Origin of the sequence: Litoribacillus peritrichatus, assembly GCF_039537985.1 — a bacterium.
Classification (GTDB): domain Bacteria; phylum Pseudomonadota; class Gammaproteobacteria; order Pseudomonadales; family Litoribrevibacteraceae; genus Litoribacillus; species Litoribacillus peritrichatus.
Genome location: NZ_BAABBN010000004.1, coordinates 1,639,769 through 1,755,111 on the forward strand (window position 1 = coordinate 1,639,769; position 115,343 = coordinate 1,755,111).

96 protein-coding genes and 1 other RNA gene (1 of these 97 cut by a window edge) are annotated in these 115,343 nt (G+C 45.2%); 40 read left to right on the forward strand and 57 right to left on the reverse strand.

The features are described from left to right. From ABD744_RS08690 to ABD744_RS08700, 3 genes are all read right to left on the reverse strand, one after another. On the reverse strand, positions 1-5,196 hold a 5,196-nt coding region (locus tag ABD744_RS08690; protein WP_344797505.1), incomplete at its 3' end, for a DUF4347 domain-containing protein. A 181-nt stretch (positions 5,197-5,377) separates the two neighbouring features. Continuing rightward, entirely contained in the window at positions 5,378-6,202 is an 825-nt protein-coding gene (locus tag ABD744_RS08695) for a sulfotransferase family protein (protein ID WP_344797507.1), read from the reverse strand. Positions 6,203-6,977: 775 nt separating this feature from the next. Next, positions 6,978-7,913 (reverse strand): LysR family transcriptional regulator, encoded by a 936-nt coding sequence (locus tag ABD744_RS08700; RefSeq protein ID WP_344797509.1) that lies wholly within the window; start codon positions 7,911-7,913, stop codon positions 6,978-6,980. A 98-nt stretch (positions 7,914-8,011) separates the two neighbouring features. Between ABD744_RS08700 and ABD744_RS08705 the strand changes: the two genes are divergently transcribed. The 3 genes from ABD744_RS08705 to ABD744_RS08715 all read left to right on the forward strand — a co-directional run bounded on the left by ABD744_RS08705 (position 8,012) and on the right by ABD744_RS08715 (position 13,654). Beyond that, complete coding sequence (locus tag ABD744_RS08705) at positions 8,012-8,467, forward strand: VOC family protein (RefSeq protein ID WP_344797511.1); 456 nt, start codon at positions 8,012-8,014, stop codon at positions 8,465-8,467. A 2-nt stretch (positions 8,468-8,469) separates the two neighbouring features. Further along, complete coding sequence (locus ABD744_RS08710) at positions 8,470-9,564, forward strand: alkene reductase (RefSeq protein ID WP_344797513.1); 1,095 nt, start codon at positions 8,470-8,472, stop codon at positions 9,562-9,564. Between the two features lie 559 nt (positions 9,565-10,123). Continuing rightward, positions 10,124-13,654: a hypothetical protein gene (locus ABD744_RS08715; RefSeq protein WP_344797515.1), complete on the forward strand. Its 3,531-nt coding sequence runs from the start codon at positions 10,124-10,126 to the stop codon at positions 13,652-13,654. A gap of 138 nt (positions 13,655-13,792) precedes the next feature. Here ABD744_RS08715 and ABD744_RS08720 read toward each other — a convergent pair whose 3' ends face one another. From ABD744_RS08720 to ABD744_RS08740, 5 genes are all read right to left on the reverse strand, one after another. Then, a complete protein-coding gene (locus ABD744_RS08720) occupies positions 13,793-14,794 on the reverse strand; it encodes a Gfo/Idh/MocA family protein (RefSeq protein WP_344797517.1) in 1,002 nt (333 codons plus the stop codon). 20 nt (positions 14,795-14,814) lie between these two features. Continuing rightward, positions 14,815-16,362 carry a thiamine pyrophosphate-binding protein gene (locus tag ABD744_RS08725; RefSeq protein WP_344797519.1) on the reverse strand — a complete coding sequence of 516 codons (1,548 nt, stop codon included), beginning with the start codon at positions 16,360-16,362 and terminating at the stop codon, positions 14,815-14,817. Between the two features lie 4 nt (positions 16,363-16,366). Next, positions 16,367-17,314 carry an NAD(P)-dependent oxidoreductase gene (locus tag ABD744_RS08730; protein ID WP_344797521.1) on the reverse strand — a complete coding sequence of 316 codons (948 nt, stop codon included), beginning with the start codon at positions 17,312-17,314 and terminating at the stop codon, positions 16,367-16,369. 779 nt (positions 17,315-18,093) lie between these two features. Beyond that, positions 18,094-18,834, reverse strand: a complete 741-nt coding sequence (locus ABD744_RS08735) for a transposase (RefSeq protein ID WP_344797523.1) — start codon at positions 18,832-18,834, stop codon at positions 18,094-18,096. Further along, positions 18,792-19,079: a hypothetical protein gene (locus ABD744_RS08740; RefSeq protein WP_344797525.1), complete on the reverse strand. Its 288-nt coding sequence runs from the start codon at positions 19,077-19,079 to the stop codon at positions 18,792-18,794. Before ABD744_RS08740 ends, ABD744_RS08735 begins: the two co-directional genes overlap by 43 nt. Before the next feature lie 109 nt (positions 19,080-19,188). Here ABD744_RS08740 and ABD744_RS08745 point away from each other — a divergent pair, with 109 nt between their 5' ends. Further along, positions 19,189-20,139, forward strand: coding sequence for an IS1595 family transposase (locus ABD744_RS08745; RefSeq protein WP_344797527.1), 951 nt, complete (start codon positions 19,189-19,191; stop codon positions 20,137-20,139). A 98-nt stretch (positions 20,140-20,237) separates the two neighbouring features. Here ABD744_RS08745 and ABD744_RS08750 read toward each other — a convergent pair whose 3' ends face one another. From ABD744_RS08750 to ABD744_RS08765, 4 genes are read right to left on the reverse strand one after another with little or no spacing between them, the layout of a single operon-like run. Next, complete coding sequence (locus tag ABD744_RS08750; protein ID WP_344797529.1) at positions 20,238-20,690, reverse strand: hypothetical protein; 453 nt, start codon at positions 20,688-20,690, stop codon at positions 20,238-20,240. A 10-nt stretch (positions 20,691-20,700) separates the two neighbouring features. After that, the gene (locus ABD744_RS08755; protein WP_344797531.1) at positions 20,701-21,537 is read right to left on the reverse strand and encodes an ankyrin repeat domain-containing protein; all 837 of its coding nucleotides are present in this window, start codon (positions 21,535-21,537) and stop codon (positions 20,701-20,703) included. Between the two features lie 21 nt (positions 21,538-21,558). Further along, positions 21,559-22,629 carry a hypothetical protein gene (locus ABD744_RS08760; protein WP_344797533.1) on the reverse strand — a complete coding sequence of 357 codons (1,071 nt, stop codon included), beginning with the start codon at positions 22,627-22,629 and terminating at the stop codon, positions 21,559-21,561. Further along, positions 22,626-23,912, reverse strand: a complete 1,287-nt coding sequence (locus ABD744_RS08765) for a hypothetical protein (RefSeq protein ID WP_344797535.1) — start codon at positions 23,910-23,912, stop codon at positions 22,626-22,628. Before ABD744_RS08765 ends, ABD744_RS08760 begins: the two co-directional genes overlap by 4 nt. A 446-nt stretch (positions 23,913-24,358) precedes the next feature. On the opposite strand from ABD744_RS08765, the gene ABD744_RS08770 reads away from it, so the two are divergent. Next, positions 24,359-25,165, forward strand: coding sequence for a hypothetical protein (locus ABD744_RS08770; RefSeq protein ID WP_344797537.1), 807 nt, complete (start codon positions 24,359-24,361; stop codon positions 25,163-25,165). A 366-nt stretch (positions 25,166-25,531) separates the two neighbouring features. Here the strand turns inward: ABD744_RS08770 and ffs are convergent. The 3 genes from ffs to ABD744_RS08785 all read right to left on the reverse strand — a co-directional run bounded on the left by ffs (position 25,532) and on the right by ABD744_RS08785 (position 28,015). After that, positions 25,532-25,628, reverse strand: an RNA gene (gene ffs, locus ABD744_RS08775) — signal recognition particle sRNA small type. A gap of 80 nt (positions 25,629-25,708) precedes the next feature. Next, on the reverse strand, positions 25,709-26,755 hold the full coding sequence (locus tag ABD744_RS08780) for an MBL fold metallo-hydrolase (protein ID WP_344797539.1): 1,047 nt from the start codon (positions 26,753-26,755) through the stop codon (positions 25,709-25,711). Positions 26,756-26,758: 3 nt separating this feature from the next. After that, positions 26,759-28,015: an ABC1 kinase family protein gene (locus ABD744_RS08785; protein ID WP_344797541.1), complete on the reverse strand. Its 1,257-nt coding sequence runs from the start codon at positions 28,013-28,015 to the stop codon at positions 26,759-26,761. Between the two features lie 191 nt (positions 28,016-28,206). On the opposite strand from ABD744_RS08785, the gene ABD744_RS08790 reads away from it, so the two are divergent. Both ABD744_RS08790 and ABD744_RS08795 read left to right on the forward strand, forming a co-directional pair. Then, positions 28,207-29,559, forward strand: a complete 1,353-nt coding sequence (locus tag ABD744_RS08790) for an MATE family efflux transporter (RefSeq protein ID WP_344797543.1) — start codon at positions 28,207-28,209, stop codon at positions 29,557-29,559. 1 nt (position 29,560) lies between these two features. Continuing rightward, positions 29,561-30,037, forward strand: a complete 477-nt coding sequence (locus ABD744_RS08795; RefSeq protein WP_344797545.1) for a DUF2489 domain-containing protein — start codon at positions 29,561-29,563, stop codon at positions 30,035-30,037. 197 nt (positions 30,038-30,234) lie between these two features. Here the strand turns inward: ABD744_RS08795 and ABD744_RS08800 are convergent, their stop codons facing one another. From ABD744_RS08800 to ABD744_RS08835, 8 genes are all read right to left on the reverse strand, one after another. Then, complete coding sequence (locus tag ABD744_RS08800; RefSeq protein WP_344797547.1) at positions 30,235-32,307, reverse strand: TRAP transporter large permease subunit; 2,073 nt, start codon at positions 32,305-32,307, stop codon at positions 30,235-30,237. 90 nt (positions 32,308-32,397) lie between these two features. After that, positions 32,398-33,402 (reverse strand): putative solute-binding protein, encoded by a 1,005-nt coding sequence (locus ABD744_RS08805; RefSeq protein ID WP_344797549.1) that lies wholly within the window; start codon positions 33,400-33,402, stop codon positions 32,398-32,400. Positions 33,403-33,461: 59 nt separating this feature from the next. Further along, positions 33,462-34,481: a hypothetical protein gene (locus ABD744_RS08810; RefSeq protein ID WP_344797551.1), complete on the reverse strand. Its 1,020-nt coding sequence runs from the start codon at positions 34,479-34,481 to the stop codon at positions 33,462-33,464. Positions 34,482-34,672: 191 nt separating this feature from the next. Next, a complete protein-coding gene (locus tag ABD744_RS08815; protein ID WP_344797553.1) occupies positions 34,673-35,074 on the reverse strand; it encodes a DUF1761 domain-containing protein in 402 nt (133 codons plus the stop codon). Positions 35,075-35,280: 206 nt separating this feature from the next. Then, positions 35,281-36,798, reverse strand: a complete 1,518-nt coding sequence (locus tag ABD744_RS08820; RefSeq protein ID WP_344797555.1) for a cytochrome-c peroxidase — start codon at positions 36,796-36,798, stop codon at positions 35,281-35,283. A 181-nt stretch (positions 36,799-36,979) separates the two neighbouring features. Further along, positions 36,980-38,140 (reverse strand): AAA family ATPase, encoded by a 1,161-nt coding sequence (locus ABD744_RS08825; protein ID WP_344797557.1) that lies wholly within the window; start codon positions 38,138-38,140, stop codon positions 36,980-36,982. An 11-nt stretch (positions 38,141-38,151) separates the two neighbouring features. Further along, positions 38,152-38,574 (reverse strand): MAPEG family protein, encoded by a 423-nt coding sequence (locus tag ABD744_RS08830; RefSeq protein WP_344797559.1) that lies wholly within the window; start codon positions 38,572-38,574, stop codon positions 38,152-38,154. Between the two features lie 40 nt (positions 38,575-38,614). Next, a complete protein-coding gene (locus ABD744_RS08835) occupies positions 38,615-39,070 on the reverse strand; it encodes a MarR family winged helix-turn-helix transcriptional regulator (protein WP_344797561.1) in 456 nt (151 codons plus the stop codon). Positions 39,071-39,216: 146 nt separating this feature from the next. On the opposite strand from ABD744_RS08835, the gene ABD744_RS08840 reads away from it, so the two are divergent. Then, positions 39,217-39,615: a hypothetical protein gene (locus ABD744_RS08840; RefSeq protein WP_344797563.1), complete on the forward strand. Its 399-nt coding sequence runs from the start codon at positions 39,217-39,219 to the stop codon at positions 39,613-39,615. A gap of 14 nt (positions 39,616-39,629) precedes the next feature. Here ABD744_RS08840 and pdxR read toward each other — a convergent pair whose 3' ends face one another. Next, on the reverse strand, positions 39,630-41,141 hold the full coding sequence (gene pdxR, locus ABD744_RS08845; RefSeq protein WP_344797565.1) for a MocR-like pyridoxine biosynthesis transcription factor PdxR: 1,512 nt from the start codon (positions 41,139-41,141) through the stop codon (positions 39,630-39,632). Between the two features lie 320 nt (positions 41,142-41,461). Here pdxR and ABD744_RS08850 point away from each other — a divergent pair, with 320 nt between their 5' ends. Then, on the forward strand, positions 41,462-42,034 hold the full coding sequence (locus tag ABD744_RS08850; protein ID WP_344797567.1) for a GNAT family N-acetyltransferase: 573 nt from the start codon (positions 41,462-41,464) through the stop codon (positions 42,032-42,034). On the opposite strand, the gene ABD744_RS08855 is transcribed toward ABD744_RS08850, so the two are convergent. Further along, a complete protein-coding gene (locus tag ABD744_RS08855; protein ID WP_344797569.1) occupies positions 41,966-42,565 on the reverse strand; it encodes an aminotransferase-like domain-containing protein in 600 nt (199 codons plus the stop codon). The genes ABD744_RS08850 and ABD744_RS08855 overlap by 69 nt on opposite strands. A 222-nt stretch (positions 42,566-42,787) precedes the next feature. Between ABD744_RS08855 and ABD744_RS08860 the strand changes: the two genes are divergently transcribed. After that, a complete protein-coding gene (locus ABD744_RS08860) occupies positions 42,788-43,480 on the forward strand; it encodes a DJ-1/PfpI family protein (protein ID WP_344797571.1) in 693 nt (230 codons plus the stop codon). A gap of 61 nt (positions 43,481-43,541) precedes the next feature. Then, positions 43,542-43,712 (forward strand): hypothetical protein, encoded by a 171-nt coding sequence (locus ABD744_RS08865; protein ID WP_344797573.1) that lies wholly within the window; start codon positions 43,542-43,544, stop codon positions 43,710-43,712. 69 nt (positions 43,713-43,781) lie between these two features. Here the strand turns inward: ABD744_RS08865 and ABD744_RS08870 are convergent, their stop codons facing one another. Next, positions 43,782-44,012, reverse strand: a complete 231-nt coding sequence (locus tag ABD744_RS08870) for a hypothetical protein (protein ID WP_344797575.1) — start codon at positions 44,010-44,012, stop codon at positions 43,782-43,784. A gap of 32 nt (positions 44,013-44,044) precedes the next feature. Then, a complete protein-coding gene (recJ, locus tag ABD744_RS08875) occupies positions 44,045-45,754 on the reverse strand; it encodes a single-stranded-DNA-specific exonuclease RecJ (RefSeq protein WP_344797577.1) in 1,710 nt (569 codons plus the stop codon). 213 nt (positions 45,755-45,967) lie between these two features. On the opposite strand from recJ, the gene ABD744_RS08880 reads away from it, so the two are divergent. Next, entirely contained in the window at positions 45,968-46,729 is a 762-nt protein-coding gene (locus tag ABD744_RS08880) for a substrate-binding periplasmic protein (RefSeq protein ID WP_344797579.1), read from the forward strand. 137 nt (positions 46,730-46,866) lie between these two features. Here the strand turns inward: ABD744_RS08880 and thrC are convergent, their stop codons facing one another. From thrC to ABD744_RS08895, 3 genes are all read right to left on the reverse strand, one after another. Beyond that, on the reverse strand, positions 46,867-48,267 hold the full coding sequence (gene thrC, locus ABD744_RS08885) for a threonine synthase (protein WP_344797731.1): 1,401 nt from the start codon (positions 48,265-48,267) through the stop codon (positions 46,867-46,869). Positions 48,268-48,319: 52 nt separating this feature from the next. Continuing rightward, positions 48,320-49,621: a homoserine dehydrogenase gene (locus ABD744_RS08890; RefSeq protein ID WP_344797581.1), complete on the reverse strand. Its 1,302-nt coding sequence runs from the start codon at positions 49,619-49,621 to the stop codon at positions 48,320-48,322. 277 nt (positions 49,622-49,898) lie between these two features. Beyond that, a complete protein-coding gene (locus tag ABD744_RS08895; RefSeq protein WP_344797583.1) occupies positions 49,899-50,336 on the reverse strand; it encodes an acyl-CoA thioesterase in 438 nt (145 codons plus the stop codon). A 145-nt stretch (positions 50,337-50,481) separates the two neighbouring features. Here ABD744_RS08895 and ABD744_RS08900 point away from each other — a divergent pair, with 145 nt between their 5' ends. Next, a complete protein-coding gene (locus ABD744_RS08900) occupies positions 50,482-51,420 on the forward strand; it encodes a LysR family transcriptional regulator (RefSeq protein ID WP_344797585.1) in 939 nt (312 codons plus the stop codon). On the opposite strand, the gene ggt is transcribed toward ABD744_RS08900, so the two are convergent. The 11 genes from ggt to ffh form a co-directional block, all read right to left on the reverse strand. After that, entirely contained in the window at positions 51,409-53,157 is a 1,749-nt protein-coding gene (gene ggt, locus ABD744_RS08905; RefSeq protein WP_344797587.1) for a gamma-glutamyltransferase, read from the reverse strand. The two genes, ABD744_RS08900 and ggt, sit on opposite strands and share 12 nt — an antisense overlap. Positions 53,158-53,264: 107 nt before the next feature. Then, entirely contained in the window at positions 53,265-56,435 is a 3,171-nt protein-coding gene (locus ABD744_RS08910; RefSeq protein ID WP_344797589.1) for an efflux RND transporter permease subunit, read from the reverse strand. Next, the gene (locus tag ABD744_RS08915; protein ID WP_344797591.1) at positions 56,435-57,535 is read right to left on the reverse strand and encodes an efflux RND transporter periplasmic adaptor subunit; all 1,101 of its coding nucleotides are present in this window, start codon (positions 57,533-57,535) and stop codon (positions 56,435-56,437) included. The genes ABD744_RS08910 and ABD744_RS08915 overlap by 1 nt, the downstream gene beginning before the upstream one ends. Before the next feature lie 132 nt (positions 57,536-57,667). Next, positions 57,668-58,312 (reverse strand): TetR/AcrR family transcriptional regulator, encoded by a 645-nt coding sequence (locus ABD744_RS08920; RefSeq protein WP_344797593.1) that lies wholly within the window; start codon positions 58,310-58,312, stop codon positions 57,668-57,670. 166 nt (positions 58,313-58,478) lie between these two features. Further along, positions 58,479-59,204 (reverse strand): DsbC family protein, encoded by a 726-nt coding sequence (locus ABD744_RS08925; RefSeq protein WP_344797595.1) that lies wholly within the window; start codon positions 59,202-59,204, stop codon positions 58,479-58,481. A gap of 89 nt (positions 59,205-59,293) precedes the next feature. Beyond that, positions 59,294-60,190, reverse strand: coding sequence for a site-specific tyrosine recombinase XerD (gene xerD, locus ABD744_RS08930; protein WP_344797597.1), 897 nt, complete (start codon positions 60,188-60,190; stop codon positions 59,294-59,296). A gap of 127 nt (positions 60,191-60,317) precedes the next feature. Next, positions 60,318-60,671: a 50S ribosomal protein L19 gene (rplS, locus tag ABD744_RS08935; RefSeq protein ID WP_344797599.1), complete on the reverse strand. Its 354-nt coding sequence runs from the start codon at positions 60,669-60,671 to the stop codon at positions 60,318-60,320. A 28-nt stretch (positions 60,672-60,699) separates the two neighbouring features. Then, positions 60,700-61,446, reverse strand: a complete 747-nt coding sequence (gene trmD, locus ABD744_RS08940; protein ID WP_344797601.1) for a tRNA (guanosine(37)-N1)-methyltransferase TrmD — start codon at positions 61,444-61,446, stop codon at positions 60,700-60,702. 19 nt (positions 61,447-61,465) lie between these two features. Beyond that, on the reverse strand, positions 61,466-62,008 hold the full coding sequence (gene rimM / locus ABD744_RS08945) for a ribosome maturation factor RimM (protein ID WP_344797603.1): 543 nt from the start codon (positions 62,006-62,008) through the stop codon (positions 61,466-61,468). A 45-nt stretch (positions 62,009-62,053) separates the two neighbouring features. Continuing rightward, the gene (rpsP, locus tag ABD744_RS08950) at positions 62,054-62,296 is read right to left on the reverse strand and encodes a 30S ribosomal protein S16 (protein WP_344797605.1); all 243 of its coding nucleotides are present in this window, start codon (positions 62,294-62,296) and stop codon (positions 62,054-62,056) included. A gap of 211 nt (positions 62,297-62,507) precedes the next feature. Then, a complete protein-coding gene (gene ffh, locus ABD744_RS08955; RefSeq protein WP_344797607.1) occupies positions 62,508-63,932 on the reverse strand; it encodes a signal recognition particle protein in 1,425 nt (474 codons plus the stop codon). A 299-nt stretch (positions 63,933-64,231) separates the two neighbouring features. Between ffh and ABD744_RS08960 the strand changes: the two genes are divergently transcribed. The 5 genes from ABD744_RS08960 (at position 64,232) to ABD744_RS08980 (ending at position 71,037) form a co-directional block, all read left to right on the forward strand. Next, positions 64,232-65,050, forward strand: a complete 819-nt coding sequence (locus tag ABD744_RS08960; RefSeq protein WP_344797609.1) for a cytochrome C assembly family protein — start codon at positions 64,232-64,234, stop codon at positions 65,048-65,050. 59 nt (positions 65,051-65,109) lie between these two features. Further along, positions 65,110-66,369 (forward strand): HlyC/CorC family transporter, encoded by a 1,260-nt coding sequence (locus tag ABD744_RS08965; protein ID WP_344797611.1) that lies wholly within the window; start codon positions 65,110-65,112, stop codon positions 66,367-66,369. 183 nt (positions 66,370-66,552) lie between these two features. After that, positions 66,553-68,985: a hypothetical protein gene (locus ABD744_RS08970; RefSeq protein WP_344797613.1), complete on the forward strand. Its 2,433-nt coding sequence runs from the start codon at positions 66,553-66,555 to the stop codon at positions 68,983-68,985. Next, positions 68,979-69,992, forward strand: coding sequence for a phosphatidylserine decarboxylase (locus tag ABD744_RS08975; protein ID WP_344797615.1), 1,014 nt, complete (start codon positions 68,979-68,981; stop codon positions 69,990-69,992). The genes ABD744_RS08970 and ABD744_RS08975 overlap by 7 nt, the downstream gene beginning before the upstream one ends. Position 69,993: 1 nt before the next feature. After that, positions 69,994-71,037, forward strand: coding sequence for a prolipoprotein diacylglyceryl transferase family protein (locus ABD744_RS08980; protein ID WP_344797617.1), 1,044 nt, complete (start codon positions 69,994-69,996; stop codon positions 71,035-71,037). A gap of 78 nt (positions 71,038-71,115) precedes the next feature. On the opposite strand, the gene ABD744_RS08985 is transcribed toward ABD744_RS08980, so the two are convergent. The 4 genes from ABD744_RS08985 to ABD744_RS09000 form a co-directional block, all read right to left on the reverse strand. Next, entirely contained in the window at positions 71,116-71,337 is a 222-nt protein-coding gene (locus ABD744_RS08985; protein WP_344797619.1) for a DUF5683 domain-containing protein, read from the reverse strand. Positions 71,338-71,372: 35 nt separating this feature from the next. Continuing rightward, positions 71,373-71,855 carry an FKBP-type peptidyl-prolyl cis-trans isomerase gene (locus ABD744_RS08990; RefSeq protein WP_344797621.1) on the reverse strand — a complete coding sequence of 161 codons (483 nt, stop codon included), beginning with the start codon at positions 71,853-71,855 and terminating at the stop codon, positions 71,373-71,375. Between the two features lie 169 nt (positions 71,856-72,024). Further along, positions 72,025-72,264 carry a GrxA family glutaredoxin gene (locus ABD744_RS08995; protein WP_344797623.1) on the reverse strand — a complete coding sequence of 80 codons (240 nt, stop codon included), beginning with the start codon at positions 72,262-72,264 and terminating at the stop codon, positions 72,025-72,027. A 98-nt stretch (positions 72,265-72,362) separates the two neighbouring features. Continuing rightward, complete coding sequence (locus tag ABD744_RS09000; protein WP_344797625.1) at positions 72,363-73,466, reverse strand: PA0069 family radical SAM protein; 1,104 nt, start codon at positions 73,464-73,466, stop codon at positions 72,363-72,365. 249 nt (positions 73,467-73,715) lie between these two features. On the opposite strand from ABD744_RS09000, the gene ABD744_RS09005 reads away from it, so the two are divergent. The 3 genes from ABD744_RS09005 to ABD744_RS09015 all read left to right on the forward strand — a co-directional run bounded on the left by ABD744_RS09005 (position 73,716) and on the right by ABD744_RS09015 (position 76,625). Next, positions 73,716-74,993, forward strand: a complete 1,278-nt coding sequence (locus ABD744_RS09005; RefSeq protein WP_344797627.1) for an HD-GYP domain-containing protein — start codon at positions 73,716-73,718, stop codon at positions 74,991-74,993. A gap of 89 nt (positions 74,994-75,082) precedes the next feature. Beyond that, positions 75,083-75,571 (forward strand): Crp/Fnr family transcriptional regulator, encoded by a 489-nt coding sequence (locus tag ABD744_RS09010; RefSeq protein WP_344797629.1) that lies wholly within the window; start codon positions 75,083-75,085, stop codon positions 75,569-75,571. Then, on the forward strand, positions 75,564-76,625 hold the full coding sequence (locus tag ABD744_RS09015; RefSeq protein ID WP_344797631.1) for an AI-2E family transporter: 1,062 nt from the start codon (positions 75,564-75,566) through the stop codon (positions 76,623-76,625). The genes ABD744_RS09010 and ABD744_RS09015 overlap by 8 nt, the downstream gene beginning before the upstream one ends. Positions 76,626-76,627: 2 nt before the next feature. Here the strand turns inward: ABD744_RS09015 and ABD744_RS09020 are convergent, their stop codons facing one another. From ABD744_RS09020 to ABD744_RS09045, 6 genes are all read right to left on the reverse strand, one after another. Next, the gene (locus ABD744_RS09020; protein WP_344797733.1) at positions 76,628-77,269 is read right to left on the reverse strand and encodes an MBL fold metallo-hydrolase; all 642 of its coding nucleotides are present in this window, start codon (positions 77,267-77,269) and stop codon (positions 76,628-76,630) included. A gap of 47 nt (positions 77,270-77,316) precedes the next feature. After that, entirely contained in the window at positions 77,317-78,291 is a 975-nt protein-coding gene (gene cmoB / locus ABD744_RS09025; RefSeq protein ID WP_344797633.1) for a tRNA 5-methoxyuridine(34)/uridine 5-oxyacetic acid(34) synthase CmoB, read from the reverse strand. A gap of 117 nt (positions 78,292-78,408) precedes the next feature. Continuing rightward, positions 78,409-79,137, reverse strand: a complete 729-nt coding sequence (cmoA, locus tag ABD744_RS09030) for a carboxy-S-adenosyl-L-methionine synthase CmoA (RefSeq protein ID WP_344797635.1) — start codon at positions 79,135-79,137, stop codon at positions 78,409-78,411. Positions 79,138-79,235: 98 nt separating this feature from the next. Continuing rightward, positions 79,236-81,263 carry a sensor histidine kinase gene (locus tag ABD744_RS09035; protein WP_344797637.1) on the reverse strand — a complete coding sequence of 676 codons (2,028 nt, stop codon included), beginning with the start codon at positions 81,261-81,263 and terminating at the stop codon, positions 79,236-79,238. Positions 81,264-81,401: 138 nt separating this feature from the next. After that, positions 81,402-82,622 (reverse strand): argininosuccinate synthase, encoded by a 1,221-nt coding sequence (locus ABD744_RS09040; RefSeq protein WP_344797639.1) that lies wholly within the window; start codon positions 82,620-82,622, stop codon positions 81,402-81,404. 199 nt (positions 82,623-82,821) lie between these two features. Next, a complete protein-coding gene (locus ABD744_RS09045) occupies positions 82,822-83,796 on the reverse strand; it encodes a flagellar protein MotY (protein WP_344797641.1) in 975 nt (324 codons plus the stop codon). A 392-nt stretch (positions 83,797-84,188) separates the two neighbouring features. Here ABD744_RS09045 and rnt point away from each other — a divergent pair, with 392 nt between their 5' ends. After that, positions 84,189-84,869: a ribonuclease T gene (gene rnt / locus ABD744_RS09050; protein WP_344797643.1), complete on the forward strand. Its 681-nt coding sequence runs from the start codon at positions 84,189-84,191 to the stop codon at positions 84,867-84,869. Positions 84,870-85,113: 244 nt separating this feature from the next. On the opposite strand, the gene ABD744_RS09055 is transcribed toward rnt, so the two are convergent. Then, positions 85,114-85,716: a peroxiredoxin gene (locus ABD744_RS09055; RefSeq protein WP_344797645.1), complete on the reverse strand. Its 603-nt coding sequence runs from the start codon at positions 85,714-85,716 to the stop codon at positions 85,114-85,116. A gap of 296 nt (positions 85,717-86,012) precedes the next feature. Between ABD744_RS09055 and ABD744_RS09060 the strand changes: the two genes are divergently transcribed. Further along, complete coding sequence (locus ABD744_RS09060) at positions 86,013-86,882, forward strand: TonB family protein (RefSeq protein ID WP_344797647.1); 870 nt, start codon at positions 86,013-86,015, stop codon at positions 86,880-86,882. Positions 86,883-86,941: 59 nt separating this feature from the next. Here the strand turns inward: ABD744_RS09060 and grxD are convergent, their stop codons facing one another. Further along, on the reverse strand, positions 86,942-87,277 hold the full coding sequence (grxD, locus tag ABD744_RS09065; protein ID WP_344797649.1) for a Grx4 family monothiol glutaredoxin: 336 nt from the start codon (positions 87,275-87,277) through the stop codon (positions 86,942-86,944). Positions 87,278-87,377: 100 nt separating this feature from the next. After that, entirely contained in the window at positions 87,378-88,910 is a 1,533-nt protein-coding gene (locus tag ABD744_RS09070) for a hydantoinase B/oxoprolinase family protein (RefSeq protein WP_344797651.1), read from the reverse strand. 176 nt (positions 88,911-89,086) lie between these two features. On the opposite strand from ABD744_RS09070, the gene ABD744_RS09075 reads away from it, so the two are divergent. Both ABD744_RS09075 and ABD744_RS09080 read left to right on the forward strand, forming a co-directional pair. Then, complete coding sequence (locus ABD744_RS09075; protein ID WP_344797653.1) at positions 89,087-90,295, forward strand: aspartate aminotransferase family protein; 1,209 nt, start codon at positions 89,087-89,089, stop codon at positions 90,293-90,295. 146 nt (positions 90,296-90,441) lie between these two features. Beyond that, positions 90,442-91,551 (forward strand): ABC transporter ATP-binding protein, encoded by a 1,110-nt coding sequence (locus ABD744_RS09080; RefSeq protein WP_344797655.1) that lies wholly within the window; start codon positions 90,442-90,444, stop codon positions 91,549-91,551. Between the two features lie 29 nt (positions 91,552-91,580). Here the strand turns inward: ABD744_RS09080 and ABD744_RS09085 are convergent, their stop codons facing one another. Continuing rightward, positions 91,581-92,396, reverse strand: coding sequence for a substrate-binding periplasmic protein (locus tag ABD744_RS09085; protein ID WP_344797657.1), 816 nt, complete (start codon positions 92,394-92,396; stop codon positions 91,581-91,583). A gap of 302 nt (positions 92,397-92,698) precedes the next feature. Here ABD744_RS09085 and ABD744_RS09090 point away from each other — a divergent pair, with 302 nt between their 5' ends. The 5 genes from ABD744_RS09090 (at position 92,699) to yfaE (ending at position 99,642) form a co-directional block, all read left to right on the forward strand. After that, positions 92,699-93,436 (forward strand): response regulator, encoded by a 738-nt coding sequence (locus ABD744_RS09090; protein ID WP_425562145.1) that lies wholly within the window; start codon positions 92,699-92,701, stop codon positions 93,434-93,436. A gap of 126 nt (positions 93,437-93,562) precedes the next feature. Further along, positions 93,563-95,134, forward strand: coding sequence for an ATP-binding protein (locus ABD744_RS09095; RefSeq protein ID WP_344797661.1), 1,572 nt, complete (start codon positions 93,563-93,565; stop codon positions 95,132-95,134). Positions 95,135-95,847: 713 nt separating this feature from the next. Beyond that, positions 95,848-98,118 carry a class 1a ribonucleoside-diphosphate reductase subunit alpha gene (gene nrdA / locus ABD744_RS09100; RefSeq protein ID WP_344797663.1) on the forward strand — a complete coding sequence of 757 codons (2,271 nt, stop codon included), beginning with the start codon at positions 95,848-95,850 and terminating at the stop codon, positions 98,116-98,118. Positions 98,119-98,213: 95 nt separating this feature from the next. Further along, positions 98,214-99,344, forward strand: a complete 1,131-nt coding sequence (gene nrdB, locus ABD744_RS09105; protein WP_344797665.1) for a class Ia ribonucleoside-diphosphate reductase subunit beta — start codon at positions 98,214-98,216, stop codon at positions 99,342-99,344. Positions 99,345-99,378: 34 nt separating this feature from the next. Further along, positions 99,379-99,642, forward strand: coding sequence for a class I ribonucleotide reductase maintenance protein YfaE (gene yfaE / locus ABD744_RS09110; RefSeq protein WP_344797667.1), 264 nt, complete (start codon positions 99,379-99,381; stop codon positions 99,640-99,642). Positions 99,643-99,654: 12 nt separating this feature from the next. Here the strand turns inward: yfaE and ABD744_RS09115 are convergent, their stop codons facing one another. Continuing rightward, complete coding sequence (locus ABD744_RS09115) at positions 99,655-99,921, reverse strand: late competence development ComFB family protein (protein WP_344797669.1); 267 nt, start codon at positions 99,919-99,921, stop codon at positions 99,655-99,657. A 223-nt stretch (positions 99,922-100,144) separates the two neighbouring features. Between ABD744_RS09115 and ABD744_RS09120 the strand changes: the two genes are divergently transcribed. The 10 genes from ABD744_RS09120 (at position 100,145) to ABD744_RS09165 (ending at position 113,950) form a co-directional block, all read left to right on the forward strand. After that, positions 100,145-101,950 carry a M61 family metallopeptidase gene (locus ABD744_RS09120; RefSeq protein ID WP_344797671.1) on the forward strand — a complete coding sequence of 602 codons (1,806 nt, stop codon included), beginning with the start codon at positions 100,145-100,147 and terminating at the stop codon, positions 101,948-101,950. A 71-nt stretch (positions 101,951-102,021) separates the two neighbouring features. Beyond that, the gene (locus ABD744_RS09125; RefSeq protein ID WP_344797673.1) at positions 102,022-103,905 is read left to right on the forward strand and encodes a sensor histidine kinase; all 1,884 of its coding nucleotides are present in this window, start codon (positions 102,022-102,024) and stop codon (positions 103,903-103,905) included. A gap of 9 nt (positions 103,906-103,914) precedes the next feature. Further along, positions 103,915-106,143 carry a bifunctional diguanylate cyclase/phosphodiesterase gene (locus tag ABD744_RS09130; protein WP_344797675.1) on the forward strand — a complete coding sequence of 743 codons (2,229 nt, stop codon included), beginning with the start codon at positions 103,915-103,917 and terminating at the stop codon, positions 106,141-106,143. A 164-nt stretch (positions 106,144-106,307) separates the two neighbouring features. After that, positions 106,308-107,267, forward strand: coding sequence for a GTP cyclohydrolase FolE2 (gene folE2, locus ABD744_RS09135; protein ID WP_344797677.1), 960 nt, complete (start codon positions 106,308-106,310; stop codon positions 107,265-107,267). A gap of 90 nt (positions 107,268-107,357) precedes the next feature. After that, complete coding sequence (gene hisI / locus ABD744_RS09140) at positions 107,358-107,774, forward strand: phosphoribosyl-AMP cyclohydrolase (RefSeq protein WP_344797679.1); 417 nt, start codon at positions 107,358-107,360, stop codon at positions 107,772-107,774. Positions 107,775-108,016: 242 nt separating this feature from the next. Beyond that, positions 108,017-110,197: a type I secretion system permease/ATPase gene (locus ABD744_RS09145; RefSeq protein WP_344797681.1), complete on the forward strand. Its 2,181-nt coding sequence runs from the start codon at positions 108,017-108,019 to the stop codon at positions 110,195-110,197. 1 nt (position 110,198) lies between these two features. Next, positions 110,199-111,539, forward strand: coding sequence for an HlyD family type I secretion periplasmic adaptor subunit (locus ABD744_RS09150; protein ID WP_344797683.1), 1,341 nt, complete (start codon positions 110,199-110,201; stop codon positions 111,537-111,539). Then, positions 111,536-112,162 carry a response regulator transcription factor gene (locus ABD744_RS09155; RefSeq protein WP_344797685.1) on the forward strand — a complete coding sequence of 209 codons (627 nt, stop codon included), beginning with the start codon at positions 111,536-111,538 and terminating at the stop codon, positions 112,160-112,162. The genes ABD744_RS09150 and ABD744_RS09155 overlap by 4 nt, the downstream gene beginning before the upstream one ends. An 18-nt stretch (positions 112,163-112,180) precedes the next feature. Then, entirely contained in the window at positions 112,181-113,581 is a 1,401-nt protein-coding gene (locus ABD744_RS09160) for a TolC family outer membrane protein (RefSeq protein WP_344797687.1), read from the forward strand. Positions 113,582-113,611: 30 nt separating this feature from the next. After that, entirely contained in the window at positions 113,612-113,950 is a 339-nt protein-coding gene (locus ABD744_RS09165) for a hypothetical protein (protein ID WP_344797689.1), read from the forward strand. A 123-nt stretch (positions 113,951-114,073) separates the two neighbouring features. Here ABD744_RS09165 and ABD744_RS09170 read toward each other — a convergent pair. Then, positions 114,074-115,343: part of a type I secretion C-terminal target domain-containing protein coding region (locus ABD744_RS09170; RefSeq protein WP_344797691.1), annotated on the reverse strand (this coding region is incomplete at its 5' end). The annotated region continues 1,380 nt past the right edge of the window; the window shows 1,270 of its 2,650 annotated nt.

The window sequence follows — 115,343 nt, forward strand, 5'->3', positions numbered from 1 at the left end:
TGTGGCAGAGGTGATTTCCACATCCGTGGCACTGGTCAGCGTATAGGTTGCACCACTCTCACCGGTCAAGGTAAGCGTTGAAACGTCCACGTCGTTGGTCACGCCTGGGAATTTCGCCAGGTTGCTGCCCGTCACCACCATCGCGCCGCTGGTTGCATCGTAGGTCGACGAGGTTATTGTTGGCGATGCGACACCGCTCACGGTAACGCCATTGCTGGTCAAATCGGCAATGGTTGCACTCGCTGCTGCCCCTGCCAGCCAGTCTTCGGCCGCCGCCAGGTTGTAGGCCGCCCCGCCATCGGAAGTTAGGCCGTCTTTATTCAGTAAGCCATTGACGTTGAGCTGATCCGCTGCATTCAACGTCAGGGTAAATGAGGTCGCACTGGAAATTTCAACGTTGCTGGTCGTCAAGGTGTATGTATTATTGCCTTCGCCATTCAGGGTCAGCTTGGTCACATCGATGTCGTTTATCGCACCGGATTTGCTGACAAAGTTGGTGCCGGTGACCACCAGGGTGCCGGTATTGGCCGCATAGGTCGCAGAAGTAATGGTGGCGACGGGGACGTTACTGACCGTAATCCCGGTGGTGGCATCCGCGATGCCCGGACTGGTGGCCGCACCCGGCATCCAACGATCCGCCGCATTCAGGTTGTAAGTGGTGTTGTCGCCTGAAGTGGTGCCGCTTTTATTCAATAGGCCATTCACCACCAACTTATCGGCGGCACTCAGTGTCGCAGAGAACGCCGTGGCGGAAGTGATTTCGACATTGGTGGTCGTTAATGTACGGATGCCGCTGCCTTCGCCAGTCAGGGTGAATTTCGAGAGGTCCACATCGTTCAGTGCCCCCGCTTCATTCACAAAGTTGGTGCCGGTAACGGATAACACACCCGTTGTCCCATCGTAAGCCACCGAGGTGATGGCCGGATCGATGACGCCACTGACGGTGATGCTATTGCCCGTCAGGTCAGCGCTGTTGGTGCCTGCATCCGCGCCAGGCATCCAACGGTCTGCAACCGCCAGATTGTAGGTCGTGCTGTCAGACGAAGACGTACCATTTTTATTCAGCAAACCATTGATGTTGGTTCGATCAACCGCGCTCAAAGTCAGACTGACCGTCGTACTGTTGGTGATTTCGACCGAAGACGTGGTGGTCAAGGTGTAAGAACTATTGCCATCCCCTAACAAAGTGAACTTGGTTGGATCAACATCGTTGGTGGCCCCGACTTCTTTAACAAAGTTGGTACCGGTCACCACCAACACACCGGCGCCTGCGTTGTAGGTGCTGCTGGTCACCACAGGGACGGCAACATTACTTACCGTAATGCCATTACTGGTGGCGTCACTGATGTCGGTGGTGGGCGCGCCGCCCGCCAGCCAGTTATCAGCCGCCGCCAGGTTGTAGGTTTGTCCGCTGCCGGAGGCCGTGCCGTTCTTATTCAGCAAGCCGTTAATGTTCAATTGGTCAGTGGTATTTAAAGTGACGGTAAAGGCGGTGCCATTGGTGACTTCCACGCCAGACGTCGTCAGGGTGTAGGTGTTGCCGCTGTCCCCCGTGAGGGTCAGTTTGGTCGGGTCAACGTCATTGGTCGCCCCCGCCACTTGACTGAAGTTGGTGCCGATAACCACCAAAGCACCGCTACTGAAGTCGTACGTTGCGGAAGTTATGGTCGGGTCGGCCTGAGCACTGACCGTCACCCCATTGGTTGCATCCGAGGTATCGCCTGCCGTGACATTGGCCATAAAGTCATCGGCCGCTGCGAGGTTAAAGACAGTGGCATCGTCCGCCTGTGTGCCATCTTTATTGAGTAAGCCATTCACATTGAGCTTATCGGTGGCGTTCAGCGTCACAGAGAAGGAGGTGGCGTTGGTGATTTCAACGTCCGAGGTGGTCAGGGTATAAGTGGCGTTCCCTTCCCCTTTCAGGGTTAGCTTGCTGACACTGACATCATTGAGCCCACCGGATTTGCTTTCAAAATCCACCCCGGTCACCGTCAAAACACCGGTGCCAAAGTTGTAGGTCGCGGAAGTGATGGTCGGTGCAGGCACATTACTGACTGTGATGCCATTGCCGGTCGCATCCACAATGTTATTGCTGGTTGCCGCCCCCGCCATCCAGTCTTCCGCCGCATTGATGTTATAGGTAGTTGAGTCTTCTGATTGAGTGCCATTGACGTTTAACAGTGCATTCACGGCGGTTTTATCGGCACTGTTTAAGGTGACACTGAAACTGGTTTCATCGGTAATTTCAACGTTGGTGGTGGTTAAGATGCGGGTGCCACTGGCTTCCCCTGAAATGGTCAATTTGGTTAAGTCCACATCATTGGTCGCCCCGGGGTGTTTAACCAACCGGGTCCCGGTGACCACCAATATACCCGTGGCAAAGTCGTACGTTGCCGAGGTGATGGTTGGGTCTGCGGAACTGGACACCGTGACGCCATTGCCGGTGGTATCGGCAATGGTGGCATTGGTCCCGGCGCCTTGCTGCCAATCTTCGGCGCCCGCCAGGTTGTAAGTGACGCTGTCATCCGCCGCAGTACCGTCTTTGTTCAATAAGCCGTTCACATTGATTTTATCGGTATCGCTCAGCGTGATCGTAAATTCAGTTTCTGAACTGATCTCGACTGAGCTGCCCGTCAACGTATAGCTATTACTTCCCTCCCCGGTCAGGCTCAGCTTGGTGGGGTCAATGTCGTTGGTGGCCCCGAATTTACGAGCGAAGCCGGTGCCGGTCACCACCAAGGCTTTACTGTTCGCGTCATAGGTGGCACTGGTGATCGTCGGAACTTGCACATTACTGACCGTCACCGGGTTGGTGGCATCTGCGATGTTGGTCGAGGTCGCCACCGCTGGCATATAGTCGTCGGCAAGATTTAAATTGTAATTTGTCGCGCCATCATCGGCCTGAGTGCCGTTTTTATTAAGCAAGCCGTTCACCACCAATTTATCGACGGCATTCAATGTAACAGTAAACGAGGTGGCACTGGAAATCTCCACATTACTGCTGGTTAAAGTATAAGTATTGCCGCCTTCCCCGGTCAGCGTCAGCTTCGTCACGTCGACGTCATTGGTAGCTCCCACCGCATTCACAAAGTTGGTACCGGTGACCGTCAACACGCCCGTGCCTTGATTGTAGGCGGCAGACGTGACGGCAGGCGCGGTCACATTGCTGACATTGATGGTCGCGGCGGCATCAGCAATGTTTTGATTGCTTGCGCCACCCGCCATCCAGTTATCCGCAGCGGCCAGATTATAAGCCTGTCCACTTTCAGCACTGGTCAGGTTTTTATTCAGAAGACCGTTCACATTGTGCTTATCTGTGGCGCTGAGAGTGATAGTAAAGGCCGTCGCAGAAGTCACATCCACATTGCTGCTGTCGGTCAATGTATAGGTACCACCACTGTCTCCGGTGAAGGTAAAGGTATTCGCCACCACATCATTGGCGGCACCGCTGACGGCAGAAAAACCCGTTCCCGTCACCACCAACGCACCGGTACTGGCATCGTAGGTGGAGGAAGTAATCGTTGGGTTGGCATAATTGCTGACGGTCACACCATTGGTGGCAATGGCGGTGTCCCCCGCCGTCACGTTGGCCACAAAGTCATCCGCAGCGGCTAAGTTATAGGTGATGCCATCGTCTGCTGTCGTGCTGTTTTTATTGAACAGAGCATCAACCCGCAGTTTATCGGTGCCACTGATCGGCACGGTAAACTCAGTCGCAGAAGTTATTTCAACGTTGGTCGCCGAAGTCAGCGTGTACGCCGAGCCACCACCGCCTTCGCCGGTAACGGTGAGTTTATTGACCGTAATATCATTGGCGCCACCGGATTTGGCTTCGAAGTTGGTGCCTGTGACAACCATGTTGCCGGTACTGGAGTCATAGGTCACATTAGTGATTGTTGGGGTGGATGGATTCTGGATATTAGCCAGATCAAAAGTGCCTACCCTCATATAAGTAAGCGCTGTATTATCGGTGCGCCGAATGGTCAGTTTGCTAATTCCAGTCCAGTTAAGGTTTTTAGTGGTATTAGTGCCATTCAAGCTCAAGGTATCAATATCCCCCTTATCCGACTCAAAGGTGAAGTCTTGCGCCCCACTGCTATGAATAAACAAACTGGCGATATCGAACTCTTGCCCACCAGTAAAATCCAGATAAATCTTAGTACCTGAATTTCCAGCACTGTCAAAGTCTTCATAGCAGTAATTAGCACTACCATTACAATATAAAGAATCAGACCCTGGGTTATTAGTAGATAACCGAACCGTGTAACCGCTGTATAGATAAGTGTTAGGGTCACTGTAGTCGGATGCAAAGCCCGCTCCAGTAACTGCTAATACCGTAGAAAAATCCTGCATGGCAATGGAGTTTGCCAGTAACTCGGCCTCGATATCGCCCGTTTGAACCTCAAGGTCCCAATCACCGCCTAACTGTGCATTCCCGGTTAAATCATCAGACGCCGCCACATCCACGTTGGCTTGATGGGCTATCAATTCCAGCAGCTGCTCCCCTTGCTCTGTTTTGGCAAGTTCGCAACCGTAAAGCAGTAAGTCAGCTCCGTCTTTCAGTGCCCCATCAATATCTGACAAAGCATTAACTTCTTGATTTAACGTGGCCTCATTGATCTGAGAATTACCCAGAAGAATTGATCCATCGCGGCCGTGAGAAAATACATGCAATGCTTCGAGATCACGGTAATCCGACAGAATAGCGGACAGTTGAACCAAACCATCTTCAAGAGAGTTGACTTCTCTGACCTCCATACCAGGTTTAAGCTGACGGTAAATCAAATGCTTATCGGCAACGGCCTGATCAATAATAATCAGTTCAGAAATGGCATGACGCGCATCTAAAATCAATTCAACAGAAGATGACTTTTCACTGAATTCAGACGAAAGCGCTTTTGATGATACTAGGCCATTCTTAGAGGGAGTGCTCAGGTACAGTTCAGAAGTTGGCATCGCATGCTGAACTAAAGAAACAGGTTGATCCCTCAGCCTTTGTTCGGCTTGTTTTCTGTTGGCCGGGGTCAGAGGAGGCATGGTCATCGGTAATGGTTTTACCACCCCTTTGCTATGTCTGGCATAGGCCTGAGCAGCACCTTGATTCACCTGAAAACTGCTGTAAGCCTGCACAGGTGCGCTGCATACGCCTAAAGACATCATTGCCGATGTGATGCCATTTAAAAGATGCTTATTCATAACCCGACCCTAGTCTATATTTGCGTTACTTGGCTGATTACTTAAAGCAAACCACTTCAAAACCATTCACTTTAAGACAACTCAATTCTCGATAACCCACTTAAAAACACTCTTTTTAAAACGCACTTCAGCAACTTTCTTCGAGCTGCCTATTTATAAGAAGTGTGTTCTCTCTACCCACTTATTTTGTCGAAATAATGCTCGCAGAGGTGCCTGCTGTGTCCTGCCAAAATGCCATATCACTGTACTTTTGAAATAACTCTGGCGGTAAAATGCTTCGCCGGGATTTAAATTCGACTTTTTTCTTTACTTGGTGCAGTCCCTTCGCTCCCAGGTTCTGATCAAACTCATTGGCCTCATAGTCAACACTATTAAAGTCGTGGTCGTACATAGGTTCACCAATGAACTGATAGAGCAACTCAAGTGTTTTCACGGGGTGCTGAGTTAACAGATCATAATCCACAAGCAGCAAACGATCAGAATATTCACCGTAATACGCCTCTTTTAGAGCCGTCCAGGCACTGCCCACAGTACCGGAAGCACTGATCATGCTTTCACAACGGGAATAGACGGTTTGTCGAGACTGAGGGTTGTAGATACGACTGTAATCGAAGGGGTTTTTACGATAAATGGTTTCAAAGCTGTCCATCACCCAAGCGGGATTCCGAACACAGCAGATCACTTTAAAGTCGTCATAGAGTTCAGTCAGTTGATGAAGACGAGCCGTCCAGATGCGGTTAGTATCAAAAATAACCTGCTTATCTGCTTCTTCTTGATAATAAGTCGTGAATAACGCCCGACAAATATCTTTTCGTTTCTGCTCATTAAAAAAGGTAAAGAACTCACTGCCTGCGCCCATTTGCTCAAGACACCCATTCATCAACGAAGCAACAGGACTCGACATAGCCGCATAAAAATCGGGGTTCTGGCGTAATATTCCTGCCAACAAAGTAGAACCCGAACGAGGTAAACCAGAAATAAAATGTACTTTTTGCATACGATCCATGTAATTAATCGATAAGTAAGTTATTTGCCACAAATCATCACTACACAACCAAACTAAGCACCATTTATTGACTTAATCTGTTGATCGTAGTCGGACTCGGCGCAACCCAAATAACCTGTACTGCATTATCATTACAGTGTTCGAAATAAGGTTCCCTAATGTTTAAAGGACGAATTACAATACTGAGCATTAATAACGGAATTTTCCATTACACGGGATTACATCACCAAGTAAATTACTCAAGAATAACGCCACCTCTAAACCACTCAGCGTTAACAATAGACGATAATTTGAACCTATAAGGCCAAACTTCAAAAAATACGAAAAAGGACTGAGTCTCCTAAGAGCTCAACTACATCAATCAATGCCCCATCCCACATCCCTGCTCGCGTTTAGAGGATTGATCATATTTTTAGAACACTGTTTTTATTTAGGGAACCTCTTACATGGACACCGCCCGTTTGCCAAGCTGAATCCGTAACAAAAAAGAGACATTTCTCTCTCCGCTCTTAGTCTTCACCAACATCAAACCAAACCCTACATCACTGATTTACATACTATTATTTTTATAAAACGCTGAAATGTCGTTCGTCCATCATCAAAGGCACTGTCCGGCTCACTTGCTGATGATTCAGTCTCTAAATATGCAAAAGAAAAGTTAAAGTCAAAAATCTGTATAGAATCTTTATTGGTAAGCCTAAATATGAACTGAAGTTACTTTTTGAAAGGGCTTCCAGAGAAAAAATTTTTGAAAAAACAGGCTGGATCATCCGGATCAAAGATGCCTGCTTTCAGAGTTAGATACGCCCGACACCCACTTTGTAAAAAACGTTAAAAAAGCTTTCACTTGGCGTGGCTGATACTGCCGACTGGGATAAATTGCCTGCAACCCAACACTTTCAGTATCCTTTTGACTGAAGCCCCTCACAAATTGCTCCAGCACTAACACAAGCCTCCCATCCGCAATATCTTTCTTCACATCAATCAATGACTTCATTACTATGCCGTACCCTTGTAACGCCCACTGACGGATAACATCACCGTCAGAACAGGATAAATACGGGGTCACTTTAAGGGTTTTACGTTGTGCCTGAGACTCAAAATGCCAGTCATTCAGCGGCTGACCATGACGCTCTAAAACCAAACAACGATGGTGAGCCAGGTCTTCAGGCACAAGAGGCTCCCCAAACGAATGAATGTATTCTGGCGAAGCACATAATACGCGCCTATTTTCCATAATCGGACGGCTGATTAAGTTGCTGTCTGGCAAATTACCAAAGCGAATTGCTAAGTCCACCCCTTCATCAATAATATTGATCAGGCCATCCGCCAACATCAAATGAACACGAACCTTTGGGTGTTTAGAAACAAACTCAGCAATGGCCGACGAAACGTATTGCCGACCAAAGTCAGAGGTCGCTGCAACCCGCAAGCTGCCACTGAGTTCTTGCTTTGTTTCCTGTAAACCATTTTCGGCATGAGCCACCTCTTCCAGCACTTTTAAACAACCGTAATAAAAACGCTCACCGGCTTCTGTCAACGCGATGTTTCGCGTGTTTCGGGTTAAGAGCCTGGTATCATAACGTTTTTCAATTTGGTTCATTCTTGCTGTCATGCTTGCAGGCGACAAACCCAGCTTTCGCCCTGCCGCAGCTAAGCCACCTGCTTTTACGACATGAACGAACAACTCCATATCATCAATTTTTGCCATAATTATTCAGTTTTTCAAAATAGTCTTTTAACTATAAAGCCAATTATAAATTCTCACAAAATAGTTAATCTACTTTCTCCGAAACAAAGGAGAAAGTCATGCGACTTAATCACGCCTTGGTAATGGCATCTGACGTATCTGAAATGACCACCTTTTTCAAAGAGTCCTTAGGACTTTCGGAAGGTTACCGGCCCCCTTTTGAGTTTGAAGGCGCCTGGTTGTATGACGACCAAAACATGCCCTGTATTCATATTGCAAACCGTGACAACGTGAACCCTCAACAAGCCGAATATTTACGTCAAAACTCAGCCCCGACCTCCCTTTCAGGGATAAACACCATCGACCACCTCGCTTTCAGCACAGAGGACTACTCAGGGCTGGTGCGCAGATTAGTCCGACACAAACTCCCTTTTATCGAGCGAGATGTACCTGCCTCCGAAGAGCATCAGGTATTTGTCTTCGGCCCGGACGACTTGAAAATAGAAATCGTATTTGACCGCAAACAACTGCTTTCACTAACCCACAAAAACAAACTCACCGCAAACAGGAACTGAACATGACTAACCCACTATTTGAACCTGCAACTATCAGCCACTTCTCTACAACCAATCGAGTCGTGATGGCTCCCATGACACGCTCGCGAACAGAACAACCCGGTGATATTCCGACCGATTTGATGGCAACTTATTATGCTCAACGGGCCAGTGCTGCGTTGATCATTTCGGAAGCAACCCAGATTTCCGCGCAAGGAAAGGGTTATTCATTCACTCCGGGGCTCTATACCCCGGAGCAAATAAGTGGCTGGAAAAAAGTCACCCATGCTGTCCATAACGCAGGCGGCCGAATATTTGCACAACTGTGGCATGTAGGGCGAATGTCCCATCCATCATTTCATGCTGATGGCAAACCCGTTGCGCCCTCCCCACTCGCACCAGATGCTCAAGTTTGGGTGGTCGGCGAAGATGGCATCGGCCGTATGCTGGATTGCCCTGTTCCCAGAGAGCTGAGCAAAAATGAAATCCAATCCATTATTGATGATTATCGCCAGGCGGCCTTAAATGCCATCGAAGCAGGTTTTGATGGCGTCGAAATACACGCAGCCAACGGCTACTTAATTGATCAGTTTTTAAGAAGTACCTCAAACCAACGCACCGATGAATATGGCGGAAACGCACAAAAACGTCTGCGTTTTGCTTTTGAAGTTGTCACCGAAGTCAGCAGGGCAATTGGCGTTAAACGTACAGGCATTCGGCTTGCGCCTTTTATTACCCAAAGAGGAATGGATGACCCTCAAGCGGCCGATAGCATTTTGCTTGCAGCAAAGAAGTTCGAAGACCTTGGCATTGCTTACATTCATTTAGCAGAAGCGGACTGGGATGATGCGCCCATGGTTAACGAAGCGTTCCGAATTCAGTTAAGACGCAATTTTTCCGGAGCCATTGTCGTCGCAGGCAACTATAACGAAAGCCGTGCCGCTGACCTGATAAATAAGGGACTTGTCGACTTTGTGGCATTTGGACGTAAGTTCATAGCCAACCCGGACTTGCCCTACCGCTTAAAAAACCAATTGGCTTTAAACGAAATTTCAGATCCTTCAACCTTATTTGGCGGCAACGAACGAGGCTACACCGACTACCCTAATCATGAGTAATACAGCGAATTGGCTCTGTTTTCACTCACTTCATTCAGAAAATCCTGCAGTTCTGGTCAACACAGAACTGCTTTTCTTAGGAATAACCCAGAATTTTTACTGACGGAACCTAGACGCCATGTTTTTCTACAAGCGGCTCAATGTCGACTCGAAAGACAATTGCTCTGTAGAAGTTCACTCTGTAGAAGTTCACTCTGTAGAAGGTCAGTCTGTAGAAAATCACGCTCCAGCATTTTCAGACTCTGTTGCCTGAACTGGCGTTAGATCTTTTTCTCTTTCATCATTGGCATCACTCAAGCTGAAACCAGCCTCTTTCCAGCGTAATGCTTCGGCTGCGGTGTAGGACTCCTTCTTCAAACAACCCATGAATTTACAGAATGTTACCATTTAGCCTGAGCAGACCACTCTGAGCAGTTAATAGACTCTGATAAAATACCTGTCCAATTGGACAAACTAATTAGTTACGGAAAACATACAAACCCAGTGTTCCTATGTGCAAATGACTCTCTGAATGAGTCCACCGGTTTGTTGACAAGACACCAGCCACAGAAGGCCCTCTATGCTTGAGTTTCAAAAATCGATTCAAATCCCTATTATCATCGACCAACCCGAGTCTCTACGCAGCGCATTGCAACAGTACCAGCAACACCTGGCTGCAGAAACGGCGTTTCATAAAGAACAATTTGATATTGAATTTGTCGTTCAAGAAGATAACAGCACCCGTCGCCTGCAATTTCAGGACATCGAAGACGACCATTGGCGCGAACTGGCTTACACGGCCTATCAGCAAGGGCCGGAGTCATGGACATTCAGTAAAGATGAAACCATCGCCGATGACGCCGAATATTATGTATCCGAAGCCTTACTGTTTGCCATCGGGCTACAACACGAATCGGTGGTCGGCGAACTGGTGAACACCGCCGAAGCAATCGTCGCCTATGCCCGAAAATACAACGACACTAGCGCCATGTGGACCGACGACATGCGCGTGTTCGGCGCAGAAGCGCTGTTTTTATTGTGCTGCCATGACTGTAAATATCTGACCTTGTTGGCCCAGTTTTTTATTCCTTACTGGGACGATGAACACGCCGGTGGTTACAGTGATTACCTCGCCCATTTTGTCCACAAGTACGGTTGGACGCACGACGTGATTAACGCCTATATCTGGTGTGACAACAGAGGCATACGTTACCAGATGTATGGCAACGAATGGGAAAGTGACACCCACTATCAACCATTAGGTGAATTCTTAAAAGCCAACCCGGCCGAATACACCTGGTTCAAGCAAGCCTTAACTGAACGCCTGCGAACTAGTCCGAAAATGCTGTACTGCGAAAGCAGCGACTTTGATAACGCCGACCCGGTGCTCGACTTTTATTTAACCCTGTTGCCCGAAGAAGGTGACCCGTTCGACGAAGAAGACCTGGAAAAGCACAGGCAGCAGCACTTTATCAGCGCCAGCCTAGAAGACGAAGCCCTCGACTTACAACAACAGATCAAAGCACAAACCGATAAGCCACTGGTTTGTTATGCCGAAGATAATATTTATCTCAAAGATCGGTCAGAAAGCGACAGAGAGCTGGGCGATGAGCTTTACAAAGTTAACCCCCTGATTCTGGCCCTGCCCTTAGGTGGCACCTTATGGCGGCACATTATCGACGGCAGTCAACCGGACGTCTTTAACGCCTTAGTCGAATTTCCCGTCGCTGAGCTAGCCAAGCAACATGCACCCGAATTGTATCGCGATCTCAGCGACCAGTTGCTGTTTGGTGAAACGAATAAAGACATCAATCATGAACTGGGGCACTTTCTCAGCGACTTACTGCGTGAAATGCTGTGCGATGACGAAGACGCCGAAGAACTGGCCGACATTATGCCGTCACAAAGCTATCAACAGCGGTGTGAACAAACCCTGCGTATGCTGGACATCTTTTACCGGATATTAGGTCAGGACGAATTGGATGATTACATACGTGATCAGCTGGTTGATCGATATGAGTTACTCAGCGCCGGAGAATACTTTGCCCGCTACTCTAAAGTGCCGGAAGAAAATTACGAACAGCGACTGAACATTCGTTTACTGAATGACGTCGGCCATCAATTCTGTGATATGGACGAGTTGCTGTACCAAGACAATCTGGAACAAGCGCGCGAGCTGATCAACGAACACCGAACGTTGGCCAACCCGACCCTTTGGCCAAAAGAAGACGATGAGTTCACAATCGGTCAATACGCGTTGATGGCCTTCTTACTGCACGACGATGTTCAAAATAACCACAACGATGCCTACACCGAAACGCTAGCCGCCCAGTTCGATTCACCGCAGCCCTGGCAAGCCCTATTCGATTATCTGCGCAAAAACCTCGACATTCTGGGCGAAGGGATTTTTGATAAGCAAGGCATGAATGCCGCTCAAGTCGAACAACTGGCCGATTACTTCACCGCCGAACAACCACAATTAACTCAACCGCAGGTAATTGAGTTGTTTCAGCAATATGCCCACCGCGAAGAAGTGGTGCGTGGCCCTCTGAATATGAACCAGTTTAATCAGCAACAGATTGGCTACCATTTTTTAAGTGACCATGACGAGAATTATCAGCGTTGTTTATTAATTTGTTTCTGGCTGCTAAAGGCACCCAAAGACTGTGTCTTTAAACAACAAGCCAAACGCCTGTGGCAACTGATGGTGGCATTAGCGCCGGTACGGGTAACCCGACTGGTGTCCCAAGCCTACTCCACGAATAGCTACAGAGTTGAATTTGACGATGGCGCCGACGCACTGGAGCACTATCGCCTCAGGATGTTGGGTGCCGATATCGATCGTGCTTATCTGCAGGCCTTTCAGGTGAGCCAATGTCGACTGAATCATTACGACGGCCCGGAAGAATACGAGGAATGGCTGGATAAATTTGCCCACATCGACAGTGACGACCAGTCGGTATTTGGCCCGCTTAAACGCCGCGACGCTGAGGCCTTACATCATGGCCTGCTCTACATCAACGAAAGCACCAAAACCGAATTTTATCGTCGACTACTGCTGAAATACCCTCGTTTCAGCGAGCTGTATCAGCAAGAACTGAACACCGATCTGCCCCAAGCGCTGCTGCGCAGTATTCAGCTCAGTCTGAATACGATGCAATGTGAAGACTTCAACGCGACCTTAACAGACGAATTTAACACCGAGTTTGTCGAACTGAGTGATGAACGTCTGGCGCAGAAACCTCATCAGGTCAGTGAACAGTTCCGGACTCTGAACAACCTGGCACCGCTGGACATCGACTGGCAAAGTTTGTGGTTATTGCAGGACCGTGGTGATCACTGGGGAATTATTGGTGGTTCAGAAAAACCGGCCAAAGCATTAAACCAGATTGGCGGTTTTGTGTTGCTGATTAACAGTGACATTAACGGCGAACAGCTGCTGCAACGTTGTTTCGAGCTAACCGACCGTGATTTCCGCAGCCAGCAACTGCTGGATCAGATTATGAGTTACCTGCAGGGTGACGCCAATTATCAGACGACCCTGACGATGTGTAAACAATACCTACATGGTGAATACCTGAAAGTGCAGGCGCCCGATTATCGTCTCAATGGTCTGGATACTCTGATTTGGTTATTAGACGACACCCGCCGTGATCGCCTGACGAAATTACTGCTCAACGTGAATTATCGTGGCTTTAAACTGTTTGAGCGTAACCTGGTAAATCGCCTCCTTGACCAAAAGGTACAACAGGACGAATTGTCATTACTACAACGTCTGGAAATGGACGATGACGACGATGAATATCAAGAACAAGCCACCGCTCAGTTCTTAATGTGGATACAGGAATTAGGCGTGTGTTATGAACACATTCTGTTGTACTGCGTTAAACATCATCGCCTCAAGGCATGTCAGTTATGGGTGGTGGCTTTGACACAAACCAATGAGCTGAAAAAAGTCGCCAAATTTCTCCGCGCTAATAATCGAGTAACGCTCATGGAAATGCTGGCCGAATATCCGGACGCTCGTCCGTACCTGGCCAACTTTGCCAAGGATAAATCTCGTGCGGTTCGAGATGTGGTGACAACACATTTAAAGGAAGTAATGAGTTAGAGAGAGATAAATTGTATTAACCCAGTCCAGATGTGCGTCTATTAGGCGCATTTACTGGATGGGTATGAACTGAATTAAGCTAAAGACGTTAATGCCAAACTATGGCGGTCGAAAAATCGCTGATCATTTCGCTTACGGCTATCTTACAATATCTACTCGTTTCTTCAAAAATGAACTCTCCCGCGCTGCTTCAATTACCTTTAGAACATTCAATCCATCTTCTAAACTACAAGTAGGGGATTTATTGCCATCCAAGATATCCAAAAACTCCAAAGCTACTTCTTTAAACATATCATTCCTTTCACAACAATATGTCTTTTTAACCCAGTTGATCTCTGATTCAGATGTACAGTAAGCAGTTTCATTTGGATCAACAGACCATATCATCGTACCTTTCTCGCCAACAAATTTAATATGCTTTTCATGGGGTCTTCCGTACAAATCTAAGTGCATAGTAATTCTTTTATTATCTTCATACTCGAATATCATATCGACATTATCATCACTATCAATTTCTAACGAACTTAACTTTTCTATTCGAGCATAAACGTCTTTAGGTAAACCAAAAAACCACAACATAATATCTATCCAATGGCTTTCATCTAGCAATGCCCCACCGCCAAGCTCTCTACTCGCCATGAAGAACTCTCGATAGTCTTCCCAAGGGTGCCAATCAGCAAGGTGAGCGCTCATCACAAAATATATATGATGAAGATCTCCTAAAATACCTGACTTCAGCAACTTGTTAACATGCCTTAACGGCTCCCACCATCTAAACGTATATCCAAGCAGTACCGAAGCATCTTGATTTTTAGATATATCTAAAAGCCTTGAAGCACTCTCCATATCCGGAGAAATAGGTTTCTCTAATAAAATAGAAATACCTTTTTCTAATAAGGAAATACATTGATCGACGTGAAATGAAGGAGGCGAACAAATCACCGCACCAGAGAATTGTCCACCATCTTCAAGAGCCAAGTCCAAGCAGGAGAAGCTATTTTCAACTAAGATAGTTTTCGAGAGCTCTTCACAACGGTCAATCCTCGGGTCAACACATGAAACCTTACACCCCATTTCCAAGAGGTTTTGTGCGTGTCTTTTTCCGACACTTCCAGCTCCGACGATTAATAAGTGTTTCATTCGTATCTTTTCCTTGTATTTTATCTAATTTCGAGGGCCATTAGACTGTATGCCTCTTCATCAAACGATGCCTCAATGAAAATAGGGCCTTCTTTATCCCATTTTTCCAACATACATCCGAGTTCACGCAAACAATTAACGGGCTGACTGTCTATACCCATTCCGTTAACAATACCATACCATGAAGAGTCTGCTGGAATGACTCCCTTAGATGTAAACCTGTTCGAATCAGTTACCCGTTTCACTGAAGAAAAACCACCATCAGTAAGAAGCACAACAACTAAAGGCAACTTCATCGCTTTAGCAACTTTTAATTCTGCTATATACATCCCTATCCCTCCATCACCTGTGTAACAGACTGTCGGAACAGATCTATCAGCTAACGATGCCCCAATAGCTAAAGGCAATGAAATACCCATATAGCGGCCCTGTCCTGATGATAAATACAGATGGTGCTCACGAACATTACAAACATGTTCTCCCACTGTACAAAAATCACCAGTATCCAAAACAATTCTTGCATATCCTTTAAAGTAAGACTCGATGAAACTGTAAACACTCGCAGGTAAAAAGTAAGAAGTATCAAAGTAAGCGTTAACAATTTCCTGACGTTGCGCTATTAACTCCTCTCCCCAGTTCTTGTTTTTTAGGGCAGCAATAACCTTATTGTAATTGTAAGAATTTGAATCAATTAAATAGTCGAAATTAAAGCCGTTAATATATTTCTCTTCAACTTCATCCAATTGAATTGATTTGCACTTAAACTGTTGAGTCTTTAAAACTTCGCTATGTCTCAACCCAATCGATACAATCAAATCAGTCTGAGTCAAGAGCCCATACTCAGGTGACTTTTCGCCACCTACTCCTGTATAGACTCCTGCTGAATACTTATTTGTTTCGTCAAAAATGCCTTTCGCACAAGCAGTTGAAAATACAGGTATGGCAAGCTCATTTATAGAATTTCCCCACACCTTTCTTGTAGCAAGACTTCCAACAATAAGAACTGGCTGTTTAGCTCTACTAATTGCTTCGACAACTTCATCAATACAACCTGCAGGTTTTGAATTCTCGCCTTCGAATAAATTTGTATCAATATCAGCTAATTCTATATGTACGGGACCAGGCGGCTCAGTTTTAGCGACAAGAATACACTTACTCAGTAAATCTTCATTCCCCACTAGTGACTCTCTCGTTTTTACGTAAGCTCGCAGCACATCATCCTGATCAATTTTCTTGTGTGCTTGAGAAGTAGGGGATTGCTTCCCGTAGCACTCCGAGATAGAAATAACAGGTAAGTTTTCGTATCTGCATGCTGCGACCCCAGGTATCATATTGGTTAACCCTGGTCCTTTGATAGAAAGAGATATCCCTATATTTCCTGAAGTTTTCGCATAACCTCCTGCCATCAGAGCAGCACTCGCTTCATGATGAACAAGAATAAACTGAACCCCTTTCTTCTCTAGTTGATCTAGTAAATAGTAACTAACTCCGCTTCCTGGAATTCCAAAAACATATTCCACCCCACTGTTTGCAATATCAATTGCCAATAGATCAAGTTCTTTGTTCATGCGACTACTCACTGAAACATTTTTTTACTTTCTCTGCAGCCCTCTTACACACAAGAGTGACAGCGTCAGGTGAAAATCCTCCGATATGAGGAGTGATTATTAAATTACTGTTTTCTCGACAATATTGAACAAGTGGACTTTGATCAATATCAGGCTCTCCTTGCAATACGTCGAGACCTGCAGCGCTTATTCGACCACTCTTTAACCCCATCAACAATCCCTCTTGAGAGACAATGTCACCTCTGGAGGTATTAATCAAAACTGCACCTTTTTTAATTGACGAGAGCAACTTACTACTCACTAAGTCACGCGTATCTTCTGTCAAGTGAACATGGATCGATATAAAGTCGCTGTTAGCAAAAAGATCTTCCAAGTTTGCGGCTTCAACTGATTCAGGAAGGGAACTTACATAAGGATCATATACGATAACTTTCATTCCAAAAGCCTTAGCATATTTTGACATCCAGCCACCAATTCTCCCAAAGCCAACTAATCCTAATTGCTTCCCATTTAACATCACTCCAGGGAATTCCTCTCTGACCCAACCTCCTCGCTTAACATGCTCGTATGCGCCAGAAAGCTTACGTGCACAGGCCATCAATAATGCCCAAGACAGTTCTGCTGCCGGTGTCAAATTTTGAAGTAACTCTTTATCTTCTTTAAGCGTGCTTATTTTAATCCCTCGCTCCAAGGCTTTTTCTCGAGAAATATGGTCAGACCCCGTCGTAGCACAAGAAACAATTTTAAGATTTCCAGCCTGCTCCAATATGGAATTGGTAATTTTAACTTTCATTGATGCATCTACAAGCGCATCTGCTTCCATTAATGAGGAAGCAACCTTATCTACCACAGCTTCAACATGCGTAACATCACAACAATCATTTAGCACCGAAGTTACGACTTCAAAACCTTCAACAGCGCCCAAATAAACAACATTATATTTTTTTTTCAAGAGCGAACTCCTATCCAGTTTAACAAGCAAAAATTGTAGTTCAGATACTATCAGTACGAGTTAAACATTAACTTTATCGTTGTTTAACTGCAGTAATGTTTAGTAAACCACCGTTTGCAAAGAGAACTTCATTCGAGAACCTCAACTTTCCCCACTTAGCACGATATAACGATCAGAACAAAGAGAAATTGAAAACCGACCCCAGATTAATCTGTATGATTATAACTTTCCGAAAGAATGGAAACTTCTAAAGGCTCGCTTTAACACCCGTGCCTCCCACTATAAATCTACGATATACTCATCCAAGACATCACAACATACTTCCTCACTGTATCTAGCGCATGAGATTACAAATTAGTATAGAACGGCTGAAAGCCACATTTAATGAGGATGTGAGCCTTAGATGATTTATATCAACCAAATAAACATAATATATCTAATAAGGCGCCACAACGCCCAAATTCACTGAGATAGATGAAATACCCTGCAAACGTACTATGAATTAAAACAAGTTCGACTCTACCTGCTCTTTTTCGAAATATGATCGCTATTTCCCTAGAAGTCCTAATTTTCGTTTGTTTTTTTAAGAAAAAGGAAAGAAAGGAAAGAAGACAGCCACTTTCAGAAAAATCTTAACTCATCACCAACGAAGCTTTAAACGCTTACAACAGTTTTCCATTAAAACTTACCAATAAGCCAAAACCCCTCAAAAACACAGATTTCAGGCACAGCAGAGACTCAGCACGCGCCGATTAGTTCATCTTCTTGAGGAATATTAATCAGGAAGTTCGCAGTCGTTGATACCCAAGCAGTTGGCTAACCTGCTTCATCTTATCTGCCTCTCCCTCAAAGGTTTTATAAGATTTCTCAAAGCCCTGAGAAAGCTTTAGCCATTCTTGTTGATCCATGCAGAGCCGTTCAAGTATTTGCGGCAGTTTGCTTGATAAAGCTCCGCGTTTATCATCTCTTACAATACGCCCTGTCCAATCAACCAGAGCTAGGTAATCCGTTAACGGGACAGGTAAGCCTTTCTTGAGCTCATTGTTGGGGTAACCAGTAAAGGGGAACAAGCTTTTGACTTGTTGTTCAGGCGGGTTTGTGTCTTGGGCGTTGACCGCTTTTTGATAGCGCCTTTTTACAGAAGTATGATCGGAATGTTCTGGTGTTCTCGCCATGTTCGCTCGTATGGGGTTGAGGTCAACATAAGCCATGCAAGCCAACAGCGCTTTTTCATCTAACAGAGCTTGAGATTTGAAGCGCCCTTCCCAGAACCTTCCGGTGCATTGATCTTCTCTATTCGCCTCTCTGGCAATCGCTTCGTTCAATACTCGCATGAACCAGCTTATGTCCTGCAACCGCTCACGCCATTTTGAAATCAGTAAATCTAAGACGATCTTCTCACCTTCTGATATTTCTTGATGTTTGAGAAACTTTGCTGAGATCGGAGAACCCCGAAATAGTTTATGCCAGCGCTCTGCTACTTCGTAGTCTGACCAGCCCTTCGCCTGCTCACTGTCCACATAAAGCACCACTTGATAATGGTCGCCACGCGATGATTCGACATGATGGCGTAGGCAGCGATTTCAATAGCGAAGATAGACGGAAGAGACAATAACTTATTCTCAAGCCAGCCTCGGCGATGCTCGTAGCTCTTGCCTGTCAACTGATCTAGACCACACAGAAAAGCACGCCTGACGCAGCGTGAAACGCAGTGATAGTAAGGCGTGGCATCCAGAGATATTTGAGCTTTGCGTGGCTTGGGCATGAGACTGGCCTTGAACCGGTTAGATATCCAATACTGTATGCAAAAGGCTCTGATCCCTTTACGTGTTGTTAAGCTATACTATAGATAGTCAACGAACTAGGAGATCATTATGAATTCTCAACAGTTCCAGTCACTATCTGAACACCTTCACACCCTAAACTTCATCGAGCTTAAACGGGTTCGTCATCAAGTCGAACAGATGATCTCTAGCAATCATCTCGGCCATGTTATGTCTGACTGCGAAGAACGTATCAACCATTGTCCATATTGCGCTCATAATAAATTTATCCGCTATGGCACCACAGCAAGAGGCCAGCAACGCTATAAATGCAAAGCCTGCAACAAGACCTTTAACACTTTGACCGGTACAGCCTTGGCCAGACTTCGCAACCAGGACAAATGGTTGCAGTACTCTGATGGCATGTGGTTAACGGAAAAGCTACGGCCAGCCGCAAAAAAACTGTGTATTAACTTTAAGACCGCTTTTCGCTGGCGCCATAAACTGTTAGCCCATCCAACCGAAAGCCGTTGTCAGCCCTTGGCCGGAATCATTGAAGCTGACGAAACCTTTCTCAATGAGTCTTTCAAAGGTCGCAAGAAAAGTATGACCCGTAAGTCACGTAAGCGGGGTGGTGGTAAGGTCACTAAAGTTCCGGTTTTCTTAGCCTTGGATCGTCAGGGCCATGTGGCGCATCAAGTATTAGAAGCGGACACAAAAGAGGAGTTGTCGGCGGCGATAACACCGATACTGACACCAGAAAGTGTTTTATGCACAGATGGAAATCTTAGTTATCAGGCCATAGTGAAGAAGCTGCCGTACGAGTTAGAGCACAAACGATTGATTTCGTTGGATAATGAGCGTGTTAAGGATGGAATCTATCATATTCAGACCTTAAACAACTGGATTATGCGATGGAAAGCTTGGTTGGTGCAGTTCCGTGGTGTTGGTACTGCATATCTGGAGCACTATCTTGCTTGGTTTAGACAAATGGACAGTTTTAAAGAAGAGCAACCGAGTTGGGTGGACGTTGCGATAATGTCAAATATTACCAACACGTAAAGGGATCAGAGCCATACACAACCAGCATTTGATACTATAAGCCAATCTTCTTAAGGTGGGTGTCCAAGTTTATTTGGGACAACACTGAACTACTACAATTACACGTATTCATACTCAACTTCCGGATAATCTTTTTCTACTAATTCACCTGATGGGCTGATCAAGAACTGCATTCCGATAGGATATTTAGTACCTTCATCATCAATGATATATTCACACTCGTCATCGTAAACCACTGCTTGAATTTTCTGACATCCTGCACAGTGTAGGACTTCAACCATCGCACGAGCAACATCAAAGCCCTCTTCCCCGCTATATAAATCAAGACAAAGTATGCCTTCGTTATTTGACCAGCCTTCTATACATGGTCGTGATCGATTTTTACTACGCTCTAATAGAGTTTGCCAGACACTTGATCTAGTACGCTCCATTAATTGCCACCAAGCATCAGGAAGTTGATGTATTTCCGGCGTTTTAGGAACCGTCTTCAAAGCGGCTTCCCATTGCTCATTATTCGGCTGAAAACAAAGTTCAATGCTGCATTCCGACATAGTCTGCCCTTTACTCTTTAATATCCCCGTCTTGAACCATTTCTTCGTAGGTTTTTGCTCCGTAGGATCTTAGAAGGTCGATAATTTTATCGACTTTACCGTCACGATTTTCTCTTTTATTCCGTTTCTTAAAGTAGAAAGCGCGATCTAACACTGACTCCTTGCTTGTCAAACAACACGCATTGGGATTAGCCCCCATTTCAAGTAAGGCTTTAATTGGTGAAGGGAGACATCGGTAAAACGCGCCATAAAGTGCAGTGGCGTGATAGCCATCATTATCTGCTGCATCAATATCCTTAGATAAACGAATTAGCTTATCCGTATACTTAGTATTTCGGCCAATAGCTATTAGATGAAGAGTTGTTCCTCCGAAGCTTATGCGACAATCAACATCGGCTCCTTTCGTCAACAGTTTTTCAAGAAATTGGTCTGACTTGTCGCTTGTATCTTCATCCTTCAAACCTGCCATACTCGACAAAACTAAAGAAATCCCTTCCTTAAAGCTTCCGGGTTCAACATAATCAAGTACAGCAAGTAACGCATCCGCATAGTCTTTATCCCATTCAAAAAACACTACGTTCTGCTTAATTTCATCCTCAGAGTCAAAGTTCTCATTGGATGATTTATTGTTAAAATACAAAGGCATGCCGTTTTCAGCCAATAACCGAACCATCTCTACATTATTATTTTGTATTGCTCCCATCAAAGGGTAACACCCCTTTGATGACCAAGTTTCGGTTAAATCAACTCCATCTTCTATCAGCTTTTTAACTGCATCTAGATTATTGTTCTTACAAGCCTCAGTTAGAAGCGCGTGCTCTTTTTTTACTTTAATCTTAATGGTCATAGTCTCGTCGTTTCGTATCTATTAAAACTGAGCCAATATTGCATCAACTTCTTCTTTATTGATCCAAGTGTGCTCATCATCAATCATGTAATCGAATGCCTTATCTAAAAAGCCTTCGTTAAGCACAATTTTATTCATCACATTTCCTGAATATATTTTCTTGTAATCAGAAACTGTCATACCAAATGTTCCATCAGCATGGCGATACTTTTCAAACCATGGGGGTAACTTTGCCATTACAGTTCGCGCTTTTTTCATGTCACTATCTTGATAAAAGCCACCTGATGTCTCATTACATTTGGCTGTTGCTTTATTTTTAAACGTATCAAAGTACCAACGTATTTTATCCGCTGGTTTAGTCGTCCCAGCTAGCACTCGATCCAACATAAACTGCCGCATCAAGCTGGTCTTCTCTGAATCACGTTTAACCCATTCAGAGAAGTAATATTTCTGCCAAATTGGTTCTCCATCTTTTCTGGCAGACAGACTTTTCGTTTCTACAAATAATTTATTGGCACCATCCTGTACAACAATGTCGATATCTCGATCCCAACCACCCACTTTATTTTTATTTGTACCTCGCATTTTATGGATTTCAACAGGCACAGTACGCTCAATATCAATCACGTTTTCATCTTGAAGCCTTAGTGATGCAATTTGACTCAAATGAAACAATGCCCCGTTAGCCTGGGATAATCGGCTTATTAATTGCCCTGTGGATTTTTCATTTTTAGGATCAATAGCACAAAGCTTTGGCGCTTTATTAAAACTTGACACATCGAAGAAAGCCGTCCCAACCTTTAACCAGATTTTTCGATTAACTTCCTCTGTAAAAAAGTCTTTTTGATCTACTAATAAATAATACAGCATCCCCCAAACAACAAGCTGAGGAATACGTTGACCTGTGTAACCTTTAATAATACCAATTATCGTATCTAAACCTTTCCTTGATGACGTAATTGCAGCCATCCTAAGAAATCTAATATTCAAAATACTCTTAAGAATTTTGGTTCTGTCTTTTTCTTTAAACCAAGGTTTTAATGTCACAAAAGGCTTGAACACCGTTGCAACTGAAACCTTATCGTTAATCACACCTTCTTGCTTAAGTTGCTTAATACCCTTAAAAAAGACTTACCAAATTCTTTGATTAAGCTTGTACTTGTTTTTGCATACGCCGTCGATATCCCCATCCACTGTAGATACGGTGTTGGGCTTGGCATCACTTGCGTGATCGGGTTGTCATCCAAGCCAAACCAGCTTGGATCGATGTCCATCGTTAAGAACTCAAACAAAGTAATAAAGTCGTCTTCGCTGGCGACGCTTTGCACCATTTCGGTAAACCCTTCTGGATCTGCAATGTACATATAACCTATGATTTCTAGGAATGGCAGTAAGGATTCTAACTTGTCACAGGCGGAGCCTTTACCTTTGTCGGCAACACAGGCTCTAGCCAGTTCAAGAAACTTATTAGAAAACGCTTGGCCAAACTTGCCTTTACCGACTACTTTGGCCACCGCCTTAATTGGCTTCATAATCGGTTTCAGCACTTTCGTAAATGGCGTTGGAATCACACTCAATACGCTGAGAGATGAAGCAGCTAATAACATGGGATTATATTCAGAGCTGTTGGTTTTTCTGTATTCCAACTGCTCAGCAATGGTAATCATGTCATCGTAAGGCACCACCCAAGTGGCCGCTTCAGCAACCGCATCTGCCGCTTCTTTGGCCATCTCTTCTAATTCATCGAGTGTTGGTACCCAATCACCTGCGGCATGCGCTTTGGAAATAAAGAACAGATCGAACTGACTGGTTGGGTTGGTGTTATACAGGTAAGCAATTTGAGCATTTTCTGGTATCGGTGCATTACTGGTGTATTGCTCTGCCATTACTTGATAGGCTGACTCGGTCGTCAATGAAATATAACCAGTGCTTTTTTCAGTTGGGTTTTGAATATCATTCATCACCAACGGAATTTTCTGAAATAACGCACTCTTCGCTTCTGGGCTAACACTGCTATCGCCATAAACGCCGGTAGATTTCACCGCCACTTTAGCAACACCGGAAGCATCCAGCTGAATCTGTTTTACCAGCGAGTCATCATCGAAGGTGACCAAAGGTTTACGATTCCAGTCAAAAAACTCTACGCCTTGCATTAAGCCGGTATAGTTATCACCTAATTCAAGTGTGAGATCCCCTGATCCATAATCAATAACGCCGGATAGAGGTTGAGATTGCTGGCTCAGCGTTTCAACGCCATTGCCCGCCAATACCGTCAGTTTTAATTGCCCTGCCCGATATTGACCCGTGACGGTATACCATTGGCCAAGTTCAACAGGGTCTGACGTGAGGGTAAGCTGCGTCGCAGAGCTAGTCACCTGATACTCAAATTCAGACTGACTGTTCAGCGTTAACTTCTGGCCATTGCCTAACTCGAAAATAGTACCGCTATCTTCTGAAGGTTTAACGTTGACTCGGAAACCGACCTGATCCGTTAACTAAAGGGATCAGAGCCATACACAACCAGCATTTGATACTATAAGCCAATCTTCTTATCATGGATGTCCGTTTTAATTTCCAGTTTTAATTTCAGTCCCCCATCAGAAAATACTCTTAGTTATTTTAGTGCCTTATTTTAAATAATTAGTAAATAGTAGGGAAAACCTATTTAATTTTTCATTATTCTCAACATCTGATTTACTTCTCAAGAACCGCTAAATACTATTTCGAACGGGACAAATAAGTCCTACCAATAATGTGTCACCAATAGAGCTTTGGCCGACATCGCTTATGAAAAAAATAATTGCGTAATCAAGGAGATAAAATGCGTAATCTAATTAATGCTGTCTTGACAGCAACTCTCGTTCTGGTTTCTTCCTTTTCTTTTGCAGCTAAATATGAAATCACTGAATTAAACTCTAACGCAAATCAAGTCTATCCAAATTTAGACTTAAATGGTTTAGAAAAAGTTATTTTAACTACTTCCGAAGGCGCCCAAGAAACACAAACAGTTACTAGAGCAGAGTTTATATTTCCGCATGCAAATAATTTAATTGTCAGCAACTTTAAAAAGCGAGGAAATATGTTTGTTGGCATTGCTAATGGCGCTTGGGTTTTCAAACAAATTAAAGTGGAACTGGACGGACTATATATCCTAGAGCATGGACAGAACATAAACTTCAGGATCGCTATTGTTGAGGACTTCAGTTACTTAACAGGCACGTCCTATCATCTAGGCCCTGTTCTTGTTGAAGCAAACGGGCATATGAAAGACATCACACCTAAAAAGTTAGCTGATATTACGAGCTTAAAGCTGGAAGGAAAGAAGCTAACTTTAAAGTTATTCCAAAAACCAAGAAGAACAAATGAAAATGGCGAAGGTTTTGTAATTCAAGCAAACTGGATTGGCCATGGCGAAGAAGAATTGACATTATCAGCGCCAGTTCCTTCAAATGAATTCCATAAGATAACAGCAAGAAAACTCATCCTTAGACCGTATACTAATCAAGATGGTATTATCGAAAATATTGATGTTTCGATAAGGTATAAAGACGAATATGATAACGTTTACGATAGCCCAACAGAAAACCTGTTAATGATACTGGAAGGCGAATATCCTCCTGCACCTTAATGTAATTATCTAGAGTTTAATATAACTTGTAGGAACCCTTCTTGGGTTTCTACTCATATAACCCAGAACCCTAGCCGTTAAAAGTAATGAATTATCAAAGTCCAGTTAAAAGCTCAAGTTCAGACAATAGTGCTTTCTGGAATACTTTACTTCAATAAGAAATTCTCACTAGCGTCATAAGACATAAATACATTGCCAGTCTTTAAAGAAAAACTGGAGCTTCCACTTTTCCATTGTTCACCTGATCAACAATCAACCTATATAACAAAATAGACTATGCAGACTTATGGTGCAGATTTATGCAGACTTATGGATTTATTATGCAAGCTTATGCTGAAAACTACAGAAAGGAAATATGGAGGCGACCTCCACCAGCACACCCTCGGCACACAAGTCGACCGCTGTGGCTGCTCCCTTCCGGGCCTGACCAGGTTCACGGCTTATTGTTGCGAGGGGACCAATGGAGGCCACCACAACGGGAGCAGATTATAGAGATTCACCGCATAAGGTCAAGCGTTCTGACCTCATCCGTGAAAATAATTCCTATTTTTCAGATATTTGAAAGCTTGAACCAATGGGTACAGCTCGAAATTCAGCTGCATCCGGGTATTTCTTAAGCGCTTCTGCCAAGTCCAGTTTCGGCTCGTCTATCTGTTCAGCCGTTAGTTGGAAGGTATTCCAGTGCACTCCCATGGATAGCTCAGATTTAATGTCCCTATGGATTTCAACCGCATCTTTCGGGTTCACGTGCATGTTTTTCATGAACCAACGAGGCTCATAGGCTCCTATTGGAATCATGGCAAAATCAAACGGCCCAAGTTTGCTTCCAATTTCCTTAAACTGATGTGGGTTATACCCCGTATCACCGCCAAACCAACTGTTGAAGTCATCAATTTTAATCTGCCACGACCCCCAAAGAACCTCATTTTTGTCCCAAGGAGTGCGATTAGACCAATGCTGAGAAGGTGTCAGCCTAAGTGTCAAGTCGCCATCAGTGTGTGCCTGCCACCAGTCAAGCTCTATGACCTGAGAAACATCATAACCATCAAACCACGCTTTCATTTTCAGTGGCACTACCCAAACGGTGTCGTTGGCCAACGCCTCTACCGTGTCAGCATCGAGGTGATCGTAATGGCTATGAGATATAATAACGTAATCAATTTTAGGCAGTTCACTGAGAGACAAAGCTGGTTCAAACATCCGCTTTGGCCCGGCAAAACTGACCGGCGATGCTCGATCCGAAAAAATAGGATCGGTCAAGATGGTCTTGTCTTTGTATTGAATCAGTACTGTCGAATGCCCTATCCAAGTGATCCGAGGCTTTTCATAATAGTCTGCTTTCAGTATCTCAGGGTCCAACTCCAACGGAAGCACTCTGGTTTCATTACCAAACCAATCCGCCCAGTCGGTCGTGGTTCTTGCCCACATAAACTCAATCAGTGATTTTTCACTTTCTTCAAGATATGGGTTCCTAAAGCGGCCATCCGGCGCATAATGATCAGGGTAGTATTTAACAGTGTGCTTACCCTGTTCACCAGAGCAAGACACCGTCAGAAAAACGCCGAGTAATAAAACCAGTAACTTCATCATAGGTTACTGTAAGAATGCCAGATAATCTTCAGCAACCAGATCAATCGCCATCACATGACGATAACGATCAAAGTACAGGAGCTGTTTAATCAACAAACCGAACTGACGCGGGAATTGAATTCCATGACGCTTGGCCATTTTCACAAACTCTGTCAGAAGCTTATTAATATCATTTTCCGTTTCAGTGATGTCGAGATAACTGACCGACTGCAAACCATCTACGCGCTTGATGAACTTCTCGAGATCACGAGATAGTTTATGCGTGTCCACTTTTTGCTTAGTGATTCCAACAGTAACCATCGCATCTGCCATGGTTTCGTAATCACCTGATATCAAGGCCTCACCGAAATCATTCATTGCATCCCATGTGCCCGGCGTAAGTCGGCCAACAATGCCGAAATCAATAAACCCTACGCGCCCATCCGTCAGCACCATCAAATTGCCGGCATGCACATCCGCATGGAAAATCTCACATTGGTGAAGACTCGCAAACCAGGTATTCATGGCGATGCGAAGCGTCATTTCAGGGTTTTCACTGTATTGCTTAATGGCATCCAGATTGGTCATGGAAACGCCGTAAAGGCGCTCCATGGTTAACACCCTGGATGTACTTGCCTGATGATAGACCTTAGGCACTACCACCAATGTATTATCTGTTCGGGCAAGGAAGCGCTCAAATTCTTCAATATTTTGAGCTTCTTTCAAAAAGTCACACTCTTCCATCATCGACTTTTGAATTTCACCCACAATGTCCGCCAAAGAAGCCATTTCCAGATGTGGTGTGATCATTTCAAGAATCTTCATTGCTAAGTGAATGAAGTTCATATCGGTATGAATGACGTGCTCAACACCCGGTTTTTGTACCTTAATAACGACGTCTTCACCAGTCACTAATTTTGCAGCATGGACTTGAGCAATCGAAGCTGAGGCCAATGCATTCGGGTCAATTTCAGCGTAAATATCGGAGAGAGGTTGCTTCAGTTCTTTTTTAAGTACTGATTCAATATAAGAGAAAGGAAGCGCTTCCGTTTGATCCAAGCACGCCTGGAACTCTTCCACGTATTCTTCAGGAAACAATGTCGGCGAACTGGCGATGAACTGGCCTAACTTAATATAAGTTGCACCCAGGTCTTCGAAGGTTTCACGTAATAGTTGCGGAGTTGGCGGGCGATCGCCTCGAAGCCAGCCCACACCGGTTTTTGCCAGCACGGATGTTGTCTGCGCGACTCTCCATGCGCCTTTGATTCCACTACGTAACATTTACAGCCCTCCAGGCTAAAATCAACATACCAATCTGGTGTCATATTCTATGCAAGCCTGCGCAAGAAATCACGACAAGATCGGATTTTATCTCACGATTAATTATCTTTTATGAAGGATTCAAAAACTCACTCAGGAAACTGTGGATTTATGGTAGGATTTAGCACTCAAATTGCACCAAGAAGTAGCACATGAGCCGACGACCCAACCTTCTCGAAGATAACATTTCCATTACGTTATTAAAGCTGACCCTGCCAATGACCCTTGGACTGATCAGCCTGATGTGCTTCCACCTTGCCGATTCTTACTTTGTGGGCCAACTCGGCGTCAAAGAACTGGCTGCGCTCAGTTTCAGCTACCCCATTACTTTTACGTTCATCAGTATTTCCATTGGCTTAGGGATCGGCGTTTCAGCGTACGTTGCTCAGGCTCTGGGCCGTGGAACCGACAACCGCGAAAACATGCACATCAGTGCTATTCTGCTGAATCTAATCATTGTTTCTGTGGCCAGTTTAATAGGCTACCTGATCAGCCGACCTGTATTCGCTCTCCTTGGCGCCGATGAGGCCATGATTGACCTCATTATGGAATACATCACTCTTTGGTACCTTGCTGCACCTTTTTACACCATGATCATGACCATCAACAGCCTGCAACGCGCCGAAGGCAACACCAAGTTTCCGGCCACCATCATGGCCATGAGTTCCATTATAAATATTCTACTCGACCCCTTGTTTATATTTGGTGTTGGCGCTTTTGAGGGGATGGGCTTACAAGGCGCAGCCCTAGCGTCCCTGTTAGCTTGGGGAATCAGCTGGCTGTTTTGTCTCATCTACGTCAATAAACGAGAAAATTGGTTTCAGGGACTGCCAAGCCTCAACCAGTTCAGACACCACTCTGCAAAAATTTTAAACATCGGTTTACCTGCCGCTGCAGCAAACATGCTTACCCCCATAGCGGGCAGTATTTTAATTGCTATTACTGCTCAATATGGCGAGGCAGCTGTGGCGGCGTTTGGCGTTGGTAACCGAATTGAATCCTTAGCCATCCTGATGATTCTTGCACTTTCAATGACTCTCCCACCCTTCATCAGCCAGAATTTTGGAGCGAAAAAATGTGATCGAGTCATAGAAGCCATCAGTGTTACCCGTAAATTTTCAATGGCCTGGCAACTGTTGATTTACCTGTTGCTTCTTGCTCTGGCACAACCACTGGCCACCTTATTCAGTGACGCGCCTGAAGTACATAACAACGTCGCAATGGTGCTTTCTATCCTGCCACTTGGCTATGGCGCAATGGGAATCGTGATATTATCGGCATCCTCGCTGAACGCCCTTTCAAGGCCCAAGCAGGCACTGACCGTCAGCATTATTCGCCTGATCATCATTACGGTTCCGTTTGCCTGGATTGGCGGATACCTGGACAACTTCAGAGGGTTATTAATCGGTGTAACCACTGGGTATTTCATAACGGCGTTGATTGCCATTTATATCGTAAACAAAGCAACCAAAGACAAAACAGAAGAACAACTCAAGGCAGCATAACATGACAACATTGCATTTCGTTTTACTCTTCACAGGCGTACTTATTATTGCCGGGCTTGGGTACTGGGCCTGGTCTCTGACACAAAAAGTGAAAGAAAAAGAACAAGACATACTCAAAGCCATTAACGAAAAATACGGAAATATCACTGAAAGCATTCGAGTAATTACCAGCGCTTACGGTGATAACCAAATTGAATTGGTAGAAGCCTCCATTCGATTAAAAGTCTTGCTGGATAACCTGCCTCTGTCTGATGCAGAGAAAGAGCCCTATGCTGTATTCAGTGTTGTTTACGACAAGGTCGCCCATATACCAACTCATGAGAACTGGAAAGCGCTAAAAAAGAATGAGAAAAAGCAGTACGAAAAAGAAATGAAAACCATCGAAAAAGATTATCAGGACTTATTTGCAAGTTCAGTAGAAACCCTGAAAGCACATAAGTTTGACTTCACACCCAAAGTTCAATACACCAAAAAATAATTCTTACAACCTTTTGTCTAACTTCTGTTAGAAAGATATAGGAAGGCTCGCGTGGTTTTCCAAGTTGCTCATATGACTTACCTGCCCTGGGTTCGACTCGGATTTATCTTCATACCCTATTTCAGATAGTCTTACCCAAAAAAATGAGCCATAAAAAAAAGGAGCTGATTAGCTCCCTTTTTCAATTCAACAGCAAGTTAACTGGACATATACCAAAGCGGTATATACGCCACAATCAGCAACGCCGTACCCATAGTAACCAGCGGAAGCAGAATCTTCTCATGACGTCGCCAGAAGGTATTGCCTTCCTGACTTGCCAGCTCTACTTCCCTTTCTCCCACCACTTGTCGGGTTAATAAGTGGTTCAGTGCCACCGGAGGACTCAAATAACCTAATTCAAAGGCAACCAAGCAGACCATCCAGAAGTGCAATGGTTCAATGCCACTTTCAAACGCAATCGCCGCTACGGTTGCATTCACCAGAATAACTGCGCCGTACGGGTCCATGATCATGCCAACAAAGACCAATAAGACCACCAACGCCGTCATTGCTATCCATGGGCTTTCGAACACCTGAGGGAACATCTCCATCACACCAGAGCGTTCCATGACCCCACCAATACTGACCGACAACCCCATGACCAGCAACAAAGCACCGATGTGCGCAGTGGTTTCGTTAATGGATGTACGAGTCGAGTGCTCTATACCACGGTATTCTGGTTCTTCTTCATTTCCTTCAAAGCGCTTACGAGTGAAGTGTTCATACAGCAAGAAGCCCAATAAAATAACCGGTAAAACTCGAGGAGCAGAAAACTCATTCAGCGCAGTATCCAACACATAGTGATAGAAAAGCACCACAGACACCAACACCAACACATAAGGCAGGATTGGTTTTAGCAACCTAAGTGCTTCAGGCAAAGCTTCCGCCATGGGCGCCGGATTCGCCTTTACTGATTTGTCACGGGTAAACCAAACAAAGGCTAAAAACAGAACTGCTGTAAGAATGAATACTCGATTCCCCCAGAAGAACAGTTCATCGGTTGTTACATCGCGGTTTAGATAGGCAATAATGACCACCAGCAAACAAGGACGTAAAACCACCCCCATGCTGCCCGACATCGCGGTTGTCGCTAACGCCAATTGACGCCTCGCTCCCGCTCTTCGTAGCTCCTGATAAATCACCGCACCAACAGCAATTACAAAAATACCGGAGGCACCTGTATATGCCGTAGGCACAGCGGCAACCACCACGGCCACAAACGCTAAGAGTTCTGTCGGCATTCTGAATGGACGAAATACGTTAAAGACCAAAGAAGCCAAACGGGTATTCTTCAGCATCATACCGGTCCAGACAAACAGACCAAGATTCAGGAACATGTCAGAGAAGTCCATCATCTTATCTAAATACACACCAATACCGGCGGTATGCCCTTGCAAAATAAAGTAAGTACCGGAAATCAGACACATCTGAGTATACAGAGGGACGGAAAGCATGGCGTGACCAAAGCCACCGCCTTTCTTAGCGTCTTTCGGAATGTTGAAAAGCTGGTAAAGACTACACAAGGTCAACACCCCAAAGCCAACCACCCAGGCGATATGAATGCCCTCGCGCTCAGCCTCAATAACTTCTTTACCTACGTACGACAAGTTCCAGAAGGCAATCGACGAATAAAACAGCATGCCATTGGCAATGGTCTGCAATAACGAAGACCAACGATGATCAAACTCAGATTCCATTGGGCGCATGGCAATCTGATGGCGGGATAACGTTGCCGTCGCCGCACAAATAATCACCATAAAGGCAAGAATAAATTTCTGAGCCCCCAGACCAAATGCAACAACGTCCGCAATGAAACGCTCAACCGTTCTAAAAATCACGACCGAGGTCGTCATTTGATCCTGAATGGACTCATAGGTAGCAAACTTTTCCTGACACAAAGCCTGCGAACGCTCCAAAGACTCTCTCAGCGCCGCTTTATTAACCGGTTCATCGTCAAATAACCCGAACTCATCTTCTGCCGCTTCCGCCTCTTTTGCAGCAATCAGCTTGGTAAGTTCTGAATCTATGTTTGTGTTCGGATTACATGTAGGCGCAGACGGATCGTTACGCAACTCGAAATAACTGTCCCAGGTACTTTGACCCAGTTTGAGTAATTGTGAATGAATATCTGCACTGGTTGTATAAGCAATAACACCCAACAACAGAAAAAATGCTGGCAGTGAAGATAGCCACTCCTGCCAAGAACGATTGGCAATGCCACCTGTAGACATGAATCTCACCCTCTTCTGAATTCAAAACCCAGGTCATCCGTGCCCGGGTTTACAACTGAATAATTAAAACCAATAAATTAACGAACCGCTTTACTCAAGACCTTCAGCACACTCAGGGCGAGATGCATCCTGTTTACAGCGGACTTTGTACATTAATTTAAGTGCTTTCGGGTGATAAACCTCATCATCACGTAATTTAATACGTACATCACGAAGCATGTTGTCATATCCAGTGGAGTGCTCTTTCGAAAGAGGGTCTACCCAGTACTGAGGTTTAATTTCAGCTTCTGCAGTTTTGATGAGTTCAAACGCTTCATCAAAACGACCCATGGAGAAATCACGAGACATCTGGCCAAAACCTTCCGGCATTCTGTCAGAGTGAATAATAATCTGGAAATTCATTTGGGCAATTTTGTAGTTAAAAACACCGCCTTCATTACCCAGACCTTTATAAAGCTCTAACGGGGTATAAGCCACAGCCGGAGCATAAGCAATATCAACACTGCCATTATTAAACTTACCGGCAAATGTTGAAGAAGTCGCCGGAACCACAGAGCCACCTACGTGGCGAACCATAGTCAAAGCCGCAGGATCGTAGTCCTGAGTGGCAATTTTCTTACCCTGAAGGTCTTTTACATCCTTAACAGACTGATCACGCATGAACAAATAAATAGCACCTGCGGGTAGTACACCGGCCACTTCGTAGCTGCCTTCCTTCATGAACTTAGCACCTTTAGGAGAGTGCAGAGTCTGAAGAATCAAGCGCAATTGATCATTACTGGTAATTGCGCCCATTGCTTCCAACGTACCGGTAAATTTATTAAATTCACGAGCTCGCGTACCCGTTAAAAGTACACTATCACACTGGCCAGCCTTGAAGTCTTCTGCGGCGATTTTTTCATCTGTGTAAGCACGAAGTTCAAGTTCTACACCGGCTTTCAAGGCAACGGTTTTAGATTCTTTCATTAGATTGAACAGCGGGCCATTAGCGCCAACCGGATCAAATACACAAAAAGAACGCTTTTCTGCAGCTTGTACAGTGCCCACGGCCATGCTGGCAGCAAAGCCCGCAGCCAAAAGTTTTTTAAATGACATAACTGATTGCCTCTTTACGACGTTTATCTCTTGTTTTTATTTATTAAGCTTTTTTATTGTTATAGAAGATCATCAATATCAATGGTTTCTACTTTCACTTGATCATCCGGGAACTTACCAAAACGACCCATCGGTGTTCTATGGCCGGTTTGCTCTGTCCACATACGATCGGAAATTGAACGAAGAGTAAGGGTTGCGATTCGGTCCAGCATGGCTGCATCTTTACGAACAGGCATAGACTTAATTGAAGCAACGTGTGCTCGGATAACATCTTTGACTAACTCAGTATTACCGGCATTCAGAGCCGCTAACGCTTCAAATACATGAGCCAAACGAACACCATTATTCGCGCCTTGTTTAGAAGATTGGGACAAACGCACCCAGGCGTCCTGACCCTTTGGCATGACGCCCGGAACCATGGTCCAGACCAATGCACGGATTGAAGAAGGTACGCCCCACCATTTAGCATCATCCAAACACTCAGCCGCTCTGCCGACTTTGGAGGCTACATCGGTAGGAATACCTTGGTCAGATAAAGAGGATAATTGACTGTTTAACGCCTGTAGCCCTGAAATCATGCCCATCAACCAAACCAACTGGTCTTCACGGTCGTCCAGATCACCACATTCTTCGCCAATTTTTACGTCGAAATAAGCCTCCATGTGCTTATAAGCTTTATACTGTCGCTGAGCGGCAATCGCATAAGAGCGTTTTTCCTGCTCTCGGGCATCTTCGGCCTCGGATGCGTCACCTGCGCGCACTGCGCGTAAATATGTTAATTCATGATCCCATGCTTTTTGTTCAGCACACGTCGCGGCAGATGAATACATCAGCACACCAACGTTATCAGCAGGGTTAGTTACACGACTGAATGACATCAGAAAAGGCGTCATGGCTTCACCAGTAGCACACCCCATTTGAGTATCATCAATTGAAAGTACATAAGGTACAGCATGGGCAGCACTGTAGCCTGCCATGGTGTCGCCTGTGGTTTTATAAATAAGATTACAACCTGACCCCATTAAGGCCAAAGTAACAACTGATACAATTTTTTTCAGCTTGTTATTATTGTTTTTCACTGCATTCACCTTTGCTAGCTTTAGGGCCTCTCACAGTCCTGCGGAAGCCTTCTTATTTGGATCGTCATCATACTAACCTCATCTTATGAGCTAAGCATGCGTTTAGACGACATCTTGTCGTTATTTAGCACAAAACAACGATAATTTGAGAAAGTTATCACATATTAACTAAGATAATTAGTCTTTTTACTCTAATACAACCAACCTCCGATAATAAAGCCCATGATTGCAAAGCGACCCACATGAAAACCACCGTCAATAAGCCACTGCTTGAAACTGCATTGCGCAAATTGGTAGTTAATTCCCAACGATGCCATCACAAAAAACGCCCCCACACCAGCGCCTTTCAAAGCGCCAAACCAAGCTGTCGTCTCATGGTATAGCACCAAGCTCAACATGGCCGATGAAAACAATGTTGAAAGAAAGGTTAAGCCAAAAACCCGAACCGGACTACCAAGGTTCTGATCGGTATTGATAGCTGCCTCCTTCGCCCAGGCCTCTAAAAATAAGAGGGGCGAATACCAAAGCGCACCAAAAAGAAATGTAGCAATGGCCGCCGCAAAAACCGCAATCAGATTGATGTCTAAACTCATTCAACCACCTCGTACATACCTTCTAGAGTTAGCCATGAAACCAAGATTACACAATGTTACCTGAGTTAACATTAAGAAACCTGCGTGATAGCACATTTTTGGATACTCATTTTCTTTTATCAGCAGATAACAAAAAGGGCTTCCAAGTAACCGGAAACCCTTTTCGTTTAATTTGAACTGATAATTTATAAGCTCAGACGGATAACTTACAGAAAACTCCCATCAGCGTTGACTGCATTGAGCTGAAGTCCATCCGGGCCAGCGTCTGCCGTATCAGGAATCCAAGGCGCAAGACAAGTGCGGCTTTCAACACAAGGATCGGTAAGCGCTTCCAGGAATGCCACTAACTGATTTACCTGTTCATCAGACAAAGTAAGGTCAGAAGCAAATTCTTCGGACTCACCTGCAAGCCGATCTGCGTCCAGTTTATCCACCGCTAATAACGAATTCGTCCGAGCATCCGGATACAAAGCAGCGCAGCCGGTAACCGTAGTAAATTGCGTCAATTGGCACCAGCCACCATCCACATCAAAGTAATCTGTCACCTGCCCTCTCGGGTTAGTGTAATGTCTCACCACATCTTCGAGCGTCTGATAAGAACCAGTATGACCGTATGGCGCAGTCGCAGAAATATTCAAAAGTGTTGGGGTTCTGAACTTATAACGGTCAGCAACATCACCCGTTTCACGCTCTCGGCCAAAATCATCATTACCTGCCGAAGCGTTCACATTACCTTTGCCGTTACCTATTAAAGGAAAAGCCACCACATGATGGCTTTCGTCAGTGAAGAAGTCGCCGCTATGGCAGCCTGAACAACCTGCACCACTGTCTTCCCGTGCAGTAAAAAATAAGACTGCACCCAGTTTTTGTGTTTCCGTCAACGCCGCAGTATTACCTGCAACATAAGCCGACCAAGGCGTATTGGTAAACACCATGGAACGTTCGTACTCGCCTATGGCTTCGGCAATGTTGTCATACGTTATCAAGGTTGCTGCGTCAGCCGTTGAACTGAATCCGGTTTGGAACTCGGTTAACCAATCGGCATCCCCCTGAAGGCGAGTTGCCAGAGCCGTTCTTACGGTATCGTTATCATTGCCGGCTTCAAACACATTACCGCGCATTTCTTCGTTCGATGTCACCGGAAAACGGGCCTGCGCCGCTGCCAGCGTTTGGCCAACAGCCACACCGGCATCCGCCACACCGAAAGCACTGTCCGGTGTGCGAATGCCTGAGTTGGCACCATTCACACCACTTTCTTTACCTATGCTTTCTACACGAGAATCATGAAACATCACTTGATCCCACAGACCAAGATTAAACACCGTCGGCGCATTTCGCGGCACATTAGGTGCGCCGTCGCCATTATGAACACGTCCAAGTCCTAAAAGATCAACAGAGGCAGCGTTAACACCGACAGGCAATGAAAGATTATCACCACCGCCCAAAACCGGATGATGACAAGTAACGCACGCACTGTCCTGATCACCACCTAAATTCTTGGTATAGAATAATTTCATGCCCAACTGGGCTTTCAGGTCGGTGATGTTAGGTAAATCTCGGTTTGTGGTTGGATCGCCGGTTAAATTTTCACTCGCAATCAATGCACTTAAGTTGGTATCAAGCTCAGAAACCCCTGAACTTGAAGAAGAACTGTCACTGCAGGCCGATATAAACGCAGTGGCCAACACCACTGTGGGTAAGCACCATGTTCGTTGTATTTTCATAATTTCCTCATCAGTTATTATTGTATCTTCGGCTTTTATTAGAATTTTTTATTAGCCACTCAAGGATACAACAAAAATATGAGACACAAGCACCGTGTGTAATCGCGTGTAAGCGCGACCGACATTTATCACCTTAACAAATCAGCGGATTGAGCAAGGGAGTCATTTAAAGCCAATGTCACTAATCCGGCCAATGCCAGGAAGGTTGATCCAGCAACCCTTGACCCAAAACTTCCGTTTGCCCCAATACCTTTTCTAGCTCAATGGCACAACAGCCGGGATCACTATTTAAAGCTGCAATCAGCCGACTGGCATGAGATACCACCCAAATTTGTGAATGTTGAGAGGCATGAATAATCAGCTTAGCCAACGCGGGTAACAAATCCGGATGCAGGCTGGTTTCCGGTTCGTTCAACACCATCATGCCCGGCGGCCTTGGCGTCAGCAACGCCGCCACCAACAACAAATACCTTAAAGTACCATCGGACAACTCCGATGCGGTTAACGGCCTCAATAAACCTTCCTGATAAAACGCGAGCGTAAAACGACCGTCCTCATGACGATCAATACGAATACGAGCGCCAGGAAATGCATTATCAATCGCCTCTTCCAGTGCTTTGTGGTCGCCAATTTCAAAAATAGTCTGCAATGCTGCTGCGAGATCTCGGCCATCATGATGAAGTACCGGAGTTCTCGTCCCCAGCTGGGGCAATCTTGCCGGGGCTGCTTTATCCGTTCGGAAGTGATCGTAAAAACGCCAACTTCGAATTAACTCCCGCATATGAAAAACCACTGGCGAAGAGGTCGGGTCCGAGATCTGATCAAACATACTTGTAAAAGAACTCAGATGTTGAGCAACCACGTTCCAACGTCGCCCTTCCCGTACCCGAACCATGGGGCCTTTACGGTCTACCAATAAATTAGCTGGCCGATATGAAGGGCCAGCCCAAATACACTCCCGCTTAATTTCAGGGTCCAAAGAAAACAAGGAAGGTGAAGGCTTTGGAACCCCCAGAGAAACGGCGTAACCAAATTCCTCCGTCGCAAAACCTAATCGTAATCGGACAGCATCTTTCCTCGGGCCACCCTGAACAGGTACTTCGCCACTTTTCATACGATCGGAAATGGTTTCGGGCCCTGCCCAAAATGTTGATTCCAATCCGCCTTCACGAGCAAGAGAATTCACCACGCCGCCCTGAGCCGTATCGGCTAACAACCTTAACGCCCGATACAAGTTGGACTTGCCGCTGCCATTAGCCCCGGTGACCACATTCAACGACCCCAAAGACATTTTTAAATCCAGAACCGAACGGTAATTATTTATGGCAAACGCTGTAATCATTCCTTAAAAACCTAACTAGTCGAAGCAATATGAATGGCCGTAATCACTGTCATACACAGCAAGATCAAAACCCCTAAAGCAAACGCTTTCATTCGAAAAGGCACAAAATTGGACGTCACATGAACGTAGGCATGAACATAGCGAGTGACGACATATACCCACGCCAAATAGATAATGGCCGAGGAAACCACATTCAGGCCGAACAATATGAGACATAAAACATAAAACAACATCGGCGTTTCAAATTGATTCGCGATGTTATTTGAAACCTTCACCACAGCGCTCGGCCATTTCCGATTATCGAGCGCAGTTTCTTCCGAATTGACAGTGCCAGACTGCATCGCTTCTTTTTTTCTGAGCAACAATAAAATAAACAGCATTAACGTCAAGAACACCTGCGCCAATACAGGTAACAAAATTGCAGTTTCAGTCATAAGTTACGCCCATCCATGAGTTAATTAATTGAAACCGATATTAAAACAAGGTTTTGATTTTCTCTAACTGTTTCAAGAGCGTCATTAGGGTCTTTTCTCCCAGCTCAGCCATTAAAACCTGATCCAAGTCGGCCAACAATTGCCGGGAATCCGACATCAAACGTTCTCCCAACTCCGTAAATACGATTGGCTTCTGTTTTCCTTCGTTACTGACTTGCTCCAAGAACCCCATTTGACACAAGGTTTTCACTGTTTTTGCCACCATTTGCCGAGAAACCCCTAAATTTCTGGCAATTTCTGACCCGTAATTTTCGCCACACTCTAAAGCGCCTAGAAAATTAAGCACAGAAGGCGTCGCGGCCTCGTACCCCTTCTCTTTTAAAGCCTTAGCTAAATACCAGGAAATTTTATCTTGTACTTCAGACACACCAAAAACCAGCTGCAACGAATGACTTTCAACCATTGGCACTTCTTTTTTTGTCAACACAGTTGACATAACACCTCCAAAACAGGCAATCTATATGTCAACTTAGTTTACATAAGTTAACTTCTTATGTCTCAACAACTTTATACGTCTCAACAACAGAGACAACCATAAAGCTAACCATGAACGCCGCTACGCCACACAAAGAGGTCTAAACAATGAAGCTCACCTATATTTTGTACACAAATGCTTTCAGTTGCCTGTGTTTCGGCAGTCTGTTCAGTTTATGGCCACAGAAATCGGCCACTTTTTTATCACCGGAAACACCAGCTCACACCTTAGTACTCACTTTTACAGGTATTGCTTTGCTATTGAACGGTATCCATTTAATGGCCACTGCAATGCAGAAAACCCCTTCCCGGTTAGTCGTCCGATATTTCGCTGTCGGCGACCTTGCATGGGTAATAGCAACGGCAATCATTATTTATTTGGATCAGTGGATTACCAGTGCTGAAGGATTAATTGCGTCACTTTTGGTTGCAGCTGCCGTCGGCGTGCTCGGCAGTTCTCAATGGGTATTGAGTTATCGGCATACAGATCCAGTCAGCGATGTCTAGTCCTGACACAGCGATCACAAAGCGTCATAGGCATTCTTTAACGCCAGAATTGCTTGTTGGATTTCCACAGGGGAAAACGACGCGTACCCCAAAATCAATCCGGGTTGTGTCACTTCATACCGATAAAACTTAGAGGTTGTCATTAATTCAAGGCCTGAGTGTGAAAAAGCAGCTGCAACCCGCTCTTCTTTCACTTCGGGATGCAACCAGCCAACCAGGTGTAAACCCGCATCCAACGAGGGCACAGACATCACGTGAGACAAATGCTTGTGCGCCTGTTCTGTTAATACAGCTTGCCTTTCTATATAAAGCGTCCGCATTCGTCGAAGATGTCGGGCAAAGTGCCCTTCATTAATAAAATCGGCAAGTACAGCCTGCTCCAGAGGTGGTGAATGACGATCCACTAACCAACGTACTGACGCCAGAGGCTGAATAAGCTCATCATCAACCACCATATAGCCCAGCCTCAGAGCGGGAAAAAGTAACTTACTGAAACTGCCAAAATAAATCACTCTGCCTTTTTCCGCCATCGAAAAGAGAGTCGCTAACGGCCTGCCACGATATTGATATTCACCGTTATAATCGTCTTCAATGATGAGCGCCCCTGCCGCAGATGCCCAACTCAGCAGCGCTTTTCGGCGAGCCTGAGACATAGTAATGCCAAGCGGAAAGTGACTGGCCGGTGTCACATACACCAACTTGGCCCTTTTGACCGTGTCGGCCAGTACATCTACATCCAAACCTTCTTGATCGACAGGAATTGAAACCACTTTGGCACCTGCCATTTCAAATGCTATGGCCGCCGGGGTATAACCAGGCTCTTCAAAAACAACCACATCGCCGGGATTAATCAATAACTGAGCCAACAGCGCTACGCCTTGTTGTGCACCTGCGGAAATAAAGATATTTTCACTTTTGGCTGTAATCCCCCGAGAGGCCCCCAAATACCCTGAAATGGCCTCCCTTAATGCCTCAAAACCACATGCATTACTTTTATCCAACCAACTCCAGGACGTATTTTTAAGACGACGGTGCGTCAACTGAGTCCACAAGGATGTCGGAAACTCTCGGCAAGCCGGGGTATGCGCCCGGAAAGGTCGAGCGTCTGAACCATCCTCCATTGGCACCGCAAACTGAATGGCTTCTGCAGCATGATACCGTTCAGCCAGCTCAATCTTAATAGGAGTGCCCTGCTCAATAAGCGACTGTTTTCTGGTTTGACTGCCAGTCAACGTGTTGGCCGGAAAGTCTTTTGACACCAACGTACCGGAACCTTTTTCCGTCACTATAAAGCCTTCGACCGTTAACTGCTCATAAGCATTAATGACCGTATTCCGTCCCACACCCAATTCTGATGACAACTGCCTGGTCGAAGGCAAACGCTCATTCGGTTTGAGTCGGCCGCACCAAATGGCATCTCTAAGTTGTTCTTCCAGCTGACGAAACAACGGTTTCTCAGAATCAGGGGTAATCACCAAGGCATCAAACTGAAAGCGCTGAGAAACTCCGGTGCGATTAGAGGCCATAAAGTGGTTCCTATCAGAAAGAAAAAGCGGATCTTTTAATAGACCCAGTATGCCATAAGATAACCCCATCTGAACAACCCAATTAAGGCCCGAATAAGCCAGCATGATCGAACCAGTTTTTTAACCCTAGAAGGAAAAACCAATAAAATATGCACTTTCCAAACATTCACTAAAGTCAACATTAACAGATCAGATCATGACCTTCTTTTAGGTATTGAAATAAAAATATTTTTTAATATTGAATGTCGTAAAAAACGAAAATGGATTTACGACGTGATGTCGTAGAATTAACTGTAGGCACTAGGAGAGTATTCGAAATTATGAAAATCAATTTACAGCCAACACTAGTTGGAGAAAATGTCACATTAAGACCATTGTCAGTTGATGATTTTGAAGGGTTATATGATGCTGCGTCAGATCCAGCAATTTGGGAGACGCATCCTGATAAACTTCGCTATCAACGTGATATCTTCAAAGAAAGGTTTTTTGATGGCGCTATTTCCAGTGGAAGTGCTTTGGCTATCGTGTGTAACAAATCAAAAAAAATAATTGGTTCATCTCGATACTATGATGAAGAGCCAAAAAATAAAGAAATTGCTGTAGGGTATACTTTCATTGAGCGAGCTTTCTGGGGTAACGGAATCAATAAAGAACTTAAAGAATTGATGCTTAATTACATTTTCAAGTTTGTAGATCATGTTTGGTTTCATGTCGGAGAGGACAACCTGAGATCACGCAAGGCCGTAGAAAGCATCGGTGCAGTATTCTCGCATAGTGAAGAACAATACATTGAAGGTTCACCGTTTATTCAGCTATTTTATAAATTAAGCGAATCTGCAAAATTGCCTAACACTTATGAGCCTAACACTTATGAGCCTAACTCGGGTCAATAGGCGAAGCGATGTCTTTGGCCTTTTTACCGTGTCAGCCAGTAAACCCACATCTATACCTTCTTGATCGAAAAGATTTGAAACCACTTTGGCAACTGCCATTTCAAATGCTATGGCCGCCGGGGTATAACCAGACTCTTCAAAAACAACCACTTCCCCGGGATTAATCAATAACTGGGTATTTTTACTTTTGGCTATGATCCCCCGAGAGGCCCCCAAATGCCCTGAAATGGCCTCCCTTAATGCATTAAAACCACAAGCATTGCTTTTATCCAACCAACTCCAGGACGTATTTTTAAGACGACGGTGCGTCAACTGAGTCCACAAGGATGTCGGAAACTCTCGGCATGCCTGGGTATGCGCCCGAAACGGTCGATCGATTGAACCACCCTTCATTGGCACCGCAAACTGAATCGCTTCTGCAGCATGATCCCCTTTAGCCAGCTCAATCTTAATAGGAGTGCCCTGCTCAAAAAGCGACTGTTTTCTGGTTTGACTGCCAGTCAACGTCTTGGCCGGAAAGCCTTTTGGCACCAAGTTTCTCAGAATATGGGGTAATCACCAAGGCATCAAACTGAAAACGCTAAGAAACTCCGGTGCGATTAGAGGCCATAAAGTGGTTCCTATCAGAAAGCAATAAGTGGATCTTTTAATAGATCCATCATGTCATAAGATAACCCCATCTGATCAACCCAATTAAGGCCTGAAAAAGCCAGCATGATCGAACCAGTTTTTTAACCTTAGAAGGAAAAACCAATGAAGTATGCACTTTCCAAACATTCACTTAGATCAACGTTAACAGGTCTGATCATGACCTTCTGCCTGATGCTGACCGGGATGAACGCTCACGCGGCAGACTCCAAAATTGGAATCATCGTCTTTGATGGCGTGCTCACCAGCGATGTGACCGCGCCCATTGAGGTATTTGGAGCAGCCAGTAAGAAAGCGTGGTTTTCAGATTACGAAGTCGTGGTTATTTCAGCAACTAAAAACAAAACCATTACCTCAGAGGAAGGTTTGACAATCGTAGCGGACAGCACCATTTACGATAACCTGAAGCTGGACGTATTAATTGTTGCCAGTTCTTACAGCATGGATCAATGGGTCGAAAATAAAGATCTGATCAGCTACATCAAAAACCAGCGCAAAAAAGCATCCTGGATGGCAAGCAACTGCTCAGGAGCCATGCTTCTTGGCGAAGCCGGCGTACTCAACGGGAAAAAAGCAACCACTTGGGCGGGCGGAGAAAAGGGCCTTGCTAAAGCCTATCCGGCGATCAAGGTGCAGTACAACCAAAATGTGGTTGTAGATGATGGGGTTATCACCTCAAACGGAGGCCCTGTCAGCTATCAATCCTCGTTCGAACTGTTGGCAAAATTAAGCTCAGACAAGTTCGCACAAGAAATTTCAGAGCTCATTCAGTTCAATCGCTTAGCCACAGCTTTTTAGAATTTAAAGAAAACCTGAGCATAAATATATAAAGCTTTTATAAACTTAGTGGAGCGAAACCATGAAAGTCATTACATCAAGCGTACTTGCCATCATTTTATCTGCATTTTCAAGTGCATCAATGGCAAACATTCCCCTCTCAGAAGAGGCAGTAACTGCAGATCAAGCGAACGCCGCCTGCGTATATGGTAAAAAGTCAGACCGCAAACGAGACTTGAGCTGCCTGAAATAGCACTCGCGGTTATTAATTCTTTTTAACTTTCACTTCGGAATAAATTCTGGCTCCAAGGACTGTCAGAATTTATTTCAAGTTATCCTCAGCTGCACTCTTATCTTCTTTCAGCTCACCTTTCTTGCGCACATTTTCCATCGGCTCATGAGCCTCAAGCTTCTCTTCCAATTGAGCTTTCCATTGTTCCGCTCCCGAAAAATCAAAGCCTGTATGATCTCCTAATTGTTCAGGGTCATATCGCATACCACAGCCCGCTTTTACGGTTTTGGCCGAATCGGCATTTCCGGTTTTAATCTTCATATTAATCTCCCTTTGAATCGGCTCTGATTAACTTACACAGGTTCGGCATAATTGACCATCAACTGTAATGATCGGTTGTCCCTGAACTCATTCACCGATAAGTGATAACACAGCTTCACGCGAGTTGCCGACTCCATTAACTCTGGCGCTTTCACGTTAAAATAAATCGCATCCACCACCTCGCCTTGCGAGGTCAGCAGCGTCCATTTTACATGGTTACCTTGCAACAAACGCACATGATGAACATCAAATACTCCTTCGAACAAAGGCTCAGGAAACTGCTGTCCCCATGGGTACAGCATGGTAAGCTGCTCGGCAGTATGCAAATTCAACTCCTGCCCTGAGATTTCACCATCGGTAATCAACGCCTGTTCAAAATTTACTTCAGAAAAATGCGTATCCAGCACCTGATTAAACGCTTCAGTAAACAACCCGACCCCGTCTTTTCTGAGTGTTAACCCTGCCGCCATGGCATGGCCACCAAATTTAAGAATCAAACCTGGATTTTGTTTATCTACCACATCCAGGCAATCCCTTAAATGCAAACCCGGAATGGATCTGGCCGAACCTTTGATCCCGTCGCCGGCGTCCGCCAAAGCCACCACAGGTCGGTAAAATCGCTCTTTCACGCGTGAAGCTACTATGCCAATGACGCCTTCATGCCAATCACTCTGATAAACCACCACGCCTTTTGGTAATCCGGATTGGGCCTCTAGCGAATCCACAAAACGAATGGCTTCATCTTTCATGCTGACTTCGATGTCTTTCCGCTCTTTATTGAGGGAATCAAGATGAGACGCAAGTTCCAACGCCTGATAAGGGTCGTCTGCCAGTAAACACTCAATGCCTTCCGACATGTCATCCAATCGTCCTGCGGCATTAATTCGTGGCCCGATCGCAAAGCCTACGTCCGAACTCGTCAGATTTTTCGGAAGCCGCTTCGCGACCTGAAGTAAGGCATAGACTCCGGGGGAAGCCTTACCGTTTCGAATTCGCTCCAGTCCCATGGCCACTAAAATTCGATTATTAGCATCCAATGGAACCAAGTCCGAGACCGTACCCACCGCCACTAAATCCAGCACAGACGCCAGATTTGGTTCACGAATTCCCTGCTGATCAAACCACCCCTGATCTCTTAACTGTTTACGAACCGCTAACATGACATAAAACGCCACCCCGACCCCGGCTAAGGCTTTACTTTGAAAGTCACAACCGGGTTGATTCGGGTTCACAATCGCCGCCGCATCAGGCAGCTCATTCCCCGCCAAGTGATGATCGGTGACAACCACTGCAATACCGTGCTTCGCGGCCTCAGCCACACCCTCCACACTTGAAATGCCATTGTCGACCGTGATGATTAAATCGGGCTTAAAAACCAAAGAGGCCCGCACGATTTCAGGGGACAAGCCATAACCGAATTCAAACCGATTCGGCACTAAATAGTTTACACTCTTGGCTCCGAGTGCCCGCAGACATCGCACACTCAACGCGGTACTGGTTGCGCCATCTGCATCAAAATCACCAACAATCAATATTCTTTGGTTTTGAACCACCGCCCGACTGACAATCTCAACGGCCACATCAATGCCTTTCAACCCGGAAGGCGGCAATAACCGATTCAGTTTAAACTCCATGTCTGAAGCCTCGGTAATACCACGGCTGAGCAGCAATCTCTGAAGCAATGGACTGAACCCATGCAAAGAATGAGAAACGTCTGGAATCAAACGTTGCTGAATATTCATAACCGGAAACCCTCAAACATGAGCCATAAAAATAAAGACAAAGAAGTTTACCGTACTTTTACATCCAACCCGCGAAATTTTAATTGAATTGTATCGACCAATACTCTTTTTTAAACACCCATTCAACAAAAGATAAACAAATTCATTTTTTGACGTTACACTACGCGCGTATTTAGCTTAGTCAGTAATCACTATCAAATTAGGTCAAAGGAAATGACGTTCAGATACCTGAAAGCCATGTGCTTGTTTTGCTTTCTTGTTTTAACATTCCCAGCATTTGCACTCGATACCAACACCATTATCATCACCGGCAACGCAGACAAACCCCCGAAAATCTGGCTAGAAAACCAACAACCCAAAGGCATTTTGGTTGACATACTGCAGTACGCAGAACAACGTATGGCGGGTTACAACTATCAGATTCATCTTCTTCCCTGGAAACGAGCGTACCAGGCTTCCCTCACCGGCCAACAGGGCATTGTAGGCATTTCCAAAACCAACGAACGATTATCGTTATTTAATTACTCGGTTCCTCTGTACTACGACGAAATCATTCTGGTGACCGCTAAAAACAACAGTTTCGCTTTCAATAAGCAGGAAGATTTGACAGGTAAACGTATCGGCATTTGCCGTGGATGCTCCTTTGGCGAGGAATACGAAAAAGCCAAGAAATTTTTCACAGTAGTAGAAGACAACGACAACAACCAACGGTTGCGTATGCTTTTGAAAGGCCGAATCGACGCAGCAATCATTAACCCCGGTGAACATGCATTAAACATGATCGTCGATAACGACGAATTTTTATCCCAGCACAAAGATCAGTTTGTCGTACTGGAAAAACGTTTAGACCTTGATCCCAATTACCTCGCTTTTTCGAAAAACGTCGATAATCAGGCGTTCATCGAAGCCTTTAATCAGGTCATAAAATCCGGTTACAAGCGTGGGGATATCCAGCGGATTATCGAACGTTATTAAGTAAATGCATTGCAAGTAAATTCTATAAAGATTCACTGCCCACAAAATAGACCATTGCTACAATCTGAAGACATAAAAAAACCGAGATCAGGTCTCGGTTTTTTTAAGACTAAAGTATAGAACTCACATCATAGAACTTACTTAAACGTATTCTCAGCAATAAACGCCTGCACTTTATCAAGCTCTGCCGGAAGCACGTTCAAGCGTTCTTCACGATCCATCAAGTCGGTTAGATGATGTGGCAAAGCTGGCATTTCATAACCTGCACGTTGAACCGCCTCTTCAAACTTCACCGGATGCGCTGTACCCAACGTAATCATAGGGATACGGGTATTACGGCGACATTCGCGAGCCGCCTTCACACCAATTGCGGTATGCGGATCAAGCAAGTAGCCCGTTTCATCAAACACGTCCTGCATGGTTTTCACCGTTGTGTCTTCATCCACTGCGTAGCTGTCGAACAACTCACGAGCTTTGGCCAGCTTATCTTCGTCCAGAGAAACCACTTCTTCTTTGGCATTCATTTTCGCCATCAAAGCAGATAACGCTTCGCCATCACGGTCGTATAGATCAAACAACAAACGCTCAAAGTTTGAAGAAACAGCAATGTCCATAGACGGCGTGATAGTGTGCCGTAAAGGATGAACTTCGTACTGATTCTTGCTCATGAAGCGATGCAATACATCGTTGCTGTTCGTTGCAATGATTAACTGCTCAATCGGTAAGCCCATCTTCTTAGCCATGTAACCGGCAAAGATGTCACCGAAGTTACCGGTTGGAACAGAATAAGCCATTGGACGAACCGGGGCACCAAGGTTTAACGCAGAATAGAAGTAGTAAACAATCTGGGACATGATACGCGCCCAGTTGATGCTGTTTACTGCGACCAACTTACGCTCACCACGCAAGAACGACTGATCACCGAAGCTGGCTTTCACCATGTCCTGTGCCTGATCGAAGTTTCCTTCAATGGCGATGTTATAAATGTTATCGCCCTTCACCGTTGTCATCTGACGACGCTGAACTTCTGAAACCTTGCCGTTTGGATGCAGAATGAAGATATCCACATTCTTACAGGCTTTGGTGCCTTCAATCGCAGCAGAGCCAGTATCACCCGACGTTGCCCCCATGATCACAACTTTTTCATGGCGACGCTCAAGCACATAATCCAACAGGCGACCAAGCATTTGAAGAGCAAAGTCTTTGAACGCCAAGGTAGGGCCGTGGAACAGCTCAAGTACGTATTCGTTATGATCAATCTGCTGAACGGGTGCAACCGCCTTGTGACCAAAACCACCATACACCTCTTCCAGCATGGTTTTTAAAGAGTCACTGTCGACGCTGCCTTCAACAAAAGGGTATATCACCTTATGAGCAAGCTCTGTGTAAGAAAGGTCACGCCAGGATTCAATTTCTTCCTTGCTGAACTGTGGCACTTCTTTCGGAACGTACAAACCGCCATCAGACGCAAGACCGGTCAGCAACACTTCTTCAAACGTTAACTCTGGCGCATTGCCACGAGTAGAGATATATTTCATCGCCATGATGTTCTAAAACCTAATAAAAAATTAAATTCTTAAATTGCCGAGCTTATTCTGAATGCTCAGCACGAATACGTGTTACATCGCCATCCACATCGGACAAAGCTTCGATCTCAGCAATGGCGTCGTTCATTAACTGCTCTTTTACTTCGTGAGTAAGAAGCACGACCGTCGCTTTGGACTCAGCTTTTGCTTCTTTCTGCACCATAGCCTCGATGCTAACACCGCGAGCACTCAAGATTTGAGTAATCTTCGCCATCACACCTGTTTCGTCTTCGACCTGCATACGCAAATAGTAAGACGTTTCGATTTCTTCAACGGGCAACACACCCAAATCAGACACACTGTCCGCCTGGAACCCTAAGTGAGCCGCACGCGCATTGTTGCCGGCATCAAAAGTACGAGCCAGATCCACTAAATCGGCAATCACTGCTGAAGCTGTAGGTTCTGAACCGGCACCAGGGCCGTAATACATGGTATCACCCACGGCATCACCGTGAACTGCAACGGCATTCATTACGCCATCCACTTTAGCAATCAACTGTGACTCATGAATTAAGGTCGGGTGAACACGAAGCTCAACACCTTTTTCGGTCAACTTAGAAATACCCAAGTGTTTAATACGATAGCCAAGCTCTTCCGCGAACTTGACGTCTTCCGGCGTCACTTTGCTGATGCCTTCGGTATACGCTTTTTCAAACTGAAGCGGCACACCAAACGCAATGGAAGACAGAATGGTCAGCTTGTGTGCAGCGTCAATGCCTTCCACATCAAAGGTTGGATCGGCTTCGGCGTAGCCAAGCTCTTGTGCTTCTTTCAATACATCCGCAAAATCGCGACCTTTCTGGCTCATTTCAGTCAAAATGAAGTTGCCCGTACCATTAATAATACCGGACAAGTGATCAATACGATTAGCAGACAGACCTTCACGTATGGCCTTAATGATTGGAATGCCACCAGCCACAGCAGCTTCATAAGCAACGCTAACGCCCTTAGCTTCTGCTGCCGCAAAAATTTCATTGCCATGAACGGCAATCAAAGCTTTATTCGCGGTCACTACGTGCTTGCCGTTTTCAATGGCCATTAACACCAATTCTTTTGCCACTTCGTAGCCGCCGATCAACTCAACAACCACATCAACGTCTGGATTCCTGGCGACTTCAAAAATGTCTCTGGTTACATCCACACCGGCCAAATCACAAGCTGGGTTATCACGACGCGCACCCACCTGTGTAACAATTACGTCTCGACCTAAGCGGCCGGTAATTCTATCGGCGTTACGTTTTAAAATATTGAAAGTACCGCTCCCCACGGTGCCTAAACCACAAATACCTACTTTGACCGGTTTCAAAACGCTACTCCGTTTATTATTTTCTGAATAGATAAGGGGCGCTATTCTACATGAAACGCCATAAAAATGGATAGGGTTTGACCGCTTCTTGGTGGCTAAACGGACAGAAATCAGCAGAAAAAAGGCCCGTAAACGGGCCAAAGACGAACAAAGAGATATTATCTCTTCCAGAGACACTCTCTATTCAGCTACGTAACTTGCAAGTCTTTAGCAAAAGAGCCAAATGAGAATTTAGAGTTGCCTTCACCAGCCATAGCGTTTAAAGGCAGAACCTGATTTATGCCTCGACAGGCAATTCAATATGATATAACTGCTGAATTTTTTCAGGCAGCTCAACCACTTTACGAAGATTCATATCCATCCAGCCAACAACGACCTGATGCTGAGCAGCCAAATCGCCATTGGGCTTGTACACTTTATTCACAATACGAACCGATTTTTTCGACCCTGTCGGCTCGCCGGTCTCTACCGTCACCCGAAGTACTTCACCTAGAAAAGTTTCACGAAAATACTCCGTTTCTTCTTTAAACAAAACAGGCCCGATGCCCTGCTCTTTAAACCACTTTGCTGTCATACCTATTTGATCTAAAAAACCGATACGGGTATGTGCACAAAAGTCAGAATACGCACTGTGTCTCATATGTTGATTCGCATCGCAGTCCGCCCAGCGAACTTCAATGTGCTTGTCATACAGGGCTTCATAATTTTGACTCATACTGCTTACTCCTCGGTTGAATAGCAGGCATTGTCGCGATTTTCAAAACATAAGTGAAATTCATCGCATTTATAACAATCATGATTTCAAATCATGTATATTTGGTATTATCCATTCATTACAGCCAACTGGATCAGACACACCGATGCATAGCCTCAGAAAAATTGACCTGAATACCCTTGTGACCCTAAAGGTGCTGTTGGACGAAAAACACGTTACTCACGCAGCCGAGCAATTGAACCTGACGCAATCAGCGGTAAGCCGAACACTTGCCAAACTCAGAGACCAATTTGATGACCCCTTACTGGTAAAATCCGGTAAACACTTGGCGAGAACAGCCAAAGCTGAACGACTGTATGAGCCGCTGACCCAAATATTAAACCAGATAGAGTCATTGATTGAGCCGGAAGCCTTTAACCCGGAAACAGCCACAGGCACCATACGAATTGCTACTACAGATTACGGCACACATACTTTATTACCAAGACTCACACCGGTATTAACTCAGACCGCCCCAGGCATTCGTTTAATCGCGGTGGATTGGCGCTCGAACTTGTTGACCGAACTGGAAGAAAACAACGTGGATCTGATCATCGGTGGTGCCAAGCAGCCACCACCGGATATCTTCCAAAAGATTTTGGCCAGTGACGATTTTGTTTGTGTGATCCGGAAGGATCACCCTAAAAAAGAGCATTTCAGTTTCGGAGATTACCTGAGTCTCAAGCACGTAGTGATCAGTCCCTCAGGCGAAGGAAAAAGCACCGTCGACATCCTGCTTGCCAAGCAGGGCTACGAAAGACAAGTAGCAGTTAAAGTGCCGCACTTTTTCGCCGCGCTGGAAATCATCGCCAATACCGATTTTGTCATTCTCCTGCCTCGGCATTTTGTTCGTCGTTACGTCGATTCGGCCCGCTTCACCACAGTAGAAGCCCCTTTTGACATACCAGGTTTTGAAATCTCCATGTTCTGGCATGCCCGAATGCACCAAGACCCGCTTCATAAATGGTTCCGTGGTTTTGTGAACACCGAGATTTATGAGAAGCGGTCAAGACGGGCAAGTTCCGACCGAGATTTACTCCCCTAACACTATGCCTTCGCGGCGTGAATCCGCGCCGCCTTGCAATCCACCCTCGGTAATTACAATACCATGTAGGCCGCTGTTTAACTCCCTGACCTTGACAGTATGGCCTTTAGCTTCAAGCGCTGTTTTAAGAGAAGTTGCCTCCGTTCCCAACTCCAGATCAGTATCACCATTGCGGTTAGAAATATTGGGTAAATCAATGGCCTTTTGAATATTTAAATTCCAGTCCAGCACACCAATCAATGCCTTAGCAACGTAATTGATAATGCGGCTGCCGCCCGGCGAACCCAAGACCACTTTCAGCTTATTACGCTCATCAAACACCATCATTGGCGCCATGGAGCTGCGAGGACGTTTTTTGCCTTCTACACGGTTTGCCACGGGCTTCCCTGCTTTCTCTTTCTGAAATGAAAAGTCAGTCAGCTGATTGTTCAGCAAAAAACCACGAACCATCAACGTCGAACCAAAAGCCATCTCAATACTTGTGGTCATTGATACCGCATTTCCTTGCGCGTCCACGATTGATATGTGAGAGGTGGAGGGTTGCGCCAGTGTATCCCCCTCACTGAATGCCAATGCCCCGGGAAGATTTCCCGCTTTGGCCGACCCCATGTCCTTTGTACCATCAATTAACTTGGATCGTTGTTGCAAATACTGTTGATCGAGCAGCGCATTCACAGGCACGTCAACAAAATCACTGTCCGCGATGTACAAATCCCGATCAGCAAAAGCCAAGCGAGTCGCTTGCGTAAAAAGATGAACGAACTCTTGTGACATAGGCGCCAAAGTATGTACTTTGAATGGTTCTAACAATGAAAGAATTTGCAGCACAGTGATGCCACCCGATGTCGGCGGTTCCATACCGCAAACGGTATATTGGCGATACGGCGCACACACTGGAATTCGTTCTTTAGCCTGATAGGCTTTCAAATCGGTTTCGGTCAACAAACCGGGATTGTCTTTCGCACCTTGCACCGCACTGACAATGTCTTTGGCGATAGCTCCTTCATAAAACGCCTTCGGCCCCTTCTCCGCAATTAATTTAAATGTATTAGCAAGATCAGGATTTTTTCGAAGACTTCCAGTTTCAAGTGGCTTACCACCTGGAAAGAAATACTCATTTGCTGCAGCATAATGCCCCAACGAAGGGTTGGTTTTTTTGGCTATAAGCTGGTGCAACCTTTCAGAAACAATGAACCCTTTTTCTGAAAGCTCAATGGCCTCTTTAAACAAAGAATTCCAGGGCAATTTCCCTTGTTGCTGATGCGCCATATAAAGTGCAGCGATCACACCTGGTGCCCCGACAGAACGGCCACCCGCCAACGCATCCCACCAGCTCATTAATTTGCCATCGTCCCCGACAAACAAATCCCCAGTCGCTGCCGCAGGGGCCGTCTCTCGACCATCCCAACTGGTGATTTTGTTTTTCCCTGCGTCCCAATGCAGCATAAACGCGCCACCACCGATCCCAGAAGACTGAGGCTCCACCAGGGTTAGCACCATTTGCACAGCGATGGCTGCATCCACCGCACTGCCGCCTTCTTTCAGAACCCGGTACCCCGCCTCAACCGCATAAGGGTTTGCTGCGGACACCATATAGTTATGACTTGTAACGACTGTTTTCTGATTTATCCCCGTCGCAGCTTCCGGATCTCTCGCTTCATTCATCGAAGCAAACACAGAGCCGGTTAATATCGTGCCAACAATCAAACAGCCAAAAGCAAGAGGCCTGATGTTCATAAAAGCATCCTTTTAAGAAATCTTAAAAATTTTTGAACGACGCCATTAATTGACTGCCGCCAAAACAAAAACAGAGCCCTGAGGCTCTGTATACATTTGTAGCTTTTTTAATTGGAAGATTCCATTAAACGCCTTCTTTCTTTGTGAGGTTTGTGCATTTCGTCATTGGGGCCGTTCGAAACATGGGCTTTAGGCTTGTTTCTAGAAAAGAATTTCCCGGCATTATCCCCAAGCACCAACAAACACGGCGTTAATAACAAGGTTAGAATCGTCGCAAAGGACAACCCTCCCGCGATGGAACTGGCTAACTGAGTCCACCACTGAGTCGATGGCGCGCCGAAATTCACAACTCGATTGATTAAATCAATATTCATCGACATCACCATTGGAATCAAACCCAATACAGTAGTGAAGGCCGTCAGAAATACGGGACGCAACCTCAACATACCGGTTTCAAGCGCAGCATCATAAGCCGATAGGCCCGTTGCCTTGAGCTGGTTATAGGTATCAATCAGAACAATATTGTTATTCACCACAATCCCGGCCAACGCAATGATACCCAGGCCACACATTACAATGCCAAACGGCTGATTTGTGACCAACAATCCAAGCACAACCCCGGCAGAAGACAAAACAATGGCACTCAATACCAAAATACTCTGATAGAAGCTGTTGAACTGTGTCACCAGAATCAACAACATCAATACCACTGCCGTCACAAAGGCGCCGGCTAAGAAATCGCCTGTTTCTTTGGCATCTTCGTCTTCACCTTTAAAGCGCAAACGAACATCCGCAGGAAATGTCTCCTTTTCCAACAGCTGTTGAAGCTCTTTCAGTTTATCGCTGACCAAAACGCCCTCAAACACATCCGCCTGAACGGTAATGGCACGTCGACTATCAACGCGTTTTAAATTGCTGACTTTAGGGTCTGGTTCCAAGGTAATGAAATTACCCAATGAAACCATGCCCTGCTCCGTCTTCAGACGAATCCGTTCAAACTGCTCCAGGTTCCGAGCCTCCAACGGATAGCGAACCCGAATATCAAGCTCTTCATCGCTGTCATCCGGCCGATAGCCCGCAACCTTGATGCCTGTCGTCACCAGCTGAACGGCAGACCCCGTGACCGTGACATCCGCACCATTCTGAGCCGCCAACTCCCTATCAAGCGTCAACTGCCAATCAATCCCAGGCAGGGGCCGATTATCTTCAACGTCTTTCACGCCATCTATTGAGTTCAACGCAGCGGTAATTTTATCCACCGTTTCAAAAATACTGTCGTTATACCAACCTGAGACCTGCAGCTTAATCGGCTTACCACCGGAAGGGCCGTCGTCTTGTTTACGAAACTCCAACATGACTCCTGCGATGTCCGCCGTTCTTTCCTTCATTTTATCCAGAATCTGAGAGGCAGGAAGGCGGCGTTTCCAGTCAATAAACCTGAACTGAATGGCACCGACGGTATCATCCGGCATTTCATTCGCCCCCTGATTGAATGAACGAGCATAAACGTTTTCTAACTCCTCCATGCCAACGATGCGCTCTTCAACCTGTTTAACCAGCTTGTCTTTTTCATAGATCGACAAATCTCCTCTGGCCCGAACAAGTATCTGAGCCGAATCAGGTTCAACATCAGGAAAGAATTCGGTGCCCTTGCCAAATTTACCGTAAGCACCATAGGCAGCAACCACCAAGATAAGCACCAATATTAAAAACTGGCCTGGCATCTTCAACAGTTTCCCAAGCAAACTCCCGTAGACTTTGGTCACAAAAGACGGAGCAGGCTCTACAAACGGTGTCTCTGATTTACGTTTTCGGCTGATCGCTGCACCAATGACGGGCAAGAAAATCAGCGCCATAAACGTTGAAGCGATCAGACACACAATGACAGTCACGGGCAGATATTTCATAAACTGCCCCATCACGCCAGGCCAAGCCAATAACGGGAAAAACACCGCCAAAGTGGTGGCTGTTGATGCAATCACAGGCCAAGCCATGCGGGTTGCGGCCGCAGCAAACGCGCTCTTTGGTGATTCGCCCTCCTTCATCTTACGATCCGCAAGCTCGGCGACCACAATGGCACCATCCACCAACATGCCGACCACAAGAATCAAACTGAAAAGCACAACAATATTCAAGGTATAGGACATCGAATCCAACACCCAAAGACCGGCTAAGAACGAACCCGGAATCACAATCCCTACAATTAATGAAGACCGGAAGCCCATCGCTGCGATGATCACGATCATGACCAGCACGATGGCACTGAGTACGTTATTGAATAAATCCGTCAGCATTTCTTCAATCTGTTCGGATTTATCCAGAATATAAGAAACTTCCAATTCGGCAGGCCAGAATTCACGCTTTTCCGCAATCAAAGCACGAACTTCATCCAGAGTACCGATGATGTTGGAGCCAATTCGTTTTTTCACTTCCAGCGCAAAAGCCGGTTGACCGTTGACCCGAGCAAACCCTTCCGGGTCCTTGAATGTACGACGAACCTGAGCAACATCGCCAAACTTAACGACATTCCCTTGATACATTTTCACAGGCAAATCAAGTAAGTCATATGGGTCTTCAATCACGCCTGGTACCTTGATGACCATACGACCGTGGCCGGTATCAAGTGCTCCCGCAGCGACTAGCTGGTTATTTCTTCCAACGACGTTCAGCGCTTCTTCCAAACTGACGTTGTAGGTTTCCAGAATCACAGGATCGACGGTTAGCTCAAGAATCTCTTCACGATCACCGCCGACTTCAACCTCCAAAACACCACTTAACGCCTCAATATCATCCCGCAGATCACGGGCAATCATCATCAGTTGACGTTCAGGCACCGGCCCGGACAAACCTATCGACATCACAGGGAACAAGGCCACATTCACTTCGTGAACTTCTGGCTCTTCAGCCCCTTCCGGTAATTCAGGTTTCGCCAGATCTACTTTTTCTCTGACGTCCTGTAAGGCGGTTTTACTATCAAAACCGGCATCAAACTCCAGCGTGACAGAGGCATGGCTTTCACTGGCTACGGAGCTCATTTCCTTTACGCCTTCGATGCTTTTTAATTCAGATTCCATTGGGCGGACAAGTAAACGTTCGGCATCTTCAGGAGAGATGCCGTCATACACCATGGAAACATAAATAAAAGGTACAGCAACATCCGGCTCTGACTCTTTTGGCATGCTGGTCAACGCCACATAACCACTGACTAACAGGAACGCAAAAACAACCAACACGGACCGATTTTTTTGTAAGGCAAACTCTATTATTTTTCCCATCATCAAGCCTCGTGTTTCACAGACTCAGATTTTGTGTGAGTCACTTCAGCGTCCGGCTTGACAACCGTTGGCACAACCACTTGGTTATCCAACACAAACCCCTGGCCCATGGTAATTACGTTGGCACTGTCTGGTAATCCGGTGAGCCACACGCCGGAAGACTCACTTTGTACTACTTCAACCGGATAAGACTCCACTTGATTTTGCTGATTAACAACTTTTACCAACAAGTCGCCGTTCGAGTCGAGGCTGATCACAGCAGGCGATAAAAAATGCGCTTTTTGTCTTTGAGTTACGATTTTCGAACTGACACTGGAACCCAGCAACTTCACTTTCTTTTCTGGAATAATTTCCACTTCCACCTTAAAGGCTCTGGTTTCAGTGTTGGCTCTTGGAGCCACGTACTTCACTGTACCCGTTAACTTCAAGCCGTTGACCAGCTCGGTACTGACCGACTGTCCTAACTCCAGATCACTGGCTTTTTGTTGAGGCACCCAGCCCACCACTTTCAGTTTATTGGTATCCAGAACACGAACCAAAGCGTCGCCTTCTCTTACGAAGTCACCGATTTCAACGAAGCGGTCATCGACGATGCTGTCAAACGGAGCTTTAATTTGAGTGTTGCGAATTTCATTATTGATCTGGCTTACCTGCGCTTGGGCAGTAGCATATTCGGCCTCATCCTGTTTTAACTGACTTGCGGATAATAAACCTCGCTTGAAGAGCTTTCGGTTGGAATCCAAATCACTCTCAGCCTTGATTAATTCTGCTTTTGCTCCGGCTAAACGAGCCGACCGATCATCCAACGCCAACTTAAGAATGAGTTGGTCGCGTGTAACGCCTTGCGCTTTGTCTACGATAATGGACTCAATTCGACCATCCGTTTCAGCTCTGAGCGTCACTTCCCGGGCAGGCAGCAATTCCCCTTGAAAGAGAATTTGGATATCAACTTCTTTGGCTTCAGAGGCCGTCACCTGCACTTTCATTGGTTGAATTTCTTCAGTAAATTGCTGTGTTTCACCTGACGTTTGATCCGAACCAGACAGCACCCATGCAAGCAATCCCAACGAAAGGAAGATCGCGACCAACATTGATTTATTCATAATTCCCACCGATTTTTATAGTACGACACATACGTGTCTTTTATCCTTGTACACTTTTACTGTGTATTTCCTTACTGCTTTCCAGCCACTGTTTATGGTGATCCGATTGAGCCATCATCCCCCGATAATGATTCATCGCTTTGCCAAAGCCGACACCATGAAACCAGTAACCACATCCACAAACGTCTCTTCATCCAGCTCGGAAAAGTCGGTATAAGAGTCATTTGTCATCATTGATATCGCGCCTTCAAACGTTGCTTCCATACCTATCATTAAGTGCATGATGGGTCTGTCATCAATGACACCCTCCTGAATTCCTTTTTCAAGTATCACCCCGAAAAAAGCTTCAAACTTCTGATCCAAATCTTGATACTCAAGAGAAAGCGATTCCGAGATACGTTCTTTAAAATCCTTCCTCTTGCAAAACTCACTGAGTTTTCCACAAATCTGGTTTTCACGATAAAACCTGAAAGATTGATAGATCGCTTCTTTCATGAAATCGAGACTGTTCAACTCAAGGCTGATTTGTTGATATATGGTCATTAGCTGGTAATGAAAATCCAATGACAGTCGAGCATAAATATCTTCTTTGGAGGCAAAATGCTTATAAACAGTGCCTTTGCCAATTTCTGCACTCGCAGCAATCTGTGCAACGGTGACGTTTTCCCAGCCTTCCTCTCCAAATAAGGCAATAGCAGCAGACAAAATGTCCTGCTCCCGCCGCTGAAACTCCCGCTCTTTTCTGGACAGGTTGGTATCCGACATTGTTTCTATCATAAATATTCAACATTAACCCAAACTGAACAGCAGGATAACGGATTAGAAACAATAATAAAATGACCAGTCGTCACTTTATGACCAGCAGTCATAAAATAAAAGAGACTAGCTTAGAAACAGAAAAGGCCGACCAATGGTCGACCTCTTCAACACAAATTTAGAATTACTAATTGATACCCAAACGCTTTGCTAGCTGGGTAGCAGGCACATAGCCGCGAATTAATTCACCTGATTCAAGCACTAAATTAGGCGTAGAGTTGACCCCAACTTGTCGTCCCAACATGTATTGATCCTGAACCGGGTTAGTACAGGTTTTCGGAGCAACAGGCTGGTTATTTTTAGCCTTGCTCATCGAAGTTTGCTGATCATCCGCACACCAAACCGATACATATTTTTCAAATGAGTTTGAACCCACACCTGCTCTCGGAAAAGCCATGTAACTGACAGAAATACCCAGCTCATTCAACTTAGGGATTTCATTATGAAACTTACGGCAATAGCCACAATCAATATCGGTGAATACTGTTAAGTTGGCCTTTTCTTTACCCTTTGCAGGAAAGCTGATCATGTCTTTCTTATCTACCGCCAAAAGTGCCTTAGCGCGCACACCGTTCATTTGCTCTTCGGTGACATTCGCTAAACCGCTGGCTTCAATTCGATACAAGTCACCCGCAATAAAGTGTGACCCGTCTTCTGGCATATAAACGATACCATTACCAACCACCTCAACAGCATAAAGACCAGGAACCGGACTTTCAGCAATGGAAGCAATTTCTGCCTGCGGAATGGCTTTTTTAAGCTTCGCAGTAATATCAGTATTATCTGCGTTAACAGCGCCGGCACACATCATAACGAGTGCGGAACACCATTTAGTGTAGGAATGTTTAAACATTGGCTTTATATTTCTCGTTTCATTATATGATTATCAATACCGTATCAGACTCAAGCTTTAAGTAATAGTTCCGTCCATAAAAACCTTTTTTAGCCTCTCGGATGGTGATCCTGATGCAGTTGATTTAAACGCTGTCTGGCCACATGAGTATATATTTGAGTGGTCGATAAATCACTGTGCCCCAACAACATTTGCACCACTCGTAAATCCGCTCCGTGATTTAATAAGTGTGTTGCAAAAGCGTGGCGCAATGTATGAGGCGATAAGTGCTTGGTAATTCCGGCTTCAAAGGCGTGTTTTTTAATTCGGTGCCAAAACGTCTGACGTGTCATGGGGCGCCCTTGCTGGCTAGGAAAGACAATCGTCTCGGAAAGGTCAGGTAGCAAATCAGCACGAGCTTCTTTTAGGTAACGTTCAATCCAGTCCATCGACTCCTCCCCTAAAGGCACCAGCCGCTCTTTATTGCCCTTCCCCATAATACGAACCAGCCCCTGGCGAAGATTCACTTGCTCCAGTCGCAACCCCACCAGTTCGGAAACCCTGAGACCCGTCGCATAAAGCACTTCCAACATGGCTCTGTCCCTCATTCCGAGCGGGGTCTTAATGTCTGGGGTCTCAAGCAGCGAATCCACCTCTTGTTCTGTCAGTGAATCTGGAATAGGTCGGCCTAACTTAGGACTGTCGAGGTTTTGAGTCGGATCTTCAGAGACTTTATTTTCGCGAATCAAATAACGATAAAAACTGCGCAAACAAGACATCATTCTTGCCGAAGACCGGGCCTTATAGCCCCCGCGCATTCTTGCGCCCAGGTAATCCATCAAGTCAATCCTATCTGCCTGCAACAAGGTTTTATCGAGTTTTTCAACAAAAACGGCCAAACCCTTTAAATCTCGCCGATAAGCATCCAATGAGTTATCACTCAAGCCTTTTTCCAGCCATAGCGAATCCAAGTAGGTTGAAATCAGCTGTTCATTCACTTCATTCATAAAGACCCATCCGTCGACATCACTAAATACCAGACATAAAAAAAGACAGTCCAAAGACTGCCTTTTTTCTGATTTCAAGGCAAACTCTAAACAGAGATTGCCTTGAGAGCAACGTAAAAAAGAGTAATTATACTTTCTCTTTAATACGTGCAGCCTTACCAGTAAGCTCACGCAAGTAGTAAAGCTTAGCCTGGCGAACAACACCACGACGCTTAACTTCTACGCTGTCTACTAGCGGGCTGTAAGTCTGGAAAGTACGCTCAACGCCAACACCATGAGAAATCTTGCGAACAGTAAACGCAGAGTTCAAACCACGGTTACGCTTACCGATTACAACACCTTCATAAGCCTGAAGACGCTCACGAGTACCTTCTTTAACTTTAACCTGTACAATTACAGTATCACCAGGGCCGAACTCTGGAAGTTCTTTGCCCATTTGCTCATTTTCAATCTGCTGAATAATTGGGTTCTTGCCACTCATGACATAACTCCTATCTTATCGCTGCCGGCTATTCCGACTCGCGTACAAACTCTTCTAATAACGCCTTTTGTTCTTTATCCAGTTCTATCTGGCTTAGTAACTCAGGCCGCCTTTGCCAAGTCCTGCCAAGTGACTGTTTCAATCGCCACTTGCGGATGGCTTCATGATTTCCGCTAAGCAATACATCCGGTACGGTCAGATCATTGATCTGTTCAGGTCTGGTATAGTGTGGGCAATCCAATAACCCTGCTGCAAATGAATCTTCTTCTGCCGACATCTCATGACCAAGCGCTCCGGGAATCATTCGTGTAACCGAATCAATCATCACCATTGCCGCCAGTTCACCACCACTCAACACGTAATCACCAATAGACCATTCCTCATCAACCTCGGTTTGTATTACCCGCTCGTCAATGCCTTCATAACGACCCGCTACGATGATTAATCGTTTTTGGGACGCGAGGTATTTAACACCCTCTTGGTCCAAGGTACGCCCTTGTGGCGACATATAAATGACCTTAGCACCCTCACCAGCCGCTTGTTTTGCTGCCTGGATTGCATCCTGTAAAGGCTGAACCTTCATCAACATGCCTGGGCCACCACCATAAGGACGGTCATCTACTGTTCTGTGTCGGTCATGCGTGAAATCCCTTGGATTCCATGTTTCGACTTGCAACAAGCCTTTTTCACATGCCCTTCTGGTGACCCCATGTTCTGTAACAGCAGAAAACATTTCCGGAAACAGAGATATAACTCCAATCCACGTGTTTTCCATCAAACAACCCTTTTACAGATTAAAACTCTGGGTCCCAGTCTACGGTAATCGTCTGTTCTTCAAGATCAACATTAAGAACATACAGATCCGGTAAATACGGAACCAAACGTTCTTGTTTATCAATACTTCCAGAACAAGATTTAACAACGAGAATATCGTTTGAGCCGGTTTCAGTCAGGTAAGCTACCTTTCCTAAAAGCACGGGCTCGCCCTCTACTGCAACACTGATCACCTTTAGGTTTTCAAGCTGATGCCAGTAGTAATCCCCATCGTCAAGCTCAGGTAGTTCATCGCCAGTCACTTTAATTAAGCTTCCAGAGAACGTTGCTGCCTGATCTCGATCATCGCATTTTGCCAGCTTAGCAATCATACCCTTGCCATGACGCTGACACTTTTCGACTTCAACCGTAATTTTTTTACCATTGGAGTCGAGATACCACGGTTGATAATCAAATATGCCTTCCATTGGTTCGGTATAAGAATAAACTTTTACCCAACCTTTCACCCCAAATACGCCAGTTATTTTCCCCAGCGTAACGGTTTTATCAGAACTACTTGCCATATTTAATAATCAGCCAACCCGATACCGAAGTACAAAAAACCCAACTTATTTAGCTGAATCTTTAACTAGCTTTGCAACGCGATCAGAAAGCTGAGCACCTTTACCAACCCAGTATTCAACACGCTCAGAATCGATGCGTAGACGCTCTTCCTGACCACGAGCGACGGGATTAAAGAACCCTACCCGCTCGATAAAGCGACCGTCACGTGCATTACGTGAGTCAGCTACTGAAATGTGATAGAAAGGGCGTTTTTTTGAACCGCTACGTGCTAATCGAATTACTACCATAAGGTTTCGATCCTTTATCTGCGGGCAGGTTTTGAGATCACCTACCGTTAGTGTTAAGACAATCCAGGTCAGCAAAACCCGAAAAGTCCGGTAAATTAAGAGCGCACATTCTACGCGACTAAAACAATAAAAGATACCGGTATTTCAACATTTAGAAACGACAAAGCCGCTGATAAACAGCGGCTTTGAAGAACCATCACTCAAACGGCGATTAGAATTTCGGAGGCAAACCGCCTGGGCCACCCATACCGCCCATGCCACCAGGGCCACCCATTCCTCCTGGACCGCCGCCGCCAAACATGCCGCCCATGCCACGCATCATGTTGGCTACTGCACCTTTCTTACTGAACTTCTTCATCATCTTTTGCATTTGCTTATGCTGTTTAAGAAGACGATTAATATCCTGCAAGTTTGTACCTGAACCCGCCGCAATTCGTTTTTTGCGCGAATTATTAATCACATCCGGGAAACGGCGTTCATGAGGCGTCATCGAATTAATGATCGATTCCATCTGAACAAACATTTTCTCATTCAGATGGTCGCCAGCCATTTGCGACAAGTTCCCCATTCCAGGAAGCTTATCCAGAAGGCTGGTCATGCCACCCATGTTTTTCATCTGCTGAAGCTGATCGCGGAAATCTTCCAGGTTAAACCCTTTACCCTTCTTGATTTTCTTCGCAAACTTTTCCGCTTTCTGCTTATCAATCTTACGATCAGCTTCTTCGATAAGCGACAAAACATCGCCCATACCAAGAATACGCGACGCCATACGATCCGGGTGAAACGCCTCAAGTGCATCGGTTTTCTCACCCACACCCAAGAACTTAATCGGTTTACCTGTAATATGACGCACAGATAACGCGGCACCACCACGAGCATCACCATCAACCTTCGTCAGCACAACACCGGTCAGTGGCAATGCATCATTGAATGCTTTTGCTGTATTTGCAGCATCCTGCCCCGTCATGGCATCAACCACAAACAGGGTTTCAACTGGATTTACTGCCGCATGAAGGCGCTTAATCTCGCCCATCATTTCTTCATCAATATGAAGACGACCCGCAGTATCCACAATGACTACATCTGCCTGCTTACGCTTGGCCGCTGCGATCGCTTCTTGTGCGATGTAAACCGGGTCCTGATCACCGGTACTTGGATGAAACTCCAATTCAAGGTCTGTCGCTAATGTTTCCAGCTGTTTAATCGCCGCCGGGCGATAAACATCAGCAGAAGTTACCAGTACTTTCTTTTTCTTCTGTTCTTTTAGAAACTTACCAAGTTTACCTACAGTTGTGGTTTTACCCGCCCCCTGAAGGCCTGCCATCATAATCACAGCAGGAGGTTGAGCCGAAAGATCCAGATCTTCGTTGGCCTCACCCATGATGAGTTCAAGTTCTTCTTGAACGATCTTTACAAATTCCTGACCCGGGTTCAGATGCTGAGACACATCCAGGCCAATGGCTCGTTCTTTAACTTTACCAATAAAGGCCTTAACCACTAACAATGCGACGTCGGCTTCTAATAAAGCCAAGCGCACTTCACGTAACGTCCCTTTAATGTTTTCTTCCGTCAGTTTGGCCTGACCGGTAATTTGTTTGAGGGAGTCCGTTAAGCGATCGGATAAATTTTCAAACATGTAATATTTCTACCTGCAAGTAATCGACAACATCCAAATAGCTCAGACACAGTGTATTTACTGTTTATACCTACTTTATAAAAGTAAGATTTGACCTAAAGCAAAGATAAGGACGAGCTTAAATTATAGAATTAGCCATATTCTAACTGATTCTGCACCTCAGAAGCTATCAGGACACTTCTCTAAAGATTCTATATGTGACAAACTAGCGGAGTTTTTTAGAGTTAACGACCTCTAAGCAGTTATTGGTTTTATCTATTCAGGCAAGAATATTTTAATAACAGGAAAATTAATCCGATATGTTGGCGCTAATCGCAGCTCTAGCCGTTTCCTTTGTGTATTGCTCCGTAGCAGTTTCTCAATTACGAACTCTGAACGGCAAAAACGGCCTTTCTATTCAGGCTCAAAATGCGGCCCTGGCCATTGCTATCGCTGTGCACTTTATTATTTGTGGCTACCAAATGCGTACAGGCAACGGGCCTGACATCAGCATTAATAATATTTCCTCTTTAGTCGCGGCGCTCATCAGCTTAATGGTGCTGTTAAACAGTTTTAAAAAACCGGTACTTAGCTTATTCATAGGCATAGCGCCTTTTGCATCGCTGGCCTTATTGTGGTCCGTCACGGTAACAGAACCGACACAAATTACGGTTCACCATCTGACGGCAGGTTTAGCAACCCACATCATCCTATCCATAACTTCATACGCATTTTTCAGTATTGCAGCCTTACAGGCCATCTTATTACTGGTACTGAACAACAAGCTGAAACAGCGCCATAACAGCTGGAACATCATCAAAGCGTTACCACCGCTACAAACGATGGAGCACTTGTTATTCAACATGCTGTGGACCGGATTCATTTTATTGACCGGAGCAATGATCGCCGGGGTAATTTTTGTTGATGATCTCTTTGAACAGCATCTTGTTCACAAAACCACATTATCCATAGCCGCATGGCTGGTTTTTGGAACGCTGTTATTAGGACATCAAATGCAGGGCTGGCGAGGAAAAAAAGCGATTCGCTGGACTTTAGGCGGCTGGGCACTGTTACTGCTCGGCTACTTTGGCAGTAAAATTGTCATCGAGTTGATCCTTCAATTGCCATCTTCATCTTGACTGATGGCTTATTCTGCTCAACAATTCCAACAAATTAGCATTGAAAGGCCTTTCCTTCCTTGAACGAACACTCGATTACACTTTTAAGTGTATTTTTATTCTTCCTTATCATTCTTTCAGCATTTTTCTCAAGCTCAGAAACGGGGATGATGTCTCTTAACCGCTATCGCCTTAAACATTTGGCCAAAAGCGGAAATCGTGGTGCTAAGAACGCTGAAAAGCTACTTAAATCGCCAGACAAACTGATCAGTGTCATTCTGGTGGGTAACAACTTTGTCAATATTCTTGCGTCAGCCATCGCCACACTGATTGCAGTCCAGCTTTGGGGAGACGCCGGGATCGCCATTGCGACCACTGCCCTGACCATTGTGGTTCTGATATTTGCAGAGGTCACACCAAAAACCATTGCCGCACTACACCCAGAACGAATCGCATTTCCCGCTTCGTTTGTTTTAGCGGTGCTGCTCAAGCTGCTTTATCCAGTGATTTGGGTATTGAACCTGATAACAAAATCCTTGCTTAGAATGATTGGTATCAAGTCCGATGGCTCCGGTTCTGACGCGCTAAGCAAAGAAGAACTCCGAACGGTACTGTATGAGTCAAGTCACCGCATTTCACCTAAATACAAAGATATGCTGGTTTCCATTATCGACCTGGAAAAGGTCACCGTGAATGACATCATGGTGCCCCGCAACGATATCGTAGGTATCGATCTTGACCTAGAAATTGATGAAATTGTCGAGCGTATCAGTCACAGCCAACACACAAGATTGCCGGTTTATAAATCAGACATCAATAAAGTCGTTGGCTTAGTGCACCTACGCAGCATCAACCGTTTTTTAAAAGAAGATAACCTCACCAAGTCAATGATCATGCAGGCAACCCGCGAGCCTTACTTTGTGCCTGAAAGTACACCGTTACACACCCAGATGTTTAACTTTCAGAAAGAAAAACGTCGTATCGGTATCGTTGTAGATGAATACGGTGATGTCATGGGCATCGTAACCCTGGAAGATATTCTGGAAGAAATTGTTGGCGAGTTCACCACCGACATAGCCACCATGAACCAAGACATTACGCCACAAAATGACGGCTCATTTATCATTGACGGTGCTGCGCCGATCCGGGACATCAATAAGTCTCTGAACTGGAACTTGCCCACCGAAGGTCCCAAAACCATCAACGGTTTGATCATCGACTATTTGGAATACATTCCGGATGCCAATTTAAGTCTGCGCCTTCAGAATTACTACATTGAAGTTTTGCAGGTCAAAGACAATATGATTAAGTCTACGCGCATCATTCCTGCAAAAAACTGATCAAACTACAATAACCTCTCTATCCACAAGGTTGCTCTAACTCATTGAGCAACCTACATTTTCCTTAAAAAAACCATTCAAACTCCGGTTTCCACTGTAATATTTTGTTCAAATAACGGTCAAATTTCATACATATAACCGCCATAGACTTCTAATAAAACGTTCACAGGAGTCGGGCAAGATATGTCCCAAAAAGCCACAAATTCATCGACCAGTAAGAGTGAAATCCTTCAATCATTTGATGAAGGCAAGTCCCCTCTTACTCATCACGCTGAATCTCTCACAGAACAACTTTGCTGTGAATTGTTAGGCATAAACCCCAATGATATTTCAACTTTGCCTTTCACCGGAAAAGACATTACTGCCGGTTCTGAAACTGAGCTCCAGGTTGCCGTCATGGGCACAAAAGAACACGTTGACCTCCCAAAAATCATCCGAAGTTCTTCTTACTATGCAAATGTTGTTCGCCGCTCTAATACAGGCGACACCCCCGACAACGCCGTAGAGTGTTTAAACGAATATTTGGATAACGACACCAACATCTGGGAAAACAGCTGGGTTCGTTTTCCGCTCGAACACCTAAACAATCAAAGTCTCCATGTGTTCAATAACGATTTAAAAGCAGATAAAACCACAGAAGACAGCCCACAACGCGGCGACTCAAACACTTTTTTGTTCATGCAAGACGAGCAACCCTGGGTACGTGTTCCTATCTCCTATCTCGTTAAACTTTCATTGGCCGACATTCTGGCGGATAAGTATGAGCTGCCAGAGCAAATTCGATCCAAAGGGATGGAATTATTGGATAATTTCTCAAACGACAACACGTCACCGGAAACACACTCCTTTAAAGTGCTCGACCTTGAGGCCGAAAAAGGCTTGGGGTTTCAGCTTTCCAGAGAAACCTCACACCGATTTCTGTTCACCCACTTACTGACTGAATACGCAAACAAACACTTTGGTTTGGAGCAGGCTCAACAAAAAGCATTAATCTTCTTTTCACCGCACCCGCCGGTTCGCCAAAAGCAGCTGAACGATTGCATTTCCGATAACTTCTATCGTGAACTTTTCATGAGTCCATGCCTTTCCGGTTGGGATAAAGGCGAAGAAAAGCACGCTTATATGGCGCTCTGCCATCAGGTATTAAGCCGCTCTCATTTAAATGCTGTTGCTAAATTGCGCGATGCGGGCATCATTAACTCAAATCTGGTCGTGCTGCCAAATACCTCAAACATCAGCTTGGCGAACAATGGCACGCACATCAGCCTCGGCAGTAAAAAAATTCAAGCATCACTTGAAGATCAAGACTGCCAATTTAATGAGTCCCATGAAAAATACCTTGGTGATTTGGCCATTAAAATTACCGAACACTTCCTGCCTTTGTTTGTCGGCACCTACACAGCGGCGCCTTATCGTATCGATTTTGAGCAATTTCACCCTGAAACCGTGCTGGGTTTTCTTCCTCACGAAGTTGACTTTACCCATCTTCGAATGTTTTGGCGTCGATGGAAAAGTAAGGCCAAAATCAAATTCATCGGCAGACCCATTACTCCTTTTGGTCCTGACCTGATCGATAATACGGTAAGGTCCTCATTAGGACTCAAAGGCGACTTTGTCCCTGACTTCAGATTAATTGACTATCCCGCTGCTCTTCTCAGCACAGAAGAACATGCAGCCTTGGATGGCACACTCGGCAATCAGGACTTATTAAAAGACGACCTGGATAAAATGGGGATTTTTGACCGAAGTATGTCCATGTACTTGTTATTCAAGCTTCGGGAGTTTAACAAAATGGGCTACTGCGGTTTCGAAGGCCGTCACTACTCACTGTTTCACAGCATTGAGAATGACATGGGCTTCGCCGTCAACCTTCAAATCCTGATTCAAGCCGTTGCCTATAAATTAATCGCGGAAGGCCAGGTCACACACCAGGACATTCCTGATACACCTGAAATAGAAAGCGAACGACGTCAGATTTTCTTCACAGCAGCCGTCGACCTAAAGAAATTTTCTATCAAGCAGGACTCTAAAAATGTGTTTTTAGGTAAGCTGCTTGAATTTGCCGACAAGATTAAAAAAAGCCGGAGAAACAAAGGGTTCAACGTAATCAAGCTTCAGGATTACAGAATTGCATTGCTCCGCTTTCTTCAAACAGAAGGCCGGGAGATCATCGCTGACATGGGCCTGCAGGACACCATCAACGACCTTGAAGCCCGCTTAACGGGCGATCAGGCCGTCTCCTCTCGTTTAATTAAAGACATCATGAAAAATGAACGCATTCCTGATCCAATCCGAATGACCGGAAAGCGTTTTAACCGTAATGCCGAAGAGTACTACCGCAGTGATTTACGTGCTCAGCACTTATCCGAAGCAATGGCATCCGTCATCCATAAGCTCAGCCAGCTGAACAACGAAGAAAGCGCACTGCTGGAAACACAACTGAATCTTCAGACGACGCTTGCTCTCTGGCTGGAGCAAGTCAAGCAACACCTAGCCGCAGACACATTAAACAGCGAGCAAATCAGGCAGTTAATCGCACTCATCATTTATCTGGATTGCGATCTATCCGCGCATACTTTGAACCAAAAAAATCAGGAATTCATGCAAGCATGTTAATGCATCAATATATCGACCGAAAAGAAAATGTCATCGACGAAACATTGTTTGCCGACCGGATCGTTCAGTGGCTCTACAGTTCTGCACGTGAAAAAGCACCGAATGTATTTAAAGCCTTAACCAGCGCACAAAGCTCACGGTTACTGGCTCACCTGAACTTTGACATGGCATTAACGACTCGTCTGCTTGGCAATAAAAAGTTTTTAAAACAGTGCGGCTTGAATCTGGCCGAATGTATCGACCCACCGGAATCCTTCACCACAGCCCGGCGGATTTTTGAACGCAAGATCCGTTACTGGGAGTGCAGGCCTCAGCCAGTACAAACAGACGCAATCCTGTCTCCGGCGGACTCCCGCATGCTAATCGGGTCTCTGAATGACCATTCTCAACTGTTTATTAAAGATAAGTTCTTCAAATTTGAAGAAATGATTGGTACCGACCAACATAAATGGCTTTCAGCGTTTGAGGGCGGAGATTTCGCCATCTTCAGACTGACGCCCGATAAATACCATTACAATCATGCCCCGGTGAGCGGCAAAGTCGTGGATATTTACGAGGTGGATGGCCATTTTCACTCCTGCAACCCTGGCGCAATCGTTAAGGTCGTCACGCCCTACTCCAAAAACCGAAGGGTAGTCACCATCATAGATACCGACATTCCTGGCGGAACCAACGTAGGTTTAGTCGCTATGATCGAAGTCGTCGCGCTGATGATCGGAGAAATTGAACAGTGCTACAGCGACAAAGAATATTTGAATCCGGTCACTGTTGAGCCCGGCCTATTTTTGAAAAAAGGCCAACCCAAAAGCCTCTATCATCCGGGCAGCAGTACCGACGTATTGATCTTCCAGAAAAATCGCATGAAGTTCGATGATAAATTAGTAAGTAATTTATCCAATCCACAAGCTGTCAGTCGTTTTAATGACGCCTTTAACCAACCTCTGATTGAGACCGACGTTGCAGTCCGGTCACTAATCGGGACACCTGTGTACAACGGAGAAAGATAAAATGAATACATTGTTTATTCTCGTACTCGGTTTAAGCCTTTTGGCCTTCCAAGGATGGATGTTCAAGTTACTCACCGGGGAGCGCTGGCAGTTTCTGGCAACCATTCCTTTAAAGAAAAACCCTCAGGGTGAATGGCTTGGACTCAACCTGACCTACTACGGTGTATTCACCGCTACCTCGCTAGCCATTGGCGTTATCTTGTTTATATTGATGATGGCATCGGTAGGCAACTCTTTGACACTATCCGCTGTGGTGATCGCAGCACTGCTGGCCGTTTGCCTGCCGTCTGCACGTTTAGTGGCCCGCATCGTAGAAGGCAAAAGCCATACCTTCACTATTGGCGGAGCAACCTTCGTTGGCATCATTTGCGCACCCCTATTCATCGAAGGTTCCAATCTACTTATGGCCAAATACGGCGAGTTGTCACTCATTCCGACCATGGCAGCCATGTCCATTGCTTACAGCTTTGGTGAAGGCATAGGTCGCCTTGCATGCGTCAGCTTCGGTTGTTGCTACGGTAAGCCAATGCAAGAAATGCCAAATTGGGTGCAGAAAGTGTTTGGCCCGCTAAGTTTTACCTTTTCAGGCGAAACACGAAAAGCTTGTTACGCCTCCGAATTACACGGCATTCAAATATTGCCGATACAGGCCATTACGTCAGTATTGTATGTTTTGTGCGGACTGATCGGATTATTTACCTTCCTTGAAGGCTTCTACTTCTTTGCTTTAATGTTTACCCTGGCGTTTACTCAGTTCTGGCGTCTTTATTCTGAAACCTTAAGAGCAGACTATCGTGGAGGCCAAAAGATTTCACCTTATCAAATAATGACGGTCGTCGCCGTGGTCTACACAGCCATTTTCATGAGTTTCTACCCGGCACCGGAAGTGGTTGAAGCGAACCTTATCAACGGCTTGTCTTTTCTCTGGTCGCCAGAAGTCATACTTGGCGTTCAGGCCATTTGGTTACTGTCGTTCTTTTACACAGGCACAAGCACCGTCACCAGCTCCAACCTGAAGTTTCAACTGCACAGAGACAGAATTTAAAAACGCATTTAAATTCAACAGATACAAAAAAGGCACTTAATCGAGAATTAAGTGCCTTTTTAATACGTTCCAAAACAGTTAACCGCTTTGGGACCCTGACTGGGATTTCTCTTCGGCTTTATTATAAGCCGTATAAGCAGAAATCAAATGACAAACCCAACCTAAAAAGCCGCCCGTGCCTATCCATAACCCCGGTGTGATAATCAACCAAAATAAAGCACGCCAAAAATGGCCATTATATATTTGACCAACGCCCGGAATAATTAAACTTAAAACAGCTGCAATTCCTGAGTTCGACAATGAGTTCTCCTTAGAAAATCCGCTTACAAGGTGTATTAATGGTTACAACCTGGTCCGTGAACGTGGCCGTGCTCCAGTTCATCTGCGGTAGCATCACGTACATCTTTAACAGTCACATCAAAAACAAGGTCTTTACCTGCCAACGGATGGTTACCATCGACCGTAACTTTATCACCTTCAACTTCAGTCACGATAATCTGAATCGGATGACCGTCCGGAGATTCCGCGTGGAAAGCCATGCCCGGCTCAACTTTATCCACGCCTTCAAACGCTTCCATTGGTACTTCCTGAACCATTTGATCATGGTATTCGCCGTATGCTTCTGCAGCAACGATTTCAACGTTCACTTGATCACCAACGGTTTTACCTTCTAAAGCCTTTTCCAGACCAGGAATAATGTTATTAGCACCATGAACATACACTAACGGCTCGGAACCTTCAGACGAGTCAAGCACCTGACCATTGGTGTCAGATACTTTAAAATCCATGGTTACTACTTTTTGATTTGAAATAGACATATTAGCTCTCAAGTGAGGGTTATTCGCTTCATACGAACAACAAAATTTAAAGACTCAAAGACACATTGTAAGTGCCTTTAAGTCATAATCAAAATTTCATTGAGAACTATCTAAGGGCAGATCAGAATTATTCAACCCAAGAGGCAAGATTTATCAAAGCTTTCATCGGCTAGCCATCAATTCCAAGAAAGCCTGCCAATTCGGTATACCCGCCAATGTGTTCCTTGCCATGAAATATCTGAGGTACAGTTTCAACAGGCTTTCCTACTGTTTTTTCCAGATCAGCCTTAGAAATGCCCTCCTTATGAATGTCCACGTAAATAAAATCCAGAGCTTTGGTTTCACATAACGCTTTCGCTCTACGACAAAAACCACAACCTTCACGACCAAAAATTGTAATGCGTTTCATAATTGCTCTCTCCGAAGTGTTTCAATAGAGCGAATTATGAACAACCAAATAAAAACAATGAAATTAATTAAATTCAAAACACTAATAGAAAAAAACTATCAAAATAAACTGATTTGACCACTGGCGGTATGAGATCCCATCGAAAAATCATTACAGTTCAAATGCTCTTTTGTCTGACTGTTTAGGTGATTCTTCCGACAGGCCATATAAAAGCGCTGAGCAATCAGCTCCGAAAACACCCCGGTACCGGTCATCCGCTGATTAAAATTGGCGTTATATAACTTCCCGTTTCGGCTTTGCTCAATCAGACTTAAAACATGTCTGGCACGTTGAGGAAAGTGAGCATGGAGCCACTCAACGAATAAAGTTTTCACTTCATGCGGCAGCCTAAGCAAAATATAACGCGCAGAGTACGCCCCTGCCTGAGCACTTTCGTAAAGAATTGATTCCAGTTCAGAATCATTAATGGCTGGAATGACAGGAGCAACCAAAACGCCTGTCGGCACACCGGAAGAATTTAATGCAGAAATGAGCTTTAATCGGGTGCGTGCATCGGCGGCCCTTGGCTCCAGGGTACGTTTCAGCTCGTTATCCAGAGTCGTCATGGAGACATTAACAGAACACAGACCTTGTTTGGCCATATCAGAAAGAATATCCAGATCTCGTTCAATTAAACTGCCCTTAGTAATAATGGACACCGGATGCTTTACCTCATAAAGCAATTCCAGAATCCCCCTAGTTAGCGCCCATTTGGCTTCTAATGGTTGATACGGATCGGTATTCGACCCTAAAACAATCGGCTTACATTGGTATCCGGGCTTCGAAAGCTCTTCCCTTAAAACTTCCACAACGTTCGTTTTGCACACTAATTTGGTTTCAAAATCCAGCCCGGCAGACATATCATGGTAAGCGTGCGTCGGCCGGGCATAACAGTACACACACCCATGCTCACAGCCCGCGTAAGGATTGACCGACTGCTCGAACGGTAAATCCGGAGACTTATTTTTAGATATTACCGATTTGGCCAGTACCTCCTGCACTTCCGTTTCAAGCTTCTTACCAGAAGAAAAAGATTCACTTTCGTAATCTACGCCCAGCTCTGCCAAAGAGTCGCTATCCCGGACAATCACGTTTTGATGAAAGCGGTTGTTCGGATTGGAAATGGCTCCGCGACCTTTCATTACCTGAGTAGAAATAGACATAAAACCTCCAATCACAACTTGAGCTTGCTACACCAAACCAGAAAATACTGTAATTATTTACAGTATTCTAAAGATAAAGAATTCTTAAGTGCTTTGCAATAAAAAACCAAGCTCTTTTTTTCACACGCACAACAAAGCCCCAACAAGGTTTAGAAATTATTTTTTGACTAAAAATCATTCAGCTTTTCAAACCAACTTCAATATTTACACTATATTTTTAATGAGTTGCTTTTAAGAAAGAGGGATCTTATGAATGCGGTGGTAAATGACGACCAATACATGACACATGTTACCGACCTCGGCGAGTCTGAAGTTGTCACTGCCAGTGAAGACATTGTCAGTGAAAAAGGCGTCATGCTGCTGCCCAAAGGGGCGGCAATCAACAAAAAGATGTTGTCCAAACTTCAGCAACATTCTCTGGATCAGCAGGTCGATCAGGTGATCACCATAGAAGACGCATTGGACAGCGCTCAGATTATGGAAATTGGCCAGCTGCTTTTAAAAGAACATCCGGAATTCGCCGCTTCGCAGGCGTTTTTATTTGACCGAACCATGCCCATTCGCAGTTTTGGTCGCTTAAGACTGAACACAACCACCAGAAATAAACTGACCGTCTGTAAAAACCAAAAGCCCGAGCTGTTCGAGCATTCGATGTTAGTGGCGTATTGCTGCATGTGTGTCGCCGATTTAATGAAGGTGCCATTGATTGATGCGGACGATCTCATCACCGCCGCCATGCTTCATGACCTTGGCATGATGCACCTCAGTAAAGAGTTCCATGACCACAGTGCAATTTACACACCGGAGCAAGAACGGCAAATTGCATCCCACCCCATCATCATGTATCAGATTCTTGCAAAATTTCCCGAATACACAACCATTGCCAACCTGATTTTGGAGCATCATGAACACTTGGATGGCAGTGGCTACCCGAAAGCACTTGTGGGTAAAACATCACTCCCCAGCCAAATATTATCCGCCACTGAGTGCGCCATCAGTGTCTTTCAAAAGCATGGCTACAACTACACCTTGTCTGTATTAAAAACCCACATGGCAGAACAATTTAACGATAAAGTATCAAAGTGCTTAATCAAAATATTGAACAGCTGGCACGAAGCGTCTTCTGAGTTTGATTTCCCCAGAAACTATGATGACGTAGAATTGCTCTATGAAAAATTAAACACATCCGTCACCAGCGGTGCAAAAACCCTATCCACACTCACCAATCCTTTTGCCAGCAGCTCAGCCGTCATTCATTTAAAACAAAGAATCAGTGCAATACAGGTTTCGTTGGCCAACGTCGGGCTGGATAAATTACGTGGCGCAACGACGCTTAAAATGACATCAGACGACGATGACCTGATCATAGAAATTGGCGATGTTATTCAGGACAGCATTTTTCAGGTGTTTGATAGCATCAGAATTTTCCGCCGTCAGCTACACCCGGAAAGCAAAGTCCCCTCTGAACTCACTGCATGGCTGAAACAAACTGAAGACACACTCAAGGATTGCTTTTTAGGCGAGTAAACAGTTAACCGCTACATGCATGAATGAACAACCGCCGGTGCAAATACACCGGAGTAAACGCTTTAATTATTGGACGCTATCCCGCTGATATGAGCCAAAACAAAAGCCCTCTATGGCACAATTTTTTCCGGAAGAAAACCGAGTTCACAGAACGGATCGCAGAGCTTTGGCTGCAAACGCCTCTGTTCAACAAGATTTCTAAAAAACACTGCCAGCTACTCGTTCCGGACATGCATTTAAGAACCTATCAAAACAACGAGGTTATCTTCCGCCAAGGTGAAACCGGCATTGGTGCGGCCTTAATTTTAAGCGGTCAGGTAAACATCACCTCCAATGACAAAACACTGGCAACCTTAGGCTCAGGGGACTTTTTCGGCGAAGTTGCGCTGGTTGTTGATGAACCGAGAACCGCCAACGCGGTAACCACAGAGAATACCGAGGTTATCTTTTTTCTCAGACAAAACCTCGATGAACTCACAGACCGCTACCCAAGAGACGGGGCAAGGCTTATGAGAAACCTGGCGAAAATATTAGCCACCCGACTCAGAATCAGTAATCAGTCGGTCACCAATGAATAACTGGCTACATCGTCCTTCCGGCTTGGCCATCATAACGTTTTTGGTGATCACCTCCACCGTAGCCGGTCTATCCCTATTATTTAAGCCTGTTTTCTTCGCATTACTGGTGTCGTTCACCTTATACGCATTACTGGAACCTGTAGGCAATCAAATGACCGGCCGAGGCCTGCCACCAGCAACCACTGCATCCATTATTCTATGCCTGTTAATATGCCTCAGTACTTTATTTACTTTTATAGGATTTCCTAAATTACTCGATGGCCTGGTATCCGCTCAGGAAAAAACCGGCATTTTCAAGTCGACATTGCTCAGTTGGGTCAACCAAATTCAGCACGAAGTAGAAAAATCCGGCATTACAATCGACCATGAAAGCATCCAACAATTCATGAACGGCTCTGGCACCACACTCAACTTAGAGGCCATCATTGAAGGATCGAACATTTTGTTAAATATTTCAGGCACCCTATTACTGGTTCCTTTCATCGTATTCTTCCTGCTAAGGGATTACCGGTCATTAAGAAATCGTTTGCTGGCGCTTCTGCCAAACGATTATTTTGAGATGGGGTGGTTGATTTATTATCGAGTGGCCAAACAGCTTCAGGGTTATATCCGAGGTGTCATCATTCAAACTTCCATACTGGCAACCGTATCAACCATCGGATTTTTACTTGCCGGCTTTGATTCGCCTTTGATGCTCGGTATTTTAGCGGGACTGTTTGGTATCATTCCCTATTTAGGGCCTGCGCTCGCACTGTTTCCGCCACTTTTAATGGCAATGAGTGTACAACCTTTTGATATTTATTACGTTTGGGCAGCGGTATCAGTCATCGGCGTGGCATTCATTTTCGACAATCTGGTAGTAATCCCGACCATCATAGCCAACTCCGTTGACCTCCACCCTTTCGTGGTCATTGTCGGCGTGATCATTTTTGGCAGCTTATTCGGAATCATAGGTACAATCTTAGCGCTGCCAATTCTAGCAGCTTCCAAGATTTTATTTGTGGGACTTTATCAGGGGTTTTCTCAACGAGACATCACTCAGCAAGTCTCTTAAAATCAACCACGATGATCTGACACAAACGGATTATTTTTGCGTTCAAAGCCAATGGTTGAATTCGGCCCATGACCGGCAATGAACTCATAATCATCTTCCAGCGACCAAAGCTGCTGATGAATAGAATTCACTAAGGTATCCATGTCTCCTTTAGGAAAGTCTGTCCGGCCAATCGAACCGTTAAACAACACATCCCCCACAATGGCCAGCTTTGAAGGATGGTGAATGAAGACCACATGACCCGGAGTATGTCCAGGACAATGACGGACTTCAAGATATTGATCTCCCACCTGAACCGTATCACCTTGCTCTAACCATTGATTTGGGGAAAACGATTTGGTGGCCGGAAACCCAAACATCATGCTTTGCTGAGGAAGCAAATCAATCCAAAACTGTTCTTCTTTTTGCGGACCAACAATAGGTACGCCCTTAGTTTCTGCCAAATCCGCAGTAGCCCCCGCATGATCGATATGGCAATGCGTCAGCAACACTTTTTCCAGCGTCAGACCCAGTTCATCAATCGCGGCCAAAATTTTGGGTAAATCACCGCCGGGGTCAACCACCGCTGCTTTTTTCGTTTTTTCACACCAAATCACCGAGCAATTTTGCTCAAAAGTAGTGACTGGAACGATTTTATAAGCCAATCCACGTCCTGCTGACATCCAGCAAACTCCTATTGTTATATTTTAAATTACAGCCGAGCGACCAATGTTGCACGAGTCGGTGCCGGATAGCCTTCAATGGTCTTATTCACATCGTCGGGATCTAAGAAATCCGCCAGCGAATTAAAGTGCATCCATTCGGTGGATCGCTGCTCTTCAAGGGATGTTTGATTCACATCCACCACCTTTATGTCTTTAAATCCGACACGCTCCAACCACTGAATAAGCGTTTCACACGAAGGTAAAAACCACACGTTACGCATTTGTGCGTAACGGTTCGCAGGTACCAGGCTATAACCTTCCGGGCCATCAACCACCAAAGTCTCCAGTACCAACTCACCATGAGGTTGCAAACAGGCTTTCAGTTGATAGAGATGATCAATCGGTGATCTCCGGTGATACAGCACCCCCATAGAAAACACGGTATCAAAGCCGCCTACATTTTCAGGCATGTCTTCCAGCGTCAACGGTAGCATATACACATTGTTTGAACCGATAAAATGGCGGGTTGCCCAATACTGCATGTTCGACAGAGGAGAAGGCTCTATGCCAACCACCAAATTAGCACCGGCACCAGCCATCCGCCAACAGTGGTACCCGCTGCCACACCCTACATCCAGTACGTGCCGGCCTTTCAATGAACTTATGTACGGTGCCACACGATCCCACTTCCAGTCAGACCGCCATTCTGTATCAATGTCCACACCCAGAATATGAAATGGCCCTTTTCGCCATGGCGTCAGTTGCTTCAATTGATCCGTCAGCGCTTGTTTTTCCGATTCTGGCAAAGGTGTATTTTTGCCAATGGCCAGATCATGACTGTTCAGATCAACGTCCAACGGACCATATTCCGGCAAAGATTCCACCAATGGAATCCATTTCTTCAAATTGGCCCAACGTTTTTCAGACAAACCATAAGCAATTTTTTCAGGCAGCCCCTCTGCTAGCTTAGCAACGGGGGTTTCAGGCAATAAAGTCAGGATATCTTCAAAGGTAATTTTCATTTTTTCCAACAAAACGATCAAAGCAAGAGGCGGACAAAGCGGCTTCGTTTATGGATTCTAAAGCGCAGTTATTTATCTAAAAGACAGTTTTTTCAAACACGGTTATTTAAAACACAGCTATTTTACAGCCAGGAATGACGCAAAGTTCAAACAACGAAACCAGGAATACACATGGCTGAATCCAACTTTTTCAAGGCGACAAATGTGTTCGCCATTTGACTCAGGCACCAATACATTTTCAATCGCAGCCCGTTTTTGGGCAATTTCAAGATCGCTGTAACCATTCGCCCGTTTGAAGTCATGGTGCAACGTAATCATCAAATCATTTTCACCCGATTGACTGAACGCCAGCTTCTCAGATAAAACCAAAGCGCCTCCTGGCACCAAACCGTCGTATATTTTCTTGAGAAGAGACTCTCGTAAGTCTTTTTCAATGAACTGAAGCGTAAAGTTCAAAACCACCAAAGACGCATTTTCAATTTTGAGGTCAAGAATGTCGGCTTGCTGAACCTTAACCGGAAAACGATGACCCGCTTTTTCAAGGTTATCAGAACAACGAGCCACCATGGCTTCGGAGTTATCGACTGCAATAAGTTCACAGCCTTCCACATCCACCATCTGATTCACAACCAGTGAACAGGCCCCCAAAGAACAACCCAAGTCATAGATACGAGTATCCGGCTGTACATAATGGCGAGCCATCACTCCAATGTGAGATACAATAGTGCTGTATCCGGGAGCAGACCTTGAAATCATGTCTTCAAAAACCTGCGCCACATTGTCATCAAAAACAAAGTCGCTTATGCGCTCTTTTGGTGTTGAATAAATTTGATCTTGAGTACTCATGAATTAACCACACTCTGACGAAGCGGCTATTTTATAGAATGAACACACAATAGAAAAGGCGTTAACCTAAGGAGCCTCATGATGGAGTGCACAGTCAATTACCCCTGACCAAACACCATTGAGTTATCGAGACCATGAGACTCAGGTGCATTCAGCGGTAGCTTAAGTTCTACTTGTGTGCCTTTATCTGGCTGACTGAAAATCTGAATTCGGCCACCCAAAATACCCGTCACCATATTATAAACAATGTTCATCCCCAGCCCACTGCCGCCCTGACCAAGTTTAGTGGTGTAAAAAGGTTCGAATATCCGCTTTTGAATTTCTTCCGGCATACCAACACCATCATCACTGACCACGACCACGACCTGATCATCAACACGCTTGGCACTGACCCGGATTGACCCATAAGGCCGACCATCAAACCCATGTAAACACGCATTATTAATCAGATTACTGATGACCTGTCCATAAGGACCAGGATAGCTGTCCAGCAGAATCATGCTGGATATGTCCGTCAAAAATTCAAAATTCTGATGTTTAAAACTGGGCTTTAACGTTTCAATAACTTCGATCGTAACTTCTTTTAAATCAAACTGCCTACGGCTTTCGCTGGTTTGATCCACGGCCACTTGCTTAAAGTTTTTCACCAAAGCACTGGCTCGGGACAGATTTTTCTCAGCCAGTTCCAACCCCGATTGACTGTATTCCAAAAAGCCCTTCAATTGTGTCTGGGTAATCTGACCAGCAACAAAGGCTTCATCAATGATGGTTCGTTCAATACTGATGGAAGTAAGCACCGTCAACGCATTCCCTAACGGTGTATTCAGTTCGTGGGAAACCCCGGCGACCAACGAGCCAAGCGCAGCCAGTTTCTCACGTTCCAACAACTCATGTTGTGCGACCTGAAGCTTTTCAACCGCCTCATTCAGCTCAGTATTCCGTTTGGCAAGTTCATCTGTACGTTTTTTAACTTTGCTCTCTAATTCAAGGTTACTCTCCACCAACGCTTGCCGTTTGGCTTCTGCAACCGCCCCCTTTTCCGCCTCATACAGACTGGCCCGAAATACTTCTGCCGCTTTGGCAATTTGACCAATTTCATTGTCCAGGTTTCGATAGGGAATATCCAAATCACGATTGCCCTGAGCCAGCATTTCTAAAGTAGTCACAATCTTGGAAACCGGGCTACTGATCATAGAAGAAACGAAACGACCGGCCCAGTAAACTGCACCACCCACAATAACGGCGGTAATGACCAAAAATAAGATAAGCGCCTGAATTCGCCCTTTGATGATTGCCTGTTGATTCACCAAGTCATAACGAACGCGCTCCATCCAGGTAAACAAATCCGGCGCTAACGTTTCATGGCTGTCTTCTAAATCGAGCTTGGCCTGCTGAATCTCTGCATTAATGTACGAGGCTTGGACAAACGTATTGTAATAACCTCCGAGCAACTCAACGATGATGGTTTGATCGGCTTCATTTAAAGTACTTTGTTGTAATTTCTCCAAAAATTCATCATACAACTGCTTCATTTCAATCAACATGATGGACAAGTTGGTCAAAAAATAATCTTTTTCATTCTGGCGAATTTTTAAAAGTGCGATTTGAAGCGTTTCATCACCATGAGATTCAAGCACTTGATTCAACTTCTTAGCATGAGCCAACAATTGGCTTTGTAAGCCTTTATCAAGACCCAGGCCCAATTCCTGAAATTTTTCCCAAAGGTAGTTAAACCTATCCTGATAGTGCCCCAACTGATACTGCACTTTTTCATGCAAGTCGACCAAATGCTCGTCTTTGGCCAAATCTCCCAGCTGCTGAGTCGTATCCTTCAAGGCATTTAGTTTATTCTGAAAATTATGCGCTTTCTTTGGCGAAGGGCGGCGCATAAATTCCTGCATGTGACCTTGAATGCCCGAATGTTCAAAACGAACATTCGACAAAGCACGCTCATCTTCCAGCAAAATAGCCTGAGCATCCATAAAGCTATTTAAGGTAAGCCCCAGCAACACAAGCACAATAATCGAAATCAGAAGCCCTGCTGATGAAAGCAAGGTAATCAAGTGAATCTGATCTCGTATTTGATTTCTTTCCAGGGCCGATGTCAGGCGTTCTTTAATCTGCAAAAAAAAATCCTCCAACGTCCCTTGCACTATAGCTCAAAGCAATAATTTTACGAGGCTAAGTCCTTAATCAAACAACAAAAAAAGGGGCTTTAATAGCCCCTTTTTCATTCTGGATCAATTGAGTTTTATCAAACCCGATCAGTCCAGCATGTTACGGCCTTTACTTGCCGCAATACGCAAACGTAAAGAGTTCAAACGAATGAAGCCTTCCGCGTCTTTCTGATCATAGGCACCGGCATCGTCTTCAAACGTTGCAATGCTTTCGTCAAACAAAGAAAACTCAGACTGACGACCCACAACAGTAACGTTACCTTTGTACAATTTAAGGCGTACATTACCGCTGACGTATTCTTGAGTTGCGTCGATTGCCGCCTGCAGCATCTTACGCTCAGGAGACCACCAGTAACCGTTGTACACTAATTCAGCGTACTTCGGCATCAATTCATCTTTGGTATGTGCGGCATCACGATCAAGAGTGATTGACTCAATAGCACGGTGAGCACGAAGAAGAACCGTACCGGCAGGTGTCTCATAACATCCGCGAGACTTCATTCCCACATAACGGTTTTCTACGATATCAGCACGACCAATACCGTTATCACCTGCAATTTTGTTCAACTCTTCCATGACCTGAGCCGGTGTTTTCGCAACACCATCAATAGCCACTACATCGCCTTTTTCAAACGTCAGTTCGATGTAAGTTGGCGTATCTGGTGCCTCTTCTGGCGACACAGTCCACAACCACATATCTTCTTCAGGCTCAGCCCAAGGATCTTCCAGAATGCCGCCTTCGTAAGAGATGTGCAGAAGGTTTGCATCCATAGAATATGGCGACTTCTTACCTTTTTTCTGCTCTACCTGAATGCCGTGTTGTTCACAGTAGGCCATCAACTTCTCACGAGAGTTCAAGTCCCATTCACGCCAAGGTGCGATCACTTGTACGCCCGGCTTCAGTGCATAAGCACCCAGCTCAAAACGAACCTGATCATTACCTTTGCCGGTTGCACCATGAGAAATGGCATCCGCACCGGTTTCGTTTGCGATTTCAATCAAACGCTTGGAAATCAAAGGACGTGCAATCGAAGTACCCAGCAAGTATTCGCCTTCATAGACAGCGTTCGCGCGGAACATAGGGAAGACAAAATCACGAGCGAATTCTTCTCGAAGGTCATCAATATAAATTTCTTTGATACCGAGGGCTTCTGCTTTAGCGCGGGCAGGCTCAACTTCTTCACCCTGTCCCAAATCCGCTGTAAACGTCACAACTTCACAGTTGTATTCTTCTTGTAACCACTTTGCGATTACAGAAGTATCTAAACCACCGGAATACGCTAGAACGACCTTATTAACGTCACTCATGAATTTTGGCTCCTTAACAATATGGCACCGATAATTAAAAAATCGGCCTATTGTACTGGCGCGAAACGATAATGCCTAGCAATTAGAGTAAGAAGTTACAAAGAAAGTTTTGAAAAGAAAGGTATATCGCCTGAAGGCCAGTATCGAAGCCTTCAGGTTCAGAAGTCTACCGACGATAGTAAAGGAGTTACCCAACCAATCAGAAGAAATCCAGATTGCTCGGCCGGAAAGGCTCATCCCGTTCCAAACGAATAGTGACCCGCCGGTTACGTGCCCGACCATCATTACCTAGGTTTCTCACCACCGGGTATCGCTCACCGTGATAACGTGTCGTGATCAAATCTTCAGCAATTCCGGCTTTAATGAAGTAATCGGTTATGTGCTCTGAACGCTCTCGTGACAACTCCCTGTTCTTGAAGCGCCGACCAATATCATCCGTGTGACCATCAATGATAATGGCGTTTACCGACGGGTCGGCCTGCACATACATCACGATATAGTCTAACAACTGGTAATACTTTTCTTCGGGATACAACCCGGATGACTCGTAAAACACCACCGAACGCTTAACCTGATCGAAATTTACGGGCAGCAAACCACTGATGCACCCCAAAAAATCTCGATAGACGGGCTCAAAATCGAAGGCGGATAAGCCCACACGAACCGAAGGCCGTTCTGGCTGATACCAGCTTTTACGGGTAAACATAGGCATTAAACCACTGTTCAGACTGGCCAACATGGTGCTGGCACGTTCCGGTTCCACTTCAAAAGGTCGGGTTCCCGAAACCACATCCACAAACCCCATGTGACGGGCCGGACTACCAGGCCGCCATTTAGGAGGTTCAATCACTAACGACGCCTGCCCCTTTCTTTGCTGACTATAAGGCGTGGTGAGAAAGAAAATCATTTTTTCACCCGCACGGCGAAAGAAGACGCCTTTGCCGTACGAAGGTATCTCTTGAGTCAACGAACATGAAAACACCGAAGACTGCAATTTCCACTGACTCTCATCAAAGTCTGCAACGTATGTCACCGTCGCAAAGGCCTTCGTAGTGACAAGCAATAACAAGCCGATCAAGCCAACGCTTAATCGTTTGATGCAATGTATCGTCGAGTTTATAAGCACGCCAGCGTATCCAACTTCATTCAATTTAGAGTTAGTAAAATCCACCATATAGAGACACATCGGCAGATCACTGAAAAACTGTAATGAAAACTTGTGGTCAATATTGTGTCTTCAACAAAACAAAATCGCTCCCTGAACAACGTTCTCCTGATCAGCCCCCTAAACTATACCCCCTCTCGATTAGCAAACTGTTTTAAGACAGTAAAAAATCGTTGCTCCATTTATCCACGTCCATCCGTTTGTAATGATCAACAACGCCAACAGTCTGAACCATTACAAAGTAAATACATTCGTTAGCAACAGAAAGCATGTGTTAGCCAAAAAGATAAGCACAATAGAAACTGGTTTAAGCCCATGAGACACAGTAAAATGCGGCAATCGATCATCTGAGACGTTGCCGTCGTGATGGAGAGCAACACCTCAACCTAGGAAATATATCTGTGTCTGATTCTGAAAAATCCCTTTTTGCCCAACGCTTTCGTAGTTTCATGCCCGTAGTTATCGACGTCGAAACGGCCGGATTCAATGCCAAAACCGATGCACTTCTTGAAATATGCGCAGTATGCCTCCACATGGATGAAGAAGGCTGGCTTCACATTGATGAAGTCATAGATTTCCCGGTAGAACCGTTTGAAGGCGCGAACCTTGAGAAAAGTGCACTGGAATTTACAGGCATTGACCCAAATGACCCCGAGCGTGGCGCCGTTTCAGAGCAGGAAGCGTTAAACGAGATTTTTAAAGTTATTCGCAAAAAAGTAAAAAATGAAGGTTGTAATCGAGCGGTTTTGGTTGGTCACAACGCCACCTTTGATCACGGTTTTGTAATGGAAGCGGCCGAACGTTGCGATATAAAACGCAACCCCTTCCACCCGTTCTCAACCTTTGATACCGCTACCTTAGCCGGTTTAGCTTACGGTCAAACGGTATTGGCGAAAGCCTGTATCGCAGCAGACATTGAGTTCGATAATAAAGAAGCCCACTCCGCCCGATACGACACCATCAAAACGGCCGAACTGTTCTGTGAAATTGTTAACAAGTGGATGCGAATGGGAGGCTGGCCACCAAAAGGCGTGGAAGAAGCCAAAGAAGAACTGAAGATGGAAGATTTCGATAAAATCTAAATCGACTTTTCTTTCAATAATAAGATTGATACAAAACCAAAAAAGAGCCACGAATGGCTCTTTTTTTTATTTCAAAGCTAAATAACCTTCAGCTTTAAAACTTAACTACCACTTTCCAGTCGTAGCGAGCGAAGCTAAATCAAGGCAAAAACTGACGAAAAAGCGGAGCTTATGTTTTATAAGTGAGCATTTTAAGTCAGTTTTTAACGACGAGTTAGCAAGCGCAGTAGACGTGAGCAAACTATTACAGCTTGTCAGACTCTTCAGAAAGATACTTAGCAACACCCTCTGGAGAAGCGTCCATACCTTTGTCACCTTTGTTCCAACCCGCTGGGCAAACTTCACCGTGCTCTTCGTGGAACTGAAGTGCGTCAACCAAACGGATCAATTCGTCCATGTTACGGCCAAGAGGAAGGTCGTTAACGATCTGTGAACGAACGTTGCCTTCCTTATCGATGATGAAAGCACCACGGAAAGCAACACCGCCTTCTGATTCAACGTCGTATGACTTACAGATTTCGTGAGTCATGTCAGCCGCCAAAGTGTACTTAACCGGACCGATACCACCTTCGTTTACTGGCGTGTTTCTCCAAGCGTTGTGAGAGAAGTGTGAATCGATAGAAACACCGATAACTTCTACGTTACGCGCTTTGAATTCTTCCATACGGTGATCAAGAGCCAAAAGCTCAGAAGGACATACGAAAGTGAAGTCTAGAGGATAGAAGAATACTAGACCGTACTTACCTTTGATCGCTTCAGAAAGAGTGAATGAATCTACGATCTCGCCATTACCCAAAACAGCTGGAACTGTGAAATCCGGGGCTTTCTTACCTACTAGTACGCTCATTGCGTTTGCTCCTAGAAAAAGAGTGAAATATCAAAACCATGCACTCATTGCATGATCCTTTAAAAAGTAATAAATCATACACTCGGCATTATCAGAATCCTACCAAGAGATTAGCAAATATTACTATCACATCCATAAATAAAAACTATCAGTGTGAAAAACCGATAGAATTTGTCTAATCGATAATCAAATCAAGGGATTAGCAATATAACTTTCATGATGAAAGCATTTGAGTTACTTTATCGAACAAGTACTAACATTTTATTTCAAATGCTATGCAAACCAGACGAATACGATTGTTAATCGCAATGCTCATTGCTTCCGTAGGACATATAGCCGTTTTATACCAAACGGCACCATCTCAAATCATTCCCTTAAATGAAACATCTTATTCTGTAGAAGTCCAATTAACCTCAATAAAGGCCAGCACAAACTCGCAAGAAGAAGCGCCCACCAAAGATAAAGACCAAACAGCAAGTAACTCAAGTGAAGCCTCTAAGGCATTAAAAGAGCACTTAGATGATGCCAACAATAGCGCAAAGCAAGAACAGGCAGGCTCCGAAAAAATAAAAAACCGGAAAGAAACAGCTGCCGCTCAGGCAGCCATTGAATCGCCAAAGTCACCCACAATTAATTTAAATGAAAAATTAACACATCATATAAACAACCAATCGTTGCAGGAATCTGAATCCCCGCCGAAACAAACCGCAGGTATCCAAGAAAGTGAAGTAGCTAAGGTCGACGAACCCGTCATCACAAACGAAGACGTTAAAATATCTGAAGTTGCTTCTGCTAAAGAAAAAAAAGCCAGTGAAAGCTCTCAAGCGAACAGCAAGAAAAGCGTAAAATCAGAACAATCCATTGCTCAACCAGAATTATCGGCCACTGAAAAGTACGAAGCTCAAATCGTTGCCTGGATTCTGAACGGCCCGAACCGCTCCATTTCTTCATCACCCGAAGGCCTGAACAACCCCACATCCGTAAAATTCACCTGGTGGCGCAATGGAGCGGTGATCTTTGCAAAAGTAACTCAAAGCAGTGGCAACCCGGCTTTGGATCGAGCAGCAAAGAGGTCTGTATTACTGGCCAGTCCGTTACCTAAAATTCCAGACCACATAACAGGTAAGGAGTACACTTACGAAATAACGTTTGATAACACCGACTAAGCCTTTTTCAGGCAACAAAAAAGGAGCCGAAGCTCCTTTTTATCAATCAAGATCACTCATTAACCTTCTTCAGAAGCACCTTTTATTGCTTCTTCAATCAAGGGCTTAAGCTCACCTTTCTGGTACATCTCTACAATGATGTCACAGCCACCAACCAATTCACCGTTCACCCACAACTGTGGGAACGTTGGCCAATTCGCGTATTTTGGTAATTCAGCACGAATGTCCGGGTTTTGAAGGATGTCAACGTAAGCAAAACGCTCACCACATGCCATTACCGCTTGCGATGCCTGAGATGAAAAACCACACTGTGGCAATTTAGGGCTGCCTTTCATGTATAGCAAAACAGTGTTATCAGAAATTTGTTGTTTAATACGCTCAACGGTATCAGACATTGCTACCTCACAAGATAATCATTCAAAAATTTTTGGGCATTTTAACGGTTTGTCGACTTAATTCCTACTAGATTAGTCAACCTTACCCATGAAAAGTTCTTTAAGCCTCACCAAAACCACCGCCACCAGCGGTAATCACTCTCAATACATCGCCCTTTTTGACTTTCATAGAGCATTTTCCTGGCAACTGGGTGCCATTCAACCAGTTCTCACCTTTTTCAGCTTCACCGCCACCCGACAATCCATAGGGCTTGAATGTCCGGCGCTCGGTTAAAAGCGTCACTTCTGCATCTTCTTTAAACTGATAGCTGCGTTCAATGCCTTCCCCACCTTGATGCGCACCTGCACCACCACTGTTCTCACGAATGGCATATTTGGTCACCCGAATCGGATAATGCAACTCCAGGCTTTCAACTGGGGTATTCGATGTATTGGTCATATGCGCCTGTACTGCCGATAAACCATCTCCTGAGGCATGAGCCCCCAAGCCACCGCCGATGGTTTCGTAGTAGTCCCACTGGCCTACGCTTGCCGAAGACTTAGACCCCATCGCAACATTATTCATTGAACCATGACTGGCAGCACAAAAATAATCCGGCAACGCCTCTGATAATGCCTTAATCACCACATCCACCACCCGCATGGACGTTTCGACATTACCAGCAGCAACGGCCGCCGGGTATTTGGCATTCAGCAGCGACCCTGCTGGCGCATCAATCGAAAACGTTCTGAATACGCCATCACAAGTCGGCGCCTGATCCGGCATCAGGCAGCGCAATACGTAAAACACCGAGGCCGCCGCTACCGACAATGGTGAGTTCAAATTACCCTGAACTTGCCCGCTGGTACCAGCGAAATCAAAGTGCAATCTGCCCTGTACAACGGTAATAGCCACCCGGATCAAAATCGTTTGATCAACAATGCCATCACCATCCAAATAATCTTCCGCCTGATAAACCCCATCAGGTATTTGCTTAAAGGCAGCCAGCGCTAGCTTCTCTCCGTACTGATTCAGCGCTTCAACCGAGGCTTCAAACTTATCCTTTCCAACCTGACTAACCAGCTGTTGAAAGCGATCCACGCCCGCCTTAACGGAACCAACCTGAGCAAGAAAATCACCGCGAGACAGCACATTACTCGAGCTGATTCGGTTCAACAAAGTTTCGTCCATAACCCCGGAATCAATCAATTTTACAGGATCGATCACCACCCCTTCTTGATCTATGTGGGTTGACAGTGGCATAGAGCCTGGCGCATCCGACCCAATATTGGCGTGATGGGCTCTGTTCGCAATGAATGCTTTCACCTCACCATCAACAAAATACGGTGCCACCATAGTGACATCCGGCAAGTGTGTTCCGCCCATATACGGGTTATTAAGTACTAACATATCCCCCGGACACCAGGAAACCTGATTTACAATATCGCGCATGGCGTAAGCCATACTGCCAAGATGCACCGGAATATGCGCCGCTTGTGCCATCAAACCACCAGATGGATCAAATAACGCACATGAAAAGTCCATTCGATCTTTGATGTTCGGCGAAAAAGAAGATTGCTGAAGAATGGCACCCATCTCCTCACAAATCGACTCTAAACGACTGACAAGAATGCCCAGCTCAATCGGGTCCACAAACTCACCTCTGACATAAAATGTTGTCGAATCTTATTCTGGCTTCCAGACAGAGATCAACTTCAATTTAATTAAATCTTATTAAAGAACCTCAAATCAGCCATTCGTTGCTAGACTAAAACTTTCGAATTTAAAACCACGATCTTAATACAAGAATAAAAAGTAAGTGATTACACATGCCTGAAAGCGCGCTAATGAACACCTATGGACGACTTCCGATTCAATTTCACCGAGGAGACAGAATCTGGTTATACGACGATCAAGAGCGAAAATACCTGGATACCACAAGCAGCATTGCGGTCTGCGGTTTAGGCCATAACCACCCGGCAGTCACCTCCGCAATACAACAACAGGTTACGACACTCTGTTACACATCCAACCACTACCAAAGCCCCTACCAAGAACAACTCGCGACTGTTTTGACCGGAATTTCAAACACGGATCAAGCCTTCTTCTGTAACTCAGGGGCAGAAGCCAATGAGACAGCCATTAAACTGGCCCGACTGCATGGCCGGAGAATGGGATTAGAACACCCATCTATTATTGTGATGAACTCAGCCTGTCATGGTCGAACCATTGCAACCTTAACAGCCTCCGGTCAACGAGCCTCTCAAGCAGGCTTCGAGCCTCTATCCCCTGGCTTTATTCGCGCTCCATTCAATGACCTTCACGCCATTGAGCAAATAGCAAAATCCAACCATAACGTTTCGGCGGTATTGATTGAGCCGATTCAAGGCGAAGCAGGCATTCACTTACCTGATGAAAGTTATTTAGCCGAGCTTAGAAAAATATGCGATGAACACGGCTGGCTATTGATGTTCGACGAAGTCCAAACCGGCAACGGCCGAACAGGCAGCTATTTTTACGCACAAAAAGCCAACATCCAACCAGATGTAATCACCACCGCAAAAGGGCTTGGCAACGGCTTCCCTATTGGCGTCTGTTTAGCCAAAGAACAAACCGCTGAACTGTTCACGCCTGGCAGTCATAGCTCCACATTTGGCGGAAACCCAATGGCTTGCGCGGCAGCACTTGCCGTCATTGAAACCATACAAACTCACAAACTGTGCGAAAGAGCTTCCATACTGGGAAATTTGATTCTGGATTCACTCCATGAAGAATTAACCGGCTCCCATTACATCAAAAACATTCGTGGTTGCGGCCTGATGATCGGCATCGAATTGACCGAACCTTGTCCTGAATTGGTGGCTATTGCGAAGGCAACCGGTTTATTAATCAATATCACCGGAAATCAACAAGTCATTCGTTTACTGCCGCCGCTGATCATGAGCAATCAGGAAGCCAGTAAAATGACCAACAAACTCATTAAACTGATTAAAATCTACATGGGCGATGAACGGAGTGCGCCAAGAAGACCCCACTAACCAGAATTGGAGCAATAAAAATGACACAGAACAAAAAAAACCATAAAAAAGAACGAGAATGTTTACTATTACCAAAAGCATTATAAAATAGGTATATGCTTCCGAAAAAATCACTTCGGCCCTTACATATGCTACCTGGTAATCGTATGCACCCTGATAAGCCGCTAACACAGCGAGCCCTCGCACCAGAAGAACACACCCTCAGCCAGTTTGATTCTGTGGATGTGCTCTCAATCAGCAATTTACATTGCAAATACGGCAATACCGAAGTCGTGAAATCTGCGAGTTTCTCACTCCACAGTGGTGAAATTGGTTGTTTATTAGGGCCTTCCGGCTGCGGAAAAACCACCATTTTAAGAACCATCGCCGGTTTTCAGGAAATTGATCAGGGCGACATCAAAGTCGACGGTCAAATTATTGCCAGTAACAACAAGCTACTCCCCCCTGAAAAACGCAACGTAGGCATGGTTTTTCAGGATTACGCCTTGTTTCCACACCTCTCTGTGCTGGAAAATGTGATGTTTGGATTGAAAAACAAATCCGTAGAATCAGAACAACGAGCACTGGATATGTTGGCAACGGTGAAACTGGAAGCATTAGCCAACCGTTATCCACACGAACTGTCCGGTGGACAACAACAACGAATCGCACTTGCCAGAGCTCTTGCCCCCAAGCCGAAACTGATCCTGCTGGATGAACCCTTTTCAAACCTTGATACCGAGTTAAGGCGTACACTCAGCCTGGAAGTCAGAGACATACTGAAAGAACAAAACACCAGCGCTATTCTAGTGACCCACGATCAGGAAGAAGCCTTCACCGTCGCCGATAAAATTGGCATCATGATGAACGGCCAAATTCAGCAATGGGGCACCCCGTACGATCTTTACCATGAACCGCTCAACAGAAACATCGCCAGCTTCATCGGTAAAGGAAGCTTCTTACCCGCTCAGGTGGAAACAGCTCACTCCGTCTCTTGTGAATTAGGCGTCGCCACTTCAGCACAACCATTACTTCATCCCGAAGGGGCGGTGGTGGATGTACTGGTCAGGCCCGAAGACATAGTGTCAGACAAAGACAGCGCCTTAGTTGTAAAAATCACTGAAAAACACTTTTGGGGCGCGTCTTGTTATTACGGGCTGGAGTTGCCGTCCAAGCAACTGATCTCAACCGTATTATCGAGCCACCTTAACTTTGAAGTGGGTGATCATATCGGTATCCGGTTTGATGCCGACCATTTAGTAACCTTCTCTCGCTGATAACGAAAGGCTCGACAAGCCAGTCGAGTCTACTCCCCTCGCCCCTGATACTTAGTAAACCACCGAGCAAACACTGGGGAATTTCTGACTTCGCCCAGCTCATGCCATATACGCTCTGCTAACTCCGGGTGTTGACCCACAAACTGATGAGACAACATCAAATAATAATCCTTGGTGGATAAAGGAGGTTTTACCATCGTAATCACCGACGATAACTTAGGGTGCTTTTCCAGATACCCCTGACCCGAAGGCGTCAATAAAGCAACAGCATCAATTCGTTGGCTGGACAACATATGTAACTGGGAAAGAATATCAGACGCTTCATGAACATTTATCCCGTGTCGTCTTAAATCGTTAGCCACAGAAAAACCCAGCGGCACAAACACCTTATACCCTGAACCACTAAAACGTTCGCCGTCCCAGGCAATTTCACCATGAACATGCTTAAAAATTGAATAAGAATTGGAATAACTTCGCTTGGTTCGATCGGGCTGATTACCCTGCATCGGATACTGCCCAAATTCTTTGCGCTGCTCTTTAAAACTTGCACTGAACAGACCGTCAATATCGCCAGATTTCAGTAACAACAGACCTCGTTTCCAGGGCACACGATGAAACTCAACATTCGCATTCAGCTGACTCATTACATACTTCATCTGTTCAACAGCAACACCAGGGTTGGTTGGATGAATGGAGTTTCCATCCCCGACCTGATAAGGAAAGTTATCGCTATTTTGATAAGCAAAAACAAAGGGTTTGGTTTGTGCACTTACCTGCGCCTGAAAAAGCACAAATACAAAGCCCCAAAACACTAACCAAGGGACAAAACAGACTCGAGAAAACATAGTTCCTGCCCAAAAAAAAGACTCACATGAAGTGTAGTTAAGATACAAAAAATCGCTTCTCGGGTAACTTTTTAGTCATTTCTGCGGATATTTTATTGATAAATTACTCAAGAAAAGAATATGCTGCCCGACATAAGATTGCTTCGAACGATAAAAACAATTGCGAAGTAACTGTCATTATCATGTATATATCGAGTATTTTTTTAAAATATAGAACTAATAACTTGAAATAAATACATAAAAAGACTTGAATTAGACACTGAAAGAACAATAACGAAAACCATAAAAAGCATTTGGTAACAATGAGCAATATGGATACCCATACTCCAAATATCTTGATCGTAGAAGACGATGAGCGTTTAGCATCGCTGACAAAAGACTACTTAGAAAATAACGGTCTGCAAGTCAGTATCGAAGGTGACGGCGCCAAAGCAATCGATCGCATCATCAATGAACAACCAGACCTAGTCGTTTTAGACCTGATGTTACCAGGTGAAGATGGCATTGCAGTTTGCCGTTTGGTAAGGCCAAAATACAAAGGCCCTATTTTAATGCTGACCGCTCGAACTGACGACCTGGATCAAGTACTTGGATTAGAAATGGGCGCTGACGACTACGTCGCCAAACCGGTTCGTCCAAGAGTTCTTCTGGCCCGAATCCAGGCATTACTTCGTCGCTCATTACAGCCAACCCCTGACAGTGTGCCAGAGACCAACGGCGAGCAACAAACACGCCTTGAATTTGGAGAGTTAGTAATTGACAGTTCCATGCGTGAAGCCTGGCTTGCAGACGAAAGCATTGACCTCACCAGTGCTGAATTTGATCTACTTTGGTTACTCTCAAGTAACGCAGGCAAGGTTCTGAGCCGAGAAGAAATTTTCACCGCACTACGGGGCATAGAATACGACGGGCAGGATCGCTCCATCGACGTTCGCGTCTCAAGAATACGCCCGAAAGTTGGCGACGACCCTATGCACCCCAGACGCATTAAAACGGTTCGTAGCAAAGGGTATTTGTTTGTGAAAGACATCGAAGGATAAGCCACATTCTCCTTCTTCGGATCGCCCTTGAACGGGGTGGTCCAATAATCTCCATCTTGTCTGGTTCACCTCAAACCTTTCCTTACCTCACAAAAAATAACACTTCTAAAAAACGGTAACTACGACGTGTTTAAAAGCCTTTTTATTAAGCTCTATATCACCTTACTGGTTTCGTCGATCGCGCTGACTGCTTTATCTTTCTTATCCATTTACGCCATCAACTACGTTAACAAAACCCGACACATTGAAACCATTTCAGCTGCACCACTGTCGTTACTGAAGTCCGCATTTGAAAAAGACACTGAAATTCTTAACAGCAATACACTGACTCAGCTGCCTGGATTATCCTTTAAAACCATCAGCTACGAAGAAACCAAATTTTCCAGCCGAATTAAAGCGCGACTCAAGCGCGGTTTTACCTATTATGAGTTCACCGAGAAAGGTCAACTGAAAGCCTACATACAGCTCGACACACTTCAAGACGAGTTACTGGCTATTACCCTCAAAAACCCTTCGTATACATTAACCCATGCCCTGCCCAAACTGCTTCAGTATTTCATAGAGAACTCAGCGTCATTTGAGCTGGCCATGAAAGAGTTGGAAATACTGTCTAACTTTGATGTCTCAGTCACACAAGTACTCTCCAATCAGGTGGATCAAAAAGGAAATCCCATTGCCCACTACCAGGTATGCACATCGGATTTTTGTCAGCAGGAATCCATTTTTGTTAATATTCCTTACCAAAATAAATCGGTCTCTATCGGCCCCATTCCTGTTACTGCCAGATTTCCGTATATTCCTGCGTTGATCGTGATTACCACCGCGTTTTGCGGGCTGGGTCTGATCTTGTTTTTACAGCTGAAAAAGCTGAACAGCAAATTCCGAAAAATAGAACACGCAGCCTATAAAATTTCCCGAGGTGACCTGAACACGCGCATTGATCAAAAAGACCAAGGATCACTGGGCCGCATGGCTGAAGCATTCAACACCATGGCAGAACACATCCAGCGCCTTTTAACCATACAACGAGAAATGATCCGGGCGGTTTCTCATGAATTAAGAACCCCGGTGGCCCGTATTCGGTTTGGCGTTCAAATGATTGAAGATTTTGCCAACGATCCCGGCATGGAAACTCAGCTCCAGGCCATCGATAACGATATCCAAGAGCTGGACGACCTCATTGATGAAATTCTGACCTATGCCCGACTGGAAGAAGGCGGCCCTATCATTGAGTTCCAAAACCTAAAACTCAAAGACATCGTAGAACAGGTGTGTACTGAGCAAACGGCGCTTGCAGATAAAGACATGGAAATATCTTATGTCTTCAGCTGCGACACAAACAATGAAAGTTCAGAGTTTGAAGAACGATACATTCACAGAGCCATCCAAAACTTGGTCGGTAATGCCCGCCGGTATGCAAAGTCGACGGTTCGGGTAAAATGTCACTTATCTAAAGACACCTGCCGTGTCGATGTAGAAGATGACGGCCCTGGCATCCCTGAAAAAGACTGGGACAGAGTTTTTACTCCCTTTGCCCGACTCGACGACAGCCGCACCAGAGCATCCGGAGGTTATGGCTTAGGACTATCTATCGTGCGACGCATTACCTATTGGCACGGAGGGAAAGCTATGATCACCAAAAGCGCTGACCTGAAAGGCGCCAAGTTCAGCCTGATCTGGCCCAGAGAACAACCTTAATACCTCCATAAAAACCTCCACAGCCAACCCAAAGTTTACGATAACAATGCAAACAATGAATAACAGCAACAGTCTTGCAAGACATTGCTGTTATTCAGTTTTTCGGGCCTGTGTAACCCAATATTAACCAATTCGTCAGAAACCGTGACACGCTTCTCACCCCATTACACTCTGTTACAGCACTATCACAAACCAACAACAGATTAATCAGGCGCCGTGAACCAAACTTAGTTTTGTATTCTGTGAACAGATGTTCTCTTGTAGATTGTTTCACGAATACAGAGAGGTTGTAGTTAGAACGATTTTAGTTCTACCCTTTTCGTATTTATCTCTGAATTCGGGAACTCATTTGAGTTCCTTTTTTTTGCCCAAAATAAAATAATATAAAAATAAAATTTTCTTTTAAAATATCCCGACGAAATGCATTTTTTGTCTACCCCGCGCCGCTTCTAGCTTCTGACCAAAATATCAATTAAGCACAGTCAAAAAGGCACAATCTTACCTTTTATGTCAATCCTTGAATTTCACCAATTAACGCTCTATCTTGTGCACTCAGAGTTAAAACAACCCTACATCTAGTGCACTACTCTAGGGACACTGCACTAAAAAGGTGTAAATAAGTAACAGTCAGTAAAACCTTCAATTTAAAAGGGTTTTACCCGCTTGAATTCAGTTTCCTGCTGAGTTCAAACAAAGGGAGCCGTCAGGTCAGCATGAATAACAATATTTCGGTCATGAAACGAGATGGGCGCTGTGAGCCTATTGATTTAGATAAAATCCATAAAGTCATTGAGTGGGCTGCAAAAGGCTTGGACAATGTCTCCGTTTCAGAAGTTGAGTTGAAATCTCACATTCAATTTTTTAACGGCATCAAAACCGAAGATATTCACGAAACACTTATTAAGTCAGCCGCTGACCTAATTTCGCAAGACACACCGGATTACCAATTCCTGGCTGCGCGTCTTTCTATTTTCCACTTGCGCAAAAAAGCATTTGGTCGTTTCGAACCACCTCGCCTATACGATCACGTCGTAAAAATGGTGAACGATAACCGATACGATAACCACTTGCTTGAAGACTACACAGAAGCTGAATTCGATCAAATGAACGAGTTCATGGATCACTGGCGAGACATGGACTTCAGCTACGCAGCGGTAAAACAGCTCGAAGGCAAATATTTGGTTCAAAATCGGGTTTCCGGCGAAATTTACGAAAGCCCGCAGATCTTATACATCTTAATTGGCGCATGTTTATTTGCCAGCTATGAAAAAGACCGTCGTCTGGACTTCATCAAGCGATTTTATGACGCGGTATCTCAGTTTAAGTTATCTTTGCCCACGCCAATCATGGCAGGTGTTCGTACACCAACGCGTCAATTCAGTTCATGCGTTCTGATTGAAACAGGCGACTCCTTGGATTCCATTAACGCATCTGCGGCATCCATTGTTAAATACGTCAGCCAGCGTGCGGGCATTGGTATTAACGCCGGCCGAATTCGTGCTTTGGGTAGCCCGATTCGCGGCGGGGAAGCCTTCCATACTGGCTGTATTCCTTTCTACAAGCACTTTCAGACAGCCGTTAAAAGCTGCTCTCAAGGGGGGGTTCGTGGCGGCGCTGCAACCCTGTTTTACCCATTATGGCACCTGGAAGTTGAATCCCTGCTTGTATTGAAAAACAACCGGGGCGTTGAGGAAAACCGAGTTCGCCACATGGACTACGGCGTTCAATTCAACCGTTTGATGTATCAGCGCCTGATCAAAGGCGGCAACATAACCTTGTTCAGTCCCTCTGACACACCGGGCCTGTATGATGCATTCTTTGAAGATCAAGAAAAGTTCGAAGAGCTGTACCTGAAGTACGAAGCCGATGACTCCATTCGTAAAAAGTCGATCAAGGCAATTGAGCTTTTCTCCTTATTTGCTCAAGAGCGTGCCAGCACGGGTCGTATTTATTTGCAAAACGTGGATCACTGCAATACCCACAGCCCGTTCGACCCAGCTCAGGCACCGATCCGCCAGAGCAACCTGTGTCTAGAAATTGCATTGCCAACCAAACCATTAGACAGCATTGATGATCCAAACGGTGAGATTGCGCTTTGTACACTTGCCGCATTCAACTTGGGTGCATTGGAGAACCTGGACGAGCTGGAAGAACTGTCTGACTTGATCGTAAGAGCGTTGGACAGCCTGTTGAGCTACCAGGATTACCCAATTAAAGCAGCAGAAACAGCCAGTCTGAGTCGTCGTACATTAGGCGTCGGGGTCATCAATTACGCGTACTACCTTGCTAAAAACTACAAGCGTTACTCTGATGGTTCTGCTAACAAACTGACTCATAAAACATTTGAAGCCATTCAATACAATCTATTGAAAGCATCGTGTAACTTAGCCAAAGAACAAGGCGCATGTGATAAGTTCAGCGAGACCACATACGCGCAAGGCATTCTTCCGATTGATACCTACCGGAAGGAATTGGACGACGTCTGTGCAGAGCCCCTGCATCAGGATTGGGAAACCTTACGCAAGGACATCAAAGAGCACGGTCTGCGTAACAGCACCCTGACAGCATTGATGCCCTCTGAAACATCGTCCCAGATCAGTAATGCAACCAATGGTATTGAACCACCTCGTGGCCTGATCAGTATCAAAGCCAGTAAAGACGGTATTCTTAAGCAAGTTGTCCCGAACATCGACGAGCACAGAAATGAATACGAGTTACTATGGACCATTCCAAGTAACGACGGTTATTTACAGCTGGTTGGCATCATGCAAAAGTTTGTAGATCAGGCGATCTCGGCAAATACCAACTACGACCCGGCCAAATTTACAGACGGTAAAGTACCAATCAAAACTATTTTGAAAGACATACTTACCGCATATAAGTTAGGTGTTAAAACGCTTTATTATCACAATACCCGTGATGGTGCGAGTGATGACCACAGCGGTGGTGATGATGGCTGCGAAGGCGGCGCATGTAAGATTTAATCTTACAAACTTAATAGCAAAAACCAATGGGGCGGCCCGCCGTCTCATTGGAACATTCAAAAAATACTATTTCCGTGTTCGTTTGGACCCAGCAAATGCAGTACACAATTTTTAATCGCAAGCCTGTAAACTCTTTAAAAGAGCCTATGTTTTTCGGCGAAACCGTCAACGTAGCGCGTTACGATCAGCAGAAGTACCCTATTTTCGAATCCTTAATTGAAAAGCAACTGTCTTTCTTCTGGAGACCAGAGGAAGTCGACCTATCCAAAGATCGTAAAGACTTTCAGGATCTTGCTGAACATGAACAGCACATTTTCTTAAGTAATCTGAAATACCAAACATTACTGGACAGCATCCAGGGGCGTTCACCAAACATCGCATTACTGCCTGTTTGTTCTCTGCCAGAGCTGGAAACCTGGATTGAAACCTGGGCATTCAGCGAAACCATTCACAGCCGCAGTTACACTCACATTATTCGTAACATCAAGTCAGACCCTTCCGATGTGTTTGATGACATTGTCAGAAATGAAGAAATTCTGAAAAGGGCCGACAGCGTCAGTAAGTATTACGATGCCTTTATCGAGTACATGAACCTTTACACCATGTTTGGTTTAGGAACGCATGAAATAAACGGCAAGCCGATTGATGTGACCTTATTTGAACTCAAAAAGCGTCTTTACCTGTGCCTGGTTTCCGTTAATGTACTGGAAGCAATTCGTTTTTACGTCAGCTTTGCCTGCAGTTTCGCCTTTGCTGAACGAGCATTAATGGAAGGCAACGCTAAGGTCATTAAACTCATTGCCCGCGACGAAGCACTCCATTTAACAGGCACACAGCACATGCTGAACATCATGGCCAGCGGCCAGGATGATGAAGAAATGGCACGAGTTGCTGAAGAATGTAAGCAGGAAGCGGAAGAAATTTTTATTGAAGCTGCCGAGCAAGAAAAACAGTGGGCTGAATATCTGTTCAAAGACGGCTCCATGATCGGTCTGAACAAAGACATTCTTTGTCAGTACGTTGAATACATCACTAACATTCGCATGCAAGCGGTTGGACTCAACTCTCCTTTCGATGTGAAGTCTAATCCACTGCCATGGATGAATGCCTGGTTGGTCAGTGACAATGTACAAGTCGCACCGCAAGAGTCTGAGATTAGCTCATACCTGGTGGGCCAGGTTGACAGCGAAGTATCTGCGGATGACTTTGACGACTTTGACCTGTAATGTCTGATTCCAGAAATACAGGAGTCACGTCTTAGTGTCAGATGAAGTCAAAGTAGAGGTAGAGGATTTAGTGCCGTTTTACGTCTCTAAATCCGAGCCTTTATTAAATAGCCTGGAAGAACACGATATTCGAATAGAATACCAATGCCGTTCAGGCTATTGCGGCGCATGTCGAGTCACCCTGCTGGAAGGTCGGGTGGATTACGACGAGCCACCCTTGGCGTTTATCAAAGAAAATGAAATTCTTACCTGCTGCTGCAAAGCAATCACCGACCTGAAAATAATGAGACCGCTGTGATTTTCAAACGCATCAGACAATTCGCTTATGGCTTTTAACGTATTCAATCGCTTCTTTCACAGCATTTTCTACGTCATCAAATAGCTGGGTTCGCTCTTCGGGCGACAGATAAAACACAAAGTCCACCGCATACCGAATGTATCGAGGCGATAGCTGATTCAACGCCACACAGGCAATATCCACCATTGTATCCAGATCCACATCACGCCCTAGCTTCTCATAGATTTTTTCTTCCACCATGGTTTCTACATAATTCTGTATCTGATCGGTTAAACTCATAACCACTCCTTTCTTGCCTTAGAGCCAAAGGGTCTACACTTACCACTCTTAAGGCCACGTTAATGAATCAAACGATCATTTTCCGGACAGATAGAAACGATCATTATTCATACAAGCCAAGTACATTATTTGTTCAATATTGAACAAGTTTAGCAAATGACTTGAAAAAGCCAGTCATTACTTATAAAACTTCGAGTATTACTTTCCTAATTGGTTGATTCACATGTCTGAAGTTCTGTTATCCTCATACAACATTCGTTACTCAGTTGAGCTTGCCGAGCCCAATGCCCATCGGTTTCACGTTCACCTTGAAATCGATCACCCGGAAACAGAACAAATCATCCGTTTGCCTAACTGGATTCCTGGCAGCTATTTAGTTCGTGATTTCGTGAAAAACATCGTTGAGTTAGAGGCCTACTCGATCGAGTCAGGCATGAAATTACTGACCACCAAACTAGACAAGTCCAGCTGGAAGATCATCACCCATGGGAAACCGGTTCGCATCAGCTACATCGTCTACGCTTGGGACTTATCCGTTCGCAGTGCCCATTTCGATCAAACGCACGCGTATTTCAATGGCACCAGTTTATTTCTTGAAGTCCTGGAGCACGAAAAAGAACCTTGTTTATTAACGATTGAAAAGCCGACCTCCGAGCCTTACGACACTTGGCAAGTCGCTACGTCTTTACGACCTGTCGATCACCCTCGATATGAGTTCGGCCACTACCACGCCGAAAATTACGACGACCTGATCGACCATCCGGTAGAAATTTCAGACTTCACCCTGGCCTCGTTTGAAGCCTGCGGAGTGCAACACGACGTGGTTTTGGTCGGTAAGCATTACGCTGACACGGACAAACTTTGTCAGGACCTGAAACAAATCTGTGAATACCAGATCAACTTCTTTGAAACCCCGCCGCCAGTGGATTACTACCTGTTTATGACACTGGTTGTTGAGCAGGGTTACGGCGGCCTAGAACACAGAGCATCAACCAGCTTAATTTCAGAGCGCTCCGATCTGCCCGCTAAAAATGCAACGGAAATCACAGAGGGTTACCGAACCTATTTAAGCCTGTGTTGCCACGAATATTTCCACACTTGGAATGTAAAGCGCATCAAACCCGCTAAGTTTTTACCTTATGACCTGACGCAGGAAGTGCACACTGAGCTTATGTGGTTGTTTGAAGGGGTAACGTCTTACTTTGACAATTTATTACTGGCCAGAAGCGGCGTCATAACCGAAGAAAGTTATCTGGAACTGCTTGGCCAGGACATCACCCGAGTTCATCGCCAAAATGGCCGTTTTCGACAAACCGTGGCGGAATCCAGCTTCGATACCTGGACCCGGTTCTACCAACAAGACGAAGGCGCCCCCAACCACATTGTAAGTTACTACGCAAAGGGCGCTTTAATCGCACTCGGGCTCGACCTGCTGATCTTAAAAGAAAGCCAACAGCAAGCGCGACTGGATGATGTCATGCGCCATCTCTGGAAACGTTACCTTGCCACAGGTTTTGGCGTTTCAGAAACCGAAATGCCAGGGCTAATAAAACAAGTCACAGGAGTCGACGTCAGTGAGTACCTTCAACAAGCCCTGCATACTACAGACGACCTTCCCCTCAAAGACATACTGGCAGATCATGGCGTGGAACTGATCTGGTACCCAGCAGCCAGCCTCACGGACACAGGAGGTAAAAAACCTTCGACCGAATCCACCCACAGCTTAGGGGTAAGGGCCAAAGCCCACCCTATGGGTGCAGAGCTGGTGCATGTACTCGATAATATGCCAGGGCAGATCGCCGGATTATCAACAGGAGACGTAATCCTGGCAATCGACCAATTAAAGCTTGGCAAACAAGACATGGATAAAGTAATCTCCAACTTCTCCGTGGGAGATGAGATTGAATGTCATTTCTTCAGGCGCGATCAGCTAATGGTAACCACCATAAAGCTTACGGAAAGCACATTGTCCAGTTGCTACCTCACCATTTCGGATACAAACAAATGCCGGGAGTGGATTAAACGTTGAAGTAAGCTAGACTGAGACAAACACGACTAACAATCATTTATCCAATCATAATCAAAGGGATACGATCGACTATGCAGCAGTGGTTTAGCAAACGATCTCTGCGGGGAAAATTCCTGCTGATCACTATTCCTCCGATGCTATTGATTACAAGTTTGTTTGTCTTGGTATTTGCTCTAACCACCGTATCCGAATCCAAAAGATTACTTAAAGACGAAGCAGACCGCTTCTTAACCCGTTCAACCCAACTGCTAGAAAGGCCCTTGTGGTATCTTGAATCGAGCAGCGTCAAAGCCATTCTGGACACCATCAGCCGGGAAGAACGGGTCATATGCATTCGGCTGGAATCCGTTCTGGGGCCCAATGAATTCGACTTTAACAATGAATGCCAAACGGACCATGAAGATGTTTACGAAGGCAAGCGATCCATTGTTCATGAAGCCGACCTCGAATCCGATACCTTAGGCGAGCTTGAAATCCACTTTGACCTATCCCCGGATCAAGAGGAATTAAACTCCAACATATTGACTCAACTCATGTTGCTCTGCCTGCTTTCCGGTACGCTGATCATCATGATTTTCATCGGTTTTGGTGTCACCATCATTAAACCAATCCGGCGCGTAATGGACACCATTGAAGTCTTTGAAAAAACAGGTCAACGTGAATACTTTAACTGGAAGACAGAAGATGAATTGGGGCACTTTATTCAAGCATACAACTCCATTCAACGCCTTCAGGAGAAATTCGAGAAAAACCTGCAAGACCAACTGAGCTTTCAGCGAACGCTATTAAACGGCATCCCGAGCCCTATCGTGTACATCGACAGACAACATAACATCGTAGACTGCAACCCCTCTTTCAGTGACCTGGTTCATATTGAAAAACTGCAAGTATTGAATCAGCCGCTTAGCGACATCATCAAAGACCTGCACCTTCACAGCGAGCTGAAAGAAACACAACACAGAGAAGAGCTTACCGTTGACTCACATTTAGGCCAAAACTCGGGAACCATCGGAATGACCTTAATGTATTCCACCGCCCCCCTATTTGACTCTCAGGGCAACCCACAAGGTCACGTTATTGTTTTACAGGACATCAGCGAACGTAAACGCAGCGAAGCTAAAATCCAAGAAGCCCGGGAACGCGCAGAAAAAGCGCTATCAGATCTGGAGCTGGCGCAGGACACCTTGGTTCAAACAGAGAAACTGGCCTCCCTTGGCCGGCTTGTTGCTGGTGTTGCTCACGAAATCAACACCCCGATTGGCAGCAGCGTTACCGTATCCAGTGCCCTGCTTGATCGGGCGAAGCACTTCCGTGCAGAATTCGAAAGTGGCCAACTTAAGAAATCATCACTGATCGTTTTTATCGAAGGCGTCGAAGAAGCCGCTTCGCTACTGAACTCAAGCCTTACCAGTGCAGTGCATCTGGTACAGAACTTCAAACAGGTTGCTGCCGACCAAACCAGTTCACAACGACGAACTTTTGACCTGAAAACAGTGCTTGAAGAAGTAATTTCAACCTTAGTTCCACGGCTGAAACATACCCGCCACTCCATCAACATAGATATTGCAACGGGCATATCACTGGACAGTTACCCAGGACCTTTAGGTCAGGTCATTACCAATTTTTTCACGAACGCAGTAAATCATGCCTTTACCGATGACAATGCTGGAACTATGCTAATTAATGCTCAATCTCTATCGGATGATATGGTGGAGATTATTTTTGAAGACAACGGCAAAGGCATACCCGAAGAACTTCACAAGAAAGTTTTTGATCCATTCTTTACGACTAAGATGGGCGAAGGGGGAACCGGACTAGGTTTAAACTTGGTTCACAATATTACTGTGCAGATTCTCGGTGGTACACTTACCTTGGAAAGCAATGCAAGTCACGGAACCAAATTTATTGTGAGAATACCAAAAGTTGCTCCCGTATCGGATGAGACGCAAGGATAAAATAACTATATGACTCAGCAATCGCCGCATGACGAGCTAATAATTTTTGAGGATGACCACCACGATGAGACGCCAGATAATGACGCTCAACCGTGGAAAATGCTCGTGGTCGATGACGAACAACAAATGCACAAAGCAACCTCCTTTGCTTTGCAAGGCTTCACATTCGAAGATAAGCCTCTTGATATTATTTCCGCATTTTCTGGCGCAGAAGCCAGAGAAATATTAAGCAAAGATAACGACATTGCCTGCATCCTGCTGGATGTTGTGATGGAAACAGAGAATGCAGGGCTGGATTTAGTCGGCTATATTCGCGACGAACTGCAAAACAACTCTGTCCGTATTATTTTAAGAACAGGTCAGCCCGGTTATGCCCCGGAGCTCGAAGTCATCAGTAAATATGACATCAATGACTACAAAGCCAAAAGTGAACTGACCCGAACCAAGTTAATCACTGCGCTAACCTCCGCTCTTCGATCTTATGAGCAAATAAAAGCGATGGAAGCCGGTCAGGCAGGCTTAGAGTATATCGTTACGTCTTCCAGGGAACTGTTCCAGGAGCGTTCGATCGAGAAGTTAGCAAAAGACATCATTCAACCGTTTTCCCGTTTGGCTCACGTAGCACCGGAAGACGTTTTGGTTTGCGGTGCTCACAAGTCGAGCAAAACCGGTCAGGCAGTGGTGCTTGCATCAGGTGAAAATATCGCAGCCGGCAAAGACACACTGCTAGATGATCTCGATACTAAATACCAGGAAGTCATAACAGAAGCCCTGACCAACAAGCAGAGTAACTTCGACGGCTCTGCCCTGTGTTTGTATGCAGATACGCCTTCCGGTCACAAGCTGGCCATCGCAAGTACCACTCAGGTACCACTTAACTTCGTCAGTAAAAAACTACTGGCCGTTTACGGCGTTCAAATTGCGGCTTCACTAGAAAACACCTACCTATTCGAACACATTAACGACATTGCTTATCAGGACAACCTCACGTCGCTGAAAAATCGCAACGGCTTCCTGGAAACCGTTCAGAACATGCTTGATAGCAGCAATGAAAAGCACATTTTGCTGTTAATCGACGTAGATAACTTCCAGGCTGTAAACGATGGCCTGGGCCATGACATTGGCAACGAAGTGTTAAAGAAAGTCGCGCAAACCCTGCAATCCAACTTCAGTCAATGCCTCATTGGGCGCGCCAGTGGTGATACCTTCTGTGTCTACTTGCCTGCTGACTCCATCGAAGAACAAGAAGCAGCCATTGAAAAACTGTACCAAGGATTCGCGAACACCATAAACATCGGTGACAATGAGCTTCCCATCTCTGTTTCTGTCGGGGTAGCTAGCACAGAAGAGTGTGAGAATAACTCCAACAACTTATTCAAAAATGCAGGCATCGCTCTCAAATACGCCAAGAGCAACACCAAAGGAAAACACCAGTTCTTTGACTCGGCCATGGACGAACAACTGAAACTTCGTCTAAACGTCATCAAAGAATTGAAAGGCGCTATTGAAAACGATGAAATGGTGCTCTTCTACCAACCCCAGTTTTGCCTCAAAACCAACCAATACATTGGCGTTGAAGCACTGATACGCTGGTTTAAGCCCGACGGCACCATTATTTCACCAATGGACTTCATTCCCGCCGCAGAAGACTCAGGACAAATTGTCCACATTGGCGAATGGGTTCTGAGAACTGCCTGCGCTCAACAAGTGGCATGGATCAAGCAAGGTTTACCCCCATTAAGAATGGCCGTGAACATTTCCATGCGACAGTTTAAAGATCCTAATTTCATTGATTACGTATACGAAACGGTGAAATCAACTGGCATAGACCCCAAACACCTGGAGCTTGAAGTCACCGAATCCATGGTCAGTGAAGATGCCATGGTATTCATCGACCAACTGTCCATGCTTCGCATGGATGGCATTACCGTCGCCATAGACGACTTCGGTACCGGCTACTCGTCGCTCAGTTATTTACAGCGTCTGCCTGTCGACCGGGTAAAAATTGACCGTTCGTTCATACGACGCGTAGAAAGCAATGCCGGCGATAAAACCATTGTGTCTTTGATCGTTAAAATGGGTCATGAACTTAACCTACAGGTGATTGCGGAAGGCGTTGAAGATCAGGAACAAACTGAAGTCTTGCTGGAGCTGGGCTGTGACGAAGTTCAAGGTTTTTATTACGCGAAACCGATGCATCCGGACGACGTAAAAAGCCTGCTACTTAGTAAAAGTTAATCATACCTATTAGTTTTTCCAATGCTTTGTACCGGGCTCAGTCCTTGCTGAACCCGGTACTTTCGTATAGCATACCGCGATTATTTTAGACCTATGGGTACAGTCATTTCCCCTTAAATATTCAAGGGTTATTGTACCCCACAAAATCTAACGCTAGGATTCCTATGTCAGTTACAAACCCTGCTGCCAATAAAGCCCTACCAGATGTGGCTCTAACCAGCCGCTCAAGTCATAACACAACTCTGGATTGGGTTGGCATGAGCGGAATCGCTCTGCCACTGGTCATCAAGGATGTTAACGAACCCGAACAACGCATTGACGCTAAAGTTCAGACTTACGTTAACCTGAACAACCCTCAGGTTAAAGGCATACATATGTCTCGCCTTTATTTACTGCTTATGAAATACGCAGAAAACGAGACAGTGACGGCAGCAGGATTACGTGAGTTTCTATCTCACTTACTGGACAGCCATCATGACATCAGTGATCGCACTACCCTGAATTTAGATTTTGATTATTTAATCAAAAAGTCCGCGCTAAAAAGCCAGTTTGCAGGATGGAAAGATTACCCTGTTAATATCAATGGCTTTCTGGAAAACGAAAAAGTGGTATTGGAGCTTTCAGTAAAAGTCCCTTACTCCTCCACTTGCCCTTGTTCCGCAGCACTGGCCAGACAACTGATTCAAGAGCAATTCACTCAGGACTTCGAAGGTCGTAAAGACATCGACGTAAACGAAGTAGAAGCTTGGTTACGCTCTGAAAAAGGAACCTTCGCAACACCTCACAGCCAACGCAGTACCGCTCACGTGGTTGTGCGTTTGGATGAATCCGCTCAGGACTTCCCTATTTCAGAATTGATCGACATCATCGAAGATGCTCTTCAAACACCAGTTCAGACCGCAGTGAAGCGTGAAGACGAACAAGAGTTTGCCCGCCTGAATGGACATAATCTGATGTTCTGTGAAGACGCAGCACGCCGGGTAAAAAATGCCTTAAATCAAAATTCAGAGTATCTGGATTTCTGGCTGCGTATCGAACACTTTGAAAGCCTTCACGCACATGATGCCGTAAGCATCACAACAAAAGGCATTGAAGGCGGTTTCCAGCCTCATTTGCATCGCTAGTATCAAAACAGAATGCAAAGCCGTTTTAATAACAGCTTTGCATTATTCGCTGAAAGCCCCCCGTTTTATCCATTTTTTAAAAAGTGCATTATGAGCAAACTGGACTGGAAACAACTGGAAAAAGAACCTGCTGGCAGTCAACATGATACGACTTCGGCGCTTGAAAGCCTTCGTTACAATGAAGATGGGCTTATTCCTGCGATCGCTCAACAGCATGGCACAGGTGAAGTACTGATGATGGCCTGGATGAACAAACTGTCCATTGAGGAAACGTTAAAAACCGGTCGTGTTTGTTATTGGTCCCGCTCTCGTCAAACTTATTGGCGAAAAGGTGAAAGTTCTGGCCACCAACAGCACTTGATTTCTATGGCGACCGACTGCGACGGCGATACTTTGCTGCTTCAGGTCGATCAAAAAGGCCCTGCTTGTCACACCAACCGCCGAAACTGCTTTTACAATGAAATCACTAATGAACAATTAATCGTATCTGTCAATCCGATTAAATAACTAGATTTCTAAAGAACCCTTGTTAAACTCTTACAAGGGTTAAGCCATATCTCAATACTTTTTCACTCGCTACTCATACCACTAAAATAAGCTACACTTCCCATCATCACTGGTCTCATCGCAGATTTACTTACACCTATTTCTTCTAAATTACCATTAACCCATTCATTTCATTAACAAAACTTAACACAAAACCTTACTAAGTTTGGTAAATTAACATTTAAGAATCAAAGGGTATAAAAGTGCAGCATAATTTCAACACCAAGGACATGTTGTTGGGTTGTTTGTCTGTGGTATGCGATATCTTGCATCGACCTCACTCGCCTAACGCACTTACAGCAGGTTTGCCTTTAGTTGATAATCAACTGACGCCTAGCTTATTTATCCGTGCGTGTGAAAGAATTGGCTTCAATGCTTCTCTCGTTGAGCGTTCTCTTACCGAAATTCCCAGAGATGTCTTACCTTGTGTCCTGCTGCTAGACGACCATAAAGCCTTGGTGTTAACCGGCGTTGAAGATGACCCGGATACCTTCATGGTGATTGATCCTTCCGAAGAAGATCACCAAAACCATAAAGCCATACCGTTACAAGAATTAGAAGCGCAATACACAGGCCAATGTCTCTATTTACGTAATCAGTTTTCAATATCCGATAGCACTGACACGCTTGGCACCCAAGACAAACAAAAAGAACCGGCCAAAAACTGGATTCTCAAGACCCTAAAGTATTCCCGTAGCATCTATAGGGATGTCATTCTTGCCAGTATCATGATTAACCTGTTTATTCTGGCAAATCCGCTGTTTGTAATGAACGTATACGACCGGGTTGTCCCCAATAATGCGGTTGAAACGCTCTGGGTACTCGCGATCGGCGTCAGCATCGTTTTCTTTTTTGATTTCCTGATTAAAGTTTTGAGAAGTCATTTCATTGAAGTGGCAGGAAAAAAGCTCGATATCATTCTCTCTGCAAAACTGTTTCAAAAAGCGCTGGGCGTTCACTTTCAGTACGTGCCTAAATCCGTTGGCGGCTATGCTCAGAACATCCGTGAGTTCGACCACGTACGAAGCTTCTTTAGCTCAGTCACCATAACCACGTTGGTGGATTTCCCCTTCGCGATTTTATTCCTGATCGTTATTTTCAGCTTAGGTGGCCCAATTGTTATAGCACCGATCACGGCTGCCCTGCTCATTCTTGCCTATGGCTATTTCGCACAATGGCCGCTGCGCAAAGCCATCGAAAGATCTCAGGTCGCTTACGTTCAGAAAAATGCAAACCTCATTGAGTCCATTCAATCCCTGGAAACCATCCGGGCTTTTAATGCCGAAGGTCAACGCCAGAGTCAATGGGAAGAAAGCGTCGCTTTCTTAAGCCGAAACCAAGTGGAAATCAGGCGCATCTCGAACTCGGTCAGCCAGGTTTCCGGGTTTTTAACCCAACTTGTCAGTGTATCTATCATCATTATTGGGGTTTACTTAATCACCGAGCACGAAATGAGTATGGGCGCCCTGATTGCCTGTGTGATGCTGGGCAGCCGTGCGGTTTCACCCATGGCACAAGCTGCGAACCTGATCGCCCAATTCGAGCAAACCAAACAAGCGGTGGACACACTCAATCAATTATTAAGCCTACCCGATGATCAACTGCCAGACAGCCGTTACATTTATCGCCCAGCCCTAAACGGTGATATTGAATTAAAGAACGTCAGTTTCAACTACCCGGAACAGAACCAGACAACTTTATCCAACCTGAACATCCATATTAAAGCCGGTGAAAGAGTCGCTTTAATTGGCCGTGTCGGCTCAGGGAAATCAACCCTGGGTAAATTGCTCATGGGCTTATTTACTCCCACACAGGGCCAAATTCTGTTTGATGGCTTGGATCAAAAGCAAATCAATCCCGCTGACTGCAGAAATAACATTGGCTACATACCTCAGGACATTCAGGTGTTCAATGGTACATTGAGAGAGAACATCGCACTGAAGGCGCCTTATATCCCAGATCAGGAAGTTCTGAGAGTTTCGGACATATCATTACTTTCTGATTTCGCCAATCATCACTCAGAAGGCTACAGCATGAAGGTTGGTGAACGCGGTGAAGGCTTGTCTGGTGGCCAACGCCAGCAACTGTCCATTGCCAGAGCGTTAGTAAACGATCCTCCGATTATTTTTATGGACGAATGCACCAGCGCCATGGACAACCAGTCGGAACAAGCCATTGTTCAACAGTTTGACAAACACCTGTCAGGCAAAACCCTGTTAGTCAGCACCCACAGAGCCTCACTCCTGAATCTGGTGAACCGCATTATTGTGCTTGAGAAAGGACGTATTATTGCGGACGGGCCAAAAGATCAAGTCATGGATGCCCTGAAACGCGGCTTGTTGCACACTCATCCGAGTAAAGCAAAACAAGAGGCGAATAGTTAATATGGTTCGCTCATCTTTGAAACGTGCAAGAGATATTGATCTGGCTTATATGGCCCCAAACCGGGCGGCAATGGAAGAACAAACGCCGTTTAAATCTAGATTGCTTATTTGGTCGGTATTTGCCTTTTTCTGCCTGTTTATTACATGGGCCTATGTGTCTGAAATTGATGAGATAGCACGTGGAGAGGGTAAAGTCATCCCATCCCAGCAGCTTCAGGTAATTCAAAATCTGGAAGGCGGGATTATTTCCGAGTTACTGGTTACGGAAGGCCAGCTGGTCAACAAAGACGATGTTTTGGTAAAAATTGACGACACCCAGTTCCAGTCATCTTTTAAAGAAACACGCTTACGGTTCCTTGAATTACAGGCCCGGGCTTCCCGCTTAAAAGCCGAATCGCAAGGTCACAGCAGTATAACCATTCCGGAAGAATTAAAAGAAGAAGCCATGCCCTTCATTCTGCAAGAACAAGGGCTGTTCTTAAAACGTAAAAACCAGCTGAAAGCGCAGCAGTCGACCATCAGAAAACAAATTGCACAAACCGACGCCGAACTTAAGCAAATACAAACTGAGCAAAAACAAACCAAACGTTCGCTGAAACTTGCCGAAAAAGAATTCAACATACTGTCTCCGATGATTGAGAGCGGCGCGGTCTCAGAAGTGGAAATCATTCGGGCCGAAAAAGAAGTGGTTAAACTGGAAACTCAAATCAGCTCACTTAATCTGTCGTTACCGGTATTGGCCGCTCAGGTTGAAGAGCTTGAGAGCAAGCTGTCTGAGATTAACCTCAAACATCAGAGTGAGGCCTACGTCGAACTTTCAGAAGTGTCCGCTGAAATCACACGTTTGGTGGAATCCGAAGATGCACTTCAGGACAAAGTCTCCAGAACAGCGGTTCGGTCGCCTGTGAAAGGGACAGTCAAGCAAGTGATGATTAATACTGTAGGCGGCGTGGTTCAACCGGGCATGGACATTCTCAGTATCGTCCCAATTGAAGACTCGCTATTAATTGAGTCAAGGGTCAGCCCAGCCGATATAGCCCGCATATACCCGGGTCAACGAGCCATTGTGAAGTTCACCGCTTACGACTTTGCGATTTACGGCGGTTTAGAAGGCTCTGTGGTTCACATCAGTGCAGACTCCCTCACCAACGACAAAGATGAAACCTATTATTTAGTTCGGGTGAAAACAGACCAGAACTATCTAGAAAAGAACCACACCCAATTACCTATTATCCCGGGTATGACCACCAACGTAGACATTTTAACTGGCAAAAAAACAATTATGAATTACCTGTTAAAACCTATCTTTAAAGCAAAAGAGCGAGCGTTGACCGAAAAATGAGTTCGACTCCTTCTCCCCCTATCAATATCCTGGCCATCGTTCACCCAGAGAACGAGCAGCGACTGAAACAGGCGCTCAGGCAAGAATTTAATCTTCACACGGCAAACAGTGTGGACGAGGCCTCATTTGTGCTTGCTCAACAAATTCCATCCATCGTACTTGTTGAACAAAGCTTAACCTGTGATATAGTGCGCACCGAAATTAGCAAGTACCAACATACACCAATCCTTTTGACCCCCGTTCCCTCCTTTGCGGAAGGCATAACGGCATTACAACAAGGGTTCAAAGGTTACGGTAACTTGTACAGCCACAGAGACAGACTGATCGCAGCGATCAAACTGGTCATGACCGGTGAAACCTGGCTTGGCGTTGCCATTACTGAAGGTATTAAACAATATACGAACAATAAGAAAACTTCTGACAATGCTCACCTGCTCAAATCTCTCACAGAAAGAGAATATGGTGTGACCACAGAAGTAATAACGGGTTCTTCCAATCGGGTTATTGGTGAAAAACTCAATATCTCCGAGCGGACTGTTAAAGCGCATTTGTCAGCTATCTACGAGAAGTTAGGCGTCAGAAACAGAACCGAACTCATTATTAATTACCAAAACGACTTTTAACTTGTTCCGGAAATGAATATGACAAACAAACTAGCAACTTCTCTCACCAGGCATCTCAAACCCATAATAAAATCCATTGGCTGTATCAGTGTAATTTCATTCAGTAGCGTTCTGCATGCTAACAGCCTTGAACAAACCATCCGGGTCGCGGTAACTAACCACCCGGAAGTAAAAGCTCAGATCAAAGAACATGCATCCCGAAGAGACGAAGAGCAAAAAGCATTTTCGCGTTATCTTCCACAAATACTGATTACTGCGGGCATTGGCCCTGAGAACAGCGACAATAACACAACTCGCTCCATCAGCGGCGGCGGCTCAGAAAGCCTTCGCCGAGAAGAAGCTCAGGTATTAGTCACTCAAAACCTGTTCGACGGCTTCAAGATGCAAAACGAACGTGCCCGGGAGCAAGCCCGCATCGACAGTGCGGATTTCGAATTACTGGAAGTGGCAGAAGACGTCGCCATTCGTGCGGTTGAAGCTTACATTCAAGTGGTTGAAGCCAACCTGATTGTAAAAAACAGTAAAAATAACCTTCTGGCTCATCAACGCATTTATGATCAAATCCAAATCAGGGTAAGATCCGGGGCGGACAACAAAGCCAATATCAGCCAGATACGCGCCCGTTTAGCCTTAGCTGGTTCCAATTTGGAAACTTCGCTGAATAACCTGTACGACGCTGAAAGCCAATATTATGAGCTGGTTGGGATCAACCCACCGACCATCACCAACATGCCGTATTTTGGCTACGAATTGCCTGTGGATAAAACTGCCGCCATTCAAAATGCGCTGTCAAATCACCCTTCTGTACTGGCAGGCCGACAAGAGCTCCGCGCCCAGGAATTCAATGTGGATGCAACCAAAGGCGATTACTACCCGACCTTTTTTCTTGAGTCTGGCGCATCCTGGAATCAGAACCTGGACGGCACCGAAGGCAATAACCACGATGCCTACATCATGTTAAAAATGGAATACGATCTGTTCCAGGGCGGCTTTACCGAAGCCAGTGAGCGCCAGGCTATGAGCCAGTTCGAAAAAGCCCGATATCAGCTCGACCGGGAAATGCGGGAAGTACGTAAAAATGCAGAAGTTGCCTGGAACGCCTATCGTTCATCAGAAAACCGTACAGGTTTCCTGAAAGATTACGTAGCATCCACCAAAGAGACACAAAAAGCCTACGAACAACAGTTCCGAATTGGCCAACGTAGCTTATTGGATGTACTAGACTCAGAAAATGAACTTTTAAGAGCTGAAAACCAATTAGTTCAGGCCCAGCGTGAGTTCACCTTGGCTCAGTATCAGGTTTTAAGAACGCAAGGTAACTTGCTGTCATCGCTCGATGTCCAAACACCTGAAACTGAAAAACTGCCTGAGTACACACCACCAGACAGACCATTTCTGAATTCAGAAGTGAATTACTAATCTGAAGCTAACATACTAAAAGGAACTCCGATGCCATACATTGAGCGAAGTGATTGCGGTAAAATTGTTGCATTACACTCTGAGTCTCACCATGATGGCGCGGAGTACCTCCCCTCAACACACCATGAAGTGATTGCCTTCTTAGACGCAGACTGCGACCAAAGCGAAGCCAGACAAGCCCTGAAAGACTCCGATGCAGAACTTGCCCGAGTCGCTGAAGACTTAATTCAGGTATTGGTTCAAAAGCAAGTCATCCTCTTCACAGACCTACCGGATGCCGTTCAGGAGAAGCTCGTCGCACGTCAAAAACTGCGATCTTTACTTTCTACAGAAGATACCTCTATTCTCAGCGATGACGACATGATTTAGTCTTCAGACCATCTTAGAAAAATACAAAAAAGGGAGCTTCGCGAGAAGCTCCCTTTTTTAGTGATTAAAATTAACTATATGGTGATTTAACTCGTAATAGAGCCAAATCACCAAAGTGGATTCTTACGAATCCACATCCAGATTGCCATCACTGATTAACTTGGTAATGATTGCACTATCATCACCATAAGTCGTCAGATCCACACCTTGCAAGGTAATCTTCTGAGTAACAGACCCTTTATCAGGACTCACCTCAACCACAGTATCATTGCCTTCCTTAGTGAAGTGCAGGAACTGATCGAGCGAGTTATTCTCTTCATCGATTAATAAATCGGACAAGTTAAGAACATCACCGCCAGAGCCGACCTGGAAATCGGTAATCACATCCGATGCAACAGAGCCGACAGTGCCCTCGTCTCCAGACATCCAAGTGAACGTATCTGAACCATCACCACCGGACATATAATCGTTGCCCGAGTTACCAATAATGGTATCGTTCCCTGCTTGGCCAAAGATGTCATCGTCAACCAAAAGCCCAACCAATTCATTCGATGAATCATCACCGATCAATTGAGTGGCATCGGTTTCACTGCTCCGTAGATATCCGTCATCCAACGTCTCATAGGTTGCACCATTATCATCCGTGATTTCTGCCAAGAAACGATAACCGCCACCCTGATCCCAATAAATGATCTCAATATCATGGGCACCTGCATCCGTAATATCAAAATACACATGATTCTGCTCCGGATCATATAAAGGGTTGTTCGGATCGCCCTGAGGACTATCAGGGTTTCTTAATTGTGCCCCCTGATTACCGTTGTATTCTGCCACTGACTGACCATCAATTAAGATTTGATAACCATCATCAGCGGTAACCTGAATACCGTAAGTACCCTCAGTTAGATAAATTTTACCTTCCATATGTAACAAAGCATGCTCGTTATTACCAGGGTCGCGAGACAAAGATGAAGCATCGTCTTTCAGGAACTCTTGTAAATGGTTACTTCTGGCAAGATCACCTGAATTAGAATCAGAGCCATAATCCAATGTGGTTGCTGTAAAGGTAGCATCTACAGACTGATTATTAATCACCGTACGCGCTTCACTGATGCTTTCAATGTTGTTATTACCAAATTCAACTCTGTTGAACCCATAATAATTCCCCTGAAGACCTACCTGAGCGCTTCCTGCACTGCTTGCATCCAACAAAGTAACCGGAATGGTTAAGCTAGAATCGGCATTTGAGCCATCGCTATCTGTCGAAGTTGATGTAACCTGCAAATCAAAGGCTCCAGCATTAGCAGGTAAAGTCATGGTTAAGCCATCCAATGAGCTAGTACCAAGATCGATAACCCAATTTGACCCAACCAATGAACCTTCACTGAACTGA

Coding starts and splice junctions, on each gene's coding strand:
- ABD744_RS08695 (WP_344797507.1), bottom strand. CDS start 6,202: ATGGATCGTATGCAAAAAGTACATTTTATTTCTGGTTTACCTCGTTCG.
- ABD744_RS08700 (WP_344797509.1), bottom strand. CDS start 7,913: ATGGCAAAAATTGATGATATGGAGTTGTTCGTTCATGTCGTAAAAGCA.
- ABD744_RS08705 (WP_344797511.1), top strand. CDS start 8,012: ATGCGACTTAATCACGCCTTGGTAATGGCATCTGACGTATCTGAAATG.
- ABD744_RS08710 (WP_344797513.1), top strand. CDS start 8,470: ATGACTAACCCACTATTTGAACCTGCAACTATCAGCCACTTCTCTACA.
- ABD744_RS08715 (WP_344797515.1), top strand. CDS start 10,124: ATGCTTGAGTTTCAAAAATCGATTCAAATCCCTATTATCATCGACCAA.
- ABD744_RS08720 (WP_344797517.1), bottom strand. CDS start 14,794: ATGAAACACTTATTAATCGTCGGAGCTGGAAGTGTCGGAAAAAGACAC.
- ABD744_RS08725 (WP_344797519.1), bottom strand. CDS start 16,362: ATGAACAAAGAACTTGATCTATTGGCAATTGATATTGCAAACAGTGGG.
- ABD744_RS08740 (WP_344797525.1), bottom strand. CDS start 19,079: ATGCCCAAGCCACGCAAAGCTCAAATATCTCTGGATGCCACGCCTTAC.
- ABD744_RS08745 (WP_344797527.1), top strand. CDS start 19,189: ATGAATTCTCAACAGTTCCAGTCACTATCTGAACACCTTCACACCCTA.
- ABD744_RS08750 (WP_344797529.1), bottom strand. CDS start 20,690: ATGTCGGAATGCAGCATTGAACTTTGTTTTCAGCCGAATAATGAGCAA.
- ABD744_RS08755 (WP_344797531.1), bottom strand. CDS start 21,537: ATGACCATTAAGATTAAAGTAAAAAAAGAGCACGCGCTTCTAACTGAG.
- ABD744_RS08770 (WP_344797537.1), top strand. CDS start 24,359: ATGCGTAATCTAATTAATGCTGTCTTGACAGCAACTCTCGTTCTGGTT.
- ABD744_RS08780 (WP_344797539.1), bottom strand. CDS start 26,755: ATGATGAAGTTACTGGTTTTATTACTCGGCGTTTTTCTGACGGTGTCT.
- ABD744_RS08785 (WP_344797541.1), bottom strand. CDS start 28,015: ATGTTACGTAGTGGAATCAAAGGCGCATGGAGAGTCGCGCAGACAACA.
- ABD744_RS08790 (WP_344797543.1), top strand. CDS start 28,207: ATGAGCCGACGACCCAACCTTCTCGAAGATAACATTTCCATTACGTTA.
- ABD744_RS08795 (WP_344797545.1), top strand. CDS start 29,561: ATGACAACATTGCATTTCGTTTTACTCTTCACAGGCGTACTTATTATT.
- ABD744_RS08800 (WP_344797547.1), bottom strand. CDS start 32,307: ATGTCTACAGGTGGCATTGCCAATCGTTCTTGGCAGGAGTGGCTATCT.
- ABD744_RS08805 (WP_344797549.1), bottom strand. CDS start 33,402: ATGTCATTTAAAAAACTTTTGGCTGCGGGCTTTGCTGCCAGCATGGCC.
- ABD744_RS08815 (WP_344797553.1), bottom strand. CDS start 35,074: ATGAGTTTAGACATCAATCTGATTGCGGTTTTTGCGGCGGCCATTGCT.
- ABD744_RS08820 (WP_344797555.1), bottom strand. CDS start 36,798: ATGAAAATACAACGAACATGGTGCTTACCCACAGTGGTGTTGGCCACT.
- ABD744_RS08825 (WP_344797557.1), bottom strand. CDS start 38,140: ATGATTACAGCGTTTGCCATAAATAATTACCGTTCGGTTCTGGATTTA.
- ABD744_RS08830 (WP_344797559.1), bottom strand. CDS start 38,574: ATGACTGAAACTGCAATTTTGTTACCTGTATTGGCGCAGGTGTTCTTG.
- ABD744_RS08835 (WP_344797561.1), bottom strand. CDS start 39,070: ATGTCAACTGTGTTGACAAAAAAAGAAGTGCCAATGGTTGAAAGTCAT.
- ABD744_RS08840 (WP_344797563.1), top strand. CDS start 39,217: ATGAAGCTCACCTATATTTTGTACACAAATGCTTTCAGTTGCCTGTGT.
- pdxR (WP_344797565.1), bottom strand. CDS start 41,141: ATGGCCTCTAATCGCACCGGAGTTTCTCAGCGCTTTCAGTTTGATGCC.
- ABD744_RS08850 (WP_344797567.1), top strand. CDS start 41,462: ATGAAAATCAATTTACAGCCAACACTAGTTGGAGAAAATGTCACATTA.
- ABD744_RS08860 (WP_344797571.1), top strand. CDS start 42,788: ATGAAGTATGCACTTTCCAAACATTCACTTAGATCAACGTTAACAGGT.
- ABD744_RS08865 (WP_344797573.1), top strand. CDS start 43,542: ATGAAAGTCATTACATCAAGCGTACTTGCCATCATTTTATCTGCATTT.
- ABD744_RS08870 (WP_344797575.1), bottom strand. CDS start 44,012: ATGAAGATTAAAACCGGAAATGCCGATTCGGCCAAAACCGTAAAAGCG.
- recJ (WP_344797577.1), bottom strand. CDS start 45,754: ATGAATATTCAGCAACGTTTGATTCCAGACGTTTCTCATTCTTTGCAT.
- ABD744_RS08880 (WP_344797579.1), top strand. CDS start 45,968: ATGACGTTCAGATACCTGAAAGCCATGTGCTTGTTTTGCTTTCTTGTT.
- thrC (WP_344797731.1), bottom strand. CDS start 48,267: ATGAAATATATCTCTACTCGTGGCAATGCGCCAGAGTTAACGTTTGAA.
- ABD744_RS08895 (WP_344797583.1), bottom strand. CDS start 50,336: ATGAGTCAAAATTATGAAGCCCTGTATGACAAGCACATTGAAGTTCGC.
- ABD744_RS08900 (WP_344797585.1), top strand. CDS start 50,482: ATGCATAGCCTCAGAAAAATTGACCTGAATACCCTTGTGACCCTAAAG.
- ggt (WP_344797587.1), bottom strand. CDS start 53,157: ATGAACATCAGGCCTCTTGCTTTTGGCTGTTTGATTGTTGGCACGATA.
- ABD744_RS08910 (WP_344797589.1), bottom strand. CDS start 56,435: ATGATGGGAAAAATAATAGAGTTTGCCTTACAAAAAAATCGGTCCGTG.
- ABD744_RS08915 (WP_344797591.1), bottom strand. CDS start 57,535: ATGAATAAATCAATGTTGGTCGCGATCTTCCTTTCGTTGGGATTGCTT.
- ABD744_RS08920 (WP_344797593.1), bottom strand. CDS start 58,312: ATGATAGAAACAATGTCGGATACCAACCTGTCCAGAAAAGAGCGGGAG.
- ABD744_RS08925 (WP_344797595.1), bottom strand. CDS start 59,204: ATGTTTAAACATTCCTACACTAAATGGTGTTCCGCACTCGTTATGATG.
- xerD (WP_344797597.1), bottom strand. CDS start 60,190: ATGAATGAAGTGAATGAACAGCTGATTTCAACCTACTTGGATTCGCTA.
- rplS (WP_344797599.1), bottom strand. CDS start 60,671: ATGAGTGGCAAGAACCCAATTATTCAGCAGATTGAAAATGAGCAAATG.
- trmD (WP_344797601.1), bottom strand. CDS start 61,446: ATGGAAAACACGTGGATTGGAGTTATATCTCTGTTTCCGGAAATGTTT.
- rimM (WP_344797603.1), bottom strand. CDS start 62,008: ATGGCAAGTAGTTCTGATAAAACCGTTACGCTGGGGAAAATAACTGGC.
- rpsP (WP_344797605.1), bottom strand. CDS start 62,296: ATGGTAGTAATTCGATTAGCACGTAGCGGTTCAAAAAAACGCCCTTTC.
- ffh (WP_344797607.1), bottom strand. CDS start 63,932: ATGTTTGAAAATTTATCCGATCGCTTAACGGACTCCCTCAAACAAATT.
- ABD744_RS08960 (WP_344797609.1), top strand. CDS start 64,232: ATGTTGGCGCTAATCGCAGCTCTAGCCGTTTCCTTTGTGTATTGCTCC.
- ABD744_RS08970 (WP_344797613.1), top strand. CDS start 66,553: ATGTCCCAAAAAGCCACAAATTCATCGACCAGTAAGAGTGAAATCCTT.
- ABD744_RS08975 (WP_344797615.1), top strand. CDS start 68,979: ATGTTAATGCATCAATATATCGACCGAAAAGAAAATGTCATCGACGAA.
- ABD744_RS08980 (WP_344797617.1), top strand. CDS start 69,994: ATGAATACATTGTTTATTCTCGTACTCGGTTTAAGCCTTTTGGCCTTC.
- ABD744_RS08990 (WP_344797621.1), bottom strand. CDS start 71,855: ATGTCTATTTCAAATCAAAAAGTAGTAACCATGGATTTTAAAGTATCT.
- ABD744_RS08995 (WP_344797623.1), bottom strand. CDS start 72,264: ATGAAACGCATTACAATTTTTGGTCGTGAAGGTTGTGGTTTTTGTCGT.
- ABD744_RS09000 (WP_344797625.1), bottom strand. CDS start 73,466: ATGTCTATTTCTACTCAGGTAATGAAAGGTCGCGGAGCCATTTCCAAT.
- ABD744_RS09005 (WP_344797627.1), top strand. CDS start 73,716: ATGAATGCGGTGGTAAATGACGACCAATACATGACACATGTTACCGAC.
- ABD744_RS09010 (WP_344797629.1), top strand. CDS start 75,083: ATGAGCCAAAACAAAAGCCCTCTATGGCACAATTTTTTCCGGAAGAAA.
- ABD744_RS09015 (WP_344797631.1), top strand. CDS start 75,564: ATGAATAACTGGCTACATCGTCCTTCCGGCTTGGCCATCATAACGTTT.
- cmoB (WP_344797633.1), bottom strand. CDS start 78,291: ATGAAAATTACCTTTGAAGATATCCTGACTTTATTGCCTGAAACCCCC.
- cmoA (WP_344797635.1), bottom strand. CDS start 79,137: ATGAGTACTCAAGATCAAATTTATTCAACACCAAAAGAGCGCATAAGC.
- ABD744_RS09040 (WP_344797639.1), bottom strand. CDS start 82,622: ATGAGTGACGTTAATAAGGTCGTTCTAGCGTATTCCGGTGGTTTAGAT.
- ABD744_RS09045 (WP_344797641.1), bottom strand. CDS start 83,796: ATGGTGGATTTTACTAACTCTAAATTGAATGAAGTTGGATACGCTGGC.
- ABD744_RS09055 (WP_344797645.1), bottom strand. CDS start 85,716: ATGAGCGTACTAGTAGGTAAGAAAGCCCCGGATTTCACAGTTCCAGCT.
- grxD (WP_344797649.1), bottom strand. CDS start 87,277: ATGTCTGATACCGTTGAGCGTATTAAACAACAAATTTCTGATAACACT.
- ABD744_RS09075 (WP_344797653.1), top strand. CDS start 89,087: ATGCCTGAAAGCGCGCTAATGAACACCTATGGACGACTTCCGATTCAA.
- ABD744_RS09080 (WP_344797655.1), top strand. CDS start 90,442: ATGCACCCTGATAAGCCGCTAACACAGCGAGCCCTCGCACCAGAAGAA.
- ABD744_RS09085 (WP_344797657.1), bottom strand. CDS start 92,396: ATGTTTTCTCGAGTCTGTTTTGTCCCTTGGTTAGTGTTTTGGGGCTTT.
- ABD744_RS09090 (WP_425562145.1), top strand. CDS start 92,699: ATGAGCAATATGGATACCCATACTCCAAATATCTTGATCGTAGAAGAC.
- nrdA (WP_344797663.1), top strand. CDS start 95,848: ATGAATAACAATATTTCGGTCATGAAACGAGATGGGCGCTGTGAGCCT.
- nrdB (WP_344797665.1), top strand. CDS start 98,214: ATGCAGTACACAATTTTTAATCGCAAGCCTGTAAACTCTTTAAAAGAG.
- ABD744_RS09115 (WP_344797669.1), bottom strand. CDS start 99,921: ATGAGTTTAACCGATCAGATACAGAATTATGTAGAAACCATGGTGGAA.
- ABD744_RS09120 (WP_344797671.1), top strand. CDS start 100,145: ATGTCTGAAGTTCTGTTATCCTCATACAACATTCGTTACTCAGTTGAG.
- ABD744_RS09125 (WP_344797673.1), top strand. CDS start 102,022: ATGCAGCAGTGGTTTAGCAAACGATCTCTGCGGGGAAAATTCCTGCTG.
- ABD744_RS09130 (WP_344797675.1), top strand. CDS start 103,915: ATGACTCAGCAATCGCCGCATGACGAGCTAATAATTTTTGAGGATGAC.
- folE2 (WP_344797677.1), top strand. CDS start 106,308: ATGTCAGTTACAAACCCTGCTGCCAATAAAGCCCTACCAGATGTGGCT.
- hisI (WP_344797679.1), top strand. CDS start 107,358: ATGAGCAAACTGGACTGGAAACAACTGGAAAAAGAACCTGCTGGCAGT.
- ABD744_RS09150 (WP_344797683.1), top strand. CDS start 110,199: ATGGTTCGCTCATCTTTGAAACGTGCAAGAGATATTGATCTGGCTTAT.
- ABD744_RS09155 (WP_344797685.1), top strand. CDS start 111,536: ATGAGTTCGACTCCTTCTCCCCCTATCAATATCCTGGCCATCGTTCAC.
- ABD744_RS09160 (WP_344797687.1), top strand. CDS start 112,181: ATGACAAACAAACTAGCAACTTCTCTCACCAGGCATCTCAAACCCATA.
- ABD744_RS09165 (WP_344797689.1), top strand. CDS start 113,612: ATGCCATACATTGAGCGAAGTGATTGCGGTAAAATTGTTGCATTACAC.